Source organism: Bacteroides ihuae (assembly GCF_900104585.1).
In the GTDB taxonomy this organism is placed as follows: Bacteria; Bacteroidota; Bacteroidia; order Bacteroidales; family Bacteroidaceae; genus Bacteroides; species Bacteroides ihuae.
In genome coordinates this window covers 1-115343 of the sequence record NZ_FNVX01000006.1, presented here as the reverse complement: position 1 = coordinate 115343, position 115343 = coordinate 1, and the positions used below count along the sequence as shown (strand labels likewise).

73 protein-coding genes, 1 tRNA gene and 3 pseudogenes (1 of these 77 running past the window's edge) are annotated in these 115343 nt (G+C 39.2%); 50 read left to right on the top strand and 27 right to left on the bottom strand.

Translation table 11 applies throughout. The features are described 5' to 3' along the window. The 5 genes from BQ5338_RS11310 to BQ5338_RS11290 form a co-directional block, all read left to right on the top strand. On the top strand, positions 1–406 hold the 3' end of the coding sequence (locus tag BQ5338_RS11310; protein ID WP_071146970.1) for a carboxypeptidase-like regulatory domain-containing protein. The gene continues 848 nt to the left of window position 1, outside the view; only the last 406 of its 1254 coding nucleotides appear in the window; the start codon falls outside the window, past its left edge; the stop codon is at positions 404–406. Positions 407–483: 77 nt separating this feature from the next. Continuing rightward, positions 484–1035: an RNA polymerase sigma-70 factor gene (locus tag BQ5338_RS11305; RefSeq protein WP_071146969.1), complete on the top strand. Its 552-nt coding sequence runs from the start codon at positions 484–486 to the stop codon at positions 1033–1035. Next, positions 1032–1892, top strand: a complete 861-nt coding sequence (locus BQ5338_RS11300) for a FecR family protein (RefSeq protein ID WP_071146968.1) — start codon at positions 1032–1034, stop codon at positions 1890–1892. The genes BQ5338_RS11305 and BQ5338_RS11300 overlap by 4 nt, the downstream gene beginning before the upstream one ends. 5 nt (positions 1893–1897) lie before the next feature. Next, entirely contained in the window at positions 1898–3484 is a 1587-nt protein-coding gene (locus BQ5338_RS11295; RefSeq protein WP_071146967.1) for a carboxypeptidase-like regulatory domain-containing protein, read from the top strand. A 449-nt stretch (positions 3485–3933) separates the two neighbouring features. Beyond that, the gene (locus BQ5338_RS11290) at positions 3934–4482 is read left to right on the top strand and encodes a DNA-3-methyladenine glycosylase I (RefSeq protein WP_071146966.1); all 549 of its coding nucleotides are present in this window, start codon (positions 3934–3936) and stop codon (positions 4480–4482) included. 118 nt (positions 4483–4600) lie between these two features. Here BQ5338_RS11290 and BQ5338_RS11285 read toward each other — a convergent pair whose 3' ends face one another. Then, the gene (locus BQ5338_RS11285) at positions 4601–5968 is read right to left on the bottom strand and encodes a TrpB-like pyridoxal phosphate-dependent enzyme (RefSeq protein ID WP_071146965.1); all 1368 of its coding nucleotides are present in this window, start codon (positions 5966–5968) and stop codon (positions 4601–4603) included. 403 nt (positions 5969–6371) lie between these two features. Between BQ5338_RS11285 and BQ5338_RS11275 the strand changes: the two genes are divergently transcribed. From BQ5338_RS11275 to BQ5338_RS11235, 8 genes are all read left to right on the top strand, one after another. Continuing rightward, positions 6372–7298 carry a tyrosine-type recombinase/integrase gene (locus BQ5338_RS11275; protein ID WP_071146963.1) on the top strand — a complete coding sequence of 309 codons (927 nt, stop codon included), beginning with the start codon at positions 6372–6374 and terminating at the stop codon, positions 7296–7298. Positions 7299–8067: 769 nt separating this feature from the next. Further along, a complete protein-coding gene (locus BQ5338_RS11265; RefSeq protein WP_071146961.1) occupies positions 8068–8460 on the top strand; it encodes a hypothetical protein in 393 nt (130 codons plus the stop codon). A gap of 154 nt (positions 8461–8614) precedes the next feature. Continuing rightward, positions 8615–10444, top strand: a complete 1830-nt coding sequence (locus BQ5338_RS11260) for a TrkH family potassium uptake protein (protein WP_071146960.1) — start codon at positions 8615–8617, stop codon at positions 10442–10444. A 24-nt stretch (positions 10445–10468) separates the two neighbouring features. Beyond that, the gene (locus BQ5338_RS11255) at positions 10469–11155 is read left to right on the top strand and encodes a potassium channel family protein (protein ID WP_071146959.1); all 687 of its coding nucleotides are present in this window, start codon (positions 10469–10471) and stop codon (positions 11153–11155) included. Between the two features lie 131 nt (positions 11156–11286). After that, positions 11287–15393 (top strand): hybrid sensor histidine kinase/response regulator transcription factor, encoded by a 4107-nt coding sequence (locus BQ5338_RS11250; protein WP_078063477.1) that lies wholly within the window; start codon positions 11287–11289, stop codon positions 15391–15393. 149 nt (positions 15394–15542) lie between these two features. Continuing rightward, entirely contained in the window at positions 15543–18719 is a 3177-nt protein-coding gene (locus BQ5338_RS11245) for a SusC/RagA family TonB-linked outer membrane protein (protein WP_071146957.1), read from the top strand. 19 nt (positions 18720–18738) lie between these two features. Beyond that, positions 18739–20367 (top strand): RagB/SusD family nutrient uptake outer membrane protein, encoded by a 1629-nt coding sequence (locus tag BQ5338_RS11240; protein WP_071146956.1) that lies wholly within the window; start codon positions 18739–18741, stop codon positions 20365–20367. Positions 20368–20389: 22 nt separating this feature from the next. Beyond that, the gene (locus tag BQ5338_RS11235; protein ID WP_071146955.1) at positions 20390–21160 is read left to right on the top strand and encodes a hypothetical protein; all 771 of its coding nucleotides are present in this window, start codon (positions 20390–20392) and stop codon (positions 21158–21160) included. Positions 21161–21266: 106 nt separating this feature from the next. Here BQ5338_RS11235 and BQ5338_RS11230 read toward each other — a convergent pair whose 3' ends face one another. Beyond that, positions 21267–21629 carry a hypothetical protein gene (locus BQ5338_RS11230; RefSeq protein WP_071146954.1) on the bottom strand — a complete coding sequence of 121 codons (363 nt, stop codon included), beginning with the start codon at positions 21627–21629 and terminating at the stop codon, positions 21267–21269. 436 nt (positions 21630–22065) lie between these two features. On the opposite strand from BQ5338_RS11230, the gene BQ5338_RS11225 reads away from it, so the two are divergent. The 6 genes from BQ5338_RS11225 (at position 22066) to BQ5338_RS11200 (ending at position 33305) form a co-directional block, all read left to right on the top strand. Further along, positions 22066–25263, top strand: a complete 3198-nt coding sequence (locus BQ5338_RS11225; RefSeq protein WP_071146953.1) for a SusC/RagA family TonB-linked outer membrane protein — start codon at positions 22066–22068, stop codon at positions 25261–25263. A gap of 12 nt (positions 25264–25275) precedes the next feature. Further along, complete coding sequence (locus tag BQ5338_RS11220; RefSeq protein ID WP_071146952.1) at positions 25276–26868, top strand: RagB/SusD family nutrient uptake outer membrane protein; 1593 nt, start codon at positions 25276–25278, stop codon at positions 26866–26868. A gap of 8 nt (positions 26869–26876) precedes the next feature. Then, positions 26877–28388 carry a glycan-binding surface protein gene (locus BQ5338_RS11215; RefSeq protein ID WP_071146951.1) on the top strand — a complete coding sequence of 504 codons (1512 nt, stop codon included), beginning with the start codon at positions 26877–26879 and terminating at the stop codon, positions 28386–28388. A 121-nt stretch (positions 28389–28509) separates the two neighbouring features. After that, positions 28510–29946, top strand: coding sequence for a cellulase family glycosylhydrolase (locus BQ5338_RS11210; protein WP_139265241.1), 1437 nt, complete (start codon positions 28510–28512; stop codon positions 29944–29946). Positions 29947–30311: 365 nt separating this feature from the next. Continuing rightward, entirely contained in the window at positions 30312–30491 is a 180-nt protein-coding gene (locus tag BQ5338_RS11205) for a hypothetical protein (RefSeq protein WP_071146950.1), read from the top strand. 411 nt (positions 30492–30902) lie between these two features. Next, positions 30903–33305, top strand: a complete 2403-nt coding sequence (locus BQ5338_RS11200) for a beta-L-arabinofuranosidase domain-containing protein (protein WP_078063476.1) — start codon at positions 30903–30905, stop codon at positions 33303–33305. A 325-nt stretch (positions 33306–33630) separates the two neighbouring features. Here BQ5338_RS11200 and BQ5338_RS11195 read toward each other — a convergent pair whose 3' ends face one another. From BQ5338_RS11195 to BQ5338_RS11175, 5 genes are all read right to left on the bottom strand, one after another. Continuing rightward, positions 33631–35982: a PDZ domain-containing protein gene (locus BQ5338_RS11195; RefSeq protein ID WP_071147828.1), complete on the bottom strand. Its 2352-nt coding sequence runs from the start codon at positions 35980–35982 to the stop codon at positions 33631–33633. 16 nt (positions 35983–35998) lie between these two features. Beyond that, positions 35999–38080 (bottom strand): alpha-L-fucosidase, encoded by a 2082-nt coding sequence (locus BQ5338_RS11190; protein WP_071146949.1) that lies wholly within the window; start codon positions 38078–38080, stop codon positions 35999–36001. Between the two features lie 18 nt (positions 38081–38098). Further along, a complete protein-coding gene (gene galA, locus BQ5338_RS11185; RefSeq protein WP_078063475.1) occupies positions 38099–40561 on the bottom strand; it encodes a beta-galactosidase GalA in 2463 nt (820 codons plus the stop codon). 110 nt (positions 40562–40671) lie between these two features. Beyond that, a complete protein-coding gene (locus tag BQ5338_RS11180) occupies positions 40672–42711 on the bottom strand; it encodes a beta-galactosidase (RefSeq protein ID WP_078063474.1) in 2040 nt (679 codons plus the stop codon). A 47-nt stretch (positions 42712–42758) separates the two neighbouring features. After that, positions 42759–44354, bottom strand: a complete 1596-nt coding sequence (locus BQ5338_RS11175) for a GH39 family glycosyl hydrolase (RefSeq protein ID WP_071146947.1) — start codon at positions 44352–44354, stop codon at positions 42759–42761. Between the two features lie 415 nt (positions 44355–44769). On the opposite strand from BQ5338_RS11175, the gene BQ5338_RS11170 reads away from it, so the two are divergent. From BQ5338_RS11170 to BQ5338_RS11105, 14 genes are all read left to right on the top strand, one after another. Continuing rightward, the gene (locus tag BQ5338_RS11170; RefSeq protein WP_071146946.1) at positions 44770–48900 is read left to right on the top strand and encodes a hybrid sensor histidine kinase/response regulator transcription factor; all 4131 of its coding nucleotides are present in this window, start codon (positions 44770–44772) and stop codon (positions 48898–48900) included. A 645-nt stretch (positions 48901–49545) separates the two neighbouring features. Next, positions 49546–52701 (top strand): SusC/RagA family TonB-linked outer membrane protein, encoded by a 3156-nt coding sequence (locus BQ5338_RS11165; RefSeq protein ID WP_078063473.1) that lies wholly within the window; start codon positions 49546–49548, stop codon positions 52699–52701. A gap of 14 nt (positions 52702–52715) precedes the next feature. Further along, on the top strand, positions 52716–54614 hold the full coding sequence (locus BQ5338_RS11160) for a RagB/SusD family nutrient uptake outer membrane protein (protein WP_071146944.1): 1899 nt from the start codon (positions 52716–52718) through the stop codon (positions 54612–54614). Positions 54615–54649: 35 nt separating this feature from the next. Then, on the top strand, positions 54650–57667 hold the full coding sequence (locus BQ5338_RS11155; RefSeq protein ID WP_071146943.1) for a SusC/RagA family TonB-linked outer membrane protein: 3018 nt from the start codon (positions 54650–54652) through the stop codon (positions 57665–57667). Between the two features lie 17 nt (positions 57668–57684). Continuing rightward, a complete protein-coding gene (locus BQ5338_RS11150) occupies positions 57685–59373 on the top strand; it encodes a RagB/SusD family nutrient uptake outer membrane protein (protein WP_071146942.1) in 1689 nt (562 codons plus the stop codon). A gap of 39 nt (positions 59374–59412) precedes the next feature. Then, positions 59413–60306 (top strand): discoidin domain-containing protein, encoded by an 894-nt coding sequence (locus BQ5338_RS11145; protein WP_071147826.1) that lies wholly within the window; start codon positions 59413–59415, stop codon positions 60304–60306. 21 nt (positions 60307–60327) lie between these two features. After that, the gene (locus BQ5338_RS11140) at positions 60328–61722 is read left to right on the top strand and encodes a family 16 glycosylhydrolase (RefSeq protein WP_071146941.1); all 1395 of its coding nucleotides are present in this window, start codon (positions 60328–60330) and stop codon (positions 61720–61722) included. 62 nt (positions 61723–61784) lie between these two features. After that, the gene (locus BQ5338_RS11135; protein WP_078063472.1) at positions 61785–63707 is read left to right on the top strand and encodes a family 43 glycosylhydrolase; all 1923 of its coding nucleotides are present in this window, start codon (positions 61785–61787) and stop codon (positions 63705–63707) included. A gap of 28 nt (positions 63708–63735) precedes the next feature. Beyond that, positions 63736–64989 carry a DUF2264 domain-containing protein gene (locus BQ5338_RS11130; protein ID WP_071147825.1) on the top strand — a complete coding sequence of 418 codons (1254 nt, stop codon included), beginning with the start codon at positions 63736–63738 and terminating at the stop codon, positions 64987–64989. An 11-nt stretch (positions 64990–65000) separates the two neighbouring features. After that, positions 65001–68129 (top strand): beta-galactosidase, LacZ type, encoded by a 3129-nt coding sequence (locus BQ5338_RS11125; protein WP_071146939.1) that lies wholly within the window; start codon positions 65001–65003, stop codon positions 68127–68129. Between the two features lie 12 nt (positions 68130–68141). Then, positions 68142–69455, top strand: a complete 1314-nt coding sequence (locus tag BQ5338_RS11120; RefSeq protein ID WP_071146938.1) for an alpha-l-rhamnosidase — start codon at positions 68142–68144, stop codon at positions 69453–69455. A 13-nt stretch (positions 69456–69468) separates the two neighbouring features. Continuing rightward, positions 69469–70584 (top strand): glycoside hydrolase family 88/105 protein, encoded by a 1116-nt coding sequence (locus tag BQ5338_RS11115; protein ID WP_071146937.1) that lies wholly within the window; start codon positions 69469–69471, stop codon positions 70582–70584. A 113-nt stretch (positions 70585–70697) separates the two neighbouring features. Then, on the top strand, positions 70698–71105 hold the full coding sequence (locus BQ5338_RS11110; RefSeq protein WP_071146936.1) for a DUF4890 domain-containing protein: 408 nt from the start codon (positions 70698–70700) through the stop codon (positions 71103–71105). 279 nt (positions 71106–71384) lie between these two features. After that, entirely contained in the window at positions 71385–71933 is a 549-nt protein-coding gene (locus BQ5338_RS11105) for a DUF4738 domain-containing protein (protein ID WP_071146935.1), read from the top strand. A gap of 7 nt (positions 71934–71940) precedes the next feature. On the opposite strand, the gene BQ5338_RS11100 is transcribed toward BQ5338_RS11105, so the two are convergent. The 3 genes from BQ5338_RS11100 to BQ5338_RS11090 form a co-directional block, all read right to left on the bottom strand. Next, positions 71941–73149, bottom strand: a complete 1209-nt coding sequence (locus tag BQ5338_RS11100) for an L-serine ammonia-lyase (RefSeq protein WP_071146934.1) — start codon at positions 73147–73149, stop codon at positions 71941–71943. Positions 73150–73165: 16 nt separating this feature from the next. Next, on the bottom strand, positions 73166–74203 hold the full coding sequence (corA, locus tag BQ5338_RS11095; protein WP_071146933.1) for a magnesium/cobalt transporter CorA: 1038 nt from the start codon (positions 74201–74203) through the stop codon (positions 73166–73168). 80 nt (positions 74204–74283) lie between these two features. Next, positions 74284–76788: an endonuclease MutS2 gene (locus tag BQ5338_RS11090; RefSeq protein ID WP_071146932.1), complete on the bottom strand. Its 2505-nt coding sequence runs from the start codon at positions 76786–76788 to the stop codon at positions 74284–74286. A 199-nt stretch (positions 76789–76987) separates the two neighbouring features. Between BQ5338_RS11090 and BQ5338_RS11080 the strand changes: the two genes are divergently transcribed. After that, positions 76988–77072: transfer RNA gene (locus tag BQ5338_RS11080), tRNA-Ser, on the top strand. 478 nt (positions 77073–77550) lie between these two features. Here the strand turns inward: BQ5338_RS11080 and BQ5338_RS11070 are convergent. The 7 genes and pseudogenes from BQ5338_RS11070 to BQ5338_RS11040 all read right to left on the bottom strand — a co-directional run bounded on the left by BQ5338_RS11070 (position 77551) and on the right by BQ5338_RS11040 (position 87087). Beyond that, positions 77551–79206, bottom strand: coding sequence for a type I restriction-modification system subunit M (locus BQ5338_RS11070; protein WP_071146929.1), 1656 nt, complete (start codon positions 79204–79206; stop codon positions 77551–77553). A 2-nt stretch (positions 79207–79208) separates the two neighbouring features. Then, positions 79209–80342: an AAA family ATPase gene (locus BQ5338_RS11065; RefSeq protein WP_071146928.1), complete on the bottom strand. Its 1134-nt coding sequence runs from the start codon at positions 80340–80342 to the stop codon at positions 79209–79211. A gap of 1 nt (position 80343) precedes the next feature. Beyond that, positions 80344–81555, bottom strand: coding sequence for a restriction endonuclease subunit S (locus BQ5338_RS11060; RefSeq protein WP_071147824.1), 1212 nt, complete (start codon positions 81553–81555; stop codon positions 80344–80346). Position 81556: 1 nt separating this feature from the next. Continuing rightward, positions 81557–84547, bottom strand: coding sequence for a type I restriction endonuclease subunit R (locus tag BQ5338_RS11055; protein WP_071146927.1), 2991 nt, complete (start codon positions 84545–84547; stop codon positions 81557–81559). A gap of 276 nt (positions 84548–84823) precedes the next feature. Continuing rightward, positions 84824–85237, bottom strand: a pseudogene (locus BQ5338_RS11050) (ATP-binding protein); the annotation flags it as partial. A gap of 57 nt (positions 85238–85294) precedes the next feature. Continuing rightward, positions 85295–86368 carry a nucleotidyl transferase AbiEii/AbiGii toxin family protein gene (locus tag BQ5338_RS11045; protein WP_071146925.1) on the bottom strand — a complete coding sequence of 358 codons (1074 nt, stop codon included), beginning with the start codon at positions 86366–86368 and terminating at the stop codon, positions 85295–85297. Then, positions 86365–87087 (bottom strand): DUF6577 family protein, encoded by a 723-nt coding sequence (locus tag BQ5338_RS11040; protein WP_071146924.1) that lies wholly within the window; start codon positions 87085–87087, stop codon positions 86365–86367. The genes BQ5338_RS11045 and BQ5338_RS11040 overlap by 4 nt, the downstream gene beginning before the upstream one ends. 744 nt (positions 87088–87831) lie before the next feature. On the opposite strand from BQ5338_RS11040, the gene BQ5338_RS11030 reads away from it, so the two are divergent. Beyond that, positions 87832–89886, top strand: coding sequence for a hypothetical protein (locus BQ5338_RS11030; RefSeq protein ID WP_071146922.1), 2055 nt, complete (start codon positions 87832–87834; stop codon positions 89884–89886). A gap of 106 nt (positions 89887–89992) precedes the next feature. On the opposite strand, the pseudogene BQ5338_RS16545 reads toward BQ5338_RS11030, so the two are convergent. Both BQ5338_RS16545 and BQ5338_RS11020 read right to left on the bottom strand, forming a co-directional pair. Further along, a pseudogene (locus BQ5338_RS16545) lies at positions 89993–90498 on the bottom strand (DUF4143 domain-containing protein); the annotation flags it as partial. A 167-nt stretch (positions 90499–90665) separates the two neighbouring features. Next, positions 90666–91589 carry a Lin1244/Lin1753 domain-containing protein gene (locus tag BQ5338_RS11020; protein ID WP_159431328.1) on the bottom strand — a complete coding sequence of 308 codons (924 nt, stop codon included), beginning with the start codon at positions 91587–91589 and terminating at the stop codon, positions 90666–90668. 751 nt (positions 91590–92340) lie between these two features. Here BQ5338_RS11020 and BQ5338_RS11015 point away from each other — a divergent pair. Both BQ5338_RS11015 and BQ5338_RS11010 read left to right on the top strand, forming a co-directional pair. Beyond that, a complete protein-coding gene (locus BQ5338_RS11015; protein ID WP_078063470.1) occupies positions 92341–93432 on the top strand; it encodes a retropepsin-like aspartic protease family protein in 1092 nt (363 codons plus the stop codon). 380 nt (positions 93433–93812) lie between these two features. After that, positions 93813–96059: a S41 family peptidase gene (locus tag BQ5338_RS11010; protein ID WP_078063469.1), complete on the top strand. Its 2247-nt coding sequence runs from the start codon at positions 93813–93815 to the stop codon at positions 96057–96059. A gap of 32 nt (positions 96060–96091) precedes the next feature. On the opposite strand, the gene BQ5338_RS11005 is transcribed toward BQ5338_RS11010, so the two are convergent. Beyond that, positions 96092–96571, bottom strand: a complete 480-nt coding sequence (locus tag BQ5338_RS11005; protein WP_071146917.1) for a GNAT family N-acetyltransferase — start codon at positions 96569–96571, stop codon at positions 96092–96094. A gap of 339 nt (positions 96572–96910) precedes the next feature. Beyond that, positions 96911–99172, bottom strand: a complete 2262-nt coding sequence (locus BQ5338_RS11000) for an ATP-binding cassette domain-containing protein (RefSeq protein ID WP_071146916.1) — start codon at positions 99170–99172, stop codon at positions 96911–96913. A 143-nt stretch (positions 99173–99315) separates the two neighbouring features. Between BQ5338_RS11000 and BQ5338_RS10995 the strand changes: the two genes are divergently transcribed. Both BQ5338_RS10995 and BQ5338_RS10990 read left to right on the top strand, forming a co-directional pair. Continuing rightward, entirely contained in the window at positions 99316–99672 is a 357-nt protein-coding gene (locus tag BQ5338_RS10995; protein ID WP_071146915.1) for a winged helix-turn-helix transcriptional regulator, read from the top strand. Between the two features lie 140 nt (positions 99673–99812). Continuing rightward, positions 99813–100856, top strand: a complete 1044-nt coding sequence (locus BQ5338_RS10990) for a Gfo/Idh/MocA family oxidoreductase (RefSeq protein WP_071146914.1) — start codon at positions 99813–99815, stop codon at positions 100854–100856. Positions 100857–101053: 197 nt separating this feature from the next. On the opposite strand, the pseudogene BQ5338_RS17205 reads toward BQ5338_RS10990, so the two are convergent. Beyond that, positions 101054–101524, bottom strand: a pseudogene (locus BQ5338_RS17205) (arylamine N-acetyltransferase family protein). Beyond that, positions 101524–101994 (bottom strand): pyridoxamine 5'-phosphate oxidase family protein, encoded by a 471-nt coding sequence (locus BQ5338_RS10980; RefSeq protein ID WP_071146912.1) that lies wholly within the window; start codon positions 101992–101994, stop codon positions 101524–101526. The pseudogene BQ5338_RS17205 and the gene BQ5338_RS10980 overlap by 1 nt, the downstream one beginning before the upstream one ends. 88 nt (positions 101995–102082) lie before the next feature. Here BQ5338_RS10980 and pdxR point away from each other — a divergent pair, with 88 nt between their 5' ends. The 5 genes from pdxR to BQ5338_RS10955 all read left to right on the top strand — a co-directional run bounded on the left by pdxR (position 102083) and on the right by BQ5338_RS10955 (position 107111). Then, positions 102083–103492 (top strand): MocR-like pyridoxine biosynthesis transcription factor PdxR, encoded by a 1410-nt coding sequence (gene pdxR, locus BQ5338_RS10975; protein ID WP_071146911.1) that lies wholly within the window; start codon positions 102083–102085, stop codon positions 103490–103492. Between the two features lie 198 nt (positions 103493–103690). Further along, positions 103691–104143, top strand: a complete 453-nt coding sequence (locus BQ5338_RS10970) for a DUF2231 domain-containing protein (protein ID WP_071146910.1) — start codon at positions 103691–103693, stop codon at positions 104141–104143. 66 nt (positions 104144–104209) lie between these two features. Next, positions 104210–104887, top strand: coding sequence for a response regulator transcription factor (locus tag BQ5338_RS10965; protein WP_071146909.1), 678 nt, complete (start codon positions 104210–104212; stop codon positions 104885–104887). Then, the gene (locus tag BQ5338_RS10960) at positions 104884–106269 is read left to right on the top strand and encodes a sensor histidine kinase (RefSeq protein ID WP_071146908.1); all 1386 of its coding nucleotides are present in this window, start codon (positions 104884–104886) and stop codon (positions 106267–106269) included. Before BQ5338_RS10965 ends, BQ5338_RS10960 begins: the two co-directional genes overlap by 4 nt. A 95-nt stretch (positions 106270–106364) precedes the next feature. After that, positions 106365–107111, top strand: a complete 747-nt coding sequence (locus tag BQ5338_RS10955; RefSeq protein ID WP_078063467.1) for a rubrerythrin family protein — start codon at positions 106365–106367, stop codon at positions 107109–107111. Between the two features lie 89 nt (positions 107112–107200). Here BQ5338_RS10955 and BQ5338_RS10950 read toward each other — a convergent pair whose 3' ends face one another. Beyond that, a complete protein-coding gene (locus BQ5338_RS10950) occupies positions 107201–108145 on the bottom strand; it encodes an AraC family transcriptional regulator (RefSeq protein WP_071146907.1) in 945 nt (314 codons plus the stop codon). A 61-nt stretch (positions 108146–108206) separates the two neighbouring features. After that, positions 108207–108791, bottom strand: coding sequence for a hypothetical protein (locus BQ5338_RS10945; protein ID WP_071146906.1), 585 nt, complete (start codon positions 108789–108791; stop codon positions 108207–108209). Between the two features lie 301 nt (positions 108792–109092). Between BQ5338_RS10945 and BQ5338_RS10940 the strand changes: the two genes are divergently transcribed. The 4 genes from BQ5338_RS10940 to rsgA all read left to right on the top strand — a co-directional run bounded on the left by BQ5338_RS10940 (position 109093) and on the right by rsgA (position 112116). Continuing rightward, complete coding sequence (locus tag BQ5338_RS10940; RefSeq protein WP_205409946.1) at positions 109093–109407, top strand: GNAT family N-acetyltransferase; 315 nt, start codon at positions 109093–109095, stop codon at positions 109405–109407. A gap of 30 nt (positions 109408–109437) precedes the next feature. Continuing rightward, the gene (locus tag BQ5338_RS10935; protein WP_071146905.1) at positions 109438–110028 is read left to right on the top strand and encodes a DJ-1/PfpI family protein; all 591 of its coding nucleotides are present in this window, start codon (positions 109438–109440) and stop codon (positions 110026–110028) included. A 248-nt stretch (positions 110029–110276) separates the two neighbouring features. Beyond that, on the top strand, positions 110277–111056 hold the full coding sequence (locus BQ5338_RS10930; protein ID WP_071146904.1) for a class I SAM-dependent methyltransferase: 780 nt from the start codon (positions 110277–110279) through the stop codon (positions 111054–111056). A gap of 10 nt (positions 111057–111066) precedes the next feature. After that, on the top strand, positions 111067–112116 hold the full coding sequence (gene rsgA, locus BQ5338_RS10925; protein ID WP_071147822.1) for a ribosome small subunit-dependent GTPase A: 1050 nt from the start codon (positions 111067–111069) through the stop codon (positions 112114–112116). A gap of 82 nt (positions 112117–112198) precedes the next feature. On the opposite strand, the gene BQ5338_RS10920 is transcribed toward rsgA, so the two are convergent. Beyond that, positions 112199–113164, bottom strand: a complete 966-nt coding sequence (locus BQ5338_RS10920) for an energy transducer TonB (protein WP_159431327.1) — start codon at positions 113162–113164, stop codon at positions 112199–112201. A 220-nt stretch (positions 113165–113384) separates the two neighbouring features. Further along, the gene (locus tag BQ5338_RS10915; protein ID WP_071146902.1) at positions 113385–113648 is read right to left on the bottom strand and encodes a hypothetical protein; all 264 of its coding nucleotides are present in this window, start codon (positions 113646–113648) and stop codon (positions 113385–113387) included. A 265-nt stretch (positions 113649–113913) separates the two neighbouring features. Here BQ5338_RS10915 and BQ5338_RS10910 point away from each other — a divergent pair, with 265 nt between their 5' ends. Both BQ5338_RS10910 and BQ5338_RS10905 read left to right on the top strand, forming a co-directional pair. Next, positions 113914–114150, top strand: a complete 237-nt coding sequence (locus BQ5338_RS10910; protein ID WP_071146901.1) for a hypothetical protein — start codon at positions 113914–113916, stop codon at positions 114148–114150. A gap of 49 nt (positions 114151–114199) precedes the next feature. Beyond that, the gene (locus tag BQ5338_RS10905; protein ID WP_071146900.1) at positions 114200–114922 is read left to right on the top strand and encodes a nitroreductase family protein; all 723 of its coding nucleotides are present in this window, start codon (positions 114200–114202) and stop codon (positions 114920–114922) included. Positions 114923–115343: the final 421 nt, after the last annotated feature.

Sequence of the window (115343 nt, the reverse complement as noted above, 5' to 3'; positions counted from 1 at the left end):
ATTGCATACTTCTATGGATGATAGAAATAAAGTAACTCAAGCTATCTTAAAAAAGAAACCATATAACTTACGCTTTAAACCGGAACAAATATCCTATCTGATCACTTACAAAGAAGATAAAGGGCGGAGCTACCTGAATTATATTCGCACGGAGTTTGACTTTAAGTGCGATTGGAAGCGCAAGCTTTTCTCTACAAACTATTCCGTAGTTTCTGAGATGGTAGTGACTGATAAAAAGGAACGTGATGTGGCCAGTATTCCTTATAAACTAACCTTTAACGAGAAGAACTCTTTATCTGACAAGGTAACTAGTTTCTATGATGAGAATTTCTGGGAAGACTATAATATCATAGAGCCTACCGTATCTCTAGAAGCGGCAGTAAATAAGCTAAAGAAGCACAAGTAAAGAATTCATATTTGTCATACTGTTTATTAAAGAAGTTTTTATATATTTGAAGGATTCAACTCAATTCTGATTTGGTTATGCTGGACGATTTATTCGTATTGAAAAAGATAAAGGAAGGAGATATAAAGACATTTGAAGATGTCTTTAGGCTCTATTACTCTCCCCTTTGCCTATATGCGTTCGGCATAACCGGTAGGAAAGATGCGGCGGAAGAGATTGTTCAGGACTTGTTTTATACTGTGTGGAAAGAACGTTGTAGCTTGCAAATATTGCGCTCTGTGAAGTCTTACTTATATGGTGCCGTTCGCAATCAATCACTTCAATACTGCGAGCATTTTAGTGTGCGTGAGCGCTATCGACAATCTGTTCTAGCTGAGAATGAAGTAATAACAGAACCTTCTCCGGAGGAGCAACTGGAGAATAAAGAATTGGAAGAAGTCATTAACCGGACGTTAAGAAAGCTGCCGGACAGACGTCGGCAGATATTCAGAATGCATCGTTTGGAGGGACTGAAATATAAAGAGATAGCAGAAAAGTTGTCTTTGTCTGTTAAGACAATCGAGGCTGAGATGACGAAAACCTATCAGGCATTGCGTGAGGAAATAGAAAGATATACTTATATATTATGACTTTAAGAGAAGAAAAAGAGAAAGTAACCAGTCGGGCTTGGGATAGCTTATATAAGCGTCTGGAAGAAGATGGACTGTTGGAACAAAGCCATAATACGACGAGGCAATGGACGATTCTTACGCCTGTAGTATGGAAGTGGGCGGCAAGCGTTGCAGTTTTACTTATTTGTGCAGTTTCGGTGTATGTAATGTATAATACCAATTCGCTGAAAGCCGACACGTTGGTGCTGAACAATGAAAAGGGGAAACCAACATTGGTCACTACGTTCGAGGATGGTTCAACTGTTTATTTAAGTGAGCAAACGTTACTAGAATATCCGAATCATTTTGCGGAAGATAAGAGGGAAGTGTTTTTGAAAGGTGATGCTTTCTTTGAAGTGAGCGGCAATCCGAAACGCCCTTTTATTATTGAAACAAAGACGGCCATCATCAAGGTGATAGGTACACGGTTTAATGTAAAAAGCAAAGATGAGGCTTCCTTCTCTCTCTCCGTGCGTAGTGGAGTGGTAGAGGTTACCTCTAAAAAGAATGGGGAGAGTACTCACGTTAGAGCAGGAGAGACGGTCATGCTGCAGTCCGACAAGCTACAAACTATGCAGACTCGTGATTTCGATCAATTTAATAGGTATCTTAAATATATTCATTTCAAGGATCAAACATTATCCAATGTTATACGGATAATAAATGAAACGACAGATTCGGTTCAGCTCAAGGTGGCCCCCGAATTGGGAGACAGACTATTGACAGTAACCTTCTCTAACGACTCTCCTTATACTATGGCCGAGCTTATTAGCATGGCTTTGAACCTACGACTATCTCAGCAACAAAATATTATTTATATCACTCAGCCAAAATAACAAAAATGAAACAGGCGGTTGGCTATATATTCTGTCGTTTCGTCGTCTTGTGGTGCCTTTTACTGTTGGTGGCACCTTTACAAGCCGATGATGGGGGAGGAGTGCTGGACCGTAAAATAAGAATTACCCAGAATAAGGGAACAAAGTATCAACTGCTGAGACATGTGTCCGAACAGTCAGGTTACTTCTTTGTGTATGATAGCCAGATTATCAACAATGACGAGGTAGTAAAGATACATAAGGGAGAGTACACCATACAGAATGCCATTTATGCGATAACGGGAAATAATGCCCTCAAAATCAGTTTACTGGGAAGTCATATCTTACTGAGTTTGCCGGTGGCAGAACAGAAGGAGGTGATTCACTATAAGGAAAAGCCACACGATAAATTCCTTACTCTCAAGGGTAGGGTGTACGATGCCTTATCAAAAGAAGTGATTCCTTACGTCTCTGTTAGTATGAGTAATGGGTCTATTGGTTCAATAACCAACCAAGATGGCGAGTTTAAGTTGGTGATTCCCGATTCTTTAAGCCACTCTTCCATAAAGTTGTCTCATGTTGGTTATCTAAATGAAGAGGTGAAGGCTTCTGCCTTGGTTGACAGATATACAGAAATCTTGTTAGAGCCCAAGGTCATATCTTTGCAAGAAGTCGTTGTTCGGGCTGTTAATCCTTTGCACGTGTTGCAGAAGATGCAAGACGAGCGTGAACGAAATTATTCCTCTGTTCCGGTTTATCTGACCACTTTCTATCGGGAAGTAATAGAACATAAGAAAAAGAACATAGACCTGACCGAGGCTGTACTGAAGGTTTATAAAAACGCTTATAGGAAGATCTCTACAATGGACCAGGTAAAACTGATCAAGATGCGGCGCGTGTTTAAGAAGCAAGAGAGCGACACTATTTTTACGAAGATGAAGTCGGGCGTTAAGTCTAGTTTAACATTAGACATAATTAAGGAAATGCCTGATTTCCTGACACCTAAAACTGGCGAATCGACTTTTGTCTATCGATATACTGATATTAGCGAGATAGATAAAAGGCGAATATATATAATTTCTTTCGAGCAAAACAAGGATATAACAGAACCTTTATATAAGGGGCAATTGTATATTGATACAGAGAATTATGCTTTGTTAGAAGCTCACTTTGAGATAAACCCCATTTATGCGGAAAAGGCGACGGACATATTTGTAGAGAAGAAGAGTCACGACTACAAGCTAACGCTTAAGCGTGCAGCATATACGGTCTCTTATAAACCCTCAGCCGATGGTGTTTACTACGTTAATCATGTTCGAGGTGATCTTGAATTTAAAGTGAAACGGAAACATCGCTTCTTTAGTACTTCGTTAAATCTTTGGTTCGAGATGGTTACTTGCAAGACTGATTTAGAAAATGTAAGAGGCTTTTCTCGCAGTGAACGTCTATCTACCCGAAATGTTTTTTCGGAGACGAAGTATGAGTATGACGCTAACTTTTGGGAACACTTCAATGTGATTGTTCCCGAAGACGAGTTAAAGGATTTGATTATAAATAATCTCGGAGAAGTAACTACAGCACCGGTGCCGGATGAGGATGCGAATGAAGAATAGCTTAAACAAGAATTTTATTGCTTAAACGCTTGACTTTTGTTTTGTAATGTAGTATATTTGTAAGCGTAATCATAAAGTATATTCAAATTATAATACACTAAAAGGGAGAAGTTGCTACTTCTCCCTTTTTTCTTGGGCATATGCTTCAAACGACCTCATTGCAAGGTGGAAAACAGTTGAAAGAACGGTTTAGTTGGGTCAACTGCACGGTTCTTTCACTCCATAAGACGGTTTCTCTTCACTCAAATGCTTATTTGTTTTCGGAGAAATGCCTAAAGGAAAATACTTTTTCTCTTTTTGTTATCCTCAAAGCTCCTTTTCTTTTCGGAGCCTGCTTACTCGGTTAATTAACCATAATTCATCTCTTGACAAGAATAAGCTTCATGTAAGGTTGTTTGTACTAGGAAATAAAAAGCTAATTTTGCAAGAGAACTAAATAGATCATAATTATGTCATACTGTAGCTACATACCAACCATGTCCGAGCCTAGTCGCTCCTTACATCAGAACTACCACAATAATCATTACGGCTTTCCGATACATGATGATAATGAATTGTTCGGTAGGTTAATCCTCGAGATCAATCAAGCAGGTTTAAGTTGGGAAACAATATTGAAAAAAGAGATCTCCTTCAGAAGTGCTTATGATAATTTTGATATTCAAAGAATTGCGGCATATACGGAAATAGAGAGAGAACGTTTACTCAATGATCCCGGTATTATTCGAAACCGATTGAAAATAAATGCAGCCATTGAAAATGCCAAGACTATAGTGGGCTTGCAAAAAGAATATGGCTCCTTTGAAAAATGGCTCGAGCAAAACCACCCGAAGACAAAGGAGGAATGGGTGAAACTCTTCAAGAAGACATTCAAATTCACCGGAGGAGAAATTGTCGGCGAGTTTTTAATGAGCATTGGTTATCTAGATGGAGCACACGACTCTTCCTGTCCGGTGCATCAGGAGATACTTAAATCTAAACCGATGTGGCTGCTTAAATAATTGAAATAAAGAAAGCCCTATCCTAATTACGGATATAAAATAATCCCACCCGGAAACCAATCATTAAGAAGAAAAGTGTCCGGATGGGATTCTTGTTTTTGTGTAAGCGTGTAGTTTCTTAGGCCAAATTACCTATTTCACTGATGTTCTTTTCTATATCGGCATCTGTCAGCGAATAGTTTACCAGATTACCTGACAGATATTGGTCATAAGATGGCATGTCGATCAGCCCATGACCAGATAAATTAAAGAGAATCACCTTCTCCTCACCCGTTTCTTTGCATTTATTGGCTTCGTTAATGGTGGCAGCGATGGCATGACACGATTCCGGAGCGGGAATAATACCTTCGACCTGAGCAAAGAGGCATCCGGCTTCGAATGATTCCAATTGTTGAATGTCGACTGCTTCCATCAGCCCGTCTTTTAAGAGTTGAGAAACAATAACTCCTGCACCATGATAGCGCAAGCCACCTGCATGAATATTGGCAGGGGAGAAGTTGTGTCCCAATGTGAACATGGGTAGCAATGGAGTGTATCCGGCTTCGTCACCGAAATCATATTGAAACTTACCTCGCGTGAGTTTAGGACAAGAGGCTGGTTCGGCGGCAATATATCGTGTCTTCTTTCCTTCTAATATGGTATGGCGCATGAAGGGGAATGAAATACCTCCAAAGTTTGATCCGCCGCCAAAGCAACCGATGATCATATCCGGATATTCTCCCGTCATCTCCATTTGTTTTTCTGCTTCCAGTCCAATAATCGTTTGGTGCAAAGTGACGTGGCTCAGTACAGAGCCAAGAGTATACTTGCAGTTTGGCGTACTCTGGGCCAGTTCGATAGCTTCAGAAATAGCAGTACCCAAAGAACCCTGATAGTTAGGGTGAGCAGTCAGAATGTTTTTTCCCGCACGGGTCGACATGGATGGTGAAGCGGTTACCTGAGCGCCAAAAGTCTGCATGACACTCCGACGATAAGGTTTTTGCTCATAGCTGATCTTTACTTGATAGACTGCAGCCTCCAGCCCGAAAACCTTAGCAGCGTAAGCCAATGCAGCTCCCCATTGTCCTGCACCTGTTTCAGTGGTAACGTTTGTTACCCCCTCTTTCTTGCAGTAGTAAGCCTGCGCCAGCGCTGAGTTCAACTTATGAGAACCTATTGGACTAACACTCTCATTCTTAAAATATATGTGTGCAGGAGTACCTAATGCCTTCTCTAATCCGTAAGCTCTTACGAGTGGAGTACTGCGATAGTACTTATACATCTCGCGCACCTCTTCCGGAATTTCAATCCACTGATCAGTCATGTTTAATTCCTGCTTGCATAGTTCTTCGGCAAAGATTGGATAAAGATCTTCTGCCTTAAGAGGTTGCTTTGTTCCCGGATGCAACGGAGGCATAGGCTTATTAACCATATCGGCTTGAATGTTATACCAATAACGTGGAATCTCCTCCTCAGGCAGCATGAATCTTTTTGTTTTATTGCTCATAATACTATAATTTAATGTTTTTGAACTCAAATGTAGCCATTATTTTTATTATTGATATTAAAATGCTCAAAAACCTCTCTTTAAGAGTCTCGTTTTCAAATGTGCATCAGTTCCTTTATTTAGAAGTTTCTCTCATTTTATTGATAAATAGGTTTTTTATGCTCTACAATCGCATTGAAGTGAACGATGGTCCGTAAGCAAAAAAATGTTTTTGCCTGCGGATTTGTGGCTCTATCATTTTTGCTATAACTTGCCAACGTTTATCAGTTGGCTGGTAAAATGATGAATGAAAGATGTCTCTATGATTGATCCTCAATATTTAGAGAGGATAATATTCATGAATATTGCTTATTGATAACGTCTTGCTAAATTTAATATATTTTTTAGTAAATGTAAGTAGCCAATGAAGAAGAATGATTTTATTAGTTTTATGTATTCAGTTATTGATGAGCTTGAGGCAGGTAATTATCACGGTACTGCTCATGTCTATAAGAGTAGTTTGAGCATTTTTTTGAGGTTTCTGCAAAAGAAATCTTTTGACTTTAAAAAAAATACGCCGGATCTGCTGAAATGCTTTGAGGATTATATGAGGAAACGGCAACACAGTTGGAATACTATTTCCACATATCTGCGGACTATACGGGCAACTTATAACCGGGCAGTGGATAGGTCTTTGGCTCCTTATGTTCCCCGTTTGTTTAAACATGTGTATACAGGCACTCGGGCGGATAAGAAAAGAGCTTTGGATGTGAAAGATATGTCTTTTGTATTTCAAACTTTAAAGACGCAAAAGATGCCTGAGGCGTTAAGGCGCTCTCAGGGATTATTTGTTTTGATGTTTATGCTTAGGGGATTGCCCTTTGTAGATCTTGTGTATTTGCAGAAGAAGGATTTAAATGGAAATGTTCTTACCTATAGGCGTAGAAAAACAGGGAGACTATTAACGGTTATAATTCCACAAGAAGCCATGCTCATAATGAGCGAATATATGGACAAAAATACGAATTCTCCTTATTTGTTTTCATTTCTCAAAGGAGAAGAAAATTCGGAGCAAGCTTATCAGGTGTATCAATTAGCTCTGCGAAATTTCAACCATCAGCTGTCACTGCTATCTCAAGAACTTCAGCTTGGTTGTAACTTAAGTTCGTATACGGCAAGACATACTTGGGCTACATTAGCTTATTATTGCAATATACATCCAGACGTTATTTCCGAAGCAATGGGACATTCTTCGATAGCAGTTACAGAAACTTATTTGAAGCCTTTTAGTCAAAATAGAATAAAAGAGGCGAATGAGAAGATTATCTTATCTATTCAAGGATATTGTTGAATTGTATCTCATTAATAATTAGCCGTTACTTTGTAGGTAACGGAAACACAACCAGATTATATCTTTAAAGGCGTTTTGAGATAAAATTTCACATGAAAAGGCATTTTCTGCACATAGAAAGGCAACAACTCTTTTCTCCATATTTATATATTTAAACATGGAGAAGATTTCTTGTGACCATAGCGAAGATAGGAGTTTAATAGAGACTAGTTAAGAATGGCCTTACCCTTATTAACAGGATAGCTTTTTGTTTTTTCTATAAAAAACATGAAAATAGTCTTGCTTAATTCATATTATATGTTCATATTTGCATTCGGTTGTGTTTCCGTTACCTACAAAGTAACGGAGAAAATACTCCTAATTGATATTTTTGAATTATGTATAGAAATCATAAGGCAATGAAGAAAGGTTTTTTACAGTTTTGGTTTTCTGTAAATAGAGATATTTACATAGAACTTTCTTTTCAGTTTAAAACAAATCCATGGAGGGTGTACAGTTTGGCCCATGGTAAACGTACCCGAAGTTTGAAAGACAGTCGAATATTACAGGAATTACAGACAAGAGGGATTGTGAACAAAATTAAGCCATGGTGAAAAGGCATTGCTAACGGGCGGACTCGGTGGAAAAGGAGCAAGTGTCTTATTTATTTCAAAATAGATTTAGTACTTTCATTTTCATCTCAAGCACCAGTGGTTCGCCCGAATAGCTACTTGCGAATATCATGAAACAACAGAGAACTACTTAACGGTTTTAAAAACTATAAATCAATATGTTGAGTCTAGAAGTGATAAAAGCGATAGGGATATTGAAAGATATCAATTATTCCCTTGATGAGGCTGAAAACAACACTTTGAATCCACTTTTGGATATGGATACTCGGGTTTTGTTGGAGAAATTTTGTGAGTCAGGACTCGTTAGATTGAGAGCTGACAATTGTACTGACTCAGGACTAGACTCTTATGAATTATCTCAGCCTCTTAACCAAATTTCGCTTTGTGACATACTCATTATCACAGGAGAAGGGTTTAAAATAACCGTTGAGAATACGGAAGATATCTATGCATCTTATGGAGCTATTGGGCGTCGTTTAGAAATTCTAAATCAACTCTCTTGTTATTATCTTTCACAAATACATCTAACAGATATTTGTCTAAAGAAGTAGATTAAAGCTATGATTATGGGACATTTCTATTTGCCGCACGACTTATTCTAATTAGAATTTTCCTTCCTGTCTTGTGTATCCAATACTTTCTTTCTATCTTGCTGCGATATTTCTTGTAGATGGATTTATCTGTCTCTTGTAATAGTTGAAACGCATGAAGATTCCTCATAAATATTTGCTTTATCATAATAAATGGTTACAACCTTATATCCGCAGATTGCTGGAGATTATGACTGTTATCACTTATTTGGCTTCTCTACTATTTATTGGTGCATTGGTTTATGAACATGGATTTATTATCTCTAATGCAGAGCTAGATAAACTAAATACCTTGTATCGAAGTGTCTGGATTATCTTTTTGATTGATATAACATTACACCTTTTTCTTAAATATCAAGATACAAAGAAGAAATATAACAAACTGACGTGGGTATTGAGTATTCTGCTCTATCTAACTCTAATTCCGGTAATTTTCAATAAGCCTGATGTAAGTGGTGGCGTTTTGCATTTTTGGGAATTTCTTCATAGTAAGCTCTATCATGTCGTTTTGTTATCTATCTATTCTTTTCTTCATTTATCCAATGGATTGGTACGCTTGTTGGGCAGACGTACTAACCCTTCACTCATTTTAGCCGTTAGCTTTCTGGTGATTATTATTGTCGGTACGGGGCTACTGATGCTTCCTCGATGCACAGTCAATGGTATTTCATGGGTTGACTCCTTATTCATATCCACCAGTGCAGTGTGCGTCACTGGGCTCACTCCTGTAAATGTTTCTTCGACATTTACTACCGCAGGTTTTGTGGTTATTATACTATTGATTCAAGTAGGTGGGCTGGGAGTGATGACTCTGACTAGCTTTTTTGCGATGTTTTTTATGGGTAACACTTCGTTATATAATCAGTTGGTGGTGCGTGACATGGTCAGTTCTAATTCACTCAGTTCTTTGCTTTCTACCTTGCTTTATACCTTAGGCTTTACGTTGGCTCTAGAGAGTGCCGGCATGCTTGCAATCTGGTTGAGTATACAAGGTACTATGGGGATGACCCTAGAAGATGAACTGGCTTTCTCTGCTTTTCATGCCATTTCCGCTTTTTGTAATGCCGGCTTTTCTACTCTTCCCGGCAATCTGGGTAATGCGTTGATAATGAACAATCATAATGCATTTTATATCTTTATTTCATTGTTAGTCATCTTTGGTGGTATTGGTTATCCTATCCTAGTCAATTTTCGAGAGATTATTCTCTATCATGTACGTCGCCTCTGGGTATCTATACGTACCCGTAAGTACGAGAAACAACGAATACGACATTTATATAATCTGAATACTCGCATTGTATTGATTATGACTTTTATTTTACTCACTATTGGTACGCTTGGCATACTTCTGTTTGAATGGAATGGAGCTTTTGCGGGAATGTCTGTTGCTGATAAGTGTACACAGGCATTCTTTAATGCCGCTTGTCCGCGTACGGCAGGTTTTTCTAGTCTAGATCTTACTTCATTTGCTATTCAGAGCATCTTTATTTATCTCTTGTTGATGTGGATTGGGGGTGGTGCACAATCTACCGCAGGAGGTATTAAGGTCAATGCTTTTGCTGTCATTGTTCTGAACTTGGTTGCTGTTATTAGAGGCAGCGAACGGGTAGAGGTCTTCGGACGTGAGCTGTCACAAGATTCCATTCGTCGCTCCAATGCTACCATGCTCATGTCTCTATCTACACTCTTTCTTGCCATTTTTGTCCTAACGATTCTGGAACCTACTTTGCCATTGCTGGGATTGGTTTTTGAAGTTGTTTCGGCATTGAGCACTGTTGGCTCTAGCCTGAACATTACTACACTTTTGGGAAATAGCAGTAAGCTGGTCATTATTTTGCTGATGTTTGTAGGGCGTGTGGGACTGATAACGATGATGTTGGGTATCGTGAAGCAGAAAAAGAATATTAAATATAAATATCCGAGCGACAATATCATCATAAACTAGTGGTTACTACTAATACGAAACAAGATGAAATATATTATTATTGGTTTGGGGAATTATGGGCGTATACTTGCCGAAGAACTTTCTGCCTTGGGACACGAAGTGATCGGGGCTGACATTAGTGAGAGTCGAGTAGACATTATAAAAGATAAAATAGCAACCGCTTTTGTGATAGATGCAACGGATGAGATAGCTCTTTCCGTTCTTCCACTGAACAGTGTCGATGTAGTTATTATTGCTATTGGCGAAAATTTCGGTGCTTCGGTACGCGTGGTAGCCTTGTTAAAACAGAAGCAGGTGAAGCATATCTACGCCCGTGCCATTGATGCTGTTCACAAAGCTGTACTCGAGGCTTTTGGCTTAGAGAAGATATTAGTCCCTGAAGAAGAATCAGCACGTACGCTAGTTCAACTACTCGATTTTGGGACCAAAGTAGAGTCTTTTCGTGTAGATGAGGATTATTACGTGATGATGTTTCGTGTTCCGGAGAAATTTGTTGGCTACCAGGCTAACGAATTGAATCTTCGTCAGGAATTTAGCCTAAAAATAATTGCGTTGAAACGGGCTGAGAAGGTAAGTAACTTCTTGGGCATCTCAATACTCGAATCCAGTGTTGTGAATGAATTAATACAGGATGATAAGATTCAGACGGATGATGAATTGGTGTGTTATGGTAAGTATCGTGACTTTCAGGTATTTTGGAAAGCATTGTAGCTCTTAGCTAATGACAAATGAACCCTCTATATAATACAAATGCGTACGAAAGAAAAGAGACCAGATATTGATAATACCTAGCATTGATTTATCTTTGTAACATCCATTTGTTATACTTTGAAGAACACGCTATGAGAATGTTACCTAGATTATTATTTCGCATCTGTTTGTTTACCGTTTTTCTTATCTTTATTACGCAAGTTCAGGCTCAGAGTAAAGACAATATTGAAGCGATACAATTTAGGCATATTAATGTCAATAATGGTTTGTCGAATAACCAAGTAAATTGCATCATAAAAGACAGTCGGGGTTTTATGTGGTTTGGCACCTCTTCGGGGTTAAATCGTTATGACGGATATCGTATGCGACAATATTTTGGCAGTGAAAATAACAGTTCATTGTGGGGGGATGCAATTTCGGCTATTCAAGAAGATTCGCGCGGATATTTATGGTTGTCAGTAGGTGCTAGCTATATTCTCTATGATCGTAATAAAGATTCTTTTATTAGAGATTTTAAGGGTGAGCTAAGTAAGCTGGGAATAATATGTAGTAGTGTAAAGTCCATTTATGTGGATGCGAACAAGGATCTTTGGGCTTACGATGGAGCGAAACTCTTTTATTACCAATTCTCTAGTAAGAAATTATCGAAATTTTATCAAGGTAAGAACGCTTCTTGTTTAAGTGAAGGAGAAATTATGTCTATGACCCATTCGAGGGAATACTATTATGTTATTCATCGGTCGGGGGTTATCGAAAAACTGCATGCAAGAACAGGAAAGGTCGTTTTAAGAAATAATTTTTTAAGCAAGCACTCTGATTTTTCGGGAGAAGGATTGCACATCTATCAGGATGTAGACTCTAACCTGTGGGTATATACGGATGTGTCAAAAGGCTTATGGAGATGGAATGTTGAAACAGGAATATGGACTTATTTTGGGATTGATTCATCAAAACATCCATTATCTCATGATTTTATAAGGAGCGTGATTGATGATAGAAAAGGAAATATCTGGATTGCGACTGATCATGGTGGTATAAATCTATTGAATAAGGATACTGAAACAATTGTCTATTTAAAGAATGATCCTGAAATTCCAACATCTGTCAATAGCAATAGTATCATTTGTTTGTATCTGGATGATGAGGGTATCATGTGGACGGGGAGTTTCAAAAAAGGAATATCATACTACAGTGAGACTGCTCAAAAGTTTAGGCCCTATTATTTAAAAGACAGTTCCCAGTCAATCTACAAATATGATGTTAATTCCATTGATGAAGATTTTCAGAACAATATTTGGATGGGGACTGATGGAAATGGATTGGTGAAAGTCAATAAATCGACGGGAGATGCTTCTGTTTATAAAGCTTCCAATAGGCAAAAGGATGCTGTTGGAAATGTGATTGTATCCCTATATCGTGACTCAAAAGACAAATTATGGATTGGGACCTTTTTGGATGGTTTATCTTGTTATGATAATGGCACTTTTACTCACTACAAACATGATAAAACCCCTAATTCTATAGCAAGAGACAATGTTTGGGCCATTGATGAGGACAGGCACGGAAATATATGGTTGGGTTTTCTTAACGGCGGACTACAAATGTATGATCCATTGAAGAATACTTTTGAGACTTATAAGCTTGGCGAGAGTGAATCTGATCTTGGGGTGATGGACCTTTTTTGTAGGAGGGGAAAGTTTCTATATGTTGGAACTGCGTATGGTCTGGGTATTTTAAATACAGACACAAAGAAGTCGGAAAAGCTCTATGGCAATCGTAAGGGTTCTCAGGAATTTTCAGATAAATTTTTAAATTGTCTTTTCTATGATAGTAGGGGGCTGTTATGGTTAGGAGGTAATCGTGGCATCAGCATCTTGGATGAGCGAACAGATAGCCTCATCTACTTGGACAAGAAAGAGGGTTTATATGATAACATTGTGCGCGGAATTGTTGAAGACGATAATAAGAATATGTGGGTAATGACCAGCTCCGGTTTATCTAATATTATAGTGAATGTGGATCCCGTAAATAAATCGTTTAATTGGACAATTCATAATTATGATGAAAATGACGGGCTGTTAGGGCGGAATTTTGGCGGGCGCTTATATAAAAATAGAAACGGAGAGATTATTATTGGGGGTTCCAATGGATACAATATTATTAATCCGAATTATATCGTGTATAACAAGATTCTGTCTAAAGTAACTTTTACGGGCTTGAAAATTGGAAATACAGAGATTAATGTTGATTCGCTATATGATGATCGTGTTATTCTCAAAAGGGGCATTGACCAGACTCGGGAATTGGAACTCAACTATTCTGATAATATTTTTTTTATTGAATATTCGGCATTAGACTATTCTCACCCATTAAAAACAAAATATGCTTATAAACTCGAGGGGTTGAATACGAATTGGATATATACTAATGAGAGCAAAATCTCATTTACGAACCTTAACCCCGGGGAATATGTCTTAAAAATTAAAGCGGCGAACAGCGATGGATTTTGGAATGAAGATGCTTCATCAATGGTTATCATTGTTCACCCGCCATTCTGGTTGTCTATCTATGCTTATCTTCTATATTTACTTTTATTCTTAAGTGCTATTTATTATGTCGTTTGTCAGATCCGTAGAAAACATTATGAAAAGCTTAAGATACAACGAATAGAGATGGAAGCTGAGCGACAGCGGAAAATCAATGAGATGAAGCTACGCTTTTTTACAAATATAAGTCATGATTTCCGTACGCCTCTGTCGCTGATTATCACTCCTCTTGAGAAGCTAATAGAAGATAATAATGCTTCGCCAATGGCAAGCAGGTTGCAGATGATTCATCGGAATGCAGTTCAATTGCTCAATTTGGTGAATCAACTGCTAGATTTTCGAAAGCTTGATGTAAAAGGGGACACCTTAATGCTTTTGCATGGTGATTATGTCTATTTCGTGCGAGAAGTTTGCGAGTCATTCGTAGAGTATGCAGAGAAAAAGAGTATAAATTTATCTATCTATTCGTCTCTGCAACATTTGGAAATGTCTTTTGATAAAGATAAAATTAGAAAAGTATTGATGAACTTGTTGTCAAATGCCTTTAAATATACTCCGGATGGAGGTTGTGTTGTTGTCCGGATAGAAGTTGATGTGAACCAGATGGCTGAGAGGAAGGTGAAAGTAAGTGTAGAAGATACAGGCATAGGCATTAGTGATGAAGAAAAGCCGTGTGTCTTCGATCGGTTTTATCAAATAGCACAACCAAAATTAAACTATGGAAGCGGAATAGGTTTGCACATTGTGAAAGAATTTGTGAACCTTCATGGGGGAGATGTTATGTTATCGGACAATAAGCCTTGTGGGAGTATTTTCTCCTTTACTATCCCGGTTAACGCGGCCGATAAAAGCGAAAAAATAATGCTGCTGAATGCTGCTGATAATGCGCTGCTTCCTCAAGAGCCTCGGGAAGAGCCTAATAAGGCACTATTATCAGCCATACTTATAGTGGAAGATAATGAAGATTTTAGGTTGTTCGTGGCAGATAGTTTAAAGGATGCTTATGTGGTACTCCAAGCGGTAAATGGCGAAGAAGCATTAAAAGTTTTGCAAGCAAATGCTGTTGATGTGATTGTGAGCGATGTAATGATGCCGGTAATGGATGGATTAGAGTTATGCCATCGGGTAAAGAATGATATAAATCTTTCTCATATTCCTGTAATTCTATTGACAGCAAGGACAACTGATGAACATAAATTGGAAGGCTTGAGTGAGGGTGCTGACGACTATATAACCAAACCCTTTAACCTGAATATCTTGAAATTAAGAATTAATAAATTCATTGAGTGGAATAAAAAGAATCATGAACGTTTCAGACGGACAATTGATATCAATCCCAGTGAAATCACGATTAGCTCATTGGATGAAAAACTGATTGCAAAGGCAGTTAAAATCGTAGAAGATAATATGAGTAACACTGAATTTTCTGTTGAGGAATTAAGTTCTAGTATAGGTATGAGTAGGGGGCATTTATATAAGAAGTTGCTTTCAATTACAGGAAAAACCCCTATAGAGTTTATTCGAATCATCAGACTTAAACGTGCTACTCAATTATTGGGTAAAAGTCAGCTGAATATCTCTGAAATAGCTTATGAGGTGGGGTTCAACTCTCCTAAGATTTTTGCTAAATATTACCGTGAAGAGTATAATATGTCACCTTCAGAATACATTAAATCACAGAAAAATGGTTAAGTAAGAACTTTGATACAAATGAATCCCCAACATGCGACAAATCATGGCATGTTGGGGATTTGTTCTTTATACCTTTGCTCCATCTGAGACCTCGATTTATCAATAGGCCATCTCAAAACTTTTAATTATTAACCATTAAATTATGTACAATGAGAAAAACATTTTCCCGAAAATGCATAGACTCTCGTTTAGGTAGCATTGCGCTGCTCTTGCTTTTGCTGTTTTCGGCAATGGCGCTAAGAGCAAATTCATCTCAGGATAGAACGGTATCAGGTGTCGTAACCTCATCGATCGATCGCGAAGGACTGATTGGAGTCAGCGTCCGTGTGAAAGAAACGTCGAACGGAACAATTACTGACATTAACGGCAAATATTCTTTAAGTGTGCGTAGTGGAGAGACGTTAGTTTTTTCCTACGTGGGCTACCATGAACAAGAGATCAAGGTGGAAACGCAAACTACCATTAACGTCGTATTGCTAGAAGACAATGAAATGCTCGACGAAGTAGTAGTAGTAGGTTATGGTGTACAGAAAAAGAAGCTTAATACCGGTGCAACCGCACAAATGAAGGGTGAAACTTTGGCTAAGCTCAATACCGCCAGTCCGTTACAAGCCATGCAGGGACAAACAGCGGGCGTAAGCATTGTTTCTACTTCCGGACAACCTGGGGCTGATATGAAGGTTACTATTCGTGGTTTGGGCACTGTAGGCAAGGCCGCACCTCTTTATATTATAGACGGAATTGAAGGTGACATATCTGTGCTGAATGCTTCGGACATTGAATCTATTGATGTATTGAAAGACGCTGCTTCCGCTGCTATCTACGGTGCTCAGGCTGCAAACGGAGTGGTGTTGGTTACTACAAAGCAAGGTATCAAAGGTAAAGGACAGGTTTCGTTCGATGCTTATTATGGGGTGCAAAACGTAGCTCGCAAAACAAAAATGCTGAATGCCGAGCAATATAAAATCATCATGAACGAACAGGCGGTAAATTCCGGATCCGGTCTGATTGATTTTGATGCGATGAAAGGATTGGCAGACACTGACTGGGTAGGCCAGATGTTTAAAGACGATGCAAAGACAGAGAACTATGCATTGAGCATCAACGGTGGTTCAGAGACTTCCGTATATTCGTTATCATTGAGTAATCTCTCGCAGGAGGGAATCGTAGGCGGATCCGATGTCTCGAATTACGAGCGTTACGGCTTCCGCATCAATACAGAACACAAATTGTATCAGAATGTGTTGAAAGTAGGGCAACACTTAAATTTCAGTTATATTAAAAATACAGGCATTCAAGTCGGCAATCAATATAACAACTCACTGCGTGCAGCATTTACAACTTCTCCTCTGTCTCCTGTGTATAGTGACAACAATCAGTATGACAGCCCGTACAATGATACCAGTAAATCTCCTTGGTATAACGCTGATGGCAATCCTTATGGTGTGATGATGACTAATAACAATAATAAGAACACATCTCAACGCCTCATAGCAGATGTCTACGCGGAGTTGGAACCTATTAAAAACTTAAAGTTAAGAACGGTGTTCGGTATCAACTATTTCGCAAGCGACTTCAGAAGTTACACGCCTCTTTACCGATTTTCAATATATTCTTATAACGAAGATCACACTTCCGTGACGCAACGTGCCAACAGAGGCCATACGCTAACCTGGACAAATACCGCCGGTTATGACTTCACCTTGGGTGATCATGCGTTCAATGCATTGATCGGTGTGGAAGCCAAACGTTATGAAGGTGTGGGCGTAAGTGCAAGCAATTGGAATCTGTTGAGCCAATTCAATGACTTCTCTCATGCATACATTAATAATACCACCGGAGTGGCCCACGAAAAGGATGGCACTGTGGTAGATACTAAAGGCGTGGGAGGAGGTCCGGACAATGATTCGCGCAACCTTTCCTATTTTGGTCGTATTGGTTACAACTATCGTGAAAAGTACATGTTTAACGCTACGCTTCGTGCAGATGGCTCTTCAAATTTTGCTAATGGCAACCGTTGGGGGTATTTTCCTTCGTTCTCTGCCGGTTGGGTCATCACTAACGAAACTTTTATGGAGAAAACAAAAAACTGGCTCGATTTCCTCAAACTGCGCGTAAGTTGGGGACAAGTGGGCAATCAAAACATCGATCCATATCAATATGCTTCGCCCATTAGCACCTCCACCAATGTGAGTGGAGATAATCCGGTCGCTAACTATATATTCGGAAACGGATTGGGTGCCGGAAGTAACGTTAAAGGCTCTTACGCCGTGAGACTCTCCAATTCGGATGTGAAATGGGAAACTTCCGAACAAACAAATGTTGGTATCGACGCACGTTTCCTAAGCAGCCGTTTGAATGTGAACGCCGATTTTTACATAAAAACCACTAAAGACTGGCTGGTAGAGGCTCCTATTCTGGCTACAGCAGGTGCGCAACCTCCGATCATAAATGGCGGAGATGTAAAGAACAAAGGAGTGGAACTTGCACTCAACTGGAACGATCGGGTTGGAAAACTCAATTACAGTATAGGCATCAACGGTGCTTACAATAATAATAAAGTAGGTAAGATACCTACTGAAGATGGCATTATTCATGGAAATACCAATATGCTGTATGCCAACTCCGAAGAATTTTATCGTGCACAAAACGGGCATGCCATCGGATACTTCTGGGGATACAAAACTGCAGGTATTTTCCAAAATCAGGCAGAGATAGAGGCCTGGAAAGCCGCTGGAAACGGAATTCTGCAAGATAATGTAAAACCAGGCGACGTGAAATTTGTAGATATAGAGAAAAACGGAGTGATTGATATCAAAGATAAGGTGGACATCGGATGCGGGCTTCCGGATCTCACTTACGGATTTAATATCAGTTTAGATTACAAAGGTTTTGACTTCTCGGTCTTTGCCAATGGATCGGCTGGTAACAAGATCGTACAGTCGTATGGCAGTCAAGCCACTAAACAAGCCAACTATACCACAGCTATTTTAAATCGCTGGACAGGAGAAGGCACGTCTAGTCGCATCCCACGGGTGACAGATGCCAATGTGAACTGGCAATTCTCGGACCTTTACCTGCAAGACGGTGATTATTTGCGCATTAGCAACATTACTCTTGGGTATGACTTCTCCAAACTGATCAAATGGAAGTACCTCAGCCAGTGTCGTTTATACGCTTCTGTGCAGAATGCGTTTACGTTTACCAAGTATGACGGTATGGACCCCGAAATCGGGTATGGAACCAGCGATTGGGTGTCGGGAGTCGATTTGGGCTATTACCCGCGTCCGCGTACGTACCTTTTCGGTGTGAATATTAAATTTTAACCCGTAAATTAAATAAGTTATGAATTCAACAAAATCATATATCGCAGCACTGTTGGGGATGGTTGCCCTGAGCTTGGGCTCATGTACGGATTTCCTCAACACTTCATCGAAAACTTCTCTTTTCGACGAAAATTACTACAAAACCATCGATGACGCTGAAATGTCACTGGTGGGTTGTTACGATGGTTGGCAACGCACCACGTCCGACGGAGGTTTTGCTCTTTACATCGCTTCCGAAGTAATGAGTGACGATTGTTTCGGTGGTACGGGCAACGGAGACGGACGTGGCTATCAGGTGATGGATCGTTTTGATATCTCCGAATCGCCGGCAGATGCCAACATATTCAATCAAACGTGGCAAAGCTATTATGCCGGAATTTTCCGTTGCAATACCCTGTTGCAGAAACTAGATCAGATAACATGGCAGGAAAGTGAGTTAGCAATTCGGGATCGCATTGAAGGAGAAACGCGCATGCTTCGCGCCCTGATGTATTTCGATATGGTTCGCCTGTGGGAAAACATACCTCTGCTACTGGAGCCTACCGTAGACAATGTGCCGCAGGCAGATCCGGCCCAAGTATATGAAGCAATCATTGCAGATTTGCTTTTTGCGGCAAATAAGATTCCGGCAAATGCTTATCCGAAAGCTAATGCGGCACAAAACGACGGACGCATTACCTGCTATGCGGCAAAAGCCGTGCTTGCACGTGTCTATCTCTACTATACCGGCTATTATGCCACCGAAGCCCCCGGCGTTACTAAGAGCGAGGTACTTCAGGGATTGGAAGATATCATTTCCGATAAAGAATTCGATTTGGTGGGAGATTATAAAAACCTGTGGGAAGCTGCAAGTTCTACTCCTATTGATGGTAAATATGCATTCGAATCAACCTATGCAGGACGTGGAAACATCGAAAGCGTATTAGCGCAAAAATTCAATGACACACAAGATTGGAGTGGAAATATTGATGGAAACGCATGGCTTGTGATGATGGGAATGCGCGGGACTAACTGGTCACCTTATGGAAAAGGCTGGGGAGCATGTACTGTTCATCCTCAACTAGCTAATGTTTATGAGCCGGGAGACAAGCGAAAAACAGCCTCTATCATTGATATTGTAGGCGAAGGTATTGCCGATAAATTTGATAAAAAAGAGCAGCGAGAGTATACAGGATATACCGTTAAGAAATATACGCCAATGGCTTATTATGACGGAACAACTACCACTCAAGGAGGTGCAGGAGATTTCTCCGCTTCACAATCGCAGGATTATATAGTGATGCGTTATGCCGATGTATTGCTGATGGCTGCTGAATTGGGTAGTCCGAACGCACAGACTTATTTCGACCGCGTACGCGAACGTGCCGGACTGGAAAGCAAACCTGTTACAAAAGAAAACATACTAACAGAGCGTCGTTTTGAGTTTGCTTTCGAAGGATTGCGTTATTGGGACTTACTGCGTCAAGGCATTGATTTGGCTGCCACAATCATCGCCGAAGAGAGTGGTGTGTCTGTGTTGAGCGGCGGAGCCAATGACAAAGTAGTGATTAAAGCAGATAACATCAAGAAAACTCGTGGGCTTTGCCAGATACCTGAATCGCAGATCACACTGTCGAAAGGTGTCTTGAAACAGAACCCCGGTTGGTAATAATTTAAAAACAATACTAGATATGAAAAATAGTTCTAAATTGGCAACTGCTTTTATTGGAGCATTGTTACTATTTGTGGCATGTACCCCAGATAATCCTCAACTGGGAGGTGTCATAACCGAAAGCGAATTAAATATTTCCGTCACTCAGAATCCGGAAAAAGACAATACGATATATCTTGAAAATAAGGTTCCGTACATTCTTCCTTACTGGGATTATGTAACTGGATTTTCAAACAAATCAAAAGATACGATAGATATCAGGTTTGCCGGCGAATATGAAATCAAATTTTTTGCGTTGGACAAAGGGGGTAGTGTGTCGACAAGCCGAAAAGTTACTGTTTCGAAAAATGACGAAGACTACTTTAAGGATCCGATGTGGAATTTGCTGACCAATGGCAGCGAAGGTAAGACTTGGGTTTGGAATGATAAAGCCCCGGCCGTATTTGGAAACGGTGGTCAGGGTTCTACCGCTCCCGAATGGTGGCAAGTGCCCATGTCTGAGGTGATTGCAAGCGATTGGGAAGTAGGTGATATGGTTTTCGATTTGAATTCTGCACAGAATTTTACGAAAACACTCACCGATGGAACCGTTACCAAAGGTTTCTTTGATTTAGATATCGTAAATAAACGGGTAACCTTATCGGGAGTAAATATCCTGCACGGGGCTGATTATACGGATGATGGGGCAAATGGAAATTACTATGTGATTACCAAACTGACCGAAACCGATCTTGTATTGGCCCGTCAGGGAAGCGGTTGGCAAAATACGTGGGTATTCAGAAAAAAATAAAATCGATTTTATTGCTGTCCGGTAAAACTTTAAAAGCATAAAAAAAGTGGTTCAGACAATCTATGTAATGGTAGTCTGAACTATTTTTTTGAAAAGTAAGCCCCTCCTAATCAAAAAGTAATGGTTCCGGAGGTGACAAATTGGACTGATCAATGATTTTTAGCCATGCTTTTTCAGGATTTTCGCAAAACATACAGAGGTCAATGTAGTACATGAATGCCTCACTTGCCAGCTTTAGCTTAGCAAGCATAACATGGTCGTGAGTTGTTGCCAATATGAAATGAATGTTATAAGGCACCTCTTGCTCAGTTTTGGGCACAGTGTTAACCTTTATGCCTCCTTTTTTCTTCCCATGCTTGGGATTGCGGCTCGCACCTTTTAAAACGTTTGAAGGCAGCCCTATTTTTTTGTTCCATGAATTTTTACCGGGCACCAATGATTTACAAATAGACCTAGTTTTATTGATCATATAACTTCACCGCACTGAAATAGTGAATTCAACAAACCCCTCTCAGAAGATCCGCAAAACTAGGTGTGATATCTTTACATTATGGTGGATAATAAAGAAACAATATAAGATGATGCATTTAATTAATTTATTGAATGTGCTAAGAAGATTGCTGTTTTGTAATAGCTCACGAAGTGAGATTCAACCTTCCCCAAATCGTTGCTAAATATTACCGTAAAAAATATGACATGTTACCTTAAGAATACATTAAATCACAAAAAAAAAGGCTAACTAAAAGATTTGATACAAATGAATCCCCAACAGGCGACAAATCATGGCATGTTGGAGATTTGTTCTTTATACCTTTGCTTCATCTGAGATTCCGATTTCTTGATCGACAATCTAAAAAAAGCCTTTACTAACTTTAATTTAACTATTAACCTTTAAATTATGTACAATGAGAAAAACATTTTCCCGAAAATGCATAGGCTCTCGTTTATGCTGCATTGCGCTACTCTTGCTCTTGCTGTTTCCGGCAATGGTGCTAAGAGCAAACCCATCTCAGGACAGAACGGTATCAGGAATCGTAACCTCATCGGTCGATCGCGAAGGACTGATTGGAGTCAGCGTCCGTGTGAAAGAGACCTTGAGTGGAACAATTACCGATATTAACGGTAGATACTCTTTGAATGTGCGTATTGGAGAGACATTAGTTTTCTCCTACGTGGGCTACCATGAACAAGAAATTAAGGTAGGAAACCAGACGACCATTAATGTCATATTGGCTGAAAATAGCGAAATGATTGACGAAGTGGTGGTAATTGGCTATGGAACAACCAAAAGAAAAGATGTAACTGGTTCAATTTCTTCAATTTCTGGAGACGAAATACGAAAATCGCAACCGGTTACTTTAGAACAGGCATTGCAAGGTAAAATACCAGGCATGGTTGTGCAGCAGATATCTGGTCAGCCTGGAGGTGCTGTTTCAATGCAGATTCATGGATTATCTTCTTTTAGCGGTAGTTCACCTTTGTGGATAGTTGATGGTATAAAAATGAATGGAGCTGCCACATTGGGAAGTGGTGTAAACCCAATTGCAGGGATCAATCCTTCGGATATTGAATCAATAGATGTTTTGAAAGATGCCTCATCGACTGCCATCTATGGTTCCGAAGCAACAAATGGTGTAATTGTAGTTACTACAAAAAGAGGTAAAGTGGCACCTCCAACTATATCGTACGATTTTTATACTGGTTATCAACAGTTGATGACTAAAATCCCTGTCATGAATCTGCAGGAATTTGCGACTTTTGTAAACGAGAGAAATGCAGGTATAGGATGGGGTTTTGATACAAGACCCGAATTTGCCAATCCTCAATATTTGGGAAAGGGTACTGACTGGCAAGATGAGTTATTTAGAAATGCACCCATGTCCAGTCATACACTCTCTTTGCGAGGTGGCGATGTGCGAACAACTTATTTTTTATCTGCGTCTTATCTAAAACAAGAAGGCATTGCTTTGGGTTCCGATTTTGCCAGAACTTCAGTACGGCTTAATCTTGACAATAAGACCACCGATTGGTTAAAAATAGGGACGGATATCCAGTTGGTTAATATTAGTGAAAATACAAATTCCAGTAGTTCTAGTGTAATTAATACTGCTCTCAGCCAAACACCGGATATTGCTGTGCAGAATACCGATGGAAGCTGGGGAGGAGCTTATAATCCTAACGGCTGGGTGCAACAGGTGGTAAATCCTTATGCTCTTTCACTTATCAACAAGGACAAAGTAAAAAGAAACCAGTTTTGGGGTAGTGCTTATGCTGAGATTAAATTTACTAGAGACTTAAGTCTAAAAAATGAGATTTCAGGAGGTTTCTCTATGGCTACTGAAGATAAGTTTTTTCCAACTTACAAAATGGGTCTTATTGAGAAAACAACCAATAGTGCCGAGTATCTATTTACTAAAAGTGTGAACGTAAAGGTCAGTAATTACCTGACATATAACCATGTGTTTAGCGAAATCTACAATACGAACGTATTGATAGGCCATGAGGCTCAATTATCGCGAGGGGAAGATGTGAGTGCTTACCGTGAAAACTTTCCATCAAATAATGTACAAGTGATTAGCTCCGGTGATGCAACTACGGCAAAAAATAGTGGTACAAAGAGCCAAAGTGCAATGGAATCGTATTTTGGGCGTATAAATTTGGGTATTAACGATAAATACTTATTTACCCTTAATGTTCGTGAGGACGGGTCTTCAAAATATGCTCCGGCTAATCGCTGGGTAATGACTTATTCTGCAGCTGCTGCTTGGAGAATAAGTAATGAGACGTTTTTAAAAAAGATAAAAAACATTAATGATATAAAATTAAGGGTGGGTTATGGTTTGACTAATAACCCAGGAGGTAGAGACTATGCTTATACAACTGTACTTACAACTGTATCTAATAGTTTGAGTGGAGTTTCGCAGCTTACTAGTCAATTTGGAAACCCTGACTTGGGGTGGGAAAAAACAAAAAATACTAATATTGGGCTTGATGCTGCATTTCTTGATTGGCGTCTTAATTTTTCAGTTGACTTTTATAATCGTAGAACAGATGGACTGATAATGCAGACTTATTTGCCTGATTACTCTGCTACTTCTATTGGCTGGTCTCCGGGGGCAATAGATGCTCCTTATGTGAATATTGGATCAGTTAGTAATAAGGGGTTTGATGTAAAAATAAGCTATAAAAACATTAAGGGAAAAGATTTCTCATGGAATACGGATTTAACTATTTCTCATAATGCCAACAAGGTTCTGAAACTCAACGCTGATGGTGCAGCTATAGACGGATCATATAGCAAAACTGTTGTTGGTAGATCTATCGGAGAATTTTATGGATATGTATTTGATGGCATTTATTCAAAGTCGTCGGATTTTTTGGGTGATATAAAACTCGGTATTGAGCCTCATGCAAGACCGGTAAGGAATGGCGAAGAGCTCCCTGTAGGTACTGCCTCTGGTAGTATATGGTATGGAGATCGAATGTATAAGGATCTCAATGGAGATGGTATCATTGATGAAAGAGATCAAACTTTTTTAGGATCTCCCATACCCAAAGTTCAGCTTGGTCTGAACAATACATTTTCATACAAGAACTTTGATCTGAATATATACTTTAGCGCAAATATTGGCAATAAGGTGTTTAATCAACTGCGTGTTAATGGAGAAAGTACCTCAGGTAGTTATGGCTATATGAAAATATTAAAAGAACATGCACGACTTGGTTTGATAGATCCGAATGGATCTGCAACCGACGTTAGAAACGTATATGTGACTAATCCGGGTACAAGGATAGTCGGTGTGAGAAATGACGACACAAATGGCAACAACAGAACTTCTGATATATATGTTGAAGATGGCTCATTTTTGAAATGTAAAACAATTTCACTTGGCTATACGTTTTCAGATAGATTATTGAAAAAAACACCTATAAATTCTTTAAGAATCTATGCGAATGTAACCAATGTGTTTATATTATCTAAATATAAAGGTATGGACCCGGAGATTGGCTCCTGGGATCCGGTTAATGCAGGTGTAGATTCTGGATTTTATCCGCAACCTCGTGTTTTTACTCTGGGTTTAAATATTTCCTTAAATAAATAAAAAGATAATTCTATGAAACTAAAATTTAAAATAATTCATTCACTTATTGCAATTGCCGGATTTTTATCGTCCTGTAGCGATAGTTTCCTTGACCGTCCGCCATTATCAGCTATAAGCATTGATAACTTTTATCAAACTTCTGCTGACTTGAAATTGGCTACAGCGGCTTTATATGCTGGTACTCCATGGGCAGGATGGCTTTATTCGTCTTATTTACCTATCGGGGAGGTGCTTAGTGGTAATATGACCTTGGGCTGGAATGATGATGCTGCTCAATTTAACTCATTCTCTGTTACCGGATTAAATGGTGGCGTTATCGCAGCATGGCAAGGGATGTACAACGTTGTTGGTCATTGTAACGTGACAATTAATTCGATAAATGAGAAAGCACCTGCTACTATCCCTGTCGAAGATGTAAATCAAGCTATAGCAGAAACAAAATTTATACGTGCATACGCTTATTACAATCTGGTCTTATTGTGGAAAGATATTCCTATTATAGAAGATAATTTATTACTCATAAAAATGCCGTTGGTTAATAGGAACCCGGCTAATGATGTTTATCAATTTATAGTCAATGATCTGACTTTTGCAGCTAAAAATTTGCCTCCAACGAATGAGAAGGGAAGAGTTAGCACATGGTCTGCACAAGGTTTGTTGGCTAAAGTATATCTGACATGGTCAGGATTAAATTCTCCGGTTTCTGAACAACGCGATCAAGCGCTTCTGGACAGCGCTAAAATATATGCTAGCAATGTATGTAAAAACAGTGGCTTAGAGTTAATGTCTGATTATGCCGAAATCTTCAAAACCGCAAACAATGACAATCCAGAGTCTCTATTTGCACTTCAATGGGATTCTAGTACTTCGGACTGGTTATCAGGTAATATGTTGCAGATTTATTCTTCGGGTAGTATTGACATCTCTCCGAATGGATCGGCAGGTTGGTTTAGTATTTTGCCTACAGTTGATATTTATAATCAATACTCTGAGAAAGATGTGGTGAGACGTAAAGCTACCTTTATGCTTAAGGGAGATTATTACCCAGAATTAAACAGAGCTGGAGGTGGTTATACATTCAAAGGAGATGCAGGCTTGAAGAAGCATATTATTGGTACCAATAAAGATAACAACGCAGCAACAATGACGCTGACATCATCTGCTGAGCATACTGCATTGTTAAGGCTTTCAGATGTATATTTAGTATATGCTGAAGCTATACTTGGGAATAGTACTACTTCAACTGATATAGATGCGTTGCTATACTTCAATAAGGTGCGCCAAAGAGCCGGATTAGACCCTGTAAGCTCCTTAGATGCGGATGTTATCTTAAAAGAAAGGAGAATTGAATTGGCTGGCGAAGGTCAATATTGGTTTGATTTGGTCAGACTTTCCTACTACAATCCGGCAAAGGCAATCAGTATCCTTAATAAGGAAAAGCGTTTTACTTTTACAATTAGTGACGGAGTTGTGACAGAAGGTGAGCCTGCAAATACAATAACACAGGCTACGGCAGGCACTTTTACTTTGCCAATACCATCGGCCGATATAACGGCTAATCCAAAGTTGTTGGAGCCTGCAGTTCCATATAAATTTTTAAAATAGGAGTTATTATGAGAAAGTTTAAATATAACCAGAAGTATAGTATTCTGTTCGTTTTTCTGGCAGTTACTTCATTCTTAATTTCCTCTTGTGATCCTGATGATATGAAATCACCTGTTATTACAGAAGTTATTAATTATGCCGCATCTCCTAACGACACGGTTCTACATACAATAAATCCAGGACAATGGGTGGTATTGAAAGGACATAATTTGAGCGGAATTAGTAAGGTTACTTTTTGTGGTATTCCTGCTACTGTTCAATCAGTCCTTTTTTCAGAAACCAGTATTGTTGTGCAGTTGCCTGAAATCTCTTTCGCCTCTGTAGCATCTAGCGATATGGGCAAGATTGTTGCAACTAGTGAAGGTGGAATCGCTACCTATAATATTGACATTGTTGGAAAGCCGTTAATATTACGGATAAGAAATTATTCAGATTCACCAAATGATACGATTTTAAAGTCAATTGTACCAAACCAACGAATCAATATTATTGGTTATGACCTCAAGAATGCTACCCAGATTTCTTTCCAAGGCGTTAATGCCGATTTGTCTATAGTTGAATATACCGATTCAAGTGCCATTGTACGAGTGCCAACCGATTTGTCTGGGGGGGATGCTTCTCAAGTGAATACCATCCGATATTCGTCAATAGTTGGATCTGGTGATTATTTAATCAAAATTTATGGACCTCCTGTGATATTGGCTGTTTCTAATGAATTTCCTCTTGCTGGGGATACCGTTTATGTTTCAGGAAGTAATCTGTCGCAAATTATAAGTCTGACTTTTGCCGGATCGGTAATTACGACATTCAAAGAATCGGAAGATGGTAGTTTGGTATGGTTTAAATCTCCGACTTTAACTCAAAGTGGCCCGATAGTGATTGCTTCACCCGGTGGATCGTTTACTTCTGCTTATAATGTTAATGATAAAGTTACAGGAAGAATCACTGATTTTGAATGGGGTGATACATTCCAATGGGAATGGTGGGGAGGAGCCGCAGGCCCGAAAAGTGGCATGTCTGAGTTTGTCGGAAATCCGACCCAGTATTTGTTGATGGATCTTTCCCCAATTGGTAGCGGTGAAGGTGAGAATTGGTCGCATGCTATTCGTATTCCAACAGTGAGGTGGATAGATCCTGAAAATATGTCCGACCCAGTTGCTAGCTGGACTCTCAAATTTGAGATGAATGTTGCGAAAGATTGGAATGGTAGCTCACTTTGTATCGTTGGAGATGAGGGAAATAAATATATGGCTCGGCTTGAACCGTGGCGGATTTCTGCTTCTCGTACCGCCTCCTATAAAACAAAAGGTTGGATAACTGTTACCATTCCTTTATCAGACTTTCGTACAAAAGACCAAACGCTTGGAGACGGATATGGTGCTCAGGTAGGAAGTCTGACAGGATTATTAGGGTATGATGGAACGAGTGTGCTGCAACTTTATCTGCATAATTATGGTGCAGAGACAACAAAAACCGGTTTCTTTGCTGCCTTCGATAATTTTAGGGTAGTAAGAAGATGAAACTATTTTATTCTCTGGGTTTTAGTTGTCTCTATATGTGAAAGTTACAAACATCATCTTATATGGTTTGTCAGGTACTGAAACCTGATAAATCATATAAGTAATAAATAATAAATATATAATGAAAATAACAATATATTCAATACTGCTGCTTTGGGTAGCTAGTGTATCATTTTTCTCTTGTAAAGACGAGAATTACATTCCATTAATGACTGTTTCGGCCAAATCTATTTCATTTCCGGATGACTTGGATTCGTTAAATTTATCGCTTACTACTGATGATAAGTGGAACATTAGTTTTGATGATGCAACCATTCCTAATTGGTTACAGTTAGATCAAACAAGCGGGAATAGTGGTTCTTCTACTATTAAAATTGAAACAACATCGCTTAATACCACAGGGGCTACTCGCCGGGCCATCATTAGAATAACTTGTGATAATGGACAAGCAAGACGTATTAAGGTTTATCAAGCGCCTAAAATTTATCCATCGTATAATATTTCACCTATTGCGCCTGATGCGACAGGAATGGGCAGCACGGCAACAGAATTGGTTGCAAAAATAAAATTAGGGATAAATATTGGAAATACATTGGAACTACGGGGAGTAAATGTAGATCCTACAGAGGCATATATAAAATTCGTGAAACAGTCTGGTTTTAATGCGGTTCGTATTCCTTGTGCTTGGAATTTTAGTTCAAATCTATCCACAGCAAAGATCGACGATACTTTTATGGCCAAAGTAAAGCAAGTGGTTCAGTGGTGTGTGGAAAATGATATGTATGTATTGCTGAATATTCATTGGGATGGAGGCTGGCTTGAAGAAAATTGCACGGTAACAAAACAAGATTCTGTTAATGCTAAACAGAAAGCGTTTTGGGGGCAAATTGCTACAGCCATGCGCGATTTTGATGAGCATTTGATGTTTGCCAGTGCTAATGAACCAAATGCAGAGACTCCAGAAACAATGGAAGTATTGCTTTCATATCATAAGACATTTATTGATGCGGTTCGCTCTACTGGTGGCCATAATACTTATCGAACTTTGGTACTACAAGGAGATACCAGACAAATAGATCCAAGTGTTTTTCCAACAGATCCAACGCCAGATCGTTTAGCTTTCGAATGGCATAATTATTCGCCTACAAGTTTCACCATTTTAGATGATGATCCTCCTGCAGGTTGGGATTTCGTCCGTTTTTATTGGGGTGAGGGTAATCATTCTACTATAGAGCCGGAGCGAAACTGTACCTATGGCGAAGAAGCAGAATTATTGAAGGACTTTAAACAAATTAAGACACAATTCATTGATAAAGGTATTCCAGTTCTTATGGGTGAATACAGTGCTCAAAGATGGGAGGCAACTTCAAAATTTGTTCCAAAAGAACTTGATAAGCATAATGCATCGGTGGATGCTTGGATAACCTATCTTACTAAACAATGCTTGGCTATTGGCGCAAAACCTTTTTATTGGGAAACTGGCGGAGTCTTTGATAGAGTTAATGATGTAGTGCTCGATCAACGTTCTTTGGATGCAATAATTGTCGGTAGTAAGTAGGCATATTTAAAACCGCAGGCTTTTATTGCAATTTAAGAAATTAGGTAAAGCTTTGCATAATTGATATTGGAAGATGGAATCATGAGGGTGCGTCAACAAAAGTTGAGCACCCTCACTTTGTTTTTATAAAAAAATGAGTTTATTTGTATTTAGAATAGAAATACGAACTTTGGATATTATACCTATGAAGCCTTTTTTATTATCATTTCTTTCCTTCTTACTGAACTATTGCATGCTCAGGAAACGACTATTCGTTATCTCTCCGGTACCGATAAAGACAACACTGTTCGGTGGAATTTATCGTCCAGTCTACTTAGAAGTGAAGCCACAACAACAAATTCATCTATTGCGCTGATTGTCGATATGTGAGAATCTATACAGATGAAGGCAGTCGTAGTATCATATCTTCTGAACAAGACTTGTTCTTTCAAATGCTTCAGGCAGAACGCTCCAAAGGTGCTGAAAACGATTTTACTGCACCTTCATCTCCTGCTACATCTCTGGGGTTTATGTATGCTATTCCGCCTATTGGAGCGAAATTTTAGGCAGCTTCTAAATTGGGGCCTTCCGGTCAGAAGAACATGCAACTCAACTGGGCTCCTTTTAAAGGAAGTTTGTGGCTTGATTTTTGATCATAAGTTGTTTCTGTGTGCTGATAAGTTTTATCTTTGCAACATTTGGTTAATAACTTTAAATACAATACTTATGAGGAATTTCTTTTTCTCGTTTTTGCTCTTATCAATCGGTTTCTTACCGATAGGTGCTCAAACCTTTGGGCGGACAGATCTGGGTATAAGAGCAAAAATGCAATCTATGAATTTGGAAGTACAGTTTTTCTCTCTCTAGTGATAGTAAAGTCGTTTCATCTAGCGAGAAAAGAATAAAGATGAGGTTATAATAGATTAATAAAGACGAGTCGAAGTTTATTTTGTAGAATATTTAAGATAAAAGAAATGATGAATACAAATTGTACTAGAACACTATTTATTTTATTTTTGATTTTAGGTCAATGTCTCCTAATTAAGGGACAAACGAGAGGGATTTCTAATCAGGTAGAAATATTCCCATTATCGGAAGTCCGTCTTCTAGATGGCCCTTTTAAGCATGCTGAAGCACTTGATATTAATTATCTGTTAGATTTGAATGCTGACCGACTGTTAGCACCCTATCTAAAAGAAGCGGGACTTACTCCGAAGGCAGATAATTATACTAATTGGGAGAATACGGGTTTAGATGGACATATTGGAGGGCATTATCTTTCTGCTCTTGCACAGATGTATGCATCTACCGGAGATGCTCGTATAAAAGAGCGACTTGATTATATGCTAAATGAATTACAGCGTTGCCAAGATGCATCCGGCGACGGATATCTTTGTGGAGTTCCCAGAGGTAAAGCCATGTGGCAGGAAATTGCAAAAGGGGATATACGAGCTTCTTCTTTTGGGCTGAATGATAAATGGGTACCTTTATATAATATTCATAAAATTTATGCTGGTTTATACAATACCTACCTCTATACAGGAAGTGATCAGGCTCGTACAATGTTGCTCAAACTGACGAACTGGATGTACAATCTTGTTTCAGGTTTAAGCGATGAGCAGATGCAAGATATGCTTCGCAGTGAACATGGTGGGTTGAATGAGGTGTTTGCAGACGTTGCAGCCATGACAGGTAATGACAAGTATTTGAAACTAGCACATCGTTTCTCTCATAAATTCATTTTGCAACCCTTGTTACAACAAAAAGATCAATTGACGGGATTGCATGCCAATACTCAAATTCCGAAGATTATTGGTTTCGAACGCATTGCTGAAGTCGAAGGCAATGAAGATTGGCATGGGGCTGCCTCTTTCTTTTGGGAAACAGTGATCAAGAATCGTTCGATAAGTATTGGTGGAAATAGTGTTAGGGAACATTTCCATCCGGCAGATGACTTTTCTTCAATGATGCATGATGTTCAAGGTCCTGAAACTTGCAATACCTATAATATGCTACGTCTTACTCAATTGCTGTATCAGGTCAATGCGGATTCGAAATACATGGATTACTATGAAAGGGCGCTTTATAATCATATTCTTTCCACTCAGAACCCGAAGACTGGCGGCTTAGTTTATTTTACCCCCATGCGTTCGGGGCATTATCGGGTTTACTCTCAACCTCAAACTAGTTTTTGGTGTTGTGTGGGTTCCGGTTTGGAGAATCAGGCAAAATACGGAGAAATGATTTATGCGCATAGTGGTAAAGATGTGTATGTGAACCTTTTTATACCATCGCAATTAAATTGGAGCGAACAAGAATTGGAGATTATCCAGAAGACAAGTTTTCCTGATAAGCCCTTTACAGAATTATGGATAAACCCAGTTAAAAGAAGTTCTTTTACGCTCTATTTACGTGCTCCACAATGGGTTAAAGGTGCGTGTATATTGTCTGTAAACGGTAAAAATCAGCAGGCTTCAGTAAACAAAGAAGGATATATTGCTGTTGCTCGCAAATGGAAAAAAGGAGACTGCGTTCGCTTGGAGTTACCCATGTCTATCTCTGTAGAGGTTTTGCCTGATCGTTCACCTTATTATTCTATTTTGTATGGGCCGATAGTGCTTGCTGCAAAAATGGGAACGAGCAATATGCAGGGATTGTTTGCAGATGATAGTAGAGGCGGACATATTGCTTCGGGCCCTCAACTTCCATTGGCAAAAATACCTGTTTTTGTGGGGACTCCAGAGAACCTTGCTTCGAATGTTAAAGCTGTTGATGGAAAGCCACTGACCTTTACTTTAAGCGGTTTATATCCTAATAATTTCAGTGGAATGGAACTCATTCCGTTTTATCGGTTGCACGAATCCCGTTATATGGCTTACTGGCTTTTAGCGTCGAAAGAAGATTTGTTGAAGCAACAGACTCTACTTGCCGAGCAAGAGCACAAACAGATGGCTCTTGACTCAATTACCATCGATCGAGTCATCTGCGGAGAACAACAACCTGAATCCGACCACTTTATTCAATCAAAACAGTCACAAATCGGATTTTCAGAGGACCTTCATTGGCGTGATGCCAAGGGATGGTTTAGCTATCAGATGAAACAGAAAGTAGCAACTCCTGCATGTTTGTATATTGCTTATAATGATGAAGAGAAATCGCGTGATTGCAGTGTTTGGGTAAATGGGCAGCTACTATCTGAGCTAAAAACGGCAGGCAATAAGAAAGGAGTTCAAACAGTCTTATTTCCTATTCCGGAGAGTGAAAGAGGTGCTTCACAGTTAACAATAAAGTTTGAAACTTCTTCTTCTGTCGTTGCAACACCCAGAATATATGAGGTTAGAGTTCTTCTCAAAGCACATATGGATTGTGAAACCAAGTAACTTTCCCTACTAAATAGGATCATAATTCGACTTTTCTTTGGACAGAATAGGTGTATGTTTGTAAGGTTCGTAAAATCCGATAACATGCAAAAACACAATTCTGTTCTTTTTAGTATATGACTGGTTTGATAAGAGTCTTTTTATTTATCAATTGGAAAAAGGTTTAAGTGTTTTCTGAAAACACTTAGGCCTTTCTTTAAAACATCTAGGTCTTTTCAAACAAAGAAAATCACAAGTATTCAGGATTATAAATGAATATTAATTTTGCTGCGTAAATTTCAAAATGATCTTTTCGTCAGCGTTTATCATCTATATTGATGATTTTTTAATTCAATTTAATCCACGTCTTCACTTCTTTCTGATTTCGGAAAATAACCAATTCGACTTTATCTCCTCCTATAGCCGACTTTTGAGCTTCAAGCAAATCGCTAAGGTTATTGATTTTTAGTGAATTAAACGCCAGGACCACATCGTTAGCCTGCAAGAACCTAGATGCAACCGATATAGCAGCCACTTCCACTACTAATACCCCCCGGATATTGTCCATCCCGGTTGCGGAACGTTCTCCCAAAGTGGTGAGGTTCTTCACTTTAGCCCCCATGAAATCTATAATATCACCATCATCCACTTTTTCGAGCCCGACTATAGCCGATACCGGTACTTTTTTCGCTAAGGCTTTCAATCTTGGCGAAATGACCCCGAAGCTGTCCATGGCAAAGTTTTTGAAACCTACTGAGAGGGCTACAGATCCTTCTTTTAAGCGGAAATCACCTGCTTGTGGATTTACAAAATCCAGTCTGCCACACACGGAGTGTTTGTCCGTTCCCCTTGCCCAAGCAGATTTAAGGGACGCAGAGTCGGCAAAAGCATTATAATCGGTCTCCTTTCCCCAAACGTCGATTTGGATAGGCATATATCCGCGTGAAACCACATTATGTCGGAACACATCGTTGCAGTTCTGAAACCATACATGTGGATGGAAAGTGTTGTTTATCATAATGTTGTTCTTGACAATACGGTTTACACCTTCCCGAAGCTTTATTCCGCCATTCAGGCACAAGTTGTTATAGATTTCATAGTTGCTCGAACCATCGTCCAGGTCGATGTCCCAGCCATGGTCGCAACGCATACAGTTGTTGCGGAGAATAATGGGTTTAACCACATCTAGCAATGCAAGTTCGTAATTGGTTTCCACGATCGAGTCCATGAGCTTTTTATCGGGATGCCAATAACGGTCGCGGCCCCACGAATTAAACGAGCCGTGGTCGCCACTTTCCTTTACGGTGTTGAACACATTATTGTATTCGATTACATGGCCGCCCCAAGTACCTTCACTTATATTGATACCGGCACGCGGCACATCGTAAATGGTATTGTGGCTTACTGTGATACACTGGCACATGGAAAGTTCCACTCCTGCTGATTGTTTTTCTACTTTTCCAAGATTAAACATCAGGTTGTCATGGACTTTGCATTCAGCTGGGTAATTGTTTGTCTTAGGTCCCGGAGTGCGGTCTATCTGTGCCAAAGGCACGTATTGCGAATACTCGAAACTTGGCGAACGCACGGCATTCGGATCGCCGACGAAGCAAAAGGCACTGGCCCCGATTTCGGAAATCAGACATCCAGACACTTCGCAATTGCGGTTATAATTATTGAAAAAGATGGCGTTGCCTCCCAGGTTGTTGAGCGTGCAATCTTTAAGCGAACAATTTACTGCGCCATCATAAAGTACCGCACCACCTCGGTAAATGGTCCAGTCGCTGCGCAGTAACGGCTCTTTGTTCTGCATAAAAGTACGCAAGGTTTGCGTTAGGGTAAGCCCTTCAATACTTATATTTTTTACCGGTTTCGTTTCCGATCCTTTAAATTCAAATAAATGGGCTATTTGCGGTGTCTCAAATTTCGCCTTTTTGAGGTCTAATCCTTTAGAGGGATAATAGTACAGAACTTTGGCTTTCTTGTCGAAAAACCACTCATTGACGGTATCTAGTTCCTCAAAAACGTTTTCAACAAAACGGTATTTGTCATGCATAGGCATACGTCGGTTGTTTTGCCAGCCTCCTTTGAGGGTCGGTTCGCCCTTGTCGTTTTTCCCGGTGATGATGTAATGAAAATCACCCCACAGCGAACAGTGCAACGCGTGCACATATCCTCCTTCGGGCGATTTCCAGAGCGCAGCCCGTTCTTTTGAAACGGCATCGGCTTTAGTTCCGCCGTAATATTGAGCCTTGGGATCGTAATTAGGATACCGCGCCATTCGCTGCAATTGTCCATTGACAAATAATTCATCGAAAACAAAATCTTGTGTGACTTTTGCTTGCCAGATTCCGCTTTTGAACGCTTTCCATTTCAGCTTTAGTGGAACGCTTCCACTGATAGCGACCTTCTGGTTTCTGAAATTCTTTATTGTTAGCGATTTGTTTCCTTTAGGGAAATCTTCGGGTTTAAAAACGATAGGTTTGTTCAGATAATATGTGCCTTCCAGCATATTTATTACAACATTACCTTTTGTTTTACGGGCTTCAGCCAATGCTCCGTTAATCGAATAAAAAGGTTCTGATAATGTACCCCGACTGGTATCGCTACCTGTTGGGGATACATAATAATTTACTTGTCCCTGAACGCTCATGCTTAACATCAGCGAGGTAAAAGCCATGTAAAATACTTTTCTAATCACTTTCAAAATGTTTTTATCTTGTAATTACATCCACTTCCGCATATCCTGCAACGTCATCCCCTGAAGTATTCTTCAAAGCTGTAAACTTGATGAAGCGGGCTTTTTCGGAAGCAAACTGTTTGATTTGCCATAGAGGATTGTTCTTTATATTTGAAAACTCTCCTTCGCTTACCAATTTCCATTCTTTGTTATCGGCAGAGACATAGAACTGGTAGTTAGTAATGATGCCAGAGCTCCATTTATTTTGGTCTGGAAGGTATTTGAAACCACATAGATTGTATTCAGTCCCTAAGTCGATGACCAAATCAATAGGTTTTTTTTCTCCATCTCTTTGATGCCATATTGTAGAGGTGTTTCCATCTAGAACGCTATAAGCCTTTTCATCGCTGATACCAACTATTTTCCAATCTTTGCGACTGATGTCAAATTTTTCGAGGCTCACCGGACTGCTTTTACCCGATGCAGGGTCGTAAGTGATGGCCTTTACTTCTATTTTTCCTTGTGTTTGAATAGGGATAGTATATTTCTTTGAGTTTGACGTTGGCTCGCTACTATCTAATGTATAGTAGAAAATAGGTCCGATATCATCTGTTGATATACTGATCTCACCAGATTGATTTCTCGCTATTGAGGGTGCATGTAGGAATACCGGTGCATTATAAATTCCTATATTTGAAATTACAGGGCAACTTTTAGAATCGGTGATGTTGAAACGCACCTTTGTTGCTTTTACACTCGGGAAACGAAGAATTCGTTTATAACCGATAGTTGTTGCTTTTGCGACTTCTTCCCAGATTCCATCCACAAGCACTTCAACTGTAAATCCTTTCACACGTTGTCCCAAACGGATATATTCCTGTACTAGAAAGCGGTTGAATATGATTGGTTTGCGAAAATCGAGGGTCAAAGAAGCTTTAGTAATAGTATCATTGGTTGTCCAATATGAATCTTTCCTCCCGTCAATTGCTTTGTCAGCTCCAAATTTTTTTGAGTTACCACGAACATTTGAAGCTTTCGCTTTTGCTTTTTCGGCAAGGTTATCACTGAATGACTCTTTCACTGCCTGTCCAAATTCATAGGCTGCTTTCTCGTCATTTGGATGGATCAAGCCGTTGGGCATAATCGGGAAGTTGAGCAACATGGTGCCGTTCCGTCCGATAGAATTATAGTAAAGATCCATTAATTGAGGAACAGTTTTTACTTTGCTATCTTCGTTCGGATGGTAGAACCATTCCGGTCTGATGGAAGTATTTACTTCGGCAGGCACCCATGCATTTCCGTTTTCCAGACCATAATGCAACATATTCCAAGGCACTTCGCCTGTAGCATTCAATAGACTCCAGTTTGTTTCGCCAACAAAGCCTTCTTCAGTGCCAACCCAGCGCAAATCACCCCGATCTCCTCCATCGTTCCATATCACACAATTGGGTTGTAATTTGTGGATCAGATCGTAGGTATTCTTCCAATCGTAATAGGTTGTACGATCAATAGTACGGGTTTCATTTGCTCCGCCGTAATATCCATCACCGCCATTTGCTCCGTCAAACCACACTTCAAAAATTGGTCCATAATTCGTGAGGAGTTCTGTGAGCTGATTCCGGAAGTAGGTAATATACTTAGGTTTTCCATAATCAGCACTGTTTCTATCCCATGGCGATAAATAGATTCCTAGTTTCAAACCATATTCTTTACAGGCATCGGCCATTTCGCGCACCATATCACCCTTGCCGTTCTTCCAAGGAGCATTCTTTACGGAATATTCAGTATATTTTGAAGGCCAGAGACAAAAGCCGCAGTGATGCTTGGCTGTAATAATAATCCCTCTCATGCCCGCTTCTTTGCAGATACGCGCCCACTGGCGGCAATCAGCCTTTTCGGGATTAAATAACTTAACATCTTCGTTTCCGAAGCCCCACGACTGGTCAGTGTACGTGTTGAGCGAAAAGTGCACGAAAGCATAGCTTTCCATTTCCTGCAATCTCATTTGATTCTCCGATGGAGTCGGCCCAAATGCTGCAGGTGCTTTTACCTGAGCAATGCTAATGCCTGTTGATGAAAAAGCAAAAATAATTGCGTATAAAGAAAATCTATTCATTTGATCTATTATTTATTATTACTCTTTTGTTATTATAAATATATCATTGCTTTTTAATGTATCTGAAGTGGCCTTTAACTTTATCTGCCCGGCTTGCTTGTTCGACTGCACAAGCACCATGCAATATCCGTTGAAAGCCATACGCTGGTTGGCTTTATCTGGTTCATGACTGCTTGGATTTCCGTTTCCTGTACCGATTATTCTACCCGGCCCTTCAATTGAAAACCGAACAAGATTATTGGCAGTTGGCACCACTCTTCCTTTGGCATCTTTAATAGCAACTCTGATAACAGCCACATCACAGCCATCGGCCTTGAGGGTGTTGCAGTCGCTGTTCAAAGATACCTGTGCAGGGGCTGCCGTAGTCTCCACAACATCTCTGGTTATGAGTTTTCCTGCTTTGTAGCCCCGCGCTTCAAGTTTACCGGGTTTGTATACAAGAGACCAAATCAGTTTGGTGTAAGGAACTGTTTTTTGCTTTCCTATACTTTTACCATTAAGGAGCAACTCAACCTCTTCGCAATTAGTGTAACAATGTACTTTAATGCTATCGCCTTCTTTGCCAGGCCAGTTCCAATGTGGGAAGATATGTACCACCGGTTTATTTGTCCATGCTGCTTTGTATGCATAATACCCATCTTTGGGGAAGCCACATATATCCATAAACCCGAAATGCGATGTAACGCACGGCCATTGGTAGGGAGTAGGTTCACCACGGTAATCGAAACCTGTCCATACGAATAATCCACCAAGGTAGGGATATTTAACAATGTCCGCCCAGTCTTCACCCGGAAATGGCCCCCAAGTGGGTTCCCATTTACTTGCATTCGAAACATAACCTTTTTTCCAATCGTTCTGATACTCCCCGCGTGTTGAAATGAAGCTTGTGGTTTCGGTACAAAACTGGATTCGTTGAGGATATGTTTCATGGTCGTTTACATAGGCCAATTGCTTATCTCCATAATTATATCCCACAACATCCAACACATCACTATATCCACCATCGTTACGGCCGTGATTCATGGCAGCGGTCACTTTACGGGTAGGGTCAATTTTGTGGGTGGTTTCGACTAATGTTTCAAGTATCCTTGCACCCATTACCGAACCTTGTATCCATTCTTCATTTTCCATGCTCCAAATAAATACCGAAGGATGATTCCTGTCCCTGTAAAGCATGGTCTTCAGGTCGTTCAACCCGTTTTCACTACTCGACAGGTAACGGTTTTCAGCCAAAACAAGAATACCCATGCTATCACACATATTCAGCATTTCGGGAGTTGAAGGATGATGGGTACGATAAGCATTGCTTCCGACTTCTTTAAGCAGCTTCAATTTATACCAGTTTATTTTATCAGGTAGTGCAACGCCAATTCCTGCAAAATCCTGGTGGTTGCAAGTCCCTTTCACCGGATACAGCTTACCGTTAAGAAATACTCCTTTGTTATTGATTTCCACTGTCCTTACTCCAAAAGTGGTTTCGTAAGTATCTACAACGTTCCCGTTTTCGGAGACTTCGGTTAGCACTTTATACATGTCGGGTGTTTCGGGCGACCACAACCTCGGCTTTTGAATGGAGCCTATCTGTGTTAATTCAACGGAACTATACGACTCAATCGACTGGGCTATTGTCTCTGTATCAAGTACAACATCTTTGTTGTCGATAATTCTTGAAACAAGAGTAACGTTTCTAGTTGTTTTGTAATCGTTTCTTAATGTGGTTTTTATGCTTACCGAAGCTTTTTCGGAAGTAATTGAAGGGGTTGATACATAAGTACCGAATCTTTCGACATGAAGTCTACCGGTTTTGACAAGCCATACGTGCCTATAAATGCCGGCACCTTCGTACCACCAACCTTCGTATTCGCTGGCGTCGACCTTTACCAATATTGCGTTTTTTCCTTCGTTGCCGTATCGCAAAACATCAGTTAAATCGTAGTTTGAAGGAGTATAACCGCTCAGGTGGCTACCCATCAAGTGTCCGTTCACCCAAACGGTGCTATTTCGAAAAACACCATCAAACTCGATGGAGATTTTTTTGCCCTTATCCGCTTCTGGTATTTCAAATTCTTTGCGGTAAAATCCTATTCCCGTGGGCAAATATCCACTGACAGCAGGCTGGTTTCCCATCGAATTATCGTGTATAAATGTACCCTCCACAGCCCAATCGTGCGGAAGGTTCACTTTTTTCCAATCGGCAGGGTTTAATATTCTTGCATTTTCTGGTTTGGTATAATCAATAATGGTATCTTTCGTAGATATAATTTTGACGTCGACATCGGTAATTCCACCCTGTGCACCTACTTTTACCTGACGCTTTATAGCTATGTCGCCTTTATGGAACTGCCAATTGAAATCAAAATTATCTTTTGTCCTTCTATATTGAGATGTTTGCTGAATAACTTGTGACTTTCCTTCAATTTGCATCAATGACAATGAAAAGGAGAAACACAAGAATATTATAAATTTCTGTTTAATTATCATAAGGTGGATTCTAAAAAAATATATTTTCTCTTTGCCTGTTAAAACGATGCTCGGATCTTGCTGCTGATCTCATTTCATTTGTTTATTATTATGTGTATATCAAATATTTATTAGTGTATTTCAATAAACTCCGGTTCGTAAGGGGGAATGATGAAATTTCCATTGTAATCTTTATCCAAAAGGATACTTCTTGATTTTCCTTTCCTTTTTATCTCTTTGTTTTCTCCACTAACATTCAAGTAAAGGTAGTGAGTTTTATCTATCTGCCTTGCCATCACTCCGGATGGTACTTCTGATCCTTTTGTAATGTCCAGTTCAACTATTAGCTCGTCAAGCAGAGGATTGAGAATTCTTCCATCGGCAGGCAAGCCAACATATATCGCCCGGCCTTTTCCGAATTTATGTGAGGTCATAATTGGATAATCCTTATCTAAGCTGGTGATACTTCCAATAACCTCGGCACCTCTTGGCTCAATAATATCAAATCTTGCCGATTCCGTGTCAACGGCCTTCCCTTTGTAAGTAAACTCAAGCTTTTTTCCTTTATATGATTTGCGTGATATTTCATTATACGCTTCCGTTTCTTCGAAACTAGCCACCCGAATTCCAAACACGTCGCTCAAGCGACCGGGACGAGTGGAAGCGAATACCTGTCCTGTTTCGTCAACAACAGCCGAATTGCTTGACATAATCACCGTTCCGCCATTTTTTACAAAATTGCGTATTTTGGTGGCAGTGGCTTCACCCATTACCGTTACCCCTGGAACAAAAAGCAACTTGTAGTTTAAAGTACTTCTACTGATCTCAACAATGTTAACGTCCATATTGCGATAATAGAACAGTTCCCAGCAAGCTTGCAGTTGATTCTCTTGCTGCTCGGGATACGAGCTGCTTGCTATCTGGCTCGGGAATGAGAATGCCATGCCTACCTCTGGATGGAGCTTATACGGAAAGTATTTGCCGATCTTCTTAAACTCTGTTGCTATTTTTTTGTATTCGTCATATTTACGGTTTGGCACACCGTCCCAGTCGAGCATACCTTGCAGATACTGCTCTTCTCCGGCCCACATGCTCTGCCATGTCCATCCGCAAACCATTTGGTTGCCATACATCAATGTGGCATAAGCCGACTTACGGATAGAATTCGGCACAGCAGTCATAGTTGTAAATTCGCTGCACCAGAAAGGATTCGTACTTTCAAACTGGATACGAGAAATTCCAAACGAAGAGTTCATGACTCCCCAATTAGTCGTTAAAGAGTTTCCGGGATAGTATCCGCAACCCTCACGAGTCATCTTGCCAGAATAAGCTATCTCGGAATAGTCGAAATATTTCAACGGGCTGTAATACCATGCATTCGTATTTGTCAGTACATTCGGTGCATTGGTATTTACCTTATCAATCACTTTAAAAAGAAATTGGTTGACTTCATCCGAAATAAAACGTCTGAAATCTAATATTTTTTCCGGGGCACCGTTTTTAGCACCAGTAACAGGCAGCCCAACTTCTTCAAATTGGTTAATCCGTCTAGACCAACGTTGTGTACCCCAAGCTTTGTTTAAATTATCAAGGTTCAAATACTTATTCGTCAACCAAACGATGAATCTTTTTCTCACCGTTTCCGAATATGAAATTGGTCCATCGCCAGACTCATTATCGATTCCAAATGCTAAGAGAGCAGGATGTTTTCCATAATGTTTTGTAAGTGTGTCTGCATAACGTAAAGCATATTTTTGATACATTGGATCACCAACATCATCCATGTAGCGGTGATTCGGATATTGAGCATTACCATCTGGGGGTGTAATATCAATTGAGGGGTACTTGTGGTGCAGCCATATTGGTGCGGGACGTACGGCTATATCCAAAATCACTTTTATTCCAGCCGTGTTCATCAGATCCATTACCTTATCAAACCATTCAAAATCGAATTGTCCTTCCGCCGGTTCATAGCTGTCCCAAGCCAAATGCCCCATACGGACAGAATTAAACCCGGCCGCTTTCATTAATTGAATGTCATTTTTGATTTTCTCTATATTCTTATCATCATGCGGATGATAATTGGTTCCGACATATAATCCCTGAGCTTTCAATATGAAGCTAAAAAAGAAAGGGATTGCAATAAATAACAATAATTTAAGTGTTTTCATTTGATTATTAGATTCATAAATATGGAGATGATAAAAGATGTGTTCCTCTATTTTCTAATAAGGTTCAATAAATATACATCATTTTCCCTAATATCGAGTTCTTTTGAGAAGGATTCACTTGCTTTAACCTCAATCGTTTCAATTTGGACCGGAGAACCGTCATTGTGTTTCTTCAATTTATTAACCTGTTGCCTGTTAAGTTGTCTTGGTTTATCCATGTCCATATATTCGGTGTATGCGTCATTTACACGATAACCTACTTTGTAAATTTCCAATGTATAGACTCCGGCAGGTAAGTGAGATATATTTACTTTCACTTTACCTTTCGGTTTTGAGGGTAGATCTTGTGTATAGTATTTCTGATTATGTACTGAATCGCCTGGATGCGTGTTGGTGAAGTCCCAACAAAGTAACTGGATACCGCCATCATCATCTTTACTTGCCCACGAACGCGCATCAGTATTTTTCAATTCTGTTTTTCCAAGCTTATTCATAAAGCTGTAAGCATAAAATGCCGATTTTGGAATACCTTGAATGGTGAGTAGTCCGAATCCCCCATGAAAAGGCGTATAGCGAGGCCCTGCTTCCTCAAAAATATCTGTAAATACCCAATAGGACATAGAGTTGACCGCATTTCCAACCTGTTTTATCTTTTCCAAAATGTATGCAGCCTCATGATAACTGTCGTGAAGTGGGTCGGAAGGTGTGTAAGAAGAACTCCATTCGGTGTAATGCAATTCCAGATTTGGTTTAGCGGAAGCAGCGATTTCTTTACGAGATTGCAACACATCGCTACTTACACTCATTGGGTCTTTACTCAGAACAGTACCACCGTTACCGTATTCATCAAGAAATCCTTGTTTAACACCATAGGAATGAGTGCTGACAAAGTCGATTGGTATATTGTTTTTGACACAGAAATCGATCATTTCACTCTCCCATGCAGCTCCAGCCGTTCCGGGTCCGCCAACCTTGTAATCGGGATTTACACTTTTGATAGCTTTTGCTGTGTACTGATATAATTTGAAATACTCTGCTTGTGTGCCTGTCCAGAATCCGGGTGAAAGATTTGGTTCGTTCCAGACTTCAAAATACCATGTCTTTACTTCATCTATGCCATAACGCTCGGTGAAATGCTGGGTAAGATTGCGGATAAAATCTTCCCATTTATTGTAATCTTTGGGGGGGCTAACATTTCCTCTCCACCAAAAAATGGTTTGACTGCCGCTTGCCAACGCTGCAGGCATGAATCCCAGTTCAACAAATGGTTTGACTCCTATACTTAACAAGTAATCATATAAAGCATCAATGTACATGTAGCTATATTGCGGATTATCTTTTCCATCCTCGGTGTACACAGCCATATCGTCCGATAATAGGCCGTGCATGCGGATGTATTTAAAATCGCATTTTTTTTTCACATAAGCCAATTGTTGCTGCCAATCGGCTCGAAGTCCTTCGTTGGCTCTACCAGCTCCAATGCACTGTTTGAACATGGTATTTATAGCACCATCCTCAACACTATAATCTACATTAATAACCCTTTCTGCTATTAATGTAGATTTTTTGTCCCCCTTTTCTGCACTCACTGTTGTCTGAACAAACAAAGCACTTACAATCAAAACTAATACATTTAATTTCATACGCTCTTTTAATATTATAGTATTGCAAAAATATATTTATATTTACACTCCTTTAGTCTCATTTTGTATTAGATAACGGTCATATTTGTTGCAAACACTACTTTTCAGATATTTAATTCAAAGAATTCATTGAAATGCAATTCTTTGAAGCCTGTTTTAGGAGTTTGTCTATGCAGTTTGCCATTCATAACAGCATTGGATGGATACTCTAAATTGTGTTACGATCACATACTTTCTACCCAGAATTCGGAGACTGGCAGAGCTACTAAGCAGTTAGCGGTAAAGGTTGATACTTTTTCTCAAAACGCATGAGAATAATGAAAACAAGTAGCTTTCCCTACTAAATAGAATCATAATTCGACTTTTCTTTGGACAGAATATGTGTATATTTGCAAAGTTCGTAAAATCTGATAACATGCAAAAACGCAATTCTGTCCTAACGATTATATGGCTAGCTTTTCTATTGGTAATGCCGCTTTCTGCCTGTTCTACTAATACAGACATGATTACTCATCTTAAGTTCAAACAACTCTCTACAATTGATGGTCTGCCTACTGATGAAGTTCAAAAGGTATATCAAGACAGAGACGGCTTTGTGTGGATTGCTACCCGCTATGGTCTTTGCCTATATGATGGTTACCAAACGAGTCTTTATAAATCGAATCTTTATACTCCTGATTTGCTTTCTAATAATAATATCTACTGCCTGACGGATGATAATAATCACAATATCTGGATTGGTACGCAAGAAGGTTTAAACGTCTTGAATAAAGAAACGGGAGTGATAAAGAAAGATCTTTATTCGCAGATAGGGAATAATGCGGTCTCTTGTTTACTGACAACCAGGGATAACATTGTTTGGGTAGGTACGGATGCTGGGTTACTTAAATATGATGCATTAGCAGATTCTATGCTGTTTTGCACTGGGAAAGTTACTGGAAATGTCTTATTTAATACATCTATAAAGTCTTTGTTCGAAGATTCTCAGGGTGATATTTGGATAGGTACATGGGAAAGCGGCCTTTATCGTTATTCTCCTCATACTAAACGATTCTATGCCTACCCCAAGATGAATAAACGTAATTCAGCACACGTTGTATATGAAGATAGCCATAAAAATATTTGGGTAGGAGCATGGGATGAAGGCCTTTTCTTATTGAAGAATCCTAAAGACATGAAACGTGTGTCGTGGACAAACTTCCGACATCAACCATCAAACGCCACATCTTTGTCTGATAATATCGTTTATGATATTTCCGAAGATCTGAATACTCATTCTTTGTGGATAGGAACGCGTAGTGGATTGAGCATAATGAGACAAAGTAAGGAGGGCGAATTTATTAACTATAAATCACAAAAATCTCTTTTCCATATACCCTGTAACGAGATCAATTCATTGTTGAGAGATCGGTTCGGTAATATGTGGCTAGGGGCTATAGGGGGTGGTGTCTTTATGGTAGATACGCGTAAACCAAAATTTAATTTGTACAGCTTTGATACTATGGAAGATGATATTCCTACAAGCGCAGTCAGAGCTCTTTTTGTTGATAATGAGCAATCTGTCTGGTTAGGAGTGGGTACCTATGGAATGGCTAGGCACGATAGAAAAACAGGGCAATTCCTCTATTACTCCCGCATCCCCGAGTTTGCAGGAATAAACTCTATGCCAACGGTTTTTGCTATTATTCAGAGAAAAAAGACGGGTGATGTTTGGCTTGGTACGTATGATGGCGGAGTTTATGTCTATCGTAAAGGAGAAAAAGTGAAGCACTATACCTCAGAGAATACCAATTTCATAAAATACATTTGCATAACTTCTCTTTACGAAGATAAAAAAGGGAATTGTTGGGTGGGTACGCGCAATGGAGTCGGGGTGATGCGTGCCGACGGAAGTGGTTATCTGTTTAGGAAGATAATGATCAACGGAGAAAATCTGGAATATTCCTATATAAGGGATATTGTTGAAGATCGTGAAGGGAATATTTGGCTGGCAACCGCCAATCAAGGTGTTATTTGCATTCAGGGAGATCTTCGCCATCCTGAATCACTGACTTATAAAAGTTATAATTTGGAGAACCATAAACTGGCAACCAAAACAGCGCTTTGTTTGCATTCCGATGCAAGAGGAAGACTTTGGGTGGGTACGGAAGGAAGCGGTCTGTTTTATTATAACAAAGAGGCGGATGTGTTTGAAGAAAGAAATATTCTGTATAATCTGCCGGGCGATATGGTAGGCAGCATTGAAGAAGATACTCATGGTGGCTTATGGCTTGGTACCAATAATGGCCTTGTGAAGTTGGTTGTGTCAAATGATGTGAGTAAGGCCACAGTACGTGTTTACACATCGGCAGATGGGCTGCAAGATAATTTTTTTATACCGAAATCATCATTCAATAAAGATGGGGAACTGTTCTTTGGAGGTTATAAAGGTTATAACAGCTTTTTCCCCGATAACATGAACGATAGTGTGAGTGACGTGCCATTCTTTATTACGGATATCAAAATTTACAATCGTTCATTGAAATCGCTCGACGAAGATTTGAGAATACGTATTTCTAAAAAGATGCCTTCTTTTACCGACAAGATAGAGCTGCCTTATCAATACAATAATTTTAATATTGAGTTTGCCTCACTTACTTATAAGAATCCCGAGCTCAACAAATATGCTTATAAGCTCGAAGGCTTTGATAAAGAGTGGCAATACACAGATGCTACCCGTCACTTTGCTTACTACAATAATCTGAAGAGCGGTACATACACCTTTCTGTTACGTGCTACGAATGAAAACGGTGTTTGGAGTGTACAGACTCGAAAGATTACGGTCGTTGTTTTCCCTCCCTTTTGGGCTACATGGTGGGCATATACTTTTTACTTTTTTCTTTTGGTTTCCATTGTTTACTATCTCTACAGAGTAGCCAAGAACCGCATGATTCTAAAGAATCAATTACATATTAAAGAGTTAGAACGATCAAAAGCTGAAGAACTAAATCATGCAAAATTACAGTTCTTCACCAACATCACGCACGAATTGCTTACCCCGCTTACCATTATTTCGGCTACTGTAGATGAGTTGAAGATGCAAGCCCCGCAGCACGATGATCTTTATGCTGTGATGGGCAATAATATCCGTCGTCTAATCCGTTTGTTACAACAGATTTTAGAGTTTCGTAAAGCCGAAGCCGGAAACTTGAAACTGAAGGTATCACCAGGAGATGTGGCTGCTTTCGTTAAGAATGAGGCCGAAAGTTTCCTCCCTTTAGTAAAGAAGCGAAAACTTCATTTCTCCGTGTTGTGTGATCCGGAATCTATTATAGGCTATTTTGATCCGGACAAACTCGATAAGATTGTTTACAACCTTCTCTCAAACTCTGCTAAGTATAACATTGAAGGAGGTTTCGTGCAGGTCAACTTGTCTTATGCCGACAATAAAGACTATATTTTACTTCGGATAAGAGATAATGGAAAAGGTATCTCCGAAGCAGGCAGGAAGAATTTATTCAAGCGTTTTTACGAAGGAGATTATCGTAAGTTCAACACTATTGGCACAGGTATCGGTCTTTCTTTGACTAAAGATCTGGTAGAGTTGCATGGAGGAAGTATTTCTGTGGAGAGTGAGCTAGAGAAAGGCACGACATTCTCTGTAACTTTGCCTATAGACCGTTCCTACTTCAAGGAAGAAGAGATAGATGAAGAAACAATGCCTGCTCAGGAAATTATTTCGGGAGTTGAAGTGGATCTGACAGAAACAAATAATGCTCACGACATTAAGGCACATTCTATCTTGGTGCTCGAAGACAATTTGGATCTACAGCAACTCATGGTGAAATTGTTAGGTCGAGAATATAACGTATTTACGGGAGCTAATGGTAAAGAAGGGATTGAAGTGATAGAGAACGAAGATATTGACCTTGTTGTCTCCGACATTATGATGCCTGAGATGGATGGTATCGAACTCTGTAAATTAGTAAAAAGTAAACTCGAATTCAGCCACATCCCGGTTATTCTGCTTACGGCTAAGAATACTGAAGAAGATCGCGCCGAAGCTTATGAATCGGGCGCTGACGGATTTATAAGTAAACCGTTTAACTTGACGGTACTTCATGCACGCATCAAGAATTTGCTGAAATATAAAGAACGCATGGCACGTGATTTCAAAAATCAATTGGTGTTTGAGGTGAAAGACCTTCATTATACCAGTATCGACGAAGAATTCATGCAGCATGCCATTGATTGTGTCAATAGGCACCTTGATGACCCTGATTTTGATCAACTCCAGTTTATCGAAGAGATGGGAACAAGCAAATCCACTCTTTATAAAAAGTTGAAATCTCTCACAGGCCTCAACACTTCTGCTTTTATTCGTAATATCCGCCTGAAAGCTGCCTGCCAGATTATGGAAAAGAAGCGTTCTATCCGCGTGTCCGAACTAGCTTACGCTGTAGGCTTTAACGATCCGAAGTATTTCAGTTCCTGTTTCAAGAAAGAATTCAATATGCTACCTACTGAGTATATCGAACGTTTTCTTCCTGAAAATAACCTCCCGTGAAAAACGCGTTTTACTTCACACCTATCACGAAAGATGCTCTGACTTCTTGCTATAAGCGTTTGTGGCAGTGATGGTAAAATCAGTATATCACGATTTTGGATGTTTTACTATTATGCTTTACCCAAACGTCTTCTCTTCTTTACTCAAAAAAATATCGATTGAGATGTATTTGGAGCTCGACAAAGCATCTGTCTTTTTGGGTAAAGAACATGTTACACTTGTGCTCATAACGATACTATTATTGGCAAGCAACACAAGTCGTAAGTTCAAGCAACGGCATCTGTTTTACACTTTACACGTGTAGTCTCTACGGACTATATACGTGAATCGTAGAGACTACACGTGTGGAGTATAGAGGCCACATCCGTGAAGCGAAGAACAGAAACCGATTTTTTTCTGTTAATAATGCTTTGATGACAAGCTAGATAACCTGTTTGTAGATAACCATACGCATAAACTTCTTCTCCTGAACTTCTTTGATCTTTTTCCTTCTTGTTATTGAGGTGGATTTATGGTTCAAAATAGGATAATACTGCAAATTCCTCCTTTCTTAATTATATTTGGAGTTAAGTATTGTTTTGCATTGTTAAATTTGTGCTTACTTATTCATGAATAAATATGTTTAATCTTAAAGTTTATAACTAAATGAAAAAACAAAAAACTTTTCATAGACGTATGAATGTACAGCTATCAGCGCCACGTTATTACTGGGCGGCTCGGCTTGCTGTTCTATTTCTTGCGTTTTATTATCCCAGTTCAAACAAAATATTTGCTGAGAATTTGGCGGTTGAAATATCTCAGCAAAGTTTGCAAAAGGTAGTAGGAACGGTTAAGGATTCCAAAGGAGAACCCGTTATTGGAGCCAATGTTTTAATTGAAGGAACTACAACTGGGACTATCACTGATTTAAATGGTGCTTTTTCCCTTCAGGTACCTCAACGCGCTACTAAATTAAAAGTCTCTTTTATCGGTTTTAAAGATGAAATAATTCCAATAAAACGAGGAACTTCTATGATGATTATCTTAGAAGATGATACTCAACTCTTAGATGAGGTTCAGGTGGTAGCGTATGGAGTACAAAAGAAGGTATCTATTACTGGTGCTATCTCTTCAATGAAAGGAGACGATTTGCTAAAAACTCCTGCTGGTTCTATCTCTAATATGCTTTCAGGTCAGGTGACAGGTATTTCCTCTGTACAGTACTCTGGTGAACCCGGTGCTGATGCTGCTGACATATATGTGCGTGGTATTGCTACTTGGAACGATGCTTCTCCTATTATTCAGGTAGATGGTGTAGATCGTGATTTTTCGCAGATTGATCCGAATGAAATTGAAAGTATTACTGTTCTGAAAGATGCTTCTGCAACTGCTGTATTTGGTGTACGTGGTGCCAATGGAGTTATCTTGATAACGACGAAGCGTGGTGCCGAAGGTAAAGCTAAGATTTCTTTCTCTACGTCAGTTGGTGTCAATATTCTGACTAAACAATTGGATTTTGCGAATTCCTATCAGTATGCTTCATATTATAATGATATGCAGGTTAATGATGGAGGAATACCTACTTTTAGCAATGAACAGCTAGAAAAATTTCGTACGCATTCTGATCCGATTCTCTATCCAGATGTAAATTGGTTAGATTACTGTATGGAAAGTTCTGCTTTCCAATCGCAACATAACGTAAATATCTCAGGAGGTATAGATAATATGCGCTACTTTGTTTCTGCGGGTATGTTTACACAGGCAGGTATGTTTAAACAGTTCAATGCTACAGATAATTTTAATTTTGACTATAAGCGTTATAACTATCGTGCTAATTTGGATTTTGATGTTACTAAGTCTACCTTACTATCTGTCAATATTGGTGGGCGCGTTGAGAGTAAACGTACACCAGAATCTGGGGAAGATCAGAACCAATTGTTTCGCAAACTTTATTGGGCTGTACCTTTTGCTGGTGCAGGTATTGTCGATGGAAAACGTGTTGTTTCTAATACCGACTATTTGCCATTCACAGGCTCCGATGGTCTTTCTTCTTATTACGGAAAGGGCTTTCGTAATACGACCACTAATGTTTTAAACTTAGACCTTGCACTCAATCAAAAACTCGATTTCGTGACAAAGGGGCTATCAGCTAAACTAAAAGGTGCTTATAATACTGAATATTCAAATAAAAAAATAGCTAGTTCTTCAAAAGCTTCTTATGTACCGGTTGTGCAGACTGATGGCTCCATTGCTTATCGGAAAGATGGTTCCGACTCTCAGTTAAGTTACAGTGAACCTGATGATCAATTTAGCAAAGCGCGTGACTGGTATATGGAGTTGGCGATGAACTATGCTCGCAAATTTGGTGACCATAATGTGACAGGTTTACTTTTATACAACCAATCAAAGAAATACTATCCAGGTGGTACTTATAATGATATTCCTTCGGCTTATGTGGGTTTAGTGGGTCGTGCCACTTATGATTGGAGAACACGTTATTTGGCTGAATTTAATATTGGCTATAATGGCTCAGAAAACTTTATCAAGAGTAAACGCTACGGCGTTTTCCCCGCTGGTTCTATTGGCTGGGTAATTAGCGAGGAGTCTTTTTTTAAACCAGTAAAAAAGGTAGCTAACTACATGAAACTTCGTGCATCAATAGGTGTCGTTGGTAATGATAAATCAAACAATCAACGCTTCTTATATATGCCTGATGCATATCAACTTGGGGGGAGCTATTTCTTTGGAACGAATATTAATAGTGCGAAGCCAGGTGCTTATGAATCAACAAAATCTTATGCTGATGTGACATGGGAAAAAGCAACGAAGCAAAACTATGGCTTAGACGTAACATTCTTGAAAGAACGTTTAAATCTCTCTGTAGATTACTTTTATGAAGAGCGTAAAGATATACTGATGAGTCCGGATTATCTACCTGGCATTTTGGGTATGAGCCTTCCTGTCGTAAATGTTGGTAAGACTGAGAATAAGGGTTATGAAATTCAGGCGAAATGGAATGATAAGATAGGTAAAGATTTTCGCTATTGGATCAATGGAAATCTTTCTTTTGCACGTAATAAAATTGTGTATATGAACGAAGTGGCACAGAATGAACCGTGGATGTATAAGACTGGCCGTGTAATTGGTTCTCGCTCTATGTACAAGTTTTGGGGATTCTACGATGAAACAGCAGATGTTCGTTATGAAGCTGAATTCGGAAGAAAGATAGCTGACCATGGTATTACGTTGGCTCCCGGTGACTGCGTCTACACCGATCTAAACGGTGATGGAAAGATTACCGGTGATGATGCTACTCGCAACATCGGCTTTACGGATGCACCCGAATATACTGCTGGTCTGAATGCAGGATTCAATTGGAAGAATTTTGATTTCTCTATGCAATGGACGGGTGGTTGGAATGTCGATCGTATGCTGAGCGAGTTTCGTCAACCTTTGGGCGATACCTTTAATAAAGGGTTGTTGCTTTATCAATATGAAACTACTTGGCGCTCTTCCGAAGATACGTACACTGCAAAATATCCTCGCATCTCAGGTTTACATGCATCTAATAACTATGCTGGTTCAGATTTATATTTGATCGATGCTAGCTACCTGCGTTTGAAGAGCATAGAAATAGGTTATAATTTTGATCTCTCGTTCATGAAGAAAATGAAAATGAATCAATGTCGTCTTTATGTAAACGGTTATAATTTGTTGACCATCACGGGATTCAAATGGGGTGATCCTGAATCTCGTCAGAGTGATCGACCGAACTATCCGTTGACTCGTGTATTTAATGTTGGTTTAAAAGTTGGATTCTAATACTTTGATAAAATATGAAACATTTTAGTAAATGGTTTATTGGTGCATTCGTTGGAGCTACTATAGCTACTTCGTGTGTTGATGAAATAAAATTTGGTGATAGCTTCCTAGAGAAAGCTCCGGGCGTTGCTGTTACTCAAGATACAATTTTTGGAAAAGCAGATTATGCCAGACGGTTTTTATGGAATACATATAGTAAGCTTTATTATGGTTTGGCTACTAATTGGAATACGATTGATGGTAAAATGAATACTGGTATGTTCGAGGCCCTCTCCGATTGTTGGCATAGCCACAATTCTTGGGACGGGCTTAACCGTAAATACTATTCAGGCTCTTACAAAGCTAGCGATGAAGACGATGCAGACGATAGCCGTTTTGGTTATACAAAAGAAAACTGTTGGGTAGCCATTCGTGCTGCTTGGTTATTTATCGAGAATGTGGGACGTGTGCCCGATATGGAGGATGCAGAGAAAACTCGTTTGGCAGCTGAGGCAAAAGTAATCATCGCATCGCGTTACTTCGATTTATTCCGTCATTTGGGTGGTTTGCCAATTCTGGAGAAATCGTATGATGTAGCTGCTGCTTATGAACTTCCGCGTGGTACAGTAGAAGAAACGGTGAATTTTATGGTTCGTTTATTGGATGAAGCAACGGTTGTTCTTCCCTGGGATTTGGAAAATGATGGCGAATCGAACTGGCAGGGGCGTTTTACCAAAGCGGCTGCGATGGGGCTGAAATGTAAAGTTTTGCTTTTTGCAGCTAGCCCTTTGTTTAATGATAGTCAACCTTATTGTAATGAAGAACCTCAGGATGCTGTTACTAATCATCAAGTATGGTATGGGGCATACAAACCTGAATTATGGACACAATGTTTGACCGCTTGCGAGGATTTCTTTTCAGAGTTGAATACTAGAGGTCATTATGGTCTAATTCAACCTAGCGGATCTTCTGTAGATGCCTATCGCGCTGCTTTTAATACAGCTTATTTTATTCGTCAGGATAATACAGAACTTTTAATATCGACTCGTATTATTGGTAAATACAATTGGGATTGGTGGTATTATTGGGGCGACTGGGTTGGCAATGGTGGGTATACTCCTACTGAGGAATACATGGAAATGTTTCCGATGGCTGATGGTAGTCCGTTTAGTTGGGGTGATGCTACAGTAGCATCAAATCCTTTTTTCACCAATAATGATTATAGTAAACCAATTCGTGATCCACGTTTATACGAAACGATTCTTGTAAATGGAGCCAAGTATAGTGGGCGTGCTGTAGAATTGTGGTTGGGTGGTCGTGAAAATGTTAGCAGTACCGAAAAAGAAACAGGTATATATGCTACAGGTTTTGGTCTCTATAAATTTTATAAAGAAGGTAAGAGCAGCTTGGCCGGTAATTATTTAGAATGGCCTTATTTGCGTTTATCCGAAATGTATTTGATTTATGCAGAGGCACTATTAAAAAATAATAGGCTATCTGATGCCATCGATCAAGTAGATAAAGTTCGTGCCCGTGTAGGTTTGAAAGGTTTGGCCGAGGTTAATCCTACTGAAAATTTGAAAACAGATGCAAATGCCTTGATGGAAGAAATCCTTCGCGAGCGTGCTTGTGAATTGGGCTTAGAAGATGTTCGTCTGTTTGATATGGTTCGAAATAAACGTGCTGATTTGTTTCAAGCACCTTTGCACGGTTTGAAGATTCAACGTGCGGACGGTGGTAGTGGTTCGTGGTCAGATAAAAATGCAAGTGTACGGGGTGATTTTCCGACGAAGTTTACTTATACGAAATTTGAGTTAACCAATAAATCCCGTTCTTGGTGGACAAATTTTAGTCCAAGATGGTATTTATCAGCCTTCCCACCTTCGGAAGTAAATAAGAATTATGGATTAACTCAAAATCCCGGTTGGAAGTAATGGCCTGATCATTGACTATTTTAAAACTGAATAATATGAAAAAAAAGATAATAGCTTTAGCGATGCTTGCTTGTGCCAGTTTAAACAGTTGGGCTCAGGATGATAATAATGTTACCGGTAGGGTTGTGGATAAATGGGGTAACCCAGTGTCTGGGGCGCTCGTCTCTATAGTGAGCAATCCGTTGGTGAAAGTACCCACTGATAAGAACGGAGAATTTGAAATTCTGGCTACTAAAGAGAATACCCTGAAAATACAGACGGCAGATGATGCTGTGAAAATAGTACTTGTGGCAGATACTGGCAAGGCAATGACTATTGTAATGGACTTTGCTACCGGAAAAGTAAATTACGGTTTCGGATTGCAGCAAACTCTTGCCGAATCAACCGGCGCTGTCTCTACGGCTCATGCTGAAGAGATCAATAATCGTTCTGCTTTGAGCATTGGTAATTCATTATATGGCAATGCGCTTGGTCTTACTACAATGCAAAAAACGGGCGCCACTTGGGATCAGATGCCTTCTATGTATATCCGTGGTCTGAAGACTCTAAACGGAAACAATGGCATCCTCGTCGTGGTGGATGGGTTGGAACGAGATAATGCTTGGAATGTTTTGAACTATATTACTCCTGAAGAAGTGGAGTCGGTAAGCGTGCTTCGTGATGCTGCTGCTTTGGCACTCTATGGATACAAGGGAGTGAATGGCGTTTTGAACATTGTGACTAAACGAGGAAAGTATAAATCAAAGGAAATTAATTTCAGCTATGATCATGCTATCAATTGGCAAGCACGGAAACCTGAAATGGCTGATGGATACACGTATGCAAATGCCCTAAATGAGGCTCTGACAAATGATGGAAAGACGGTGCGTTATTCACAGAATGAATTGAATGCTTTCAAGAGTGGTAAGTACCCATCTCTTTATCCGAATGTAGATTGGTGGGAAGAGACTTTCCGTGATAGGGGAGCATCTGATATAGCTACGTTGAGTTTTCGCGGAGGTAGTACGAGAATGCGTTATTACACGATGCTTAATTTGCAAAATAATGCCGGCTTTATTGCTAATGCCAATACAAACGTTGGATATTCTACTCAGGAGAAATTCTCAAAAGGTAACTTTCGTACTAACCTTGATGTGGAACTGACTCCGAAGACGAAGATGCAAGCTAATATAATGGGAGTACTGAATGAGTTTAGCCGTCCGGGACTTGGATCTGATAATCTGATTGCAAGGCTTTATTCTCTTCCGTCTGCTGCATTTCCTATTAAAACCGAAGATGGCCTTTGGGGAGGTAATGCTACATGGAATGGATACAATAATCCGGTAGCTTTAACTCAGGCACGTGCTTATACAAAAGCGCATACTCGTGCTTTGTATGCTGATATGTCTTTGCGGCAGGATTTTTCTGATATAACAAAAGGTTTGGGCGGAGGTATCCGAGTGGGATATGATAATATTGCTTCATATTGGGAAAATCACTCAAAAGATTATAAATATGGTAGTAAAACTGTGACAGCTTGGGAAAATGGGGAACCGGTGGAATTCAATACTTACACAGGTGGTGCTAACGGTGAGATGAGTGGAGATAGTAAACTTGATTGGCAGTATCGTTCGTTTAATTTCCAAGCCAATGTCGATTATCAACGTCAATTTGGTGCACACAACTTGTACACGATGCTCATGTACAACTATAAATATGATAATGCGAAAGGAACGAATAAGACCTATTATTCTCAGAATGCAGCGTGGTACACACACTATGGTTACAATAATCGTTATTTTGCTGATCTGACCTTAATGAACTCGGCTTCTAATGTTTTGGAAACAGGTAACAAATGGCATCTTTCTCCTACTATTGGGTTAGCATGGCTAATCTCTAATGAAAATTTCATGAAAGATGTCCGTTTTGTTAATTTTCTTAAATTGCGTGCTTCTTTTGGTATATTGAATACAGATAATATTCCGTACAATGGTTATTGGAACGAAACTGTTACTGGAGGTAATGGATATCCAATTAGGGATAATTTTAATAATGATGGTAGTTGGCAAGAAGGTGCTTTGGCTTCATTGAATGGTACTACAGAAAAAGCTCACAAATACAATGTAGGGTTTGATGCAGTACTGTTTAAAGGACTTACACTGACGCTAGATGGATTTTATGAAAGACGTTCAGATATATGGGTAAGTACTGCAGGTAAGAATTCATCTGTATTGGGAGCTTCAAGTTCTTATGAAAATGCAGGTATTGTGGATAGTTGGGGTACTGAAATAGGAGCCGATTATACGAAGAGAATAGGCAATATTCAATTTAATTTGGGTGGTAAACTGACTCTCTCTAAAAATAAGATCATTGAGCAGTTTGAATCTCCTCAAGCTTACAATTATCTTCGCTCTACAGGAAAATCACTCGGACAAATTTTTGCTTTGCAAGCTGTTGGTTATTTCGTAGATCAGGCTGATATAAACAATAGTCCGACACAACAGTTTGGACAAGTAAAACCCGGTGATATCAAATATAAAGATGTCAATGGCGATGATGTTATTAACAATAATGATTTTATCGCAATGGGCTATAATTCAACTGTTCCTGAAATTTATTATTCCTTCAATTTAGGCTTTGAATGGAAAGGATTAGGCTTTGCTGCAATGTTTCAGGGAGTGGGTAATTATACTGCAGTGTTAAACACGACCAGCGTTTATAGACCCTTGGTGGGAGATGCTACTATCTCTAATTATTATTACGCCAATCGTTGGACGCCCGAGAATCCAAATTCTCGCTTCCCCCGACTAACTACAGAGTCGGTTGACAACAATTTGAAAAATAGCTCTGTATGGTTGGCTGACCGTTCGTTCCTAAAACTACGAAACTGTGAAATCTTTTATAAGCTTCCTGCCTCTTTCTTAGGTAAGGTGAAGATGAAAACAGCGAAGGTTTATGTCAGAGGCGTTGATTTACTCTGCTTTGATAGTATTGATTTGAGTGATCCGGAAGCAATGGGTACGTCTTATCCGGCGACGCGTTCGGTGAATGTGGGTTTGGCAATCGGTTTTTAATAGAAAAAAGTAAAGATATGAAACTGAAAAATATATTTTTAGGTTTAAGTTGCTTGCTCACTCTCGCAGCATGCAATGATGAGATGGATTATCATGAATATACCGTTTATGGTAAGGACTACGTATTTACTGATTTTACGCGTACAAATGGTTTTGTAACCAATATTTATAGTTATTTGGATGCCGATTTACCAGCTGTAAACTCTCTTTGTTCCGCCAGTGATGAATCAGAAAACGCATGGTCCTGGGCTGGAATACATGACTTCTATAATGGCTCATGGAGTCCGCTTAATCCTTATTCTCTGTGGAACTATTATTCAGCGATTCGTTCCGCCAATTATTATTTGACAGAATCTCCAAATGCGGATTTCTCTGAACTTAAATTTGATAAGGATTATCAAGCTCAAATGAATCGCTTTAATCGTTATCAGTATGAGGTTCGTCTCTTGCGTGCTTATTATTACTTTATTTTAGTGCGTGCGTATGGAGATATACCTTTTACTACGGAAGTTTTGACCGAAGATGTAGCTAATATGATGACTCGTACGCCAGCTGCTACTGTTTTTGATTTTATCGTCAGTGAGTGTGATGCTGTTGCTGATAAGCTCCCTGTAAACTATGCTAATTTAAACGATGATGCTTCTAGTATAGGAAGTCCTGAAACTGGTCGTGTGAATCGTGGCACAGCATTAGCTCTAAAAGCGCGTACTTTACTTTATCAAGCAAGTCCGTTATTCAATGCTAATAATGATCTTACTTTATGGAAAAAAACGGCTCAAGCTAGTAAAGTTGTGATTGACTATTGTGCCTCTAACGGCATTAAGCTGGGTAAATATTCCGCTTTATGGGGAACCGATAACTGGAAAGCTTCTGAAATGATTTTTGTACGCAGGCTAGGGGATACAAATGCTCCTGAAGTGTACAACTATCCGGTAGGCATGGAAAATGGCAATTCGGGCAACTGCCCTACTCAGACTTTAGTAGATGCTTATGAGATGAAAAATACTGGTAAGGCATGGAATGAATCCGAGAGTGGTTATGACCCGCAAAAACCTTACACAAACAGAGATCCACGCATGGCTATGAGTATTGCCGTGAATGGAGATAAGTGGCCTAGCACGAATCCTAATCCTTTGGAAATGTATATTGGCGGTAGAAATGGACTTCCTATTTCAGGGGCTACACCAACAGGTTATTATCTGAAGAAATATTTAGACGGTACTACAGATCTTAGTTCAGAAACAGGTAGTGGTGGTAAACGCCATAGCTGGATTACTTTCCGTTTGGGTGAATTCTATTTGAATTATGCTGAGGCGGTGTTCAAGTATTTAGGTTCGGCAGATGCGACTAGTGAGGAATTTATGATGTCGGCTTCCAGTGCGGTAAATGTTATTCGTAATCGTGAAGATGTAAAGATGCCCAAGTTTCCGGAAGGTCTTTCGAATACTGATTTCTGGACTAAGTACAAACGTGAACGTATGGTAGAATTAGTCTTCGAAGGACATCGATTCTGGGATGTGCGTCGCTGGAAGGAAGGCGATCAACTAAAGAGTATTGTTCGGATGGAAATAACGAAGAATGGTGATACGTACAATTATAAGCGTGTGATAAAACAACGCAGTTGGGATGACAAAATGTATCTGTTCCCCATTCCTGATGTGGAGAGAAGAAAAAATCCTAATCTGACTCAGAATCCGGGATGGTAATTTAAGCCTGAACAGTTTAATTAGTAAAAGATGAAAACCATGAAACTAAAATATAGATATGTAGTGACAGCCTTGTTAGTGATACTGACGAGCGGATGTGACAATAAAATAGAGTTATTTGAGCAGGCAGGGTCAGTTGTACCTCCTGCTGCTATTGAAGCCGAGGCTGTAACGTCACAAGCTTTACCAGGACAGATTTCTTTGAAATGGGAAGCTCCTAAAGGAGATTTTTCTTATTTGAAGATTAAATATTATGATCCATTGACGCAAAAAGATATTTATAAAATTGCGTCTAAGGCTACAACAGAAATGCTGATTGACAATACTCGTGCTCGCTATGGTACATATAAGTTCTACTTTCAGACTTTTAATGCAGCTCATCAAGGAGGTGAAATTAAGACTATTGAGGCAACGTCTGGTGCAGCTCCTTCTGTTACTACAGTAGGGAAGAAAACAAAGATTGCTTTGACTGCTGATCAATTGAGCACGAATGCTCAAGAACCGACTGAGGGGCCTATAAAAAATATACTGGATGGTACAGCCAGCACTTTTTTTCACACTCGTTGGAGCTCACCTCAAATAGATTTACCTCATTATATTCAAGTAAACTTTAAAGAGCCTCATACCAATTTTAGTCTTTACTATATGAATAGAAATGACACATGGACTACTTCAGCTCGTGCAAGTACTGTTGAATTGCAAATAAGTAATGATGGTCAAAATTGGGAGACAGTAACCACTCTCTCTGGATTGCCTAGCGCAGCAAGTGCTGAATATAATTCGAGTTATGTGGTTCCCAATAAAACGTTTACTTATTTTCGCTTTAATGTGATAGCTACAAGTGGAAATACAAAGTATTTTAATATGGCCGAATTTGCGATGTATGATGTAGAATTGAGTGTGTATGATCCGGAAAAGGATGAGGCTAATTAATTTAAAATACGGAATGAGAATATGAAAAATACAGGAAAATGGATTGCAGGTCTATGCATCCTCACAATTGCCGTTAGTTTTAGCGCTTGTAAGGATGATGAGGATGGATATAAGGGAAGTTTAGATTTATCATTGCTTTGTTTAAAACAAGCTAAAGATGCTTGGAATGGTGTAGAATCTAATGTATCAATGAAAATATCGGAGTCAGCAAAAGCTGATACTGTTATTGACTTGACTCTTGCACTTTATCAGAATAAGGTTGTAACACAAGATGCTACGGTAGATATTGTGTTGAATAAAGATTCGCTTGCTACTTTGATTAGTGAGGCCGAAAAGGGTGGAAAGTATGAGAAAGCAAAACTTCTGCCAGATGGTTATTATGAATTGTCTTCAACTAAATTATCAATTTCTGCTGGTGAAAAAGAAGGCTCTGCTGTTAAGCTTACTATTCATAAAGGAAAATTGCTAGCGGATGATCTTTTGAAGAGAAACGGAATATTTGTATTGCCGCTTAAGATACAAAGCTCAACCTCGTATGCTATTAATAATAAAATAAACTCTGTGATGTTGATGTTTAGGTTTGCCGATTTTGATGAGACAAAACCTGACCCGGCTGCTCCAGAAGAAGAGAAAGATGGCATGAAATTGCTTTGGAATGATGAATTTAATAATGCGGGGGCTCCTAATGTGAACTACTGGAATTTTGAAAAAGGTTTTGTGCGCAATGAGGAGTTGCAATGGTATCAAGGAGAGAATGCAGAGTGTAAAGAAGGCGCTTTAGTTATTAGTGGTAAAAAAGAACGTATTAGTAACCCTAACTATGTAGCAGGTAGCAGCAATTGGAAAACGAACCGTGAATATGCTGAGTATACCTCTACTTCAATGACGACTCACAGTAAATTCGATTTTCAATATGGACGTCTTGAAGTACGTGCTAAGATACCTACTGCCAAAGGAGCATGGCCAGCTATCTGGACTTTAGGAAACTGGTATGATTGGCCTTCATGCGGTGAGATCGATGTGCTTGAATATTATTTAATTGGTGGTGAGCCTCATATTCTTGCCAATACAGCTTGGGGTACTGATCAGGCATGGACTGCTAAATGGAATTCTGTAAAAACCAAGTTTTCTGAATTTGTAGCTAAAGATGCTGATTGGGCAAAGAAATATCATATTTGGCGTATGGATTGGGATGCAAATGAAATCAATCTATATGTGGATGATGTATTATATAATACAACTAAACAATCTCAAACTCAGAATGGATCGGCAGCTAACTATACTTGGCCTTTCAAGCAAAAACACTATGTACTCTTGAACTTGGCTATTGGTGGTAATGGTGGAACTCCAGATGAAACGGCTTTCCCGATGAAGTATGAGGTAGATTATGTACGTGTATATCAGAAAGTAGAGTAAGATATTGATTTATAGAAACAGTAGGTCGAGAGGCTTACTGTTTTTACTAAAAGCTAAATGTTATGAAAATGTATAATAGGTATTATGTGATATGCTTTGCCATATTGCTTGAATTTATGTTGCCTCTTTCTGTTTTCTCACAAGAATGGAAATTGGTTTGGAACGACGAATTTGAGAATGAAGGCAGACCTGATAGTAATTCTTGGAGTTTTGAACAGGGCTTTGTGCGCAATGAAGAATTACAGTGCTATCAGGCGGATAATGCATATTGCAAAGGTGGTATATTAATAATAGAAGGAAGGAAAGAAAAGGTTTTAAATAAGGGATACAAAGAAGGAAGCACTACTAGTTGGAGAAATGCACGTGAATATGCAGAATATACTTCTTCGTCTATCAAAACGATAGGGAAGAAAGAGTTTCTGTATGGGCGGTTTGAAGTGCGCGCCAAAATACCTGTTGCAGGTGGGGCTTGGCCGGCTATCTGGACATTGGGGCGAGAGATGGACTGGCCTTCGTGTGGAGAGATCGATCTGATGGAATATTACAGAATTCAGGGTATGCCTCATGTATTGGCCAATGCTGCTTGGGGTACGGAGGGACGATATCAGGCAAAATGGAACAGTAAGAAGGTTCCTTTTACTCATTTCACTGAGAGAGATGCCGATTGGGCTTCAAAATTCCACATTTGGCGAATGGATTGGGATGAAAAGGTCATTAAATTATATTTGGATGATGAATTATTAAATGAGATTCCGTTGAGTGAAACGGTAAATGCTAGCTTAGGAAATTATAAAAATCCATTTAAACAGCCTCATTATCTACTGCTTAACCTTGCTATTGGTGGTGCAAATGGTGGAATACCAGATGATTCTGCTTTTCCGATGAAGTACGAAATAGACTATGTGAGGGTGTATCAAAAACAAAAGAGCATCCGTTCGGGAGAATTATGGCCGGATAATAATGGCGAACATATCAATGCTCACGGCGGTGGGGTGGTTTATCACGATGGGAAATATTATTGGTTTGGCGAGCATAAGAGTGCATCGACCAGTAGCGCTTTGGTGGGTGTGACTTGCTATTCATCTACTGATTTATGTAACTGGACGAATGAAGGGGTGGCACTTGCGGTGTCTGATGATGAGAATAGTGATATTATAAAGGGTTGCATCATTGAACGGCCGAAGGTGATTTATAATGAGAAAACAAAGAAATTTGTGATGTGGTTCCATTTGGAGCTGAAAGGCCGAGGCTATGATGCAGCTCGTGCGGCGGTGGCTGTAAGTGATCATGCGGCAGGACCTTATCGTTTTATTCGTTCTTTCCGGGCTAATGCCGGTATTTATCCGTTTGATATGCCTCGAAAAATACGTAATATAAAGCTTAATCTCGATAGCTATAAAGAATGGTGGACTCGCAACTGGTATGATGCGGTGGATAAGGGACTTTTTCTAAAAAGAGATTTAAAAGAGGGGCAAATGTCCCGAGATATGACTTTGTTTGTTGATAATAACAAAAAGGCATATCATATTTATTCTTCTGAGGAGAATCTGACTCTTCATATTGCTGAACTGAGTGATGATTATTTGGGTTATACCGGCAAATATATACGTGTAGCACCGGGTGGGCACAATGAGGCTCCTGCTATCTTTAAGAAAGAGGGAACTTATTGGATGATTACTTCGGGCTGCACCGGATGGGAGCCTAATGCTGCACGCCTTTTCTCTGCTACTTCTATTTGGGGACCTTGGAAGAAGCATCCTAACCCTTGCATCGGAAAGGACGCAAATATTACATTTGGTGGACAAAGTACATACGTTTTTTCTATACAAGGTGTTGCTAATAATTATATCTTTATGGCCGATATATGGAAACCTCGGAATCCAATTGATGCGCGTTATATTTGGTTTCCTATTCAGTTTGATAAGAATGGAACACCTTTTTTGAAATGGATAGATGAATGGATACCAAACTCTGGTCTTAAATAAAAATATAAATAATATAGTATACGATACCATGAAAAAGAAAAGACATGTACTCCTTTTATTATTGCTGGTCCTTTTGCTTCCTGCACAAATGATGCAAGCGAAGAAAAAGCTAACGAAGGAACCGGATGACCGGACGTATTGGTGTAACTTGATGTATAAAATGGCAGCGCCAGTGTTGAGCAATATGAGCGAAGGCAAGTTGCAGCAAAACATGCAGGTTGAGGTGAGCCCCACATGGGACGGACGAGATAAACGGGTAACATACATGGAGTGTTTTGGGCGATTGATGGCTGGACTTGCTCCCTGGCTTGCTCTGCCGGATGATGATACAGTTGAAGGAGTACAACGTAAGCAACTCCGCGAATGGGCATTGAAGAGTTATGCTCAATCGGTAGATCCCAGTAGTCCGGATTACTTGCTATGGCGCAAGGAAGGTCAACCTCTGGTGGATGCGGCGTATATCGCAAATAGTTTCCTTCGTGCTTATGATGCGCTTTGGTTACCATTGGATAGTGTGACAAAACAACGATATATTACTGAATTTAAACTGTTGCGTAGAATCGATCCACCTTATACAAATTGGCTACTTTTTTCGGCTACTATTGAATCTTTCTTGATGAAAGCGGATGCCGGAGCAGACAATTATCGAATTAATTCTGCTTTACGTAAAGTGGAAGAATGGTATGTGGGCGATGGTTGGTATTCTGACGGACCAGATTTTGCTTTCGATTATTATAATAGTTATGTGCTTCACCCCATGTATGTGGAGTGTTTGGAAGTAGTGACTGATAAGAAACAAAACTGGATTGCCCCTCGTAAACGGTATGACACGGCAGTGAAGCGTATGCAACGTTTCGGGATGATTTTGGAGCGATTTATTTCTCCTGAGGGAACTTTCCCAGTCTTTGGCCGCTCAATAACATACCGTACCGGTGTGCTTCAACCTTTAGCTTTGTTGGCTTTGAGACAGGAATTGCCTGAATCTCTTCCTAACGGGCAGGTGCGCGCTGCGATGACGGCAGTGATGAAGCGAATGTTTGCTTCTGGTGCGAACTTTAATGAGAAGGGTTTCTTGAGATTAGGCTTTACGGCTTCACAACCGAACATTGCCGATTGGTACTCCAACAATGGAAGCATGTATTTGGCTTCATTGGCTTTCTTGCCTTTGGGACTGCCTGCCAATCATCCTTTTTGGACGGATGCGCCACAATCGTGGACTTCCAAGAAAGCATGGGAAGGAGAAGACTTCCCGAAGGATCACGCTTATTACGAAAAACAATAATAGTATAAAATATGAAGAATCTTACGAAACATTTGTTGTTAGGAATGGCTTTGTTTGCTTCCGGTAGTAAGCTGTCGGCTCAAACACCCGATTGGGAAAATCCTTTGATTTTTGCTGTAAATAAAGAGGCTCCCCGTGCTTCGGCCTTGCCTTATAATAATGAAGAATTGGCCATTAATGACAATTATGAACAGTCACCTTACTATTTGTCGCTTAACGGAACGTGGAAGTTTCGTTGGGTAAAAATTCCGGCTGAGCGGCCTGTTGATTTCTACAAGGAAGAGTATAACACCAGTGATTGGGATGATATAAAAGTCCCCGGCAATTGGGAACTTCAAGGTTACGGCATTCCTATTTATACTAATGTGGCTTATCCTCATCCAAAGAATCCTCCATACATCCCTCATTCAGACAATCCTGTGGGAAGTTATAAACGTTCGTTCGATTTACCCCAAACATGGGACGGACGCAGGGTGTATTTGCACTTCGAAGCAGGAACATCGGCCATGTATATTTGGGTAAATGGGACTAAAGTAGGTTATAGCCAAGTGACGAAGAGTCCTGCTGAGTTTGATATTACATCGTATGTGAAGCCCGGAAAAAATAACGTAGCTGTTGAGGTTTATCGTTGGAGTGACGGCTCTTATTTGGAAGATCAGGATTTCTGGCGTTTATCGGGTATTGACAGAAGTGTGTATCTTTATAGCACAGCACAAACTCGCATACAAGATTTCTTCGCTACGCCCGATTTGGATCGTTCGTATAAGAATGGTTTGCTGAATGTAGCTGTGACTTTGAAGAATTTTCAGGCAGCTGCTTCCATACAAACTGTTGAACTTGCTTTACTCGATAAAGCTGGTAAGAGTATATTTCGTGTTTCGAAGAAAGTCGATGTTTCAGCAAATGGAACGGAGCTGGTCAATTTCTCAGAAAAGGTATCGTCTCCTAAACTTTGGAGCAACGAAACACCCGATTTATATACTTTGCTACTTACATTGAAAGATAAAGAGGGCCGCTTGGTTGAAGTTACTTCTTGCAAAACGGGTTTCAGAAAAGTAGAAATTAAAGATGGGCAATTGATGCTTAACGGAAAAGCATTGCTTGTACATGGAGTAAACCTACACGAACATAATCAATATACGGGTCATTATGTGGATAAGGCAACCATGCTTGAAGATATTCGCATGATGAAACGCTTTAATATTAATGCGGTGCGTATGAGTCACTATCCACAAAGTACGCTTTGGTATAAACTGTGCGATGAATATGGTTTGTTGCTTTGCAACGAGGCAAACTTGGAAACTCACGGCATGGGGGCTGAGTTGCAAGGTGGGTTCGATAAGAGTAAACATCCTGCTTATTTAGAAGAATGGGCTCCTGCTCATAGAGATCGGATTGTTCGTCTGCTAGAGCGTGATAAGAATCATCCGTCTATTATCCTTTGGAGTATGGGCAATGAGTGTGGCAACGGCCCCGTGTTTCATGAGATGTATAAGTGGCTGAAGCAACGTGATCCGTCTCGTCCGGTTCAGTTTGAACAAGCAGGAGAGAGCGAGAATACAGACATTGTCTGTCCGATGTATCCCGGAATGAATTATATGAAGGAGTATGCAGCTCGCAAGGATGTAAAACGTCCGTTTATCATGTGCGAATACGCACATGCGATGGGCAATAGCACCGGAAACTTTCAGGAGTATTTTGATATAATCGCTACCAGCAAGCATCTGCAAGGTGGTTTCATTTGGGATTGGGTAGATCAAGGCTTGGCTACCAAAGATGAGAATGGGCGTTTCTATTGGGGATATGGGGGTGATTTCGGTTCGGCACAGTATCCGAATGAAGAGAACTTTTGTACCAATGGTTTAGTCTTTCCTGATCGTACACCGCATCCGGGACTATATGAAGTGAAGAAGGTCTATCAAAATATTCTGTTCAAAGCCAAAGATATAAACAGAGGAGAGATTGCTGTAGAGAACAGATTTCTCTATACCGATTTGAAGAACTATAGCTTTAAATGGGAATTACTCAAAAATGGTGTTGTGATAGATAAAGGAACATTCGCTCTTGCTCAGCCTGCCGGTACTACTCGTGAGGTGAAATTGGCACTTCCTGCTATTCAACCGGAAGAGGGAACAGAATATTTCCTGAATGTTTTTGCTTATACCAAGTATCCTACTGAGATGGTACCCGCTGCATACGAGGTAGCTCGTGAACAGTTTGCTTTTGCTACAAACAACTATTTTGTGGCTCCACTAAAAGCGAATAGCAAAGTGGAAATGAAGGACGAAAATAACAACTTGACCTTTGTGTGTGGAGATGTGTCTTTGAACTTCAATAAGAGGAATGGCGAACTCTCATCATATCGCTACAAAGGTCAATGGCTACTGGGCGGTGCTCCTCAACCACAATTCTGGCGTGCCCCGATTGATAATGATTTTGGTAACCGGATGCAAATATTGTGCAATGTATGGCGCACGGCCGGGATGAACAAGCGCCTTAAGTCGATGGATGTGAAGCAGGGAGATGATCAGGTAATCATTACATCTGTTTATTTATTGAACGATGTTGCTTCAGAATACACGATGAAATATACCGTTTATGCGGATGGGCGTCTGCAAGTAAATGGTAGCTGGGAGGCCGGAAGTAATTCGCTTCCTGAGATTCCACGTTTTGGAATGCAAATGAGGTTGGGACAAGAATTTAGCAACTTTACCTGGTATGGCCGTGGGCCATGGGAAAACTATTCCGACAGAAAAACTTCTAGCTTCATTGGTCAATACACCAGTACCGTGGCGGAACAATATGTGGCTTATATACGTCCCCAGGAAAATGGAAATAAAACAGATGTTCGTTGGCTGACGCTGACTAACAAAGAGGGGAAAGGCATCCGTATTGACGGACTTCAGCCGCTTAGTGTTAGTGCGCTGAATAATCTGCTCGAAGATTTTGATGCCGGATTGACAAAGAGTCAAAGACATATCAATGATATTAATCCCCGTAAAGAAGTGATTTTGCATGTTGACTTGCTTCAACGAGGTGTGGGAGGCGACAATAGTTGGGGAGCTTATCCTCACGAAGAGTATTTGCTCAAAGCAAAGAGCTATTCGTATGGTTATATCATCAGTCCGGTAGATAAATAATAAGATTTTCTCATGACTAATAAAATAAGTGCTAAAAAAGCAGGGCTTGCCCTTTTCATTCTTCTATGTGTGTGGACGCATTGCGCTGCACAGACATTAGTGGAAGTAGGGAAGGGGTATAGCCGTACTTCTGTCAACACAACGGTGTTTCGCAATAACTCGTTGGTTACGCATAAGGGGATTCAATACATTGCCTACTATGACGGAGATTGCTATATGGTAGTGGGCAAACGCAAATTGGGTTCCAAAGAGTGGGAGCTAAAGCGTTCGCAATACAAGGGTAATTGTGCGGATGCTCATAATATCATTAGCCTGATGGTGGATGGCGATGGATATCTTCATCTTTCGTTCGATCATCATGGCCAACCTCTCAATTATTGCAAAAGTATAGCACCCGGTTCGCTCGAACTAGGAGATAAATTAGCGATGACAGGTGTAGATGAAGGGAATGTTACCTATCCTGAATTTTATCGACTGGCCGATGGTGATTTGATCTTTGTTTACCGATCGGGATCTTCCGGTCGTGGCAATTTGGTGATGAACCGCTATCTGCTGACTGAAAAACGATGGGAGCGAGTGCAAGATGTGCTCATTGATGGCGAGGGCGAACGCAATGCTTATTGGCAACTTTATGTGGATGAGGCTGGGACGATACATCTTTCGTGGGTGTGGCGTGAAACATGGATGGTGGAGACCAATCACGATCTTTGTTATGCTCGCTCACGGGATGGAGGGAAAACGTGGGAAAAATCCGACGGAGAGAAGTATGCCCTACCCATTACTGCGGCCAATGCAGAGTATGCTTGCCACATTCCGCAAAAGAGCGAACTGATTAACCAAACGAGTATGTGCGCCGATAAGAACGGGCACCCTTACATCGCTACTTATTGGCGAGATCAGAACAGTCAGGTGCCTCAATATCGCCTCGTTTGGTTTGATGGAAAGGCTTGGCAGCAACAGCAAGTCTCGCATCGCACTACTCCTTTCAGTCTGAGCGGCGGAGGAACCAAACGAATACCGATTGCCCGTCCCCGTTTGGTAATCAAGCAAGAAAAGAAACGGAATAAAATATTTTATGTCTTTCGCGACATAGAGCGTGGTGATAAGGTCTCTATGGCTTCTTCTGAGGGACTGGAAACGAACAAATGGACGTTTACAGATCTCACCGACTTTCCGGTAGATGCTTGGGAACCTAGTTATGACACTGAACTATGGAAAAGTAAGCAGCGATTGCACCTCTTTGTGCAGCGCACAAGTCAAGGAGATGGAGAGAAAACGACAGAGATGGAACCTGAAACAGTTTACGTCTTAGAATGCAAACTATAATAAATAAAATGAGATGAAAAATTACTATCTGACTACCTTGTTATTGTGGGTTGTCACATTGGCTGCGTGTGCACAGAAGCCTTTTTCTTCCCAAGAAACGCTTGATATTATTCATAAAGTGAATAGTTATTGGCAATCGAATAATCCGAAACCCGGGGTATCATTTTGGCACAATGCAGCCTATCATACCGGAAATATGGAAGCTTATTTCCTTACAGGTAAGCCGGAGTATCTTCAGTATTCTGAGGCATGGGCCGTTCACAATAAATGGAAAGGTGCTAAATCGAGCAATAAGAGTAAATGGAAATATAGTTATGGTGAGACCAATGAGTATGTCTTGTTCGGCGACTATCAAGTTTGCTTTCAAACTTACATTGATCTCTACAACATTTCGCCCGATCCTCAGAAGGTTGCTCGCGCCATTGAGGTGATGGAATATCAAATGAGCACTCCCAAAAAGGATTATTGGTGGTGGGCCGATGGGTTATACATGGTGATGCCGGTGATGACGAAGCTCTATAAGTTGACTAATAACCCTCTTTATCTCGAAAAGTTGCACCAATATCTGAGTTACTCGGATAGCATCATGTACGATGAGGAGGCTGGTTTATACTATCGAGATGCTAAATATATCTACCCGAAGCACAAAACGCCAAGTGGTAAAAAAGATTTTTGGGCACGTGGAGATGGATGGGTATTTGCCGGATTGGCAAAGGTATTGAAGGATTTGCCTGAAACAGACCAATATCGTCAAGAGTATGTATCTCGTTTTCAGACGATGGCAAAGGCGATAGCTACCTGCCAGCAACCAGAAGGATACTGGACACGTAGCATGCTCGATCCTCACTTCGCTCCCGGTCCTGAGACGAGTGGCACGGCATTTTTTGCTTATGGCTTTCTGCGGGGAATGAACAACGGTTTGCTTGATAAGGCTACTTACCAGCCTGTAGCACTCAAAGCATGGAGTTATCTCAAGGATGTAGCGTTGCAAGAGGATGGAAAAGTAGGCTATGTGCAACCTATTGGCGAGAAAGCCATTCCCGGACAAGTGGTTAATGCTAACTCAACGGCCGATTTCGGAGTGGGTGCTTTTCTTTTGGCGGCTTGCGAAATGGCCCGTTTTTATTAAAAAACTGTTAAATAAATATTCTTGATTAAACACTTGCACTTTTCGTTAGTCATAGATTCAGTTGCAACCAAAAGAACAGAATTAGTAATCAACATTTTGAAAACGAAAAGAGTATGAAGAGAATAGCATTTTTAATGGTCGCTCTATTGATGGTAGGCGGCTTGGCAATGGCTCAAGGCCGTCGCATGGGAGGAATGAAAATGGATCCGAAGGAACGTGCTGAAAAGATGACGGAACGGATGGCTAAAGAGTATTCCTTGAATGAAGCGCAGAAAAAGGAACTGTTGGATGTTAACTTAGCTTTGAACGAAAAAATGGCTAAGAAGGCTGAAGACAAGAAAGTTGAAAAAGAAGAGATGCACAAAGAAATGAAAGCGAATCGTGACGCTTACGAAGCTCAGTTAAAGAAGATTATGACTGAAGAACAATATGCTTCTTATACAAAGAATCAGGCAGAGCGTATGAAAAAGATGAAAGATGGGAAAGGCCCTAGGCGAGGTGGTGCACCAGATGCCGAGTAATAAAAGATATTCATAGGTTAGTTTTTTTTAGAGTAAACTACGTTTTTAGTACAACTTGCGTGTTTTGTAGTTAATGCATTGCGTGTCTGCTTAGCAGAACGCAATTGCATTAACTACTTTTTTTGTGTGTGCATGGAAGCTTTATTAAACGTGCACGTTTGTCGCGGCCATCGTGCACGAACTATATGGTAAACGTGTACGATTAAAATCGGGCCCTTTTCTTGCGTATTTCTTACTCTTTTTGTTCCTTTGTCAGACGTTTATTTATGAAAACTCAACATGAAAAAGCTTGTTTATTTCCAACTCCTACTAATTGTTATTGTAGGCATGGCCTGTTCAGGAAAGAAAGATAATCAGAATGAAGAGAGGCAAGTGTTGTTGAAAGACAGCACGGATGCTCGTGGATTGCAACGCATGCAAATATCCAAGAGTGAGAAAGATATTAAGTACAAGGGTAAAGACTATCATATTTCTCTTTTGCGTACGCCTAGTGATTCACTTCCCCATGTGGCCAGTGAGCAGGGAGATGTGTATCTGGACAATCAGATTCTGCTGAAGCTGACTCGTGGAGGCGAACATATCTTCAGCAAAACCTTTACAAAGAAAAATTTCTCTTCTTTTGTCGATGACACATTCTTTGCCAAATCGATTCTGGAAGGTATGGTATACGATAAAACAACGCCGGAAGGAATTGTTTTATCAGCCAGTATCTCTTATCCTCAAACCGATTTGTATGTTCCTGTCTCAATCACGATCACGGCCGATGGCAAAATGTCCATGAAGAAGGAGGAGTTGATGGAAGATGCGTACGCTGAAGACAGCATCTAACTTTGCACTACATCTGAGTATAGTCCTTGGCCAATCCGCCTTCGCTGGTTTCTTTGTAGAGCGAAGGAAGGTCGTGCCCTGTTTGTTTCATCACTTGCACCACCTTGTCGAACGATACCCGGTGAATGCCGTCGGTGAATGAGGCATATATATTGGCGTCGAGCGCACGAGCTGCGGCATACGCATTTCTCTCAATACAGGGGATTTGCACCAAGCCGCATACAGGGTCGCACGTCATGCCAAGGTGATGCTCTAAGCCCATTTCAGCTGCATATTCTGTCTGGGCGGGACTGCCTCCAAATAGTTGATTGGCTGCTGCTGAGGCCATAGCACAAGCCACACCAACTTCTCCCTGACAACCCACTTCGGCGCCTGAGATGGAAGCGTTGAACTTTACAATATTGCCAAACAAGCCTGCTGTGGCTAGTGCGCGAAGAATGCGAGTGTCGCTAAATTCACGACTTTTGTGTAAATGATAAAGCACTGCGGGCATTACTCCACACGCTCCACACGTGGGAGCGGTCACAATCTTTCCTCCCGATGCATTTTCTTCACTCACCGCCAAAGCGTAAGCAAAGACTAATCCACGAGAACGAAGAGATTCCTTGTAACCCGTAGCACGAATGTAGTAAGTCGAAGCTTTTCTTCTCAAATTAAGTGGACCAGGTAGCACACCTTCCTCTTCTAACCCACGATGAATGGCTTCTTTCATCGTGCTCCAAACAACTTCCAGATAATCCCAAATATCTTCCTCTTCGCACTCCTTCACATACTCCCAATAACTCTTCCCGCTATGCTCGCACCAACTCAGAATTTCGGTCATGCTGTTCATCTCATATACCTCTCTACTTTCGATGGTCGATTTCTCATTGTTTTCAGCCAAAGCTCCGCCACCGACGCTGTACACCGTCCAGTTTTCAAGCAGCTTCTTGTTTGCATCGAAGGCGGCAAACGTCATCGCATTAGGATGAAAAGGAAGGAATACTTTTGGTTGCCACACAATTTCCACAGGAGCAATCGGTAGCAACGTGTCGTTGATAGCAACATCCGTCATGTGCCCTTTCCCGGTAGCGGCAAGGCTTCCATAGAGCGTTACTTTGAATGATGCGGCATCTTTGTGCCGTTCCAGAAATATTTCGGCCGCTTTTCGAGGTCCCATTGTGTGGCTACTCGAAGGGCCTGTGCCGATGCGATATAGTTCTTTTATTGATTTCATCGTTTTTTCCAGTTACTTAGTTCCATTTCTTTTTTCTTAAATACCAGTACACTAGTCCCCCAATAATGAGCATAACTACCCATGCCATCAGATATCCATATTGCCATCTGAGCTCAGGCATTATGTCGAAGTTCATTCCCCAGACACCTACCAGAAAGGTAAGCGGGATGAATATTGTAGAGACAACCGTGAGGCGTTTCATGATGTCGTTCATCCGCAGATCATTGTTCGATATGTATAGATCGACCAATGATGAAAGCGTTTCCCGACAGATATCGATTGTTTGCAACACAAATTGCAAATGATCGTTTACATCATTGAAGAAAGGACGATTCACCTTGTGCATCATCTCGTTCTCCGAACGTAGTAACTTAACATACTGTTCTTTTAGCGGCAACACCGATTTTTTAATATGCATATATTGTCTTCGCAAAGTTTGTATCCGTGCGCCAATGTCGTGTTTATTATTGATAGTAAGTAAATGCTCTTCTAAATCTTCTAATGAATCATCTATGTTTGAAACAATAGAAATATAATTACCCATCACACTGTTGAGTAAAACACTCAATAAGTAATCACTCTGCTTATCGCATATTTTTAAGATGTTGTTGGTGATGGCATTCGTCACATCGTCGAAAAAAGTTGTTTCATTTTCGAGAAAGCTGAGTACGAAATTGTTGCCGTGTATGAGGCAGAGTTGTTGTTGGTTCAACTCCTCCTGCTCTTCGTTTAAAATAAAGAGTTTGAGAATGAGCACCGTATAGTTATCGTGCTCTTCTATTTTAGTTGGATGGTTTGCATTGAGAATATCTTGCAGAACAAGAAAATCTATTTGGAAGTGATTGCATATTTCACGGATCGTCTCCGTATCCTTCATGCCGTGCACTTGTAGCCAATTTATGCGGTTGGCATTCAGTTTAGCAGCGATACTGGCAAACGTCTTGCCGGTTGCCTCTTGCACCTCTTTGCCGCTGTAGCTGCACAAGTGTAGATGGGTGGGTGTTTGGCTTTCACCCGTATATGTTAGCTTCTCGCTTAGCAGATTATTCCTCATATATCCTTGGTTCTTTAATGAACTGCTACAAAAGTAATCGTTTTGCTCATGAGAACAAGCAATTGGAGGCTTCTTTGTGCTTACGCTAAATCGACGACGGTAATTCCCGATCCACCAAACTGCACATGTTCGTCGTTGAAAGATTTAATTCCAGATACAGTCTCGAGGTATTGGCGAATCAGCTTGCGTAATATTCCCGTGCCCGTGCCGTGCAAGATACGTACCCTGCCCATGCCTACGAGTATGGCGTCGTCGATGAAATAAGTGATTGCCTGCAACGCCTCTTCACCCCTCATGCCCCGCACATCGATATCTTGTCTAAAATTCAGTTTCTTTTCGTACATCTGGTCTTGCGTCTGACTGCTGACGAACGTACTTTTTGCAATCTCTTGCTTTTGCGGTGTTCCGCTTGTCGGATCTAGTCGGTCGAGCTTCATGGTCGTTTTTATGCTGCCAAAAGCGACGGTGGCATTCTTACCTTTCACTTCCAATACCTCGCCCACAGTCGTTTGCCCCTTCATCTTCACATAACTGCCCTCTTTGATCGTTATCACTTTGGGTTTGATGGGCGCTTCCGCTTTTTTCTCTCCTGCTTTTGTCGGAGTGGAAGAAGCCTTTCGTTCCTGTCTGCGGCGAAGCTTCTCCATCTGTTGCGCCACTCGGTCCTCTTGCTCTTTTACTCCCCGTTTCTCCACCGACTCCTTGAAATCAGTGAGTTCCTGCCTTACTTGGCGAGTTTTCTCCTTATCAGCTTGCGCCTCTTTGATGGTGCGGATGGTGTTTTCTATCTTCGCATTCGACTCTTGCAACAAATGTTGCGCCTCGTCCTTGGCCTGACGGATAATCTCTTTGCGAGACTTGTGTAATTCTTCCACTTCAGCCTCGTAGCGTGCGATAGTCTCCTCCATCAACTTCTCCCGCTGACGGATGGTCTGTCGTTTGCCCTCCCAATAACGCTTGTCGCGCACGATATCTTGCAGATACTTATCCGCACTGATATATTCGCTGCCCACAATCTCCGACGCATCAGCTATTACATCTTCCGGTAAACCAATCTTGCGAGCAATCTCCACCGCAAACGAGCTGCCCGGATTGCCTATCTGCAACTGAAATAACGCCTGCATCACATGCCTGTCATACAGCATCGCCCCGTTCACCACTCCCTCGTGATCTTCGGCAAAATGTTTCAGATTCTGGTAGTGCGTGGTGATAACGCCAAACGTTTGCTTCTCGTTGAAACGCTTCAACACCGCCTCCGCAATGGCGCCACCTATCTGCGGCTCCGTGCCTCCGCCAAACTCATCGATCAAGATGAGGCTACGCTCGTCGCATCCCTTCATCATCATCTTCATGTTGGTTAAGTGAGACGAATAGGTGCTCAAATCATCTTCAATAGATTGCTCATCGCCTATGTCGATAAAGATACTTCCGAAAATGCCTGCGTGACTGCGCTCATGCATGGGGATGAGCATGCCGCACTGCAACATATATTGCAGTAAGCCCACCGTCTTGAGGCATACTGACTTGCCGCCCGCATTGGGGCCCGATATAATCAATATTCGTTGCTTCGTGTTTAGTTCGATATCCAGCGGAACCACCTTCTTGCCATGTTTGGCAAGCGACAGTTGCAAGAGCGGATGCACCGCCATTGTCCAATCCAGCAGTTGCTCATTCTCCAGCGCAGGCTTCAGCCCATTCGTCTGTATGGCAAAGTAACTTTTTGCACGGATGAAATCAATCTCCGCCAAGAACTCGTACGACTGCAAAATATCGTCTATCGAAGGACGTAGCGTATTCGAGAACTCCGTCAAGATGCGAATGATCTCCCGTCGTTCTTCCCCCTCCAGCTCACGCACCCGATTATTTGCTTCCACCACCTCGGCCGGTTCAATAAACACCGTCTTTCCGCTGGCCGACTCATCATGCACAATACCTTTGATCTTCCGTTTCAAGCCCGGAGCCACCGGAATCACCAGTCGCCCGTCTCGCATGGTCGGCGTCACATCCTTGTCCACATAACCCTCCGACTGTGCGCTCCGTAAAATCCCGTTCAGCGAACGAGAAATGCCACTTATCGTACTGGCTAACTCCCTGCGGAGGCGAGCCAATTCCGTAGAAGCATTATCTTTTATCTTACCATACTTATTCAGTATGCCATCAATCTTCGTAATCAGTTGTGGAAACACAGCAATATCCCCCGCCAGTTTCCTTAGATTAGGATAAGGCGAATCCGACTCCTCATCCTCCTCTTTGCGTTGCAGAAATCGCACAATATCCCTGATCGTTTCCAGTGAGCGGCGCAAGTCGAATAACTCCTGCTCATCCATATATAACCCCTCTATGCGCACCCTCTTTAGCGACGGCCGCACATCAAAGAAGAACTGATCCGGAAAACTCTCCTCCTCCTGAATGATCCGCACAAATTCCGTAAGCTGGTTCAGTCTTTCTTCCACCACCTCAAAACGATCCGAAAAATCCATGTCCGCCACCCTCTCTTCTCCAAGCGGGCTGAGACATTTCTCTTGCAGTAACTGTCTGATTTGGTCGAAACCTATTTTTTGCTCAAAATTCTGGGGATATATCATCTGGGTTGCTCTGTTTATCTATATACTTCATTTTCAGGAATTTACTATCTATATTGAGCAGATATACCTGTTGTTTGCTATCACTTTGCACTGCAAAAATACAATTTTTTAGTGAAAAAATACGAGTAATGCTTGCATATTTAAAAATCATTCGTACCTTTGCAGCGCTTTCAACGGAAAGCATCATAAAAACAGTATTGGAGAGATGGCAGAGTGGTCGATTGCGGCGGTCTTGAAAACCGTTGAACTGCGAGGTTCCTGGGGTTCGAATCCCTATCTCTCCGCTGAAAGGTCTGGACAAAAACAGATGATAAAACCTACAAGTTAATTACTTGTAGGTTTTTTTGTATCTATAAAGTTCATTCGTTGCCATTCTATTCTTGGATACTTGTTGCTGCTATAGCTAGAAAACCAAAATCCTGTTTACTTTATTTTAAGTCATAAATTGATTAGATTAGAGCATTAAATTTTGCGATATAGTATTTACATCTCACCTATAAGAGCCTGAAATCTTTGCTTAACTTCACATTTATCCGAGACATTGTTTATCATAACTTCTTTAGCCAAATGAAACAATTCCAATGCCATTGGTTGCAGCCTAATTCCATCCCATCTTACAGTCTCATTTGATATGGAATTGATAATGTTAGGACTTATTCGTTTTATATCAATGTTATGAAAGTTAAACTGAATGCCAAAGCAACGAATATACATGCATCGTTCTTTGTTCTTATGGTTCTAATAATCTGTTTTATAGCTGCTTCATCTACAGCATTTCTCATCTTTATTCTTTGTGATTAATGGCAAACCAAGCTCAGCGAGGAACTTATTGTGTCGCTCCGAAGCATTTGTTATTTTATCTTCTAAATCAATCAATTTTTTATTGACTTCCAGCAAATCAATTTTCACATCTTCTTTGGCGATGCTTACGTAGCGTGAAATATTGAGATTATAGCCGTTTCTTTCGATTTCGTCCATCGAAACAGCACGTGAGTATCTATCTTTTGATTCGCGGCTTTTATATGTGTCTATAATTGACTTTATATCTTTTTCTCTTAACTTGTTTTGTCGTTTGCCTTTTTCGAAATGTTCGCTTGCATTGATAAACAACACATCCTCAGATTTTCTGCATTTCTTGAGAACCAAGATACATACCGGAATACCCGTCGAAAAGAAAAGGTTTGCAGGTAGTCCAATTGCAGCATCAATATTGCTATCTTTAAGCAATTTTGTGCGGATGCGCTCTTCAGCTCCTCCTCTGAAAAGCACACCGTGAGGCAGGATGATTGCCATTGTACCATCTTGTTTTAAAAAATGGAAACCGTGAAGCAAGAAAGCAAAGTCTGCTGCCGATTTCGGAGCAAGCCCATAGTTGCTAAAGCGGAAATCTTTACCCATCTCTTCCGTAGGTTCCCATCGGTAGCTGAACGGTGGGTTTGCAACAATTGCATCAAACTCTATTTTTTTTGCAGGGTTCATTTCATTGAGCATCGTCCAGTCATTGAGAAGCGAATCGCCGTGATGAATCTCGAATTCCGAATCCTTCATGCCGTGCAGAATCATATTCATGCGGGCTAAGTTGTATGTGGTAATGTTTTTCTCCTGCCCGTATATTTTGCCAATATTTCCACCGTTCCTTTTCATTTTGTGGCGCACGTTGAGCAGCAGTGAACCCGAACCGCAGGCAAAATCGAGTACCCTCTCGAGTTTCTTTTTCATGCCCAGTTGCGGATCTTGGCAATCTAATGCAACAATGCCCGACAAGATGCTTGATAACTCTTGCGGAGTGTAGAACTCACCGGCTTTTTGACCGGAACCTGCTGCAAACTCACCAATTAAGTATTCGTACGCATCGCCCAAAATATCCGTATCGGTAGAGAACTGCGCAATTCCTTCGGTAATTTTTGTGATCACTTTGCAAAGCAAGGCGTTGCGTTCTTCGTAATTCTTTCCTAGTTTCTCAGAGTGCAGGTTTATTTCAGAAAAAAGCCCTTGAAAAGCATTTTCGAAAGATTCGTTTTCAATGTATTTGAATCCTTCATATAGAGTTTCAAGCAAATACGAACTTTGAGTTCGGGCATGTTCCACAATGCTATCCCACAAATGTTGCGGTTCAATTACATAATGTACCTTTCGGCGCATTTGTTTCTCAAATTGAGAAATATCTTCGTTGTTCTCTTCGTACCACAATTGTAGTGGAGTGGAAACACCATATACCTTTAATTCCTCAAGCCTTTTATCGGGATAATCATCTCCAAGCTCTTTTTTTGCAGCTTCTATGTAGTTGTCAGATAGATAACGCAGGAATAGGAATGATAACATATAATCACGAAAGTCATCTGCCATCATTGAACCTCTAAGGTTATCTGCAATATCCCAAAGGGTTTTACCTAATTTATTTTTTTCTTGTTGTGTCATTGTTATGATATTGAGAATGGGAATTTAGTCATTAATTTATTTAATGTCTCAATTAGTAATCTTTTATCATCTGGATTTAATATCTCTAATTTGTTAGTGTATATCTTTTCGTGTGAAAGTGCGTTGATTATATCCGTTCTGGTATTTGCATCTTCAAAATCCAGTTCTTCCAGCACATATCCAAATCTTCCTTCACCTAAGAAGGAGGCTATACTTTCTAATACCTGCCGTAGCAAGGCCAAATGATAAGTGTTTATATTGTTATTTAATATTGCTTCGTCTAAGATTCGCAATAGCAATAAATGATATTGGTGTAAGCCTTTATTTTTGCCAACAAGTTTATATCTACCATCTTTGATTTCCAATAGCCGTATCAAGTATCGAGGTTCTTCTATTGCTTCCTTTATCACATCCTTTCCTCTTCTGGTTTCTTTGATGTTCTTTGTTTTAAATTTAGAGGCGTTTTCTCCTTTTTTAAGCCAATCTTGCAATATAGAAAAAATGCCCATGTGGTGGGTTGTTATGATTATTTTTCTTTTATCACAATGCTTTTCCATAAATTTCAGCAGAAGATGCGCTGTGATGAATATGTTGTGATCGTCTAAGCTTGAAACAGGATCATCAATGAAGAAATGTTGATCTTGAACATCTGCCCAGCCTTCAACTTCAAATAAAGCTAAAAAGAAACACCAAATGAAGATGCGCTCTTCTCCTCTAGATATTTTTATAGGTGTTTCTTTTTCTGTATCTTCTATAAGGAAAAATGTAATGTTTTTAAAGCCTAACTCTGGATCTTCTGCACTTTCATTTGTGAATTTGAAATCATATTTTGGCTTGTATGATTGTAGTTTTTCACGAACAGCGTCCTCTGTCAGCAAAGAGTGATATTTGTTGAGACTGCTTCTTTGAATCATTAAAGTGACATCTTTGTTATCATTCTTCTCATCGTTGTCCCAAACAAAAAGATCCTCACTGAATGCATTATAATATACACCAGCGTGCTTATTCCCATTTGCCTTTTTGGTTATATCTTTATAGGCAACAGATAGACGGGTTTTTCCTGTTGCGTTGAAAGCATAAATGAGAACTATCGTCTCTTTGGCATTTTTTATTTCTTGAGCTATATCTTTCATCATATTATTTGTTTATGGTTGGAAATAATTGTTGCATTAAGCCTTTTTTGTGAGTTTTTAGCTGATCAAGTTTGTCTGTTTCGGCTGATATGAGTTCGTCCACAGATGAAAGGGAATCTGCTATTTTCTGCTGTTCTAAGACATTTTTAGTTATTCTCGTCTTCCAACTTTCAATAGCTTCTTTGGTTATATGTAGAAGGCCTAAACCTTTTGCTTGCTGTTTTTTTATCCGTTCAGTTTCATAGCTTAGTAAAGTAAATAGAAAATCTTTACTAATGCCTTTATGTTCTATTACTTTCCAAATGTGATAGTGAAAAATTACTTTTTCCTCATTCCACATTCTTGGACCAAATGATGCAGACCATGCGTAGAGAAGATCTCCTTTGATACAATATTTGTTGTCTTCTAGCTCTAAATTTGAATAATACCAATTGTTATTGGAGAAGAAATTGCCTACTCTAAGAACTCTATATTTTCCTGATTCCAATAATTCATTTTGCTTGTATGCTCTACCATTTATAAATGTTGAGATATTACCTAGTAAAATTTCTTCCCATTCTCCTGCATTCTGAAATTCAGGGAAGCGTAGGGTGGGAGTGGTTTTGCCTTCGGCGGGGAATAGCTGTTGCATTAGTCCCTTTTTGTACTCTTTCAGTGTCTCTATCTTATCTGTTACGGCACTTATTAAATCATCTAGGCTACCTAAACAATCAGCTATTTTTTGTTGCTCTTTATTTCCTATTTGCTTATTGATCTCTTTTGGAATAGAAACAGCTATTTTCTTAATAACTTCAACTGAAAGACCTGGTTGGGCTTGGCCAGTAGCATATTGATTAAGATTAGATTTAGTTAATTGATAGTATAGCCAACGAGGAACGATTCCTTCTTTACATGTTACGACCACAGCATGTTCTGTTGCATGAAATGTATCATCTACAAAAGTAACATTTCCGCATAAAGCCCCTTGTCTGCCAATTAATAAATAAACTCCTGAGTGCGTAAATGAATATGTATATCCTCGTAGGCCGTTTCCTCCGTAACAAGGATACATTTCATTTTCTCTTTTCTCGTAAATATTAGAAGCAGGTACAAACTTACCTGCTTGCATCTCACAGGTATTTTCAAGTATTGTTTGTTCCCACCCCTCAGCATCCCGAAACTCAGGAAACCGTAAAGGAGGAGCAACTGTTTTTATATCATTGTTTTTTATCTTCATATTAATCTTCATAAGCTGAAAGTCCCGAAATTTCTTGTTCGCCGGCAAAACGTTTTAATAGTGGAATCAGATCTTCCATCAATGCCAGTTCGGCTTTGCTGCGAGCTTTCCATCCCAGCTCCAGCGGAGCTAACAAATCATTTAATCTTTCACCGTCAAAAATCATGCGGCTCATTATTTGTTCTACAAACGCACGCAATGAATCGGCAGTAATGCCGTGCTTGTTGGCAATAGCAACTAATTTCTTATCGTATTTCTCGGCTTTAAATGCCTGGTAGCCATCTTTTATTTCCTGCTCCGTTTTGCCATTCACCACATCAAGATTATTGATGTACTCCCGAATATCATCCTGTTCATCAAGCAGGTTGGAACTCGATGCCACAAGGTTAATTAACTGCTCTTTGGTCATTCGTTGCTTGCTGCCGCCGCTATTGGTATAGCGGGCTATCAATGCCATTATATAATCGTAGTCGATAATGGCCGAAGCGAACAGCACAAACTCAAAATCAAGTTCATCGACCACCGGGCTTACCTCAGCACCTTTGCTTTTTTCTTGCAATTTGCGCAGCTCTTGGGCAGTTTCCAGATAGGCTCCACGGAATGATCGCATTGTTTCTTCGGGCAGCAGTTCTTCAATTAGTGCTTTGTCCTGCTCACCTATATCAGTGTATTGCTCCAGTTGCATCTTGTATCGCTGTACTTCTTTGAAGCAATTGATGAAGCCCGCACGGGCATCGTCACCCTGCAAGTTGTACACTTCTTCTGCCTGGCATTCCAGTCCCTGCGAATGCATGTATTCGTTTAGCTTTAGAACGGCTTCTTGGAATTTTTCTATCACTTTCGGGGCAGGATCTACCAACCATATTTGTCTGGGGTTATCAATATTTTCACCGGAGAATATGGCAATGGCTTCATTAACGGCATCTTCCTGACCTCGGAAGTCTAAGATATTGCCATACGGTTTGGTATCGTTCAAAATACGGTTCGTACGCGAAAAGGCTTGTATCAAACCGTGATATTTCAGGTTTTTATCTACATACAGCGTATTGAGATACTTTGAGTCAAAGCCCGTAAGCAACATATCAACCACAATGGTTATATCTATTTTATTCTTGTGCGCATAGTCTTTATTGCTATATTTCTGGTCTTTGATACGCTTCTGTACATCCTGATAGTAGGTATCAAAATCTGCTATGGAGTGGTTGGTACCGTACTGTTCGTTATAGTCATCTATAATTATTTTCAGTGCCCTTTTCTTTTCTTCGGGGTCTTTGCTATTATCAATTTGTTCTTGTGGCAAATCTTCCTGCATCTGCTGAACATCCTTGTTGCCCTGAGCAGGTGGCGAAAATACACAAGCTATGTGAAGCGGTTCAAAATCTTCATTTTGCTTCTGTAACTTTTTCTGCGTTCTGCCAAACAGTTCGTAATACTCAATAGCGTCATTGATGGAGGCGGTGGCAAACACAGCGTTGAATCTACGTGAATGGGTTGCCGCATCGTGTTTCGACAAGATAGCATCTACTATCGCCTGTTTTTTCAACGTACCATCTGCTATACGAACATCCGTTTCTTTGGGCTTGAAGTAATCAACGTGAAAACGCAACACGTTTTTATCTTCAATAGCGTGAGTGATGGTATAGGAGTGCAGCCTGCTGGGGAATAGGTCTTCCGTTATTTTGTAGGAAGCTTCTTCACCATCTATTTTGGTGTACGTGGCATTTTCATCAAATATAGGCGTGCCGGTGAAGCCAAAAAGTTGCGAGTTGGGAAAAAACTCTTTGATAGCTTTGTGGTTATCTCCGAATTGAGAGCGGTGGCACTCATCGAAAATGAACACAATCTTCTTATTCTTCAAATGAATTAAGTGATCAATGTATTTGTTTTCTCTCTCATTCTCTTTCTTTGGTGATGTGTCAAGCGCAATGCCCAGCTTTTGAATGGTAGTAACAATGACCTTGTCGGCATAGTCGTCTGACAGCATACGCCTTACCAGTGTGTCCGTATTGGTGTTTTCTTCTACACAGTTCTCTTGAAACCTGTTAAACTCTTCACGTGTTTGCCTATCCAAGTCCTTGCGGTCAACCACAAACAAACATTTGTCAATATCAGGGTTATCTTTCAAAAGAGTAGCAGCTTTGAATGAAGTGAGCGTTTTACCGCTACCCGTGGTGTGCCACACATAGCCGTTGCCCCTGTTTTGATGAATACAGTCAATGATTGCTTTTACCGCATATATCTGATATGGTCGCATGATGAGCAGCTTTTGCTCGCTGGCAACCAGAACCATGTAGCGGCTGATCATCTCACCGAGTATGCACTTAGAGAGAAATGCCGAAGAAAAAGCATCAAGACCACGTATTCTTCTGTTTGATTCTGTTGCGTATTGATAGACAGGCAAAAATTGCTCTTCGGCACTGAAATTGAAATGATGGTTGTTGTTGTTTGTAAAGTAGTGAGTGTTTCCCTGATTGCTTACAATAAATAGCTGCATGAAGCATAGCAATGTGTTTGTATATCCATTACCTGCGTCATTCTTATAATCAACAATCTGTTGCATGGCACGACGAGGACTCACATCCGAAGCCTTTAACTCGACCTGCACCACAGGAATACCATTGATCAATATAATCACATCATACCGATGGTAGCTGTTGTTGGTGTTTATGCGCAACTGATTAATTACCTCATAGTCATTTTTACACCAATCTTTGATATTAGCCAGTGTGTACTGCAACGGTGTATCATCTTCGCGCATAAAAGTGTTAACACCTCGTAGCTTCTTAGAAGCTGCGAATACATCAGCACTAATAATTTCATCAAGCAAACGCCTAAACTCAGTATCTGATAAACGGACTCTGTTTAGCGACTCGAACTTTGCCCTAAAGTTTTGCTCCAGTGCATTTCTATCACGAATATCTTCACGGTATGTGTATTTAAGTTCTGTTAGCTTTTGAATAAAGCTATCTTCAATCTGTTTTTCTCTGTTCATGCCTATGTTTTGAGCTAATACAATACAATGCTTTACTAGAAAGACGCAATACATCAATTGTCTACAAACCTACATAAAAATCCTGAGTTATAAGCGTGCTCAACAAAAATAAAGACCATCCCGCTCGTTTATTTATCAAGTATTTCCGAAAATAGAGTATCTTGCAAATATAACCATAAAAGAGCTAATTATGAATAACGTATGTGGCCTTGATGTGTATAAAGAAAGATCGTGCTTTTATATATATATATATGCTTAGATCGGGTTGTTAATAGTCTATTTCTTTAAAATATCGTCTAAATTCCACGCTGAGATATGTTCAATACCCTCGTTTGTGGGGATTTTATAGTCGTCCATACTCACTACATATTTATCGAAATTATCATCTATGAGCTTTAATGGATGATACTCTCTTTCGACTGCCTGCTCTTCTGTCAATTGAAGCGTAACTTGTAAGTATAGTTTCTTATCACCCTTTATAGCGACGAAATCAACCTCTGCATCTTTGATTGATCCCACATAAACCTGATAACCTGCACGCCTCAAACTCAAATAGACAGCGTTTTCCAAGAGATAACCAAGGTCATAGCCATACCCCGAATAAAGATAGTTGCGATAGCTCAAATCATTCAAGTAGAATTTGCAGTTGCCTGAAATGGTATCCTTGCCCTTGATGTTATATCTCTCTGCTGACAACGTTGAAAATCTACAGGTTTTTTATTTTTTTGCTTATTAAGAAAAAAAATATTATTGTTTATTTTTCAGTTTACTTATCTCATTCCAGTAAAAGAAAGCTTCAATATTTGACTTTCTGAGTTTGTTGAGTTTGGTGTTTAGAGGTGCTTTAATAACAGCATCACGCAACGGCTCGATCTTTTGAGGATCGAAATGTTCTGCGGTTGTAATTTCATTAGTAATCAACGCAGAAAGATATGCTGCTTTAGATGCGTTGACTATGGCACTGTCAATGTTGTATTTCTCGCTATGAATAAAGCTTTGTATTCTTTTTGTTCCTGTTTGAAGGAGTTTGAAAGTGTCGGGTGTTACCTGACCTTTCAAGCATATGCAAAGTGAGGTTTGAAATATATCATCAAGTACTTGAGTAATATTTTCAGGATCAAGATTTCTGTATTGCAACTCAACGGTGGCAAACTTTTGGAATGTTTTGGCAACTACAGTTAAATCGTTGATTACGTCAAACAAAGAGGCAATATCAAAAAGCTGCTTTATGATTTCCATTGAACAATCTTTATCTCCTTTGAAATAAGGAATACCCGTAGTGTTTGGGGCAAAAGCAGTAAGTTTATCGCCCAACATATCGGCTTTGCCCGGAACATTTACCAGTATCGGTTCACCTTCCAGTTTCAAGAAACGACTTTGGATAGGTAGTTGCTCAATGTCATGATAATGAATATCCTCGAACAATACATCAAGAAGAATACATTCTGTTTCGGCATTGGTAATGTAAGTTACCTGATAGAAGAATTTAGCATGCGTTTTCGGGATATTATATGCTGTAACTCGCTCTACTAATCTCACATCACCAAAGCCGTATTTCTGAGCATGTTTCTGTATAAATTCTTCAATGTTAGTGCCGGGAGGGCAAATGATATCAATGTCAATGGAAAGTCGCTTTGCGCTATCCATGTGAAGCATTAATGCCGTACCGCCTTTGAATACAAAAGGACAACCTGATAACACTAAGGATTCGAGTAGCGAAAAAGCCCTTATTGATTTCTCAATTAGTGCAATATCTGAAAACTTGTTTTCAGCAGCTACGTGCGTCATCCATTCTATTGTTCGACTATCGGGGTGAATCATAATTTATTGGCGTTTATTAGTTGCTCGACTTCTTCCTTCCGTCCCCGACGGACGGCGTAGCGTAGGAGCTTGTTTTTATTTACGTTGTGCCTTTCAAAAATTGTTGTATAAACATAGTTTATCTCCGAACCCTGTAAAAACGAAAATTCCACATCCCCCACAATATCCACCAGCACCTTTTCTATTGTCGGGGTGTTTATACCCTCCACCAATTGTAATGGCGATTCAGATATTAAAGGGCGAATGATAATTGCTTCGTTGGTACTTATATATCGTTCAAAGTCGGTGGGCGAAGGCAGCAGAAAAACCCGTTTATTGCTATCGGCGTTTAAAAGATTAAAAATCGATTCAGTTACCTCACGTTCCACATCAACAAACAAAAGATTCAGATTGGGGATGTGGTGCATGTAAGGCATAAGCGTAGAGGCCGACCATAAGCAATAGTCAACAAAGGGAAACAGAGCTTTTATTTGTTGATTTATCCGTCTCATCTCTTCGGAGCATACTACCGAAAAATCCTTTCTTGCATCATCGGGTAATTTATAAACACCTCTTTCAATACGAAGTAATTGACCCGATTTTATTAGGCGGTTCAGTTGCTCAGAAAGAGTTCCGGATGAACCAACTTGATCTTCACTCTTTAAATTGGCAATTAATTCTTTGCGGGTAAACACCTTATGTGCAAATGCAAAATTTAATATGTCGTTCGTTGTTACCATATAACATAATATGAGGCCAAATATATCACATTTTTGGCAATAAACAACCTGTATTGCCAAAAATGTGATAAAAGTGTTTAGGGAAATTTATAGGGTTGAATATTAAGGCTTTTGTATTTATCATGTGCAAAAAGATCTTTGGAAGGGAGGGTTCACCGACCTATCTTTCCGCGATAAAACTGAAAATCAGTAAATTGAAAAATGCCATCCAATTTTGCGTCTAAATGTAATATTGGATATTTTTTTGCTCCAACTCACAGCCGACTTTCTCTTTTACCAACGAATTTTATAGTATTATTTTGTTAGTGCTACGATCTTTATAACTCTCGTCCATTTATTACCATAACCTTCAGAATCTGGATTATAACAATTATCGTAGGCCCCGTGATTGGCAGAGCCATATTTGAATATATTGTTGCAGCACCAGAAACTGCGATGCTTTTTATTTGCTGCTTCTTTTAGTAGATGGAATATTTGCAAAGATAAGGGCTAAAATAAAAATGAAGAAAAAGCCCCTGAAGATTATCAGCCAGATATTAACACTCAAGCCAATTCGGATACTATTTGCGATTTTAAAGAATTTCAATAATTACAATTATGGGATGAAGAGTTGGATTAAATCTATGCTGAACAACATAATGTTGGTAGTCTTCTATGCTTTTTATTTTGTAAAAAGCTATTTTTTATTTATTTATTATTGACGAGAATGTATTTTTAATACCTTCGCAGGAAAATGACACCTATATGGAAGTAAGCGCACAAGATATTATAGATTCAGTAGACTTAACAAAATCAGAAGCATTGCTTCCAATTTATGAATCTATAGTAAATTCAATAATCAGTCTTTGCAAAACAAATAGAGAAAACAAAAGAATAGATGTTTTTATTGAACGACAACGAAGAGAGAATAAAGCTTTAAATTTATTCGACAAAGAACCTGACCCAATTTTGAATGTAACTATTGTTGATAATGGGCAAGGTTTTACTGAAGAAAATTTCACATCATTTAAAGCTCCTTTTAGTAAAATAAATAAGAAATATGGCTGCAAAGGCGTAGGTCGATTTACAATCCTTGCCATGTTCAAGCGAATAGAAGTCATCAGTATTTATGAAGAAAATGACTTTTGGTATAGACGACGCTTCTCTTTTGATGCTGAAAAAGAAATTTATGCTGACGTTAAAGATGTACTTAAAGATCAACAGGATGCCCAAACAAAGGTGAAATTAATTGAGTGTTGGAATGAAGAACTATTATCAGCTACAACTAAGAATGCTGAAGAGATAGCTAAGGGAATAAAGGAGCATTGCTTTATTTATTATTTAAGCAATACCTTGCCACAAATAAATATTATTGAAAACACCAACGATAGCTTAAGTGAATCGCTATCAGTTGAGAACTATTTTAAAATTGAAGCTAAAGATAAGGAAAAATCTATTAAAGTTAGGGATGAGGATTTTCTGCTATATATCCTAAAGTCAAATAAGGAAACAAATCGGAAAAATAATTATGTAAACTTCTGTGCAAATTCAAGAACTGTAGGAAGTAAAAAAGACTTGTCAAAAGTTGATTCTTTATATAATTATCCAATATCAGAGAATGGAGAATCCAAATTTTTAGATATATATGTGGTTTCTTCTTATTTGGACGCTCATGTAAATAATTCAAGGACAGGATTCAAAATTCCAGATAGCAATGATGAGACTAATTTATTTCGAGAAGATAATACGCTTATTAGCATTGAAGAAATATTAAAGAGGATAGCTGAAGAGGTTGCTGTGATTTACGAATCTTATGCGAAAGAAACGAAAAAACGAAGTATTGAAGATGTAAAAAAATATATTAAAACGTCAGCTCCTCAATATACCAGCTTTATATATAGACAGGATATTTTAGAATTAATTCCACCCAATGTCTCAGATGAGAAGAAAGAAGAGCATCTTCATAAGATAGCATATAATGAGGATAAGAAAATAGAAGAGAGGATAGATAAGTTTGTTCAACAGAAGGAAGTAAACGAAGAACAGATAGTGCAAATTGTCCAATCTATCAAAGGTCGAACAGCTTATAACTCCGATCGTTTAGCTGAATATCTTTTTAGGCGAAAAGCAATTATAAATCTTTTCGAAAAGATGCTAGATGCTAAGGAAAATGGTAAATATGAATTAGAAAGTATGATTCATAATTTGATTTTTCCTATGGGGTTAACTAACAGGCAATTGACCTATCAATATCATAATCTTTGGTTATTGGATGAAAGATTTGCAACTTTTAAATTTATTGCATCTGATAAATCAATTACTTCTTTTAGTCAAATTAAAAGCTCTTTGGAGCCCGATTTACTTCTTATAAACGATGAAAAAAACCTGATAAATAATACTATATCGTATGGTAGTCGGGATGCCGGAGAAGTGGAGTCTATGGTCATTTTTGAATTTAAGAGGCCTGGAGATACTGCTCATCAAAAGAGAAAAAACGACTTTAGATGGGAATTTTCGGATTTAGTAGAAGGATATTTTGATCAATTTCTCTATGGTGAAGAAAAAGATAAAAAGAACTACCGCAAAAATATAGTTAAGATTACAACGGATACTCCTAAATTTGGCTATGTTATAATGGATGAAATGCCAGATAAGCTGATAGATTTCAATGAACATAAAGGTTGGCGTAGAACTCCCTTTGGGTCATATTACAAAATTAATGGAGATTTAAATCTACATATCGAAGCAATAACTTTTCAGAATCTTTTGACAAACGCAAAGGAAAGGCATAACTCTTTCTTTGATCATCTTTTTGCCTAATAATAGATTAGATTGCATGTTCGTTCAGTAGTAATATCTATTAGTTTATTGTAGAAACTACATTGTAAATGTAAATTAGATCTTACTATACTGATGCAAAAGTTAACTCTCTTTCGACTGTTTGCTCTTCTGTCAATTGAAGCGTAACTTGCAAGTATAGTTTCTTATCACCCTTTATAGCGACGAAATCGACCTCTGCATCTTTGATTGATCCCACATAGACTTGATAACCTGCACGCCTCAAACTTAAATAAACAGCGTTCTCCAAGAGATAGCCAAGACCATAGCCATACCCCGAATAAAGATAGTTGTGATAGCTCAAATCATTCAAGTAGAATTTACAATTGCTCGAAATGGTGTCCTTGCCCTTGATGTTATATCTCTCTGCACGATGGACTAAAAAAGAGTTTTCAAGATAGGTTATATATGTCGATAATGTCTCGCAACATAACAGTATCTTTAATTGAAGGTACCAAGCAAAGCTCCGCTTTGAAGATATTTTTTATACCTATTACTACCTATTTCCTGCTCCGTTATTCCACAATACTCCGTATAGCTAAACGGAAATGCCTCAAACTCGACATAACGACCAGACAAAAGAGTTGCCAACTCATTTTTACTGCGCATTTATCATCAAGTAAAATCTGCACCGTGCAGTTGCGTCAACTGAACGGTTCTCTTTCACCAACTAAACGGCTCTCTTGAAGCAACTGCACGATGCTCTTGAACAGCAGAGTTATCTCATTTATCGACCATCCGAAACATAGCAAGCGAAGCGATCACCCCGCTAAAACAAAACTTTTGTGCCGGAGATCAGGTGAAGGAGGTGGGCGTAACATCAAGCAAGAGATTGAACTTGAACGCAACAAGTTGAATCGCTCGTAGCTACAATCATCATGGAAGTAAGCCGAAACGAGAAGTTTGGAGGTTGGCACTTTGCTTCTTTCTTTTTTGCGGCAAGCCAAAAAGGAAAGAATAGAAACTTGGCAATTGTTTGTGGTTGTGGAAGTGATTACGCGCGCAGTTGTTGTACCACAACAACCATACTTTTCTTTATCTTTTTCTACTTTACTTTCCTCTTCCAGAGAACACGCTGCAACTTCTTCATTATCAGCATTTTGCAAAAGTGCATTTTGCGTTGTTTTTGCACTGTTTTGCACATCGTTCTGCATGCTGTTTTGCGCATTGTTTTGTGTACTTTCAAACAGTTCATTCGCACTCTTTTGCATTACTTCCGGGTAAGTGATTTCAGGCTCTTTTGCTGGCGAATTGACTACTTCCGAAGTGACGGTTCCAACAGTTCGTGTCTCCATTTTCGGTGCATACTCCTGTTGTGGCTCAGTCATCGAAACAGTTTTTTTCTGTCCCGCCACTCTTTTGGACACTCTATTTGGAATTACAACCTCGGGCGTTTGAGCCTTTTTTGCTGCCATTGTTTTACGCTTTTCGTCAAGCGGCTTCATTCGTTTGCTGAGTCCGGGGGACGAGAAGTACTGTTCATCATCCAGCACAAACAAGCCGTACTTCTGGATAATGTCAGATAAATACTCAGTCGATAGACCAAACTCCCTAGCCAAGGCAGGAAGCAGAGAGAGTGGTATCGAATAATTTTTCTGCATGCGCAGATACTCCAATAGACACCAATAAACACCGTATCCCTCAAGACCTTTATCTCCGATAGACGTTATTTTATTTACAAACAAAGGACTCTTTGGTGATGATATAACTTCAACGTGGTGAATTAACTAGATCAGCGTGGTGAATTAACTACTTCACCACGCTGATCTAGTTAGTTCACCAAACCCTTCTCAGAAGGCCTGTAGCGGTAGATCCGTAATATTTACATTGAAAGATTCTATTTACGATTTTGCTGATTGAATCTGTGCTTGAAGAGTGATTAATTTTATCCGTGATGCAAATACAGTTCCAAATGCTTACCTGTCAACGATACTTTGTCTGCTATAATATCTTTTGGAACTCTCTTTTTGAGCTCTTGATAAACGAACTTTTCCCTGCAAATGGCTTAATAAAACTTCAAATTCATCTATGAGTTTGGTCGCTACAAATAAAAAGATTATCAACTGATACGGAAACACTTTAAAACTATTCTGAAGAAAAATTAAACAGGCTCTTAATAATATTTCTTATTACTGTATTTTTAGATGAGAATGCAATCTTTTGAGTTTTATCTATATATCGGCAGCAATAAATTTACAACTAATTTGTGTGTTTTTTGTTGTTTAACGTGTTTATATTTGTATTGTATGAATTTTCTCTTATGTTTGCATCGGTAGCATCTGATGGAATAGAAATGGAATAAAAAATAGTAGTAATATTTATCATAAATTCAAGGAATATATAGACAATAAAATAGGATATAGTTCTTTTTTAAGATAATATTAGTGCATAATTAATCGATTAACTTTAATATTTGGTTTATAGATTACGAGTTATATGAATGTCAGTAATTGTGTTTTAATTCTTACCATATTATTATTTGGAACATGCATCGCAAAAAGTAATTCTTTAGTCGACGTTCAGCCAAAACACACAAAGGAATTAAGGATAGTACATGCTTCAGATGATCCATTATTAGAACTGCGTTTACTTCAAATGCTTGACAAAAAAGACTTTTTTCGACTTGAAACTCTATTGCAAGAAAAAAAAGCTGAATTACCTCGATATATTGTATTGTATATTGAAGCTAATTTGCAGAATGCCTTCAATCAAACTGAGCAATCGTTGCAAACTATCGACAAATTGCTCCGCAATTATAGTAAATCTTTGAATGATGCCCTTCTTTATAGGATTTTTGTAATTAAGTATGATAATTTATTTAATCAATATCACTACAAAAAGGCAGCCGAGGCATTAAAGATTGCTATTGACAAGTACGGTCATGCTGTAGACAGTGTTGGAGTGGCAATGTTGCGTGAAGAAAATTACAATTTTGTCAAATCATTAAAAGAGTTTCCTGTACAAAAAATGCATATAACTACTGACGTAAGTATTCCTGTTTCGCTCAATCAATACAATCATATAATAATAAATGTATCAAGTGGTGAGCAATCAGAAAATTTTATTTTTGATACAGGGGCTTCGAATGTTGTATCCGAGGGTACTGCTCGACGATTGGGAATTCGAATACTTGACTCAGAAGCAAGTACAGTAGGAGCAGTAGACAAGAAAGTCCAATTAAAAGTTGGCTTAGCTGATAAACTGTGGATTGGTGACTTAATGTTTGAAAACGTCGCTTTTAAGGTAATGCCTGACGAATTACTCTCATTTCCGGAAGCCAATTATGTAATTCATGGAATTATAGGTTTTCCTATTATGAACCAAATGAAGGAAATAGAAATATGCAAAAACAAAAATATTACTGTGGTTGCTCATCCTAGAAAAGGTAATTCGCGCAATCTGTTTTTGGACAACACCATGCCGATCATTCAATTTGAAGCGAATAGCGATACGGTACTTTTCATAATGGATACAGGAGCCAATACAACCAAGTTTTCCGCAAATTATTTTGCTGCGCATAATGTTTAAATAAAAGAAAAAGCAACTTCAAATACAATACGACGGGGAGGAATAGGCGGTTTTGTCGATAACAAAGTGTATGAATTGAAAAACGTCCCATTGAAAATCGGAGGACAAGAGATGACAGTTCCAACCATTGTGGTGTTAACCGACAAACTCTCGTATCTTACAAATTATGATGGTCATTTAGGGCAGGATGTATTGATGCATTTCAATAAACTAACCCTGAATTTTAAGGAAATGTGTTTATATTTTGATTACTAAAGGTCTTCATTCATCCTAGATATTGAATTGATTAATGTATTAGAAGAATTGAAATCGACTCGATTGATTTATGGCACAGATAATTATTCTGAAATTGTAACCGTAATAGACACAAATAATATAATATGAGACACAAGTTAACCATTCTTTTCTTATTAATTTATTTTCCTCTTTTCGCACAACAGCAAAAAGAAGATTCTACATTGTTTTTTGACGATATTTCACTGAATTACACTCCTGTAATAAACCACATAAACGGTTGGTATTTAACACAGAATGAATCTTTCGTTGATCACATAACGACCTACAATAGGCATAAATCATTATGCTTAACATCATCTTTACCCTCTCCTACACAACTTTTTGCGGGCTATTATATTCGCATGGATGATATCGATGCAGATTCTATAACCTTTGAGTGCAAATACAAATATGATCCTGATAATAAAGCTGGATTATATATAGGAATTCAGCAAATTTATGTAAATCTTACTAATAGCTTCAAGAAAGCTGTTACATCTTCAAAAATAGCTAACGATCAATCAATCAGTGCAGGAAATTGGCAGGATTTTTCAATCAAAGAAGCTATCCAGCCGAATGTTAATGCAATTTTTGTATATGCTCTCACTTCAGGAAGCGCTACCAAAGTTTGGATTAATGACTGCAAGGCATATTTTGAGAATAAACCTTTAGGTGATTATGTGAACATCAAATATAAAGCAGATGATGACAGAGAATTCGATAAGGCATCCGAAATTCGGTTAGCGCCTTTGACACCTGTAATGATAGAAAATTTGGAAATTCTAGGAAAAGTTTGGGGCTTCTTGAAATATTATCACCCGGAGGTTGCGAGAGGAAATTACAATTGGGATTATGAGCTGTTTAGAGTGCTTCCGCAGATTGCAAACGCAAAAGATAAAAAAGAAAGAAACAGACTCTTAAATCAATGGATTGATAAACATGGGGACATAAAGGAAACAAAAGACTACAGTATTTCTGATTCGTCAATGTATTCACATATAATTAATCTGGATTGGATTTACGACAAGAAAATGTTTGGGGATGAATTAGTATCAAAATTCAATCAGATACGAAATGCTAAACGCGATCATACACATTATTACATACAAACTTATGCTTCTCTCACTGACTTGAATAAAAGCCGGGAGCCACTATATGTGGATGTCTCTTGGGAAGACCAAGGCTTTCGTATATTGACTTTGTTCAAGTTTTGGAATGCAATGGAATATAATTTCCCATTTGTTGATATCACAGATCGGCCTTGGAATTTACTTCTGAAAGAATTTATTCCTCGCTTTGTAGAGACAAGAAATAAAAAAGATTATGAACGTACTTTGCGAGAATTATTTGCATGTATCAATGATTCACACACATACTATACCTCGTCTTCTGATTTGCTTTCCGGTTCCTGGTCGGATTATTCTACTTTGCCGGTTCAATTGACTTACACATTTGACCATCAGGTAGTTGTTGCGGATTCTTCAGTCGGTGAACTTAAAGAGGGAGATATTATTCTTAAAGTTGATAATCAAGATGTTGATTCTATAATTGAGCAGAAAGCCCATTATGCATTTGCTTCCATTCCTTCCAACTTGATTTATTCAATTCTATACCAGTTATTTGTAACAAAGAATTCTGAGATTACCGTCACTTATATACGTTCAGGTAAAAAAGTAACAACTATAATTGATGCAACTCCATACAAAGGGAAACAACCATTACCTCCCTTGTTTGGTGATAATTATGTTGAGGAGTATAAGCTTGCCTCAAAAAATATAGCATATATCAATATAAATACTATGCAGGATGATAGTATCGCAGATTTTATCACGAAGAATCGATCGGCTAAAGGAATTATTATTGATATGAGAAATCATCAGGGGCAACACTTCAGAGTGAATGACGCTTTAATAAGATGGCTGATCCCGAAAGAGGTTGTTTATCTTTGGTCATCCGTTAATGACAAGTCAAATCCCGGTAATTTTATCTGTAATGATAAGATAATTACAGGAACAGACAATTCAAATCACTTTATAGGGAAAGTTGCTATTTTTGTCAATCAAGCAACACAAAGTGTTGGAGAAGTCCGATCCATGATATACCAGAACGCGGTTAACAGTAAAGTAATAGGAACAACAACTGCTGGGGCAGTAGGTCCTGTCAGTCACTTCTATTTACCTACGGGGGTTGATTTTTCATATTCAGCAAATGGTATGTATTATCCTGATTGGGAATCCTTCCAGAGGAAAGGAGTGAAAATAGATATTCCGATAAAAGAAACTGTGGAAGACATCCGCGATGGCAAAGATGTATGGATGGAAGAAGCTATTCAATATATTGAGAGTGATTAATGTTTTTATCATTTAGATTCGCATAAATATGATTACAGCTTTTTTCTCATCCAATAATTTGTAAGAAATAATATATTTGCTTTTCGTTTTTGTTCATACACAACTTTATAGTCTTTTCTTTCAAAGAATGGCTTTGCTGTGATACAGACTTCAGAGCTTATTATCTGGATTTGGTGTTTTATTGCATATTCTTCAGCTATTGATAGAAGAAAACTTGCAACTCCCCTGCGTTGATAGTCTTTATGTACAAACATAGACTGCAAATAACCGCCTTTTTGCATAGATGTAAATCCGATGATTAGGTTTTCTTCATTCAGTGCAACAATAAAATATAGATTGGTAATTAAATCAGTCCAATGTTGCATATTATCTCCACATGAAGCCCAATCCTCTATTTCCTCTAACGTGTAGTCTGCTTTGTTAATAGTCCGTAAGGTTGCTTTGTACATTTCCTTTAGTTCTGGAATATCAGTGAGAGTTGCTTTTCTAAATTTGTAGTTTCTATTTTCCATAACAGAGGTGTTTTCTTTTCGCAAAAATACAAAAAGAGTAACTCATCTTGCAATTGAATGCTCTTTTATATTGCTTCTTAAGTAAATAAGTATAATGTTTTATATCCTTATTCCATACACGATCGGACTCAATGCCACCGTGTCTCTATATCCTCCGCTTTATGTGATTTTAGCCACAGACGAAGAACTTTCTGCTGATGATATAGCTTCAGCGTGCTGAAAGAGTGAATTCTCAAGACCCCTCTCAGAAGGCCTGTAGCGGTAGGTTGGTGATATTTACATTGGAAGATTCTATTTACGATTTCGCTGATTGAATCTGTGCTTGAAAAGTGATTAATTTTATCCGTGATGCAAATACAGTTCCAAATGCTTACCTGTCAACGATACTTTGTCTGCTATAATATCTTTTGGGACTCCTTCGAATATGATTTTTCCACCATCCTTACCTGCACCAAGCCCCATATCTATGATCCAGTCGGCTTGGCTGATAATATCCATGTTATGCTCAATGATAATAACCGTGTTCTTATCGTCGACTAACTTGTTGAAAAGTTTCATAAGTTTGGATATATCTGAGCCGTGAAGCCCTGTGGTTGGTTCATCAAATATATATATGTTCCCTTTATTTCCCAATTCGGTTGCCAGTTTGAGGCGTTGACGTTCGCCGCCTGAAAACGTATTTAATGGTTGCCCCAGTGTCAAATAATCTAAGCCAACTTCACGAAGTCGATTGAGTGGCTGCGTTATTTCCCGTTCACTGAAAAAAGTATTCGCTTCGCTAATGGTCATTGCCATAATATCGGTAATGCTTTTGTCTTTCAGCTTGTATTTTAAGACTTCGGGCTTAAACCCACTGCCGTTGCAATGCTCGCAACGTACTTCCACTGCATCTAAAAAGGCGAGGTCAGTAGATATAATCCCCAAGCCTTTGCATTCGGGACAAGCGCCATCCGAATTATTACTGAATAGTGACTGTTTTACCCTATTTTGTTGCGTAAATAGCTTCCTTATTACATCGAGTATTCCTGTATATGTTGCGATATTCGACCTTTTGCTACCTCGCAAAGCGCTTTGATCTATTACGACAATTTCTTTGTTTTGATTGGTTAACGACTTTGCTAATGAACTTTTTCCTGAACCTGCCACCCCTGTAATAACCGTTAACACGTCTTTGGGTATCTGGACTGAGATGTTTTTTAAATTATGAAGTGAGTTGTTCTTTACTAGCAGATAGTTTGATGCTCTTCTGTATTTCGCTTTAAGTTGATTTTTGCGATTGATATATTTTCCTGTAGCTGTTTCCGCCTTCTTCAATCCTTCAAGATCGCCTTCATAAACAATGTTTCCGCCACTTTTACCTGCTCCGATTCCCATATCAACGATGTGGTCGGCAATAGTTATTACGTCTGGATCGTGTTCTATGATTAAAACGGTATTGCCTTTATCTCGTAGTTCAATCAGTAGTTTGTTTAGTCGTTGCACATCATTCGGATGTAATCCGACACTAGGTTCATCGAATATATAAGTAAGGTCTGTCAGACTGCTACCCAGATGTCGGATAAGTTTTATTCGTTGTGATTCTCCGCCCGACAATGAAGATGTTTCCCTGCTTAAAGTCAGATAACCTAGGCCGATAGCCAATAAGTTCTCAAGGTTCTTAATGATTGTATCCAATAGGGGGGTAACAGAACTGTCTTTCAATGTTCTAATAAATTCAAGCAAATCATCAATTTGCATATTACAACAGTCTGCAATATTCTTTCCTTCTATTTTGCAGGCTAAGACTTGAGGATTCAGACGAGTTCCGCTGCATTCCGGGCAGAGGCCTTGCTTGACTACTTCTTTGTATCGTGATGCGTTTTTACCTATAATTTCTTTCGATTCTTTCTTGAAAAAGCTGCGTTCAAAACGGGGCAAAATGCCCTCGTATATTCCTGTTTTTGGAAACCGGGAATCTGGATTGGTTAGCTTCAAGTCGTTTGCATAAACAAGATTATGCCACTCTTCTTCGGTATAATCCTTTATTTTTTTGTCATTATCAAACAACCCTGAATATACATAGCGAGTCCAACGCCATCCGTCGATTTCAAACGTGGGAAATCTGATTGCGCCTTCGTTTAATGAGCGTTCTTTGTCTATCAGTTTATCCAAGTTTACAATACTAGTCTTTCCCAAACCTTCGCAGCAGGAACACATCCCCTGAGGATTGTTAAACGAAAAAGAGGTAGAGTGGCCGACGAACGGCTTTCCTATTCGGGAAAAGAACAACCTCAAAAGAGGATATATGTCGGTTATTGTTCCAACTGTTGAACGAGCATTCCCTTCTATCTTCTTTTGGTTGACAATAATCGCTACCGATAAATTCTCTAAACTATCTACATCCGGTTTACCATATTGTTGCAATCGGTGACGGATAAAACTATCGTAAGTCTCATTCAGCAGTCTTTGTGATTCGGCTGCTATTGTGTCAAACACTAGTGAAGTCTTGCCAGAGCCTGACACTCCCGTAAATACGGTTATCTTCTTTTTGGGTATTTTGACTGAGATGTTTTTTAAATTATTCTCCCTTGCACCCTTGACTATAATTTCATTTTTGCTCATATCACGAATTGTTTTTTCGCAAAATTAAAGCTTCCTAATTACTTGGTCAATAAGCGATAAATCTTTCACCCAGTGATAAATTTAGCTCTATTTGATTAATAGATGATTATCTTTGTAGGCGAATAAAGAAAAGAGGAAAATTTATGTATGTGAAGAAAAATCCAATGGATTACTCCGATTGTTCCGTACGTATTGCGATTGATGTTTTATCTACAAGCTGGAATGCTTGGTTGATATTGGAAATAAACAAAGGGGTTGTTCGACCGTGCGATTTACAACGTAGTATTAGTGTTGCTCCAAAACGGGTATTGACAAAACAATTAGGCGAACTGGAGAAAATGGGCATCTTGCAAAAGAAGGTATATCCCGTATTACCATTGAAAGTAGAATATTATCTGACAGAAGCAGGAAAAGAATTAATTCCAATCATTGATCAGCTATGGCAATGGGGAGATAAGCATAAGGAGGTTTTTTTGAAAAAAATAGAACCTGATAAATGATTTTAGTGTAAGGCGTAAGTATTTATATATAGATATTTGCACCTTCCATTAAGGTTAAAACGTTCAGGAATACTGCTCGCTATTCACCGCAAACAAATAATTTTAGTATTTTAGCAGAATAATGATAAAATAAACAAATTATGAAACAAATAAATGCAGCCTTACTCTCTTTCGGAATGAGCGGCAGAGTATTTCATGCGCCCTTCATTCATTTGCATGAAGGATTTCGCCTAACAGGTGCATGGGAAAGAAGTAAAAAGAAAATTAGAGAAATCTATCCCGATGTTCAATCTTACGATTCATTGGAAGCGATACTGAAGGATGATTCTATCGATCTTGTGATAGTAAACACGCCGACCTATACTCATTTCGACTATGCTTCCCAAGCTTTACAGGCAGGAAAAAATGTAGTGGTGGAGAAAGCCTTTACCACAACAGTAGCGGAAGCTGAAGTTTTGAAAGTGCTGGCCATGCAACATCATAAGCAAATTGCAGTCTTTCAGAACCGTCGTTGGGATAGTGACTTTCAAACAGTTAAACAAGTGATTGACAGTAGAATTCTTGGTGAACTAAATGAAATGGAGATACATTATGAGCGCTATAATATGCAATTGAGCCCGAAGGAACATAAAGAAAATCCAAATGCTGGTGCAGGTATCCTGAAAGATTTAGGACCACATGCTATTGATCAAGCTCTGTATCTTTTTGGAATGCCACAAGCTGTATTTGCCGATGTACGCATTACCCGGCCTACTTCGCTGGTAGACGACTATTTCGATATTCTTCTTTATTACCCTAGCTTCAGAGTCCGGGTAAAAGGAGGATATATTGTGAAAGAACCCCTGCCTGCCTATATTGTTCACGGGACAAAAGGCTCTTTCTTAAAATCACGTGCAGACGTGCAAGAAGCCAATCTTCAAAAAGGACTTTCACCTAATATTGCTTCTTGGGGCACAGAACCTGAATCCGAAAAAGGGCTAATCAATTATGAAAAAAACGGGACGGACATCCGGACTAATATCCAAACTTTGCAAGGCAACTATATGGAGTTCTACAATGGCGTTTATTCCGCTTTGACGAAAAATAACCCAATGCCTGTTACTGTAGATGATGGAATACGAGTGATGAGAATTATTGAATCCGCCTTCAGGAGCGATAAAGAGAAAAGAGTGATAGAATTATAAAGAAAGATTATTCCATCATCACCTTTTCTCAAAATGAGGCTTCTTATTACGCTATAACGCAACAAGGATGTAAATCATGCGTTGCGTTTTAATCTATCTGCTCAAGCGTGATGTGAAAACGTTCTGGTAGGGCTTTAGATAACTCTTCTTTGCGCAATGTGGAAATAACCGTTTTCTCGTTTTCTGTTATCGTTAATTCAGCCTTTTTTATTGCTATGTGTCCGTTCTCGGTTGTGCTGAACGATGTTTTCTCTTAGCTCTAGGGCTATACGTGGTGATTCTGAATAAACTCTTACATCTACGATATAGAAACAATTGTTACAGCGTATTTCTAAAATTCGATGACTTCTTGCTGGTATCAGTTCTGTTCTGTTAAGCATGAATCGTGCATAATGGTTCGTTACTTCAAATCCCAAACTTGTGAGTAATTCAAAGTATAATCCATTCAATTCAAAACAATATCCTCCTCTGTGATTTCAAATAATCTTCTGATAGATAGATTCTGCTTCAAGTGATAATGCCAAACCGTTTAGAATATCAAAATTCTCATACGGGATATGCATGTAATGTAGCCCCTGTAATTCGTTTAAGAATTCTAGCGGGCTACATACTTGGCCTTTGAAATTCAACCTTTCAAAATAGGCATCTATCTGTATTTCAGAAAACATTATTTGTAATACTTGCCTGTGGTTTCTACTGGTTCTATTTCAATAATCCCTGTTGCTTTCATCATTTTTTCGGGAAAACTCAAATGCGATAATTGAGGGGTATATTTAGCAACAATAGCGTGTAGTATCTTTTCTTTAAGTCCTCGGTCTTCTATCATTTTGGCTGTGCCTAAGATTATCACACTTCTAAATTCTGTATTTGTGTCGCATGGATTTTCATTATCGGGAATGATTGCACCCATTTTATCTACTTCAAAACAGACTTTGTTGTTTCTGATTAAATTTGAAATCTTCTGTCCTTTTATGAGGCCATGTATGTATATTTTTTCTTCGTGTACTATAAAATGAACCGGAACGATATAGGGATATCCATTTTCATTATGTGTCGCTATACATCCTGTTTGTGCGTTTCTCAATACGTCATCAATTTCTTTTTTTGATAATTGATGTTGCTTCATTCTTCCTTGCATATTACTAATTTAAAATTGTTATGCTGCAAAATTATAGATTATTTGATCCATCTTTGTGGTTCAGTTTTAATAAAAATAGATAGACCAGATGAATGTTCCTTGGTTAGTGCAGATTAAAATAGATAAATCCGCCCCAAAAGCTATATATGTTCAGATTGCGGATGAGATTATAAAATCCATCAAAAACGGACAGCTAAAAGCAGGAGTAACCTTGCCTAGTACGCGACAATTGGCTGTTGAGTTAGGAGTAAACAGGAATACAATAATTCAGGCTTTGGACATTCTGTTAACTGAAGGATGGCTTATTTCAGAGGAACGAAAGAGAGTTTATGTTTCTGATAGACTATCAGTAGCTATACCCACAAAGAAGAAGGAAGCTCAGCAACAAGTAGTAGAAATGTTTAGACACGATTCAATCTTTTTTGATGATGGATTGCCTGATACTACTTGTACGCCTATGGCTGAATTGGCTAGAGCATATCGCCGTATTTTCAACCAAAAGGCCCGCTGGCAAATAATGAATCTTGCAAGTGAGTTTGGAGACGATAAATTTAGGAATACAATATCAAACATGCTTAATCAGAATAGAGGTATGAGAACTTCTTCTTCAGAGATTTGCATTACAAGAGGTAGCCAAATGGCTTTGTTTTTAACTGCGCATTGTTTGTTGGAGAAGGGGGATCTTGTTTTAGTTGAAAATCCGGGATTTAAGCCGGCATGGGAAGTATTTAAACATGCAGGAGCAAAGCTAATTCCTATCCCGGTTGATAATGAGGGCATTGATGTTCATGCGGTCGAATATTTTGTAAGCAAGACGAGGTTTAAAGCGATCTATTTAACGCCGCATCATCAATATCCAACTACTGTTACCCTAAGCTTATCCCGTAGGTTGAAATTAATAGAATTGTCCAATAAATACGACTTTACTATTATTGAAGATGACTATGATAATGAATTTCATTTTAACCAACGTCCTATTATGCCAATTTCCGCACATGAGGGGATTAATAATTATGTTTATGTGGGGACTTTAAGCAAGCTAATTGCCCCTGCGATTAGAGTGGGCTATGTCGTTAGTTCATCTAATTTCATAACGAAGATTGGTAAGTTACGTAAGATTATAGATACACAGGGGGATACTATAATGGAACAGTCTATATTGGACTTAATGATTTCGGGAGACATTAGAAAGCACCAAAAAAGGATGCTGAATCACTATGAGAAGAAAAGAGATTTCTTTGATTCTCTTTTACTTTATCACTTAAAAGATAAAGTAACTTATAAAAAACCTGATGGTGGACTTGCTTTCTGGTTGAAGCCAATTGATAATATAGACTTATTTCAGCTGAAACAGAGGGCTAATTCTAAATTCGTTAGTTTCTATACTCCAGATAGATTTAGTTATGATAACGAAATTGTGGGAATAAGGTTAGGATATGCCTCTTTGACAGAGACGAATTTGGAAAAAGGGATAGAGGTTATAAGCAGATTATTGTGATGATTTGATTTGTGCGATAGTATTACAAACCGGTTCTTAGTTCAGGTGTAAGTTTATCTATATAAATACTTGTGCCTTTATTTTTTCTTTCTTGAGATGAGGCCCGTATTCTTAAGCTAATTTTAAGAATAAGAATAGGCGTTATCAATAATCAAAAAGTTATCTTTGTGTTTATACTAACCTAAAAAAGAAAATAATATGATCTCAGCAACTCACATCCATGCAATGATTATTCACTTTCCGATCGCACTCCTCATGGCGGGATTTTTTTCGGAAGGATTGGCATTAATCAGTAAAAAAGATTTTTTTAAGAATGCGGCTTTTTTTCTTTTGATTCTTGGCACATTGGGGGCAATTGCGGCATTTATTAGTGGGGGATATGCCGGTGAAGGCATCGAAGAAGGTCCGCTGAAAGAACCGATAGGATTGCATGAAGGTGCGGCTCTGCTAACGCTTTGTCTCGCCATCATTACCACTTTGTTTAGAATCGTGGTGTATTATCTCAAATATAACAAGGTCTGGGCAAAATGGGTTGGCATCATTTTGTTTACTATCTTAATTGGATCTGTTATGCGTACTGCTTATTTTGGCGGACAATTAGTGTATGCTCACGGTGCGGGAGTTGAATTGACTTTGCCTGATTTTAAATAGTTCATCGGTAGCAAAAGAGTAGGGTGAATAATTTACTTTGTCTAATTAATCTAATAACAGATCGAAATGAGATTGTTGATTGTAGAAGATGAAGAAGCTATAGCTAACTTTCTTTGCGAAGGATTGAAAGAGGAGGGGTTTGCTGTTGATGTGGCGAACAATGGGAAAAAAGGGCTACAACTTGCGCTTGATTTCATCGATGACTATGATGTGATACTACTTGACTGGATGTTGCCGGGGATGAGTGGTATCGAGATTTGTAGAAACATAAGAAAGGATAATAAAACATTGCCCATTATTTTTCTCACGGCGAAAGATACAGTAGACGATGCTGTCTTTGGTTTGGAAACAGGTGCTAATGATTATATACGCAAACCATTCTCGTTTGAGGAATTACTTGCCAGAATTCGCGTGCTATTACGCACAAAAGAGAATGAAATGGTCGTTTTCAGCGCAGGAAATATTCAATTAAATATTGAAAAACATTCTGTTACTAAGGATGGAAAACTTATTGCTCTCACTCAAAGAGAATTTGCTTTACTCGAATATTTTTTGCGCAACAAAGGAAAAGTTTGCAGACGAACCCGCATCATTGAAAAGGTTTGGGACATTCACTTTGATTATGATAATTCAGTGATTGATGTTTATATCAATGCACTGCGAAAAAAGTTAGATGAACCTGGAACGGCTTCATTAATAACCACTGTGAGAGGAATCGGTTACACAATTGAAACAGAAGAATGAATCTTAAGTTTAGGCATAGAATCGCATTATTCAACACAATTGCCGTTGCTGCTACAACAGCAATTGTGTTTATTATCATCAGTGTTGTGTTACACAAAACTTCCTATACGCATTTAGATGATGATATTCTATTGGAGAAAGAAGAGGTGTTCAGCAATCTGGATTGGCATCGAGATTCTATCATTATCAACAAGATGCCGGAGTGGGAAGAGGCTGAACATAATAAGATAGAAGTGAATCCTACTTTTTTACAGATAGTCGATGCAAATGGGAAAGTCGTATTTCATTCTGCCAATTTACTTGATGATCAATTCCTGTTTGATCCAACTATCAAACATGAAACCTTCTTTAATGGTGAAATCAGTCAACAAAAAATCCGATTGGGACAATTTCCGATAGAGAATGAAAGCGGAAGAATTATTGGACAATTGACCATTGCTATCTCTCGACAGGAATCTTATAGTATGCTTAACAGTTTGCTCTGGGTATTACTGATTTCATTTCCACTTGTGCTGGTTGTGCATTTTATCGTTTCTTCCCTAACTGCTTCAAGAGCTATTCAGCCCGTTCATCGATTGATAAAAACAGCATCACATATCAGTGATTCGAACATTGAAACTCGATTGGTGTTGCCCAAACGGAAGGATGAACTTTTTGATTTGACCAAAACGATTAACGAATTACTTGCGAGAATAGAAAAAAGTATGCATCAACAAAAGCAATTTACCAGTGATGCGTCGCACGAGATAAGAACTCCTCTTACTGCAATTAGAGGAACGTTGGAAGTGTTGATTCGCAAACAGCGTGAGCCAGAAATCTATGTAGAAAAAGTCGTTGACATCATTCAACAAGTTGATCGTCTGAATAGTTTACTCGATCAACTCTTGCAACTTGCCCGAATTGAATCAGGCGTTGCAGTCACCAAAAAAGAGAGTGTTTATCTCTATGCTATTGCAGATTCATTTATTTCTAAATGGCGTGAAATGGCTGTAGCGAATAAAATAAAAATTCATATTTCAATAGAGAAAGAAGCTCTTATAAATGCGGATAAATTTTTTATCGAACTAATAATAGATAATCTAGTGAGCAACGCCATTAAGTATGGAAGTGCAAATGGGAATGTTTACTTAGTTTGGGATAGTGCATTGAAAACACTTTGTGTGAGAGATGACGGTGTTGGTATCTCGGCGTGCGACCTTCCATTCATTTTTAATCGCTTTTATCGAGCCGATGAATCCCGAAGCTCCATTATCAAAGGAAACGGACTTGGACTTTCCATTGTGAAGAAATTATGCGACTTGCAAAGTATTAATCTGCTTGTCGATAGTACCCCACATCAGGGTACTACCTTTACCTTGCAATTTTCACGGCAATTTTCTTAAGCAAATCTTAATAATAGCACAAGGTTCTTTGAAGACGTCTATCAATATCTTTGCATTATCAATTTAAAGTAAAACAAATGTAAATATAGGAAAAGATGAAAAGGACAACAATCATTATCTCTCTTGCAGCTATTGTTTCAATATCATTACTGCAATCGTGTACCGGTAAATCACAAACGAAGGCTGAAATGCAAAAACCTGTAGCGGAGTCTACAACAGCTTCACCAGAGGATGGAAGCTCTGAGAAAGGAACAGATGGTAAATTGATCACCTCAGCAGAGGCCAAGGTAACTAACCTGCAAAATATGCAGGATGCCTTTAAAGGAGAAACGACGGCAAGTGCTAAATATGCCGCTTATAGTAAAAAAGCCGAATCCGAAGGGCATAATCAAATAGCTTTGCTCTTTCTTGCCGCTTCCAAATCTGAAAAAATTCATGCTAATAATCACAGAGCGGTGATTGAATCTGCCGGATTAAAGACACCTACTATTACTCCGGAATTTACCGTTAGAACAACTGCGGAGAATTTGAAAGATGCAATTTTAGGAGAAGGTTACGAAATTAGTACGATGTATCCTGAATTTTTGAGAAATGCAAACAAGGCAGGGAACCAACTCTCGTTAATGAGTTTAAACTATGCTTATAAAACGGAACAGAAGCACAAGCCTTTTTACGAGAAAGCATTGGCCGCTTTACAAAACAACACGGACAAATCATTGCCAACCACTTACTATATATGTCCCACTTGTGGCAACACATACGATACTACGGCTCCCAAACGTTGTGGAATATCGATGACTAGTTCCGATAAATTTATTAAGGTTACTAAACTTGATTCATAAAATTGATTTCTTGTTTAAATCTAAGTTCTTATAAAGACAAAGAATCCTGAAGGAATTAAATCTTCAGGATTCTTCGTTTTAGCTAATTATCAAAGAGGCTTTACCGGGATGCATATATCCACGATAAACCGATGCTCAGGATGTCCTTTGTAATCATTGTGATACAGCTCATAGGTAGATCCATCTTCAGGCTGATAACCACTTTCTGTAAACCACGAGCACATTGTGTTCCATGCTTCTTCAAACTCGGTCTCTTTAATTTCGAAACGACCTACGGCATATTTGCCGGCTCGAACGGTCGATTTGCCAATTTCTCCTTCCACCTTTACATCTCCTTTGACGATGATGCTTGCATCTTGACGCATTTTGTCAATACTTGTGATAGAAGGATCGTCATGATAAACCGTCACTGTCTTAGTTTCAGGGGTTACCAATCCACGAGGAATTGCCCATTTAAACAGATTCTCGTAAGCCTGTCCGATCTTATTGAACGCTCCCATGTGGCGGCAATAAATAAGATTAAGTTCAGGCATTTGTTTGATCTCAATTTTTGTGTCCATAATTATTAATTTATTAAATTCGACACTGCAAAGTTGAGCATTTATCTGCTGAGGGTTTTTGCCGATCTTGCTAATCGGTTTGCAATTCTTGCTATATCTAATGCCATCTTTTATATATATCGCTTTATCTTGTTCTCGAAATTCTTTGGCGCTCATGCCAAAATAGCTTCTGAAGGCCCGACTAAACGAGGAGTTATTCCCGAATCCGCATTGAAAAGCAATCTCACTAATTGTGGCTTTCGGATTATCTTGTAATAGTTGACCTGCTTTTTCGAGTTTGATTCTCAAAACAAAGTTATTGGGAGTTTCGCCAACAATATAGGTGAAAATTCGATGGAAATGATAGGGGGAAAATGAAGCAATATCGGCCATTACAGAAAGATCAATTGACTTATCAAGGTTTCGGCTGATATAATCCATCACCCGATTGATCCGAGCTATATACTCTTGCTTACTTAGTTCTTTAAAATTCATAGCGCTATTGTTATTGCAAATTTACTGTTGCCGAAATTATGAATAAATGAAACCTGTTCATTTAAGGTCTCCAATCTAAGCTGTTAGTTAAAGGATTCGTTTTACGCCATTGCTTGAGCTCCTCGTAATTCTTAACTCCTCCACTAAAAACGGCACGATATATTTCTATACCCGGAATCATTACATCATCCGGCACATCGAATTTGATTTCAAGAATTGTCTTGCGAATCTCAGGCGTAAGCTGTTGAATGATGGCATCGGTAACTTCCTCTACTACTCCGTCATATTTTGATCCTTTGCGAATATGAATGAGATCGAATTTCCAAATCTCTTTGTTCTTATCTTCATACAACGTATGCCATTCAATGCATTCTTCTTCCGTGTCAATGAGATTCTTATATTGAATTTCCTTTAGAGAGAGTCTTTTTGCCAACTCTTGCATTACAGAGAAACTTTCAGAAATGTTAAGCTTGTCTGTGTATATATGAAGGTCAATGTCCTTGCTTTTCATTAGTAGACCGGATTTGAGTGAGCCAACAATATTGACTTTCGCTCCGATGCTTTCCCATGCTGGAATGATACGAGTTTCTTCGAGTATTTTCCAAGCGTTTAGCTGATTTTGTTCTGCTAGTTCAATTACGTTCATCTCTTTTCGTCTTTTGAGGGTGTACAAAGATATGAAATTCTTCTGTGCGAAAATAATTCATAGCGAAGTTTTGGTAGGATTGATGTAATTGTTAATTTTGCATCTGAAGTAGTAAATATGCATATCGTACATTGAAACTTATAAGTATATGGAGTTAATAGTAGCAAAACGGACTCAAAGCGGAGATGAACATTTTAAGTTTTTAATTTCGCAGCTTGATGGTGATCTAAATGGGCGATATCAAAGTGCGCAATCTAAGTATGATAAGTAAAATAAAATTAATTCAATAGATACGGTGATTGTGGCTTTTGAGAAGAAGAAACCTGTTGGCTGTGGGTGCTTTAAGGAATATGACAATGAAACTGTGGAGATAAAACGAATGTTTGTGACTCCGGATTATAGAGGTCGAAAAATCTCACGGTTAATTCTTGAAGAGTTGGAAAGATGGGCGAAAGAATTGGGCTATTCAAAGGCAATTCTTGAAACTGGTTCTAAGCAGTCGGAGGCAATTGGGCTCTACCAAAAGAGTGGATATGCCAGGATAGAGAATTACGGGCAATATAAAGATTTTCCAAACAGCTTATGTTTTGAAAAACCAATTTCTACGACTAAATAAGACAACATATATTGATAATCGTTTTAGATAATGGCAAAAAAAGTTCTTTTATTTCTTGCTCAAGGCTTTGAAGCCTACGAGGCGAGTGTTTTTACTGATGTCTTTGGTTGGAGCCGAGAAGCCGGTATTGAACCTGTTGATCTGGTAACCACAAGCTTAAGACCTACAATAAGCTGCTATTGGAACTTAATTGTAAAACCAGAACTACCATTTAGCCAAATAAAGATTGACGATTATGATGCTTTAGCAATTCCTGGAGGCGCTGGAGAGGCGGGTTTCTATGAAGATGCTTATGATGAGCGCTTCCTCAATTTGATAAGAGAATTTCATGAGAGAGGTAAATTAATCGCATCAATTTGTGTGGCAGCTCTACCAATAGCCAAATCTGGTGTGTTAAATCAGCGAAAAGCCACCACATGGGATTTGAATGAAGGTTGTAAGCGAAAACAATTAGCAGATTTTGGCGTAAAAGTTCAAGAAACGCAGTTGGTGATTGATAATAATATTATCACTTCAACTGGCCCGGCAACGAGTCTTGATGTCGCTTTTAAACTACTTGAAATGTTAACTAGCATGGAAAATGTGAATGAGGTAAAGAAGAATATGCGATTTATCTTATAAAAAACGATTGCTGGTATCTTTTTTTCTTTATCTTTGCATCATCTATTAAAAAGTTTTATGTTTAAATTTAATATGGATTTGGTGAAGTAAATAGCTTTGGTTTTACACCAAGGTTATCCCTTAATTGTACTCGGGCATGTTCTTGTCAGAGTTATTTTCATACCCATACATCAATAAATTAATTGCTAGTGCTTTGCATAGGGAAAAATATGTCTATGTGATTCACTGCGTCATAAAACTTAAATATCATGAGTAACGATAATACATCAGTTAACGAATTTGATTTCCAATTAGTCTGCGAATATTTCTCCAGTCTTGAACGACAAGGCCCCGGGAGTCCGGAGATGACTAGTAAAGCGTTGAGTTTTGTCGAAAGCCTTACAGAGGCCGCACATATTGCCGATATTGGCTGTGGTACGGGTGGGCAAACAATGGTTTTGGCCGAACAAACTTCGGGTGTGATAACAGCTATCGATTTGTTTCCTAGCTTTATTGAACTGTTCAACAAAAAGGTCGAGGTGAAAAATCTTCAGGATAGAGTAAAAGGTGTTGTTGGATCAATGGACAATCTTCCTTTTCAGAACGAAGAGTTAGATCTGATTTGGTCTGAAGGCGCTATCTACAATATCGGTTTTGAACGAGGACTGAAGGAATGGAGAAGGTTTTTGAAAACAGGAGGATATATTGCTGTTTCAGAAGCATCGTGGTTTACTGAAGAGCGACCTGCGGAAATTGAAGATTTCTGGATGAATGCATATCCTGAAATAGACACGATCTCAAATAAGATCGCTCAAATGGAGAAAGCCGGGTATGTTCCCGTAGCTACGTTTCTCTTTCCTGAGACTTGCTGGACGGAGCTGTTTTATGTTCCACAAATGCTTGCGCAAGAAACCTTCCTGAACAAATATGTGGGTAATAAGGCTGCTGAAGGGCTCGTCGCCTATCAGCGTTACGAAGCTCAACTATACGCAAAGTATAAAGAGTATTATGGTTATGCCTTTTTTATCGGAAAGAAAATATCAGATTAAAATAAAAACAATGAATATATTATCATTATATGGCTGGAACGAATCTCTGTTTCGGCAAAAACAAACATCTATCTATAAAGACTTTATGCATGGGCGAGTTTCCGTTACACATAAAACATGCTATGAAGTAATCTCGGAGGATGGGATTCGTCTTTGTGAACTTACAGGAAATATGCTTTATGGACGCTCTTCGTCCGAATATCCTTGTACGGGAGATTGGGTTCTTTTTCAACCGACTGATGCAGAGAAAGGAGTTATTTTTGATGTGCTTCCCCGCCTAAAAACACTTTATCGTTTAAAAAGCGGAACGATATCTGGGAAGCAGGCCATTGCGTCGTATGTTGATAAAGCATTTATCGTGCAGAGTCTTGATCAAAACTTTAATGTGCGGAGAATCGAACGCTTCATGTTACAAATTGCGGATGAAGATATATTGCCCGTCTTGGTTTTGACTAAAACCGACTTAGGATTCAATCAAGACGAAGTAGAGTCCGATTTGAAGCATATCTCTGCTAGAATTCCCGTATTTTTTACGAGCATTCAGTCATCAGAGAGCATTGATCGACTACGAGAATTCATCTCTCCGGGCGAAACCTTTGTTTTTACGGGGTTGTCCGGAGTAGGGAAAAGCACGCTGATCAATAGCTTATGTGGGCAATCCGTTTTGCATACGGCAGCGATCAGCGAATCAACAGGGAAAGGAAGACATACCTCTACTCGCCGTGAGATGGTTTTGATGGAAACTGGAGGCGTATTAATTGATACTCCGGGAGTCAAACTCTTTGGGGTTACAAATGACAATGATGACACTCTTTCTGATCAGTTCGATATTACTCGTTTTGAAGAGCAATGCCGGTTCAGCGACTGTCAACATATTAATGAAAAGGGATGTGCTGTGATAAAAGCTGTTGAAGATGGGAAGCTAGACAGTAGTGTCTATGAGAACTATCTTAAGCTGAGAAAAGAAGCGTGGCATTATAATACGTCTGTTCATGAAAAAAAGAAACATGATAAATCATTTTCAAAGATGATTAAGAGAGACAAAAAGACGTTCTTGTAAGTCGTTTCTATAAATAAGTACAAGGTGCAAGTGTCTATATAGATAAACTTGCACCTTGTATTATCTATTAATCGTTTATTGATTACTCTTTATAATTTTGAAAACGGACGGCTTGATTCATTTTTTGTTTAATCCTTCTGTTATGTGCCATTGCAGGTGCCCATTTGGGCGATTTTTTGATAGCTCTCTCTGCTATTCGATCAAATTTCTTTTCAAAAGAAGAACTAGTAAATACATTCTCAATATCTCCATCTTCATTGATGGTGAAATTGACTACGACTATCGCCATGTCAGCATTGATTATCTTATAATTAGCCGGAAAGTATATCTCATGTGATATATATTTTAGCCATGCTTCTATTCCTCCTTTAAATTCGGCTCTTCTATCGGTGTTAGTTGTATCTTTCATTAATTCTCCACTTTCGTTGAAATACTGTTTGTCTACTAGCTTCGAATCTTTGTATATTTCAACCGAACTGAGATTGCCGTTTTTATGATAGTATTTCCATTTTCCATTTTGTTTCATGCCAGCAGAGCATCTGCCTGCAGCAGATGGAACGCCATTGTCAAACCAAGAAACCATAGCCCCACTTCTGTCTTCTTGTAGAGATAGCGAGTCTCGTAGATAACCATTTGGATGCCAAGTCAATCTTGTGCCGATTGGCTTCCCATTAGAATAGTTCGTTGAATCACTCATCAAGCCATTATCGTGAAAGCCTACCCATATTCCTTCTTTTCTCTTTTGTTTATATCTTCCAACAGATTGCAGTATGCCGTTTGAATGATAATAGGTGAAATAACCATTTGGTATTTTGCATTGTGAGTCTGAAAAGGTACCAATCATTTGCAATTTTCTTTCTCTGATATAATAATCTTTTCTGTAATATCCTGAGTCTGTTTTAGTCGTCAAACTCAAATATCTTGCCACATTCGGTGCACATTCTTCCCACTTATAGTTATAATACTTTTTGGTGTATTGTGCGCTGGAGCTAATGGAAATAGTTAGAAATAGAAGTGCTAAGCACAGTGCTTTTCTTAAAAGGTTCATACTTGAGCTCATGTTCGAGGTATTAGTTTTTGAGGTTATCTTTTCTTTTTATTTGAATTTTTTCCAAATGTAGTAATACTTTTTTAATTTACATTATAGGTCGTGTTTTTAATCTAAAATTTATTTCATAGACTTTATGGATGGTTATTGTGTAAACAAAGAGAGAGATTCCCCTTTGCGGAAAATCCCTCTCTTCTTTGATTACAAAATAGGACGGTTCTTATTTAGCGCTTGCTTTTTTTGCTGTTTTAGCTTCAGCTTTTGTTGCTTTTGCTGCCTTGACGGCTGATTTCTTCATCGTTTTGCATTCGGCCTTTGTTGCTTCTTCTGCTTTAACAGCCGATTTCTTCATTGTTTTAGCTTCAGCTTTTTTACTTGCAGTTTGTTCAGTCTTTACTGGGGCTACTTTTTTTACTTGAGCGAATGCTACGTTACTTGCGCACATCATTGCTACCATGGCAGCTGCAAAAATAATCTTTTTCATAATCGTTGTTTTTTTAATGAGTTAATGTATCTTATTCTAATATCTATTGAATTTCTTCTTGCCTTTTGACACAACAAAGATAAGGTGCTTATCTATCTGCTTGTAGTTAGAAATCCATTATAATAAGATTAGAAATTCATAAGAGTCTTGATGAATTATTGGATGTGCAGCCAAGAAAGCAATAAAAAGTGAGATGATTTTCGGATTGAAACAAAGAACATAGTATATTTGCGTCAGAGTAAAGGATGTAAGAAGGTCATTCTGTATGGAAACCAACAACTCCATTTCACGTTTTCAGGATATAACCGCTTTTCTGAAAGCGTTGAAGACCTTTGCACCACAATCCAACCTTTTCCATACTCACCGTCACGAAGACGTTCCCGAAACGCATTCAGAGGAAACCCAACTGTTTCGTACCAATACTTTTTCGGTATCTTTATTGACCGATGGCGAAGCTATATATAAGAAATGTATATTTGTATTTCAAAACTCGCATTGGTGACAACATCCGCAGAGTATATATATAAGTAGAATAAATAATATTATTAAAGATGAGATTAGAAGAAATAATAAATTTCAGACGTTCTGTAAGACTGTATAAGGATCTTCCAATTGATTCGGAGAAAGTTAAGCACTGCATCGAACTTGCAACGTTAGCGCCCAACAGTTCCAATATGCAACTATGGGAGTTTTATCACATCACAAATCCGGAAATTCTAAAAGAACTCTCTGCTGCCTGTTTTAATCAAGAAGCGGCGACGACTGCCCAACAGATGGTCGTTTTCGTAACAAGGCAGGATCTTTACCGAAAAAGAGCAAAAAAAGTGCTGGAGTTGGAGACGCAGAATGTTTTGAAGAATAGCCCAATAGAAAAGCACGATGGAAGAATCAAAAAGTGGAAAATGTACTATGGAAAAGTAATGCCATTTTTATATGTTAACTTTTTAGGTCTTTTGGGGATTGTTCGCAAAGTCATAGTCAGCATTGTTGGGCTATTCATAGCGACTCCTTATCAGGTCTCTGAAAGCGACATGAGAGTCGTCGCTCATAAAACCTGTGCTTTGGCGGCGCAAACGTTTATGCTGGCAATGGCCAATGAGAGTTATGACACCTGTCCGATGGAAGGTTTTGATAGTCGAAGAGTGAAAAGTATCTTGAAATTGCCTTTTGGGGCAGAAATCAATATGATTGTTTCCTGTGGAATAAGAGATGAGCGCGGAGTTTGGGGAGACAGAATGAGAATTCCTTTCGACGAAGTTTATCGCAAAATCTGAAAACCACAAATTTTCCTTTGATAAGAGAGTTATTGATCTCTTCATAATCAGCGCTTTAGACATTCCGAGAATATTTCTTTCAAAAAAAGAGTCACATAAGTTTGGATTGTAAGTGTATAATCTCTACTTTTGCACCCGCTTTGTAAGAGACACAAGGCGTTCTGATTGACATTCTGATAGAAGCGGTTCGAGATCAAAAGAGTTTCAAGACATTTAGAAAAATCTTCCTATATAATTTGGATGATGATACTAAAAGTTGTTATCTTTGCCCTCCGATTCGCAAATACGGAGCCGGTTTATTTGGCGGTTCTTTTCTCACGAGAAGCATCCAAAAAATAAAACTAAAAAAACTTCCAGAAACATTTGGTAGTTGGATTTAAAGCTCTTATCTTTGCACCCGCTTTTAAAACGAAGCAATTAC

What these genes read in the sequence shown, in the direction of transcription:
- BQ5338_RS11290 (WP_071146966.1), top strand. Translation starts at nt 3,934, where the DNA reads ATGTCATACTGTAGCTACATACCAACCATGTCCGAGCCTAGTCGCTCC.
- BQ5338_RS11130 (WP_071147825.1), top strand. Translation starts at nt 63,736, where the DNA reads ATGAAAAAGAAAAGACATGTACTCCTTTTATTATTGCTGGTCCTTTTG.
- BQ5338_RS10920 (WP_159431327.1), bottom strand. Translation starts at nt 113,164, where the DNA reads ATGAACCTTTTAAGAAAAGCACTGTGCTTAGCACTTCTATTTCTAACT.
- BQ5338_RS11030 (WP_071146922.1), top strand. Translation starts at nt 87,832, where the DNA reads ATGGAAGTAAGCGCACAAGATATTATAGATTCAGTAGACTTAACAAAA.
- BQ5338_RS11255 (WP_071146959.1), top strand. Translation starts at nt 10,469, where the DNA reads ATGAAATATATTATTATTGGTTTGGGGAATTATGGGCGTATACTTGCC.
- rsgA (WP_071147822.1), top strand. Translation starts at nt 111,067, where the DNA reads ATGAATATATTATCATTATATGGCTGGAACGAATCTCTGTTTCGGCAA.
- BQ5338_RS11110 (WP_071146936.1), top strand. Translation starts at nt 70,698, where the DNA reads ATGAAGAGAATAGCATTTTTAATGGTCGCTCTATTGATGGTAGGCGGC.
- BQ5338_RS11295 (WP_071146967.1), top strand. Translation starts at nt 1,898, where the DNA reads ATGAAACAGGCGGTTGGCTATATATTCTGTCGTTTCGTCGTCTTGTGG.
- BQ5338_RS10935 (WP_071146905.1), top strand. Translation starts at nt 109,438, where the DNA reads ATGGCAAAAAAAGTTCTTTTATTTCTTGCTCAAGGCTTTGAAGCCTAC.
- BQ5338_RS11145 (WP_071147826.1), top strand. Translation starts at nt 59,413, where the DNA reads ATGAAACTAAAATATAGATATGTAGTGACAGCCTTGTTAGTGATACTG.
- BQ5338_RS11070 (WP_071146929.1), bottom strand. Translation starts at nt 79,206, where the DNA reads ATGACACAACAAGAAAAAAATAAATTAGGTAAAACCCTTTGGGATATT.
- BQ5338_RS11225 (WP_071146953.1), top strand. Translation starts at nt 22,066, where the DNA reads ATGAGAAAAACATTTTCCCGAAAATGCATAGGCTCTCGTTTATGCTGC.
- BQ5338_RS10955 (WP_078063467.1), top strand. Translation starts at nt 106,365, where the DNA reads ATGAAAAGGACAACAATCATTATCTCTCTTGCAGCTATTGTTTCAATA.
- BQ5338_RS11000 (WP_071146916.1), bottom strand. Translation starts at nt 99,172, where the DNA reads ATGAGCAAAAATGAAATTATAGTCAAGGGTGCAAGGGAGAATAATTTA.
- BQ5338_RS11105 (WP_071146935.1), top strand. Translation starts at nt 71,385, where the DNA reads ATGAAAAAGCTTGTTTATTTCCAACTCCTACTAATTGTTATTGTAGGC.
- BQ5338_RS11090 (WP_071146932.1), bottom strand. Translation starts at nt 76,788, where the DNA reads ATGATATATCCCCAGAATTTTGAGCAAAAAATAGGTTTCGACCAAATC.
- BQ5338_RS11245 (WP_071146957.1), top strand. Translation starts at nt 15,543, where the DNA reads ATGAGAAAAACATTTTCCCGAAAATGCATAGACTCTCGTTTAGGTAGC.
- BQ5338_RS10980 (WP_071146912.1), bottom strand. Translation starts at nt 101,994, where the DNA reads ATGCAAGGAAGAATGAAGCAACATCAATTATCAAAAAAAGAAATTGAT.
- BQ5338_RS11165 (WP_078063473.1), top strand. Translation starts at nt 49,546, where the DNA reads ATGAAAAAACAAAAAACTTTTCATAGACGTATGAATGTACAGCTATCA.
- galA (WP_078063475.1), bottom strand. Translation starts at nt 40,561, where the DNA reads ATGATAATTAAACAGAAATTTATAATATTCTTGTGTTTCTCCTTTTCA.
- pdxR (WP_071146911.1), top strand. Translation starts at nt 102,083, where the DNA reads ATGAATGTTCCTTGGTTAGTGCAGATTAAAATAGATAAATCCGCCCCA.
- BQ5338_RS11300 (WP_071146968.1), top strand. Translation starts at nt 1,032, where the DNA reads ATGACTTTAAGAGAAGAAAAAGAGAAAGTAACCAGTCGGGCTTGGGAT.
- BQ5338_RS10930 (WP_071146904.1), top strand. Translation starts at nt 110,277, where the DNA reads ATGAGTAACGATAATACATCAGTTAACGAATTTGATTTCCAATTAGTC.
- BQ5338_RS11160 (WP_071146944.1), top strand. Translation starts at nt 52,716, where the DNA reads ATGAAACATTTTAGTAAATGGTTTATTGGTGCATTCGTTGGAGCTACT.
- BQ5338_RS11140 (WP_071146941.1), top strand. Translation starts at nt 60,328, where the DNA reads ATGAAAAATACAGGAAAATGGATTGCAGGTCTATGCATCCTCACAATT.
- BQ5338_RS11200 (WP_078063476.1), top strand. Translation starts at nt 30,903, where the DNA reads ATGAATACAAATTGTACTAGAACACTATTTATTTTATTTTTGATTTTA.
- BQ5338_RS11060 (WP_071147824.1), bottom strand. Translation starts at nt 81,555, where the DNA reads ATGAAGATAAAAAACAATGATATAAAAACAGTTGCTCCTCCTTTACGG.
- BQ5338_RS11100 (WP_071146934.1), bottom strand. Translation starts at nt 73,149, where the DNA reads ATGAAATCAATAAAAGAACTATATCGCATCGGCACAGGCCCTTCGAGT.
- BQ5338_RS10965 (WP_071146909.1), top strand. Translation starts at nt 104,210, where the DNA reads ATGAGATTGTTGATTGTAGAAGATGAAGAAGCTATAGCTAACTTTCTT.
- BQ5338_RS11230 (WP_071146954.1), bottom strand. Translation starts at nt 21,629, where the DNA reads ATGATCAATAAAACTAGGTCTATTTGTAAATCATTGGTGCCCGGTAAA.
- BQ5338_RS11250 (WP_078063477.1), top strand. Translation starts at nt 11,287, where the DNA reads ATGAGAATGTTACCTAGATTATTATTTCGCATCTGTTTGTTTACCGTT.
- BQ5338_RS11180 (WP_078063474.1), bottom strand. Translation starts at nt 42,711, where the DNA reads ATGAAAACACTTAAATTATTGTTATTTATTGCAATCCCTTTCTTTTTT.
- BQ5338_RS11265 (WP_071146961.1), top strand. Translation starts at nt 8,068, where the DNA reads ATGTTGAGTCTAGAAGTGATAAAAGCGATAGGGATATTGAAAGATATC.
- BQ5338_RS10960 (WP_071146908.1), top strand. Translation starts at nt 104,884, where the DNA reads ATGAATCTTAAGTTTAGGCATAGAATCGCATTATTCAACACAATTGCC.
- BQ5338_RS11235 (WP_071146955.1), top strand. Translation starts at nt 20,390, where the DNA reads ATGAAAAATAGTTCTAAATTGGCAACTGCTTTTATTGGAGCATTGTTA.
- BQ5338_RS11135 (WP_078063472.1), top strand. Translation starts at nt 61,785, where the DNA reads ATGAAAATGTATAATAGGTATTATGTGATATGCTTTGCCATATTGCTT.
- corA (WP_071146933.1), bottom strand. Translation starts at nt 74,203, where the DNA reads ATGAGGAATAATCTGCTAAGCGAGAAGCTAACATATACGGGTGAAAGC.
- BQ5338_RS11210 (WP_139265241.1), top strand. Translation starts at nt 28,510, where the DNA reads ATGAAAATAACAATATATTCAATACTGCTGCTTTGGGTAGCTAGTGTA.
- BQ5338_RS11150 (WP_071146942.1), top strand. Translation starts at nt 57,685, where the DNA reads ATGAAACTGAAAAATATATTTTTAGGTTTAAGTTGCTTGCTCACTCTC.
- BQ5338_RS11010 (WP_078063469.1), top strand. Translation starts at nt 93,813, where the DNA reads ATGAGACACAAGTTAACCATTCTTTTCTTATTAATTTATTTTCCTCTT.
- BQ5338_RS11115 (WP_071146937.1), top strand. Translation starts at nt 69,469, where the DNA reads ATGAAAAATTACTATCTGACTACCTTGTTATTGTGGGTTGTCACATTG.
- BQ5338_RS11015 (WP_078063470.1), top strand. Translation starts at nt 92,341, where the DNA reads ATGAATGTCAGTAATTGTGTTTTAATTCTTACCATATTATTATTTGGA.
- BQ5338_RS10915 (WP_071146902.1), bottom strand. Translation starts at nt 113,648, where the DNA reads ATGAAAAAGATTATTTTTGCAGCTGCCATGGTAGCAATGATGTGCGCA.
- BQ5338_RS11040 (WP_071146924.1), bottom strand. Translation starts at nt 87,087, where the DNA reads ATGGTAACAACGAACGACATATTAAATTTTGCATTTGCACATAAGGTG.
- BQ5338_RS10945 (WP_071146906.1), bottom strand. Translation starts at nt 108,791, where the DNA reads ATGAACGTAATTGAACTAGCAGAACAAAATCAGCTAAACGCTTGGAAA.
- BQ5338_RS11065 (WP_071146928.1), bottom strand. Translation starts at nt 80,342, where the DNA reads ATGATGAAAGATATAGCTCAAGAAATAAAAAATGCCAAAGAGACGATA.
- BQ5338_RS10970 (WP_071146910.1), top strand. Translation starts at nt 103,691, where the DNA reads ATGATCTCAGCAACTCACATCCATGCAATGATTATTCACTTTCCGATC.
- BQ5338_RS10990 (WP_071146914.1), top strand. Translation starts at nt 99,813, where the DNA reads ATGAAACAAATAAATGCAGCCTTACTCTCTTTCGGAATGAGCGGCAGA.
- BQ5338_RS10910 (WP_071146901.1), top strand. Translation starts at nt 113,914, where the DNA reads ATGGAAACCAACAACTCCATTTCACGTTTTCAGGATATAACCGCTTTT.
- BQ5338_RS11045 (WP_071146925.1), bottom strand. Translation starts at nt 86,368, where the DNA reads ATGATTCACCCCGATAGTCGAACAATAGAATGGATGACGCACGTAGCT.
- BQ5338_RS11240 (WP_071146956.1), top strand. Translation starts at nt 18,739, where the DNA reads ATGAATTCAACAAAATCATATATCGCAGCACTGTTGGGGATGGTTGCC.
- BQ5338_RS11155 (WP_071146943.1), top strand. Translation starts at nt 54,650, where the DNA reads ATGAAAAAAAAGATAATAGCTTTAGCGATGCTTGCTTGTGCCAGTTTA.
- BQ5338_RS11215 (WP_071146951.1), top strand. Translation starts at nt 26,877, where the DNA reads ATGAGAAAGTTTAAATATAACCAGAAGTATAGTATTCTGTTCGTTTTT.
- BQ5338_RS10995 (WP_071146915.1), top strand. Translation starts at nt 99,316, where the DNA reads ATGTATGTGAAGAAAAATCCAATGGATTACTCCGATTGTTCCGTACGT.
- BQ5338_RS11220 (WP_071146952.1), top strand. Translation starts at nt 25,276, where the DNA reads ATGAAACTAAAATTTAAAATAATTCATTCACTTATTGCAATTGCCGGA.
- BQ5338_RS10950 (WP_071146907.1), bottom strand. Translation starts at nt 108,145, where the DNA reads ATGAATTTTAAAGAACTAAGTAAGCAAGAGTATATAGCTCGGATCAAT.
- BQ5338_RS11120 (WP_071146938.1), top strand. Translation starts at nt 68,142, where the DNA reads ATGACTAATAAAATAAGTGCTAAAAAAGCAGGGCTTGCCCTTTTCATT.
- BQ5338_RS11305 (WP_071146969.1), top strand. Translation starts at nt 484, where the DNA reads ATGCTGGACGATTTATTCGTATTGAAAAAGATAAAGGAAGGAGATATA.
- BQ5338_RS11275 (WP_071146963.1), top strand. Translation starts at nt 6,372, where the DNA reads ATGAAGAAGAATGATTTTATTAGTTTTATGTATTCAGTTATTGATGAG.
- BQ5338_RS11055 (WP_071146927.1), bottom strand. Translation starts at nt 84,547, where the DNA reads ATGAACAGAGAAAAACAGATTGAAGATAGCTTTATTCAAAAGCTAACA.
- BQ5338_RS11170 (WP_071146946.1), top strand. Translation starts at nt 44,770, where the DNA reads ATGCAAAAACGCAATTCTGTCCTAACGATTATATGGCTAGCTTTTCTA.
- BQ5338_RS10905 (WP_071146900.1), top strand. Translation starts at nt 114,200, where the DNA reads ATGAGATTAGAAGAAATAATAAATTTCAGACGTTCTGTAAGACTGTAT.
- BQ5338_RS11005 (WP_071146917.1), bottom strand. Translation starts at nt 96,571, where the DNA reads ATGGAAAATAGAAACTACAAATTTAGAAAAGCAACTCTCACTGATATT.
- BQ5338_RS11190 (WP_071146949.1), bottom strand. Translation starts at nt 38,080, where the DNA reads ATGAATAGATTTTCTTTATACGCAATTATTTTTGCTTTTTCATCAACA.
- BQ5338_RS11125 (WP_071146939.1), top strand. Translation starts at nt 65,001, where the DNA reads ATGAAGAATCTTACGAAACATTTGTTGTTAGGAATGGCTTTGTTTGCT.
- BQ5338_RS11175 (WP_071146947.1), bottom strand. Translation starts at nt 44,354, where the DNA reads ATGAAATTAAATGTATTAGTTTTGATTGTAAGTGCTTTGTTTGTTCAG.
- BQ5338_RS11260 (WP_071146960.1), top strand. Translation starts at nt 8,615, where the DNA reads ATGAAGATTCCTCATAAATATTTGCTTTATCATAATAAATGGTTACAA.
- BQ5338_RS11285 (WP_071146965.1), bottom strand. Translation starts at nt 5,968, where the DNA reads ATGAGCAATAAAACAAAAAGATTCATGCTGCCTGAGGAGGAGATTCCA.